Annotated in this window: 104 protein-coding genes, 3 tRNA genes, 1 pseudogene and 2 riboswitches (1 of these 110 running past the window's edge); of the genes and pseudogenes, 22 read left to right on the top strand and 86 right to left on the bottom strand. The window is 37.7% G+C overall.

Annotation, left to right across the window (positions count from 1 at the left end; translation table 11 throughout):
- From AB3I72_RS00540 to AB3I72_RS00480, 13 genes are all read right to left on the bottom strand, one after another.
- On the bottom strand, positions 1–86 hold the 5' portion of the coding sequence (locus tag AB3I72_RS00540; RefSeq protein ID WP_002357722.1) for an NAD(P)H-dependent oxidoreductase subunit E. It extends 403 nt beyond the left edge of the window; 86 of the gene's 489 nt are visible here — the first part of the coding sequence; the start codon lies at positions 84–86; the stop codon falls past the left edge of the window.
- Positions 74–655 carry a hypothetical protein gene (locus AB3I72_RS00535; RefSeq protein ID WP_002363879.1) on the bottom strand — a complete coding sequence of 194 codons (582 nt, stop codon included), beginning with the start codon at positions 653–655 and terminating at the stop codon, positions 74–76. The genes AB3I72_RS00540 and AB3I72_RS00535 overlap by 13 nt, the downstream gene beginning before the upstream one ends.
- Positions 645–1,469, bottom strand: coding sequence for a formate/nitrite transporter family protein (locus AB3I72_RS00530; RefSeq protein ID WP_002357725.1), 825 nt, complete (start codon positions 1,467–1,469; stop codon positions 645–647). The genes AB3I72_RS00535 and AB3I72_RS00530 overlap by 11 nt, the downstream gene beginning before the upstream one ends.
- Before the next feature lie 15 nt (positions 1,470–1,484).
- Positions 1,485–2,060: a molybdenum cofactor guanylyltransferase gene (locus AB3I72_RS00525; protein ID WP_061101220.1), complete on the bottom strand. Its 576-nt coding sequence runs from the start codon at positions 2,058–2,060 to the stop codon at positions 1,485–1,487.
- 140 nt (positions 2,061–2,200) lie between these two features.
- A complete protein-coding gene (locus AB3I72_RS00520; RefSeq protein WP_002360426.1) occupies positions 2,201–3,229 on the bottom strand; it encodes a lysylphosphatidylglycerol synthase domain-containing protein in 1,029 nt (342 codons plus the stop codon).
- Between the two features lie 19 nt (positions 3,230–3,248).
- Positions 3,249–3,515 (bottom strand): DUF1294 domain-containing protein, encoded by a 267-nt coding sequence (locus AB3I72_RS00515; RefSeq protein ID WP_002384578.1) that lies wholly within the window; start codon positions 3,513–3,515, stop codon positions 3,249–3,251.
- Between the two features lie 145 nt (positions 3,516–3,660).
- Entirely contained in the window at positions 3,661–4,890 is a 1,230-nt protein-coding gene (gene pepT, locus AB3I72_RS00510; protein WP_002419768.1) for a peptidase T, read from the bottom strand.
- A gap of 28 nt (positions 4,891–4,918) precedes the next feature.
- Positions 4,919–6,037, bottom strand: coding sequence for a Nif3-like dinuclear metal center hexameric protein (locus AB3I72_RS00505; RefSeq protein WP_002413840.1), 1,119 nt, complete (start codon positions 6,035–6,037; stop codon positions 4,919–4,921).
- On the bottom strand, positions 6,021–6,737 hold the full coding sequence (locus AB3I72_RS00500) for a tRNA (adenine(22)-N(1))-methyltransferase TrmK (RefSeq protein WP_368023399.1): 717 nt from the start codon (positions 6,735–6,737) through the stop codon (positions 6,021–6,023). Before AB3I72_RS00500 ends, AB3I72_RS00505 begins: the two co-directional genes overlap by 17 nt.
- Positions 6,738–6,939: 202 nt before the next feature.
- Positions 6,940–9,582: an alanine--tRNA ligase gene (alaS, locus tag AB3I72_RS00495; protein WP_002366615.1), complete on the bottom strand. Its 2,643-nt coding sequence runs from the start codon at positions 9,580–9,582 to the stop codon at positions 6,940–6,942.
- A 348-nt stretch (positions 9,583–9,930) separates the two neighbouring features.
- Positions 9,931–10,611: a helix-turn-helix domain-containing protein gene (locus AB3I72_RS00490; protein ID WP_002384584.1), complete on the bottom strand. Its 681-nt coding sequence runs from the start codon at positions 10,609–10,611 to the stop codon at positions 9,931–9,933.
- Positions 10,612–11,159: 548 nt separating this feature from the next.
- Positions 11,160–12,509 carry a DEAD/DEAH box helicase gene (locus tag AB3I72_RS00485; RefSeq protein WP_010715156.1) on the bottom strand — a complete coding sequence of 450 codons (1,350 nt, stop codon included), beginning with the start codon at positions 12,507–12,509 and terminating at the stop codon, positions 11,160–11,162.
- A 62-nt stretch (positions 12,510–12,571) separates the two neighbouring features.
- On the bottom strand, positions 12,572–13,753 hold the full coding sequence (locus AB3I72_RS00480; protein WP_010715155.1) for a VanZ family protein: 1,182 nt from the start codon (positions 13,751–13,753) through the stop codon (positions 12,572–12,574).
- Positions 13,754–13,808: 55 nt separating this feature from the next.
- Here AB3I72_RS00480 and AB3I72_RS00475 point away from each other — a divergent pair, with 55 nt between their 5' ends.
- Positions 13,809–14,207 carry a hypothetical protein gene (locus AB3I72_RS00475; protein ID WP_368023396.1) on the top strand — a complete coding sequence of 133 codons (399 nt, stop codon included), beginning with the start codon at positions 13,809–13,811 and terminating at the stop codon, positions 14,205–14,207.
- Positions 14,208–14,267: 60 nt separating this feature from the next.
- Here AB3I72_RS00475 and AB3I72_RS00470 read toward each other — a convergent pair whose 3' ends face one another.
- The 5 genes from AB3I72_RS00470 to AB3I72_RS00450 form a co-directional block, all read right to left on the bottom strand.
- Positions 14,268–14,606 (bottom strand): zinc ribbon domain-containing protein YjdM, encoded by a 339-nt coding sequence (locus tag AB3I72_RS00470; RefSeq protein ID WP_002357741.1) that lies wholly within the window; start codon positions 14,604–14,606, stop codon positions 14,268–14,270.
- A gap of 113 nt (positions 14,607–14,719) precedes the next feature.
- The gene (locus AB3I72_RS00465; protein ID WP_141439586.1) at positions 14,720–15,673 is read right to left on the bottom strand and encodes a bifunctional oligoribonuclease/PAP phosphatase NrnA; all 954 of its coding nucleotides are present in this window, start codon (positions 15,671–15,673) and stop codon (positions 14,720–14,722) included.
- A gap of 13 nt (positions 15,674–15,686) precedes the next feature.
- Entirely contained in the window at positions 15,687–17,006 is a 1,320-nt protein-coding gene (locus AB3I72_RS00460) for a DRTGG domain-containing protein (protein ID WP_002357743.1), read from the bottom strand.
- 9 nt (positions 17,007–17,015) lie between these two features.
- Positions 17,016–17,690 (bottom strand): metal-dependent hydrolase, encoded by a 675-nt coding sequence (locus AB3I72_RS00455; protein WP_061100950.1) that lies wholly within the window; start codon positions 17,688–17,690, stop codon positions 17,016–17,018.
- Between the two features lie 204 nt (positions 17,691–17,894).
- Positions 17,895–19,328 carry an MFS transporter gene (locus AB3I72_RS00450; protein WP_080442454.1) on the bottom strand — a complete coding sequence of 478 codons (1,434 nt, stop codon included), beginning with the start codon at positions 19,326–19,328 and terminating at the stop codon, positions 17,895–17,897.
- Positions 19,329–19,519: 191 nt separating this feature from the next.
- Between AB3I72_RS00450 and AB3I72_RS00445 the strand changes: the two genes are divergently transcribed.
- The 5 genes from AB3I72_RS00445 to AB3I72_RS00425 all read left to right on the top strand — a co-directional run bounded on the left by AB3I72_RS00445 (position 19,520) and on the right by AB3I72_RS00425 (position 24,255).
- The gene (locus AB3I72_RS00445) at positions 19,520–19,870 is read left to right on the top strand and encodes a helix-turn-helix domain-containing protein (RefSeq protein WP_002357747.1); all 351 of its coding nucleotides are present in this window, start codon (positions 19,520–19,522) and stop codon (positions 19,868–19,870) included.
- Positions 19,871–20,205: 335 nt separating this feature from the next.
- Positions 20,206–21,327 (top strand): hypothetical protein, encoded by a 1,122-nt coding sequence (locus tag AB3I72_RS00440; RefSeq protein WP_002357749.1) that lies wholly within the window; start codon positions 20,206–20,208, stop codon positions 21,325–21,327.
- 297 nt (positions 21,328–21,624) lie between these two features.
- Positions 21,625–21,825, top strand: a complete 201-nt coding sequence (locus AB3I72_RS00435) for a cold-shock protein (RefSeq protein ID WP_002357750.1) — start codon at positions 21,625–21,627, stop codon at positions 21,823–21,825.
- 155 nt (positions 21,826–21,980) lie between these two features.
- Positions 21,981–23,186, top strand: coding sequence for a YdcF family protein (locus AB3I72_RS00430; RefSeq protein WP_368023394.1), 1,206 nt, complete (start codon positions 21,981–21,983; stop codon positions 23,184–23,186).
- Between the two features lie 16 nt (positions 23,187–23,202).
- Positions 23,203–24,255, top strand: a complete 1,053-nt coding sequence (locus AB3I72_RS00425) for an AI-2E family transporter (RefSeq protein WP_002357754.1) — start codon at positions 23,203–23,205, stop codon at positions 24,253–24,255.
- A 19-nt stretch (positions 24,256–24,274) separates the two neighbouring features.
- Here the strand turns inward: AB3I72_RS00425 and AB3I72_RS00420 are convergent, their stop codons facing one another.
- Positions 24,275–26,686: a hydroxymethylglutaryl-CoA reductase, degradative gene (locus AB3I72_RS00420; RefSeq protein ID WP_368023392.1), complete on the bottom strand. Its 2,412-nt coding sequence runs from the start codon at positions 26,684–26,686 to the stop codon at positions 24,275–24,277.
- A 185-nt stretch (positions 26,687–26,871) separates the two neighbouring features.
- Between AB3I72_RS00420 and AB3I72_RS00415 the strand changes: the two genes are divergently transcribed.
- Positions 26,872–28,023: a hydroxymethylglutaryl-CoA synthase gene (locus tag AB3I72_RS00415; protein WP_061100953.1), complete on the top strand. Its 1,152-nt coding sequence runs from the start codon at positions 26,872–26,874 to the stop codon at positions 28,021–28,023.
- Between the two features lie 72 nt (positions 28,024–28,095).
- On the opposite strand, the gene AB3I72_RS00410 is transcribed toward AB3I72_RS00415, so the two are convergent.
- The 5 genes from AB3I72_RS00410 to AB3I72_RS00390 form a co-directional block, all read right to left on the bottom strand.
- Positions 28,096–28,878, bottom strand: a complete 783-nt coding sequence (locus AB3I72_RS00410; RefSeq protein ID WP_002419782.1) for a hypothetical protein — start codon at positions 28,876–28,878, stop codon at positions 28,096–28,098.
- A 123-nt stretch (positions 28,879–29,001) separates the two neighbouring features.
- Positions 29,002–29,604 (bottom strand): dihydroxyacetone kinase subunit DhaL, encoded by a 603-nt coding sequence (gene dhaL / locus AB3I72_RS00405; RefSeq protein ID WP_010827362.1) that lies wholly within the window; start codon positions 29,602–29,604, stop codon positions 29,002–29,004.
- Positions 29,605–29,616: 12 nt separating this feature from the next.
- The gene (gene dhaK, locus AB3I72_RS00400; protein ID WP_002357760.1) at positions 29,617–30,600 is read right to left on the bottom strand and encodes a dihydroxyacetone kinase subunit DhaK; all 984 of its coding nucleotides are present in this window, start codon (positions 30,598–30,600) and stop codon (positions 29,617–29,619) included.
- On the bottom strand, positions 30,601–30,999 hold the full coding sequence (gene dhaM, locus AB3I72_RS00395) for a dihydroxyacetone kinase phosphoryl donor subunit DhaM (protein ID WP_002357762.1): 399 nt from the start codon (positions 30,997–30,999) through the stop codon (positions 30,601–30,603).
- Positions 31,000–31,011: 12 nt separating this feature from the next.
- A complete protein-coding gene (locus AB3I72_RS00390; protein ID WP_368023391.1) occupies positions 31,012–32,151 on the bottom strand; it encodes a glycerol dehydrogenase in 1,140 nt (379 codons plus the stop codon).
- Positions 32,152–32,311: 160 nt separating this feature from the next.
- Here AB3I72_RS00390 and AB3I72_RS00385 point away from each other — a divergent pair, with 160 nt between their 5' ends.
- Positions 32,312–33,298 carry a PocR ligand-binding domain-containing protein gene (locus AB3I72_RS00385; RefSeq protein ID WP_002419784.1) on the top strand — a complete coding sequence of 329 codons (987 nt, stop codon included), beginning with the start codon at positions 32,312–32,314 and terminating at the stop codon, positions 33,296–33,298.
- A 112-nt stretch (positions 33,299–33,410) separates the two neighbouring features.
- On the opposite strand, the gene lpdA is transcribed toward AB3I72_RS00385, so the two are convergent.
- The 9 genes from lpdA to AB3I72_RS00340 form a co-directional block, all read right to left on the bottom strand.
- Positions 33,411–34,817 (bottom strand): dihydrolipoyl dehydrogenase, encoded by a 1,407-nt coding sequence (lpdA, locus tag AB3I72_RS00380; protein ID WP_002357765.1) that lies wholly within the window; start codon positions 34,815–34,817, stop codon positions 33,411–33,413.
- A 7-nt stretch (positions 34,818–34,824) separates the two neighbouring features.
- A complete protein-coding gene (locus tag AB3I72_RS00375; RefSeq protein WP_002357766.1) occupies positions 34,825–36,444 on the bottom strand; it encodes a dihydrolipoyllysine-residue acetyltransferase in 1,620 nt (539 codons plus the stop codon).
- Between the two features lie 142 nt (positions 36,445–36,586).
- On the bottom strand, positions 36,587–37,564 hold the full coding sequence (locus AB3I72_RS00370; protein WP_368023390.1) for an alpha-ketoacid dehydrogenase subunit beta: 978 nt from the start codon (positions 37,562–37,564) through the stop codon (positions 36,587–36,589).
- A 2-nt stretch (positions 37,565–37,566) separates the two neighbouring features.
- Positions 37,567–38,682, bottom strand: a complete 1,116-nt coding sequence (gene pdhA / locus AB3I72_RS00365; RefSeq protein ID WP_002357768.1) for a pyruvate dehydrogenase (acetyl-transferring) E1 component subunit alpha — start codon at positions 38,680–38,682, stop codon at positions 37,567–37,569.
- A gap of 599 nt (positions 38,683–39,281) precedes the next feature.
- Positions 39,282–41,921 (bottom strand): magnesium-translocating P-type ATPase, encoded by a 2,640-nt coding sequence (mgtA, locus tag AB3I72_RS00360; protein ID WP_002382269.1) that lies wholly within the window; start codon positions 41,919–41,921, stop codon positions 39,282–39,284.
- Positions 41,922–42,117: 196 nt separating this feature from the next.
- Positions 42,118–42,285, bottom strand: a riboswitch (M-box (ykoK) riboswitch).
- Between the two features lie 81 nt (positions 42,286–42,366).
- Positions 42,367–42,948 carry a TMEM175 family protein gene (locus tag AB3I72_RS00355; RefSeq protein WP_010715145.1) on the bottom strand — a complete coding sequence of 194 codons (582 nt, stop codon included), beginning with the start codon at positions 42,946–42,948 and terminating at the stop codon, positions 42,367–42,369.
- Positions 42,949–43,116: 168 nt separating this feature from the next.
- Complete coding sequence (locus tag AB3I72_RS00350; RefSeq protein WP_261998331.1) at positions 43,117–44,730, bottom strand: alpha-glucosidase; 1,614 nt, start codon at positions 44,728–44,730, stop codon at positions 43,117–43,119.
- A gap of 1 nt (position 44,731) precedes the next feature.
- Positions 44,732–46,357: an alpha-glucosidase gene (locus tag AB3I72_RS00345; protein ID WP_002419788.1), complete on the bottom strand. Its 1,626-nt coding sequence runs from the start codon at positions 46,355–46,357 to the stop codon at positions 44,732–44,734.
- 27 nt (positions 46,358–46,384) lie between these two features.
- Positions 46,385–48,151 (bottom strand): glycoside hydrolase family 13 protein, encoded by a 1,767-nt coding sequence (locus AB3I72_RS00340; protein ID WP_261998332.1) that lies wholly within the window; start codon positions 48,149–48,151, stop codon positions 46,385–46,387.
- 258 nt (positions 48,152–48,409) lie between these two features.
- Between AB3I72_RS00340 and AB3I72_RS00335 the strand changes: the two genes are divergently transcribed.
- The 3 genes from AB3I72_RS00335 to AB3I72_RS00325 all read left to right on the top strand — a co-directional run bounded on the left by AB3I72_RS00335 (position 48,410) and on the right by AB3I72_RS00325 (position 51,956).
- Entirely contained in the window at positions 48,410–49,660 is a 1,251-nt protein-coding gene (locus tag AB3I72_RS00335; protein ID WP_002395113.1) for an extracellular solute-binding protein, read from the top strand.
- Positions 49,661–49,745: 85 nt separating this feature from the next.
- Positions 49,746–51,089, top strand: coding sequence for a carbohydrate ABC transporter permease (locus tag AB3I72_RS00330; RefSeq protein ID WP_002357775.1), 1,344 nt, complete (start codon positions 49,746–49,748; stop codon positions 51,087–51,089).
- A gap of 3 nt (positions 51,090–51,092) precedes the next feature.
- Complete coding sequence (locus AB3I72_RS00325; protein ID WP_002360454.1) at positions 51,093–51,956, top strand: sugar ABC transporter permease; 864 nt, start codon at positions 51,093–51,095, stop codon at positions 51,954–51,956.
- A gap of 37 nt (positions 51,957–51,993) precedes the next feature.
- On the opposite strand, the gene AB3I72_RS00320 is transcribed toward AB3I72_RS00325, so the two are convergent.
- On the bottom strand, positions 51,994–52,503 hold the full coding sequence (locus AB3I72_RS00320; RefSeq protein WP_002365578.1) for a MarR family winged helix-turn-helix transcriptional regulator: 510 nt from the start codon (positions 52,501–52,503) through the stop codon (positions 51,994–51,996).
- A 124-nt stretch (positions 52,504–52,627) separates the two neighbouring features.
- On the opposite strand from AB3I72_RS00320, the gene AB3I72_RS00315 reads away from it, so the two are divergent.
- From AB3I72_RS00315 to AB3I72_RS00305, 3 genes are all read left to right on the top strand, one after another.
- Positions 52,628–54,967, top strand: coding sequence for an ATP-binding cassette domain-containing protein (locus tag AB3I72_RS00315; RefSeq protein WP_368023388.1), 2,340 nt, complete (start codon positions 52,628–52,630; stop codon positions 54,965–54,967).
- Positions 54,968–55,086: 119 nt separating this feature from the next.
- Positions 55,087–55,587, top strand: coding sequence for a plasmid sex pheromone cAM373 precursor (gene camE, locus AB3I72_RS00310; protein WP_002366593.1), 501 nt, complete (start codon positions 55,087–55,089; stop codon positions 55,585–55,587).
- A 196-nt stretch (positions 55,588–55,783) separates the two neighbouring features.
- Positions 55,784–56,245, top strand: a complete 462-nt coding sequence (locus AB3I72_RS00305; protein WP_086280708.1) for a phage tail protein — start codon at positions 55,784–55,786, stop codon at positions 56,243–56,245.
- 41 nt (positions 56,246–56,286) lie between these two features.
- On the opposite strand, the gene trxB is transcribed toward AB3I72_RS00305, so the two are convergent.
- The 4 genes from trxB to AB3I72_RS00285 form a co-directional block, all read right to left on the bottom strand.
- The gene (gene trxB / locus AB3I72_RS00300) at positions 56,287–57,201 is read right to left on the bottom strand and encodes a thioredoxin-disulfide reductase (RefSeq protein WP_002357780.1); all 915 of its coding nucleotides are present in this window, start codon (positions 57,199–57,201) and stop codon (positions 56,287–56,289) included.
- A gap of 168 nt (positions 57,202–57,369) precedes the next feature.
- The gene (locus tag AB3I72_RS00295; protein WP_086280710.1) at positions 57,370–57,801 is read right to left on the bottom strand and encodes a cupin domain-containing protein; all 432 of its coding nucleotides are present in this window, start codon (positions 57,799–57,801) and stop codon (positions 57,370–57,372) included.
- A 724-nt stretch (positions 57,802–58,525) separates the two neighbouring features.
- Positions 58,526–59,233: a GntR family transcriptional regulator gene (locus AB3I72_RS00290; RefSeq protein ID WP_002357800.1), complete on the bottom strand. Its 708-nt coding sequence runs from the start codon at positions 59,231–59,233 to the stop codon at positions 58,526–58,528.
- A gap of 206 nt (positions 59,234–59,439) precedes the next feature.
- The gene (locus AB3I72_RS00285) at positions 59,440–63,687 is read right to left on the bottom strand and encodes a 2-hydroxyacyl-CoA dehydratase (RefSeq protein WP_025186299.1); all 4,248 of its coding nucleotides are present in this window, start codon (positions 63,685–63,687) and stop codon (positions 59,440–59,442) included.
- A gap of 175 nt (positions 63,688–63,862) precedes the next feature.
- On the opposite strand from AB3I72_RS00285, the gene AB3I72_RS00280 reads away from it, so the two are divergent.
- Positions 63,863–64,474: a TetR/AcrR family transcriptional regulator gene (locus tag AB3I72_RS00280; protein WP_181035472.1), complete on the top strand. Its 612-nt coding sequence runs from the start codon at positions 63,863–63,865 to the stop codon at positions 64,472–64,474.
- A 55-nt stretch (positions 64,475–64,529) separates the two neighbouring features.
- Here AB3I72_RS00280 and AB3I72_RS00275 read toward each other — a convergent pair whose 3' ends face one another.
- From AB3I72_RS00275 to AB3I72_RS00240, 8 genes are all read right to left on the bottom strand, one after another.
- A complete protein-coding gene (locus AB3I72_RS00275; protein WP_002357804.1) occupies positions 64,530–64,709 on the bottom strand; it encodes a hypothetical protein in 180 nt (59 codons plus the stop codon).
- Positions 64,710–64,863: 154 nt separating this feature from the next.
- A tRNA-Gln gene (locus AB3I72_RS00270) sits at positions 64,864–64,935 on the bottom strand.
- 9 nt (positions 64,936–64,944) lie between these two features.
- Positions 64,945–65,025 (bottom strand) — tRNA-Tyr (locus tag AB3I72_RS00265).
- Positions 65,026–65,121: 96 nt separating this feature from the next.
- Positions 65,122–65,355, bottom strand: coding sequence for a DUF2969 domain-containing protein (locus AB3I72_RS00260; RefSeq protein ID WP_002357806.1), 234 nt, complete (start codon positions 65,353–65,355; stop codon positions 65,122–65,124).
- A 144-nt stretch (positions 65,356–65,499) separates the two neighbouring features.
- A complete protein-coding gene (locus tag AB3I72_RS00255) occupies positions 65,500–66,969 on the bottom strand; it encodes a flotillin family protein (RefSeq protein ID WP_002357808.1) in 1,470 nt (489 codons plus the stop codon).
- A gap of 16 nt (positions 66,970–66,985) precedes the next feature.
- A complete protein-coding gene (locus AB3I72_RS00250; RefSeq protein ID WP_002369505.1) occupies positions 66,986–67,519 on the bottom strand; it encodes a hypothetical protein in 534 nt (177 codons plus the stop codon).
- Positions 67,520–67,701: 182 nt separating this feature from the next.
- Entirely contained in the window at positions 67,702–70,338 is a 2,637-nt protein-coding gene (locus AB3I72_RS00245) for an FtsX-like permease family protein (protein ID WP_368023387.1), read from the bottom strand.
- A gap of 9 nt (positions 70,339–70,347) precedes the next feature.
- Positions 70,348–71,049, bottom strand: coding sequence for an ABC transporter ATP-binding protein (locus AB3I72_RS00240; RefSeq protein ID WP_002363831.1), 702 nt, complete (start codon positions 71,047–71,049; stop codon positions 70,348–70,350).
- Between the two features lie 160 nt (positions 71,050–71,209).
- Here AB3I72_RS00240 and AB3I72_RS00235 point away from each other — a divergent pair, with 160 nt between their 5' ends.
- Together AB3I72_RS00235 and AB3I72_RS00230 are read left to right on the top strand one after the other, a co-directional pair.
- Positions 71,210–71,869: a DNA/RNA non-specific endonuclease gene (locus AB3I72_RS00235; RefSeq protein WP_002363828.1), complete on the top strand. Its 660-nt coding sequence runs from the start codon at positions 71,210–71,212 to the stop codon at positions 71,867–71,869.
- Between the two features lie 13 nt (positions 71,870–71,882).
- Positions 71,883–72,269 carry a hypothetical protein gene (locus AB3I72_RS00230; RefSeq protein WP_002419803.1) on the top strand — a complete coding sequence of 129 codons (387 nt, stop codon included), beginning with the start codon at positions 71,883–71,885 and terminating at the stop codon, positions 72,267–72,269.
- Between the two features lie 42 nt (positions 72,270–72,311).
- Here the strand turns inward: AB3I72_RS00230 and nagA are convergent, their stop codons facing one another.
- Together nagA and AB3I72_RS00220 are read right to left on the bottom strand one after the other, a co-directional pair.
- Complete coding sequence (nagA, locus tag AB3I72_RS00225; protein ID WP_002357814.1) at positions 72,312–73,460, bottom strand: N-acetylglucosamine-6-phosphate deacetylase; 1,149 nt, start codon at positions 73,458–73,460, stop codon at positions 72,312–72,314.
- A 100-nt stretch (positions 73,461–73,560) separates the two neighbouring features.
- Positions 73,561–74,388, bottom strand: a complete 828-nt coding sequence (locus tag AB3I72_RS00220) for a helix-turn-helix domain-containing protein (RefSeq protein WP_002381942.1) — start codon at positions 74,386–74,388, stop codon at positions 73,561–73,563.
- Positions 74,389–74,565: 177 nt separating this feature from the next.
- Here AB3I72_RS00220 and AB3I72_RS00215 point away from each other — a divergent pair, with 177 nt between their 5' ends.
- A complete protein-coding gene (locus tag AB3I72_RS00215; RefSeq protein ID WP_002357816.1) occupies positions 74,566–74,742 on the top strand; it encodes a hypothetical protein in 177 nt (58 codons plus the stop codon).
- Between the two features lie 65 nt (positions 74,743–74,807).
- Here AB3I72_RS00215 and AB3I72_RS00210 read toward each other — a convergent pair whose 3' ends face one another.
- The 15 genes from AB3I72_RS00210 to mgtA (AB3I72_RS00140) all read right to left on the bottom strand — a co-directional run bounded on the left by AB3I72_RS00210 (position 74,808) and on the right by mgtA (AB3I72_RS00140) (position 91,525).
- On the bottom strand, positions 74,808–76,025 hold the full coding sequence (locus tag AB3I72_RS00210; protein WP_002357817.1) for a pyridoxal phosphate-dependent aminotransferase: 1,218 nt from the start codon (positions 76,023–76,025) through the stop codon (positions 74,808–74,810).
- Between the two features lie 246 nt (positions 76,026–76,271).
- Positions 76,272–76,355, bottom strand: a tRNA-Leu gene (locus tag AB3I72_RS00205).
- A 68-nt stretch (positions 76,356–76,423) separates the two neighbouring features.
- Positions 76,424–76,885, bottom strand: a complete 462-nt coding sequence (locus AB3I72_RS00200; protein ID WP_002365561.1) for a SprT family protein — start codon at positions 76,883–76,885, stop codon at positions 76,424–76,426.
- A gap of 26 nt (positions 76,886–76,911) precedes the next feature.
- Complete coding sequence (locus AB3I72_RS00195) at positions 76,912–79,104, bottom strand: Tex family protein (RefSeq protein WP_368023386.1); 2,193 nt, start codon at positions 79,102–79,104, stop codon at positions 76,912–76,914.
- A gap of 97 nt (positions 79,105–79,201) precedes the next feature.
- Entirely contained in the window at positions 79,202–79,936 is a 735-nt protein-coding gene (locus tag AB3I72_RS00190; protein ID WP_368023385.1) for a metallophosphoesterase family protein, read from the bottom strand.
- Between the two features lie 132 nt (positions 79,937–80,068).
- Complete coding sequence (locus tag AB3I72_RS00185; protein ID WP_002388066.1) at positions 80,069–80,824, bottom strand: ABC transporter permease; 756 nt, start codon at positions 80,822–80,824, stop codon at positions 80,069–80,071.
- On the bottom strand, positions 80,796–81,683 hold the full coding sequence (locus AB3I72_RS00180) for an ABC transporter ATP-binding protein (RefSeq protein ID WP_010775790.1): 888 nt from the start codon (positions 81,681–81,683) through the stop codon (positions 80,796–80,798). The genes AB3I72_RS00185 and AB3I72_RS00180 overlap by 29 nt, the downstream gene beginning before the upstream one ends.
- Before the next feature lie 30 nt (positions 81,684–81,713).
- Positions 81,714–81,923 (bottom strand): hypothetical protein, encoded by a 210-nt coding sequence (locus AB3I72_RS00175; RefSeq protein WP_368023383.1) that lies wholly within the window; start codon positions 81,921–81,923, stop codon positions 81,714–81,716.
- A gap of 330 nt (positions 81,924–82,253) precedes the next feature.
- The gene (dnaJ, locus tag AB3I72_RS00170) at positions 82,254–83,423 is read right to left on the bottom strand and encodes a molecular chaperone DnaJ (RefSeq protein WP_002357822.1); all 1,170 of its coding nucleotides are present in this window, start codon (positions 83,421–83,423) and stop codon (positions 82,254–82,256) included.
- 54 nt (positions 83,424–83,477) lie between these two features.
- On the bottom strand, positions 83,478–83,600 hold the full coding sequence (locus AB3I72_RS00165) for a hypothetical protein (RefSeq protein ID WP_002357824.1): 123 nt from the start codon (positions 83,598–83,600) through the stop codon (positions 83,478–83,480).
- 114 nt (positions 83,601–83,714) lie between these two features.
- Entirely contained in the window at positions 83,715–85,544 is a 1,830-nt protein-coding gene (gene dnaK, locus AB3I72_RS00160; protein ID WP_002357825.1) for a molecular chaperone DnaK, read from the bottom strand.
- 59 nt (positions 85,545–85,603) lie between these two features.
- Complete coding sequence (gene grpE / locus AB3I72_RS00155; protein ID WP_002357827.1) at positions 85,604–86,143, bottom strand: nucleotide exchange factor GrpE; 540 nt, start codon at positions 86,141–86,143, stop codon at positions 85,604–85,606.
- 54 nt (positions 86,144–86,197) lie between these two features.
- A complete protein-coding gene (hrcA, locus tag AB3I72_RS00150) occupies positions 86,198–87,241 on the bottom strand; it encodes a heat-inducible transcriptional repressor HrcA (RefSeq protein ID WP_002357828.1) in 1,044 nt (347 codons plus the stop codon).
- 225 nt (positions 87,242–87,466) lie between these two features.
- Positions 87,467–88,615: a radical SAM family heme chaperone HemW gene (gene hemW / locus AB3I72_RS00145; RefSeq protein WP_002360468.1), complete on the bottom strand. Its 1,149-nt coding sequence runs from the start codon at positions 88,613–88,615 to the stop codon at positions 87,467–87,469.
- Between the two features lie 249 nt (positions 88,616–88,864).
- A complete protein-coding gene (mgtA, locus tag AB3I72_RS00140) occupies positions 88,865–91,525 on the bottom strand; it encodes a magnesium-translocating P-type ATPase (protein WP_368015213.1) in 2,661 nt (886 codons plus the stop codon).
- Positions 91,526–91,637: 112 nt separating this feature from the next.
- A riboswitch (M-box (ykoK) riboswitch) is annotated at positions 91,638–91,808 on the bottom strand.
- A 252-nt stretch (positions 91,809–92,060) separates the two neighbouring features.
- On the opposite strand from mgtA (AB3I72_RS00140), the gene AB3I72_RS00135 reads away from it, so the two are divergent.
- Both AB3I72_RS00135 and AB3I72_RS00130 read left to right on the top strand, forming a co-directional pair.
- On the top strand, positions 92,061–92,936 hold the full coding sequence (locus AB3I72_RS00135) for a LysR family transcriptional regulator (RefSeq protein ID WP_002382245.1): 876 nt from the start codon (positions 92,061–92,063) through the stop codon (positions 92,934–92,936).
- A 23-nt stretch (positions 92,937–92,959) separates the two neighbouring features.
- Complete coding sequence (locus AB3I72_RS00130; RefSeq protein ID WP_002357832.1) at positions 92,960–93,847, top strand: LysR family transcriptional regulator; 888 nt, start codon at positions 92,960–92,962, stop codon at positions 93,845–93,847.
- A gap of 61 nt (positions 93,848–93,908) precedes the next feature.
- On the opposite strand, the gene AB3I72_RS00125 is transcribed toward AB3I72_RS00130, so the two are convergent.
- The 23 genes and pseudogenes from AB3I72_RS00125 to AB3I72_RS00015 all read right to left on the bottom strand — a co-directional run bounded on the left by AB3I72_RS00125 (position 93,909) and on the right by AB3I72_RS00015 (position 113,566).
- Positions 93,909–95,057, bottom strand: a complete 1,149-nt coding sequence (locus AB3I72_RS00125) for an FtsW/RodA/SpoVE family cell cycle protein (protein ID WP_368023382.1) — start codon at positions 95,055–95,057, stop codon at positions 93,909–93,911.
- Positions 95,023–96,198 (bottom strand): FtsW/RodA/SpoVE family cell cycle protein, encoded by a 1,176-nt coding sequence (locus AB3I72_RS00120; RefSeq protein ID WP_002377695.1) that lies wholly within the window; start codon positions 96,196–96,198, stop codon positions 95,023–95,025. The genes AB3I72_RS00125 and AB3I72_RS00120 overlap by 35 nt, the downstream gene beginning before the upstream one ends.
- A 158-nt stretch (positions 96,199–96,356) precedes the next feature.
- Positions 96,357–96,617 (bottom strand): DUF2087 domain-containing protein, encoded by a 261-nt coding sequence (locus tag AB3I72_RS00115; RefSeq protein WP_061100971.1) that lies wholly within the window; start codon positions 96,615–96,617, stop codon positions 96,357–96,359.
- Positions 96,618–96,641: 24 nt separating this feature from the next.
- Complete coding sequence (locus tag AB3I72_RS00110; protein ID WP_002395093.1) at positions 96,642–96,983, bottom strand: DUF1048 domain-containing protein; 342 nt, start codon at positions 96,981–96,983, stop codon at positions 96,642–96,644.
- 3 nt (positions 96,984–96,986) lie between these two features.
- Positions 96,987–97,310, bottom strand: a complete 324-nt coding sequence (locus tag AB3I72_RS00105) for a PadR family transcriptional regulator (protein ID WP_002357837.1) — start codon at positions 97,308–97,310, stop codon at positions 96,987–96,989.
- 149 nt (positions 97,311–97,459) lie between these two features.
- Positions 97,460–98,056 carry a GNAT family N-acetyltransferase gene (locus tag AB3I72_RS00100; protein WP_368023381.1) on the bottom strand — a complete coding sequence of 199 codons (597 nt, stop codon included), beginning with the start codon at positions 98,054–98,056 and terminating at the stop codon, positions 97,460–97,462.
- Positions 98,056–99,006: a riboflavin biosynthesis protein RibF gene (gene ribF / locus AB3I72_RS00095; protein ID WP_002363808.1), complete on the bottom strand. Its 951-nt coding sequence runs from the start codon at positions 99,004–99,006 to the stop codon at positions 98,056–98,058. The genes AB3I72_RS00100 and ribF overlap by 1 nt, the downstream gene beginning before the upstream one ends.
- 25 nt (positions 99,007–99,031) lie before the next feature.
- Positions 99,032–99,952 (bottom strand): tRNA pseudouridine(55) synthase TruB, encoded by a 921-nt coding sequence (truB, locus tag AB3I72_RS00090; protein ID WP_002357840.1) that lies wholly within the window; start codon positions 99,950–99,952, stop codon positions 99,032–99,034.
- Positions 99,953–100,108: 156 nt separating this feature from the next.
- A complete protein-coding gene (locus AB3I72_RS00085) occupies positions 100,109–101,233 on the bottom strand; it encodes an SH3 domain-containing protein (RefSeq protein ID WP_061100973.1) in 1,125 nt (374 codons plus the stop codon).
- A gap of 118 nt (positions 101,234–101,351) precedes the next feature.
- Complete coding sequence (locus AB3I72_RS00080; protein ID WP_368023379.1) at positions 101,352–101,747, bottom strand: holin family protein; 396 nt, start codon at positions 101,745–101,747, stop codon at positions 101,352–101,354.
- Between the two features lie 23 nt (positions 101,748–101,770).
- Entirely contained in the window at positions 101,771–103,540 is a 1,770-nt protein-coding gene (locus AB3I72_RS00075) for a hypothetical protein (protein ID WP_368023378.1), read from the bottom strand.
- 32 nt (positions 103,541–103,572) lie between these two features.
- Entirely contained in the window at positions 103,573–105,030 is a 1,458-nt protein-coding gene (locus tag AB3I72_RS00070; protein ID WP_002366561.1) for a phage tail protein, read from the bottom strand.
- A 12-nt stretch (positions 105,031–105,042) separates the two neighbouring features.
- The gene (locus AB3I72_RS00065; RefSeq protein WP_002365553.1) at positions 105,043–105,969 is read right to left on the bottom strand and encodes a distal tail protein Dit; all 927 of its coding nucleotides are present in this window, start codon (positions 105,967–105,969) and stop codon (positions 105,043–105,045) included.
- Position 105,970: 1 nt separating this feature from the next.
- A pseudogene (locus tag AB3I72_RS00060) lies at positions 105,971–108,903 on the bottom strand (hypothetical protein).
- Positions 108,893–109,261 (bottom strand): hypothetical protein, encoded by a 369-nt coding sequence (locus tag AB3I72_RS00055; protein ID WP_002361692.1) that lies wholly within the window; start codon positions 109,259–109,261, stop codon positions 108,893–108,895. The pseudogene AB3I72_RS00060 and the gene AB3I72_RS00055 overlap by 11 nt, the downstream one beginning before the upstream one ends.
- Before the next feature lie 17 nt (positions 109,262–109,278).
- Entirely contained in the window at positions 109,279–109,638 is a 360-nt protein-coding gene (locus tag AB3I72_RS00050) for a tail assembly chaperone (protein WP_002357848.1), read from the bottom strand.
- A 34-nt stretch (positions 109,639–109,672) separates the two neighbouring features.
- Positions 109,673–110,185 carry a phage major tail protein, TP901-1 family gene (locus tag AB3I72_RS00045; protein ID WP_002366557.1) on the bottom strand — a complete coding sequence of 171 codons (513 nt, stop codon included), beginning with the start codon at positions 110,183–110,185 and terminating at the stop codon, positions 109,673–109,675.
- A gap of 12 nt (positions 110,186–110,197) precedes the next feature.
- A complete protein-coding gene (locus AB3I72_RS00040) occupies positions 110,198–110,614 on the bottom strand; it encodes a hypothetical protein (protein WP_002382237.1) in 417 nt (138 codons plus the stop codon).
- Positions 110,615–110,835: 221 nt separating this feature from the next.
- Positions 110,836–111,243 carry a RinA family phage transcriptional activator gene (locus tag AB3I72_RS00035; RefSeq protein WP_002360491.1) on the bottom strand — a complete coding sequence of 136 codons (408 nt, stop codon included), beginning with the start codon at positions 111,241–111,243 and terminating at the stop codon, positions 110,836–110,838.
- A 19-nt stretch (positions 111,244–111,262) separates the two neighbouring features.
- Positions 111,263–111,655: a hypothetical protein gene (locus tag AB3I72_RS00030; protein ID WP_016617237.1), complete on the bottom strand. Its 393-nt coding sequence runs from the start codon at positions 111,653–111,655 to the stop codon at positions 111,263–111,265.
- A 66-nt stretch (positions 111,656–111,721) separates the two neighbouring features.
- Positions 111,722–112,564: an ATP-binding protein gene (locus tag AB3I72_RS00025; RefSeq protein ID WP_033624930.1), complete on the bottom strand. Its 843-nt coding sequence runs from the start codon at positions 112,562–112,564 to the stop codon at positions 111,722–111,724.
- A gap of 18 nt (positions 112,565–112,582) precedes the next feature.
- Positions 112,583–113,338, bottom strand: coding sequence for a DnaD domain protein (locus AB3I72_RS00020; RefSeq protein ID WP_202334942.1), 756 nt, complete (start codon positions 113,336–113,338; stop codon positions 112,583–112,585).
- 45 nt (positions 113,339–113,383) lie between these two features.
- Entirely contained in the window at positions 113,384–113,566 is a 183-nt protein-coding gene (locus tag AB3I72_RS00015; protein ID WP_368023377.1) for a hypothetical protein, read from the bottom strand.
- Positions 113,567–113,734: 168 nt separating this feature from the next.
- Between AB3I72_RS00015 and AB3I72_RS00010 the strand changes: the two genes are divergently transcribed.
- Complete coding sequence (locus AB3I72_RS00010; RefSeq protein ID WP_002360496.1) at positions 113,735–114,217, top strand: helix-turn-helix domain-containing protein; 483 nt, start codon at positions 113,735–113,737, stop codon at positions 114,215–114,217.
- Between the two features lie 34 nt (positions 114,218–114,251).
- A complete protein-coding gene (locus tag AB3I72_RS00005) occupies positions 114,252–114,737 on the top strand; it encodes a toxin (RefSeq protein ID WP_002382232.1) in 486 nt (161 codons plus the stop codon).
- Positions 114,738–115,343 lie beyond the last annotated feature (606 nt).

The following is a 115,343-nucleotide window of genomic DNA, read 5'->3' as shown; positions in this document are numbered from 1 at the left end:
TCAATTAAAATATTTAAAATTCGTTGTGGATCAGCATCGTTTTCTAGAATAATCGCTTCTTTTTCAATTAAGCTTAATGCACACATTCCTTTTTATTCCCCCTTTTTAGTGAAACTTGAAGTTGTTCTCCTTGATAATAGATACGCAATTCTTTTGGTATTTCAGCAGATAGTAAACAAAAATCGGCTTTATCTATGACTTTTTTTGCTGATTCTTTTTGGCGATTCTGGTTATTCATCATAAGAAATAGTCCTGGCTGCACAACATTACGTAATGAATTTGATTCACAAATGATTAATGCTTGGGCCGGCACAGCTTTCAGAAATTGCTGAATGGCTTCCGCCAAATTTTCTTGAAAAACTTTCAATAGAAAAACTTTTTGACAACCTGCAGCTAATAATTTCATGGTATCTTTATTGCCAATCGTCTCTTGCTCTTCTACTAATTCATAACCAGCTGTAATACTGGTACAAATTCCGCATCCTTTTGTGCCTCGTTGACACACCCCTCGTTGACCACTAATCGTAATAATCTTCAAGCCATAAATTGGATAGACTTCTTGGTACTGTTTAATAAGGGCTTCGGCTAATGTCGTTTTGCCACTATTCCGACCAGTAGATCCAATTTGAATCATGTTTGGTACCTCAATTGCCATAGAGCTCCTCCGTCTGAATCGTTTTCTCAACTCTTGGTTTGACAGTTGCTGGTTTTGTCATAAAGATCAATGGTACAGCCATAAAAAGACTGCCCCCTACCGCATTGCCTAAAAATACCCATAGTGTATTTTGCAAATAATCCCACCAACTAATTGTGGTGCTTTGTGAAAAAATTGCCGCTGGAATAATAAACGCATTGGCGACCACGTGTTGAAACCCACAAACAACGAAAACCATGACAGGAAACCACAAGCCAAACATTTTACCTAAATATGATTTTGCCAGCGCTCCGAGATAAACCGCTAAACAAACAAAAATATTACAGCCAATCCCTGAAACAAAAGCAACTAGCGGTGGATCAGCAATTTTCGCCTGAGCAACTGCGACTGTTTTATCCAGAAACGCACCTTCAGTTAACCCAACAATATGGCCAAATAAATACGCTACGAGAAATCCGCCTAGACAATTGGTCAATAAAACAACTATCCAGTTATAACAAAGAGCGCCCACTCGAACCTTTTTCTGTAATACGCCTAATGTCATTACCATCATATTGCCTGTTGCTAACTCACCACCAACAAAAGTAAGCGCTATCAATCCGACTGGAAATAAAGCTCCACCCAGAAAGTTGTTAAAACTTCCCCATTCTGTGGGGGCGGTTCCAGTGATACGAATAAACGCCAAGTAACCCAGTGCAATACAAAAACCAGCCATGATGCCTAAAATACAGAGTCGAACAAACGATAATTTCCCTTTCATTTCTGCCTTATCACCTAAGCTTGCAACTATTTCTTCACTACTGAAAAAATCCATTACGATTCCTCCTTTTTATCGATACCACTGAGACAATTCTTCTTTTCGATTGACATTTTTAAGTTGATTCTCTTTTGATAGTTGCACCGTTTTTACAGATAGATGCTCAAATTCTTGCCGAATCTGATAGTTATTTTGCGCAAGCTGTTTTTGAAATGTTGGTAAACAAGAACATCGATAAAAGCCAAATAATGGTTCTTGACGACCTTCAAAGTCAAAGATTGTTACTTGATTTTGTCCACGCTTAGAGGCTAACTGATACACAAGTTTAGGAGAAAAAGTTGGTATATCACAGGCAATTACAAACACTTCAGCTTTCTGAGTATAGTTCATTGCTGTCACAATCCCACCTAATGGCCCCTTTCCAAGATACATATCTTGAATGATTGTGCATTTTCTAAACGTCTTAGGAAATTTTTGACTATCATTCGTTACTAAAATAACCTCTTCGAACAGTTCCATTAACTTTTCAGCTGTTTGCAAGATCACGTATTGCCCTTGAATTTTCAATAATGCTTTATCAAATCCCATCCGTGAACTTTTCCCACCGCATAACAGCACTGCTGTACAATCAGCAATAATTCTCGCCACCCCTTTACCATAATTTTTATTAGTTCAAAAAAATATTTTTTAGTCATGTATTAAGTCTATTATAAGACATCCCTCGTACAAGTCAATTCCTTTTAAAAAAAAAGAACGAGAAAAAGAGTCGCTCTTTTTCTCGTTCTACCTTATTCATCTGTTTGACGTTTTATTTCTTCAATCTCAATGCGTAATGATTTTCGTTTCTCAATGGCGACATAAACCAAGCCAATCAAAAAAGGTAACACAAAGCTACCAAATCGATACAGTAAAACAGATGCTACAGCATCAACATTGCCGACCAATGGTTTAAACAACAATAAGTAAACAAATTCAAATGGACCAATGCCAGCAGGTGTCGGAATAACTCCTGAAAGAATAACAGCAAAACTGGTAAAGGACATCACTAATAATAAATCAATATTCGGGTGATTTTCTACTAAAACAATGTAAGGAATAATGTACCAAAATAATAATTTAAATACATTCCATGAAAAGATTCGAAGCAACGCTGAGCGATCTTGTGTAATTGTTTGGACAGCTGCCCGCAAGGAATAGATTTGTAAATTACAATTATCCACCCAATCTCTTAGTTTTGGTCGTTTAAACCAACGATTGGCAAACTTAACCAATAAAACTTGCAACTTTAAGCTACTAGATAAAATAAGTAATGCTGCAATTATTACTAATGTTAAAATAACACCTGCTAAAATGAACGGAATCATCTTAGGCGCATTTTCATAAAACAGGGAAAATTGAATAATCAAACCAATAATTGCTAAAAAAATCACGGCTGCTTTGTACATAATCATATGTAATGCCGTTATCCCCACACTTTTAGAAACAGGAATTCCCTTTTTCTTATAAAAATAAATTTCTGAAAGCAAGGTTCCCGTGCCAAATGAAATAATCCGATAAAATGCTACATAACAAGAAGTAAAAAAACCATCCACTGTTGTAAAGTCTTTGTTAAAATAACGAGCTATTTCCTTGATTGAGCGCCCTTCTGCAAATTGATAAACTACTCCAAAAAAAATAACAGCAATCAGCACCAGCCAACTCGTTTCCATCAGTTGAGCAAAAATATCACTTAATGAATTATCCATGACATAAAAGATTACGCCTAAAACGATAATCATTAACAACATATTTAAGCCAATTTTTACTTTTCCTTTCATCGCTTCTCCTTTTTTGTTCTTACTTAAACGTTAGATAGATGCAACTAATCATCGCGATTACGCCAATTGAATAACACAATGCAAAAACTGGTTTTTGGGTTTTATGATGAAATTTCTTTTGTCCCATTAGCCCACCTAAACCGCCACCGACAAGTCCTATCGTCAATAAGCGGCGTTCTGGAATACGCCAGTTCCCACGTTTTGCTTGTTTTTTATCATAACCCATCATACTAAACAATACTAAATTAATGACGAGGAGATAAATGATTACTATCCACTGAAGCATTCTTTCTTGCCTCCTAACTAGTTACTGTACTAGGATACCTTGTTCTGATTCTAATTGCAAAAAAATTTTCAATGACTCATGAAACTACAACAGGAAAGTAAGCTCTCGGTTGCCCGTTTTCTTACTTTCCTATTGAGTGCCTCATTTATTTTGCATTTAATTCAGCAATTTTAATAATCACATTGGTCGCTTTTTCCATGGCTTGTAATGAAACAAATTCAAAACGGCCATGCATATTTTCGCCACCAGCAAAGATATTTGGTGTTGGAATCCCTAAATAAGAAATTTTTGAGCCATCCGTTCCACCGCGAACAGGTTCAATAATTGGTTGAATTGACAATTCTTCCATTGCTTGTTTAGCAATTTCGATAATGGACATATCTTTTTCAATCACTTCTCGCATATTATAGTATTGATCAAATAAATCAACTTTAATTCGTTCTTCATCAAATGGTGCATTCAATGTTTGCTGAATTTCTTTAATTTTAGCTTTACGTGCTTCAAAAATCTCGCGATTGTGATCGCGAATAATATATGTCATTGTAGCTTCTTCTGGCGTTCCAGCAAACGCTGCTAAATGATAAAAGCCTTCTTCACCTTCTGTTTTTTCTGGAACTTCGTCAGCAGGTAAGGCATTATGGAAATCAATTCCTAATTGTAACGCATTAATCATTGTATTTTTTGCTGTTCCTGGATGAACGTTTTTCCCTTGAATTGTAATTTCTGCTTGCGCCGCATTAAACGTTTCAAATTGTAATTCACCTACTGGTCCGCCATCCATTGTATAAGCAAAATCCACGTTAAATTGAGCGACATCAAATTTGTCGGCACCTACACCAATTTCTTCGTCAGGACCGAAAGCCACACGAATGGTGCCATGTTTAATTTCTGGGTGATTAATTAAATATTCCATGGCTGTCATTATTTCCGCAATACCTGATTTATCATCAGCCCCTAATAAAGTGGTACCATCGGTTGTGATAAGTGTTTCACCACGATAATTTTTTAAGTTAGGAAAGTCTTTCGTATTTAAAGTGAATTTGCCTTCTTTATCTAAAGGAATCGTTGATTCTCCGTCATAGTTCTCAACAATTTGCGGAGAAACATTCACTGCATTAAAATCAGCGGTATCCATATGGGCAATAAAGCCGATTGAACGAACGTCTTTCTCCACGTTACTAGGTAACGTAGCAATTACAAAACCATTTGTTTCGTTATAAATAACATCGCTCATTCCTAATTCTTCTAATTCTTTTTTTAAGGTTTGTGCAAAGGCTACTTGTGTTTGTGTTGATGGTGTCGTTGTGCTTGTTGCATCTGAGCGTGTTTCTGTTTTCACATAGCGTAAAAAACGAGGTAATAAATTTTCATACATAAAAGAACACTCCTTTAATCTTCATTTTTTATTTAAAACGAAATGGGTTGGTATTCGCTTCTGATTCAAAAATGGATACAGCCCACTCATTTTCTTGTTTCCATTGATTCATTAATTCCACAAGTTTTGGCTTACAAAGCGCTTCAATGTAATGACCAGGATCGATGACTGGTAAATCTTCAGCAATCATGTCATGTGCCGTATGATAGTACACATCACCAGTAATATAGACATCGGCTTGTTTACGTAATGCATCATGATAGAATTTTTCACCACTTCCACCACAAATGGCTACCCGTTGAATCATTTTAGTATCATCTTTTGCAATGACCCGCAAGCCGTCCAATTGGAAAGCTTCCTTGACTTGCTGTACAAAATCAGAGAATCTCACAGGCTTGTCTAATACTCCAACCCGACCTAAACCAAATTCTTTTGATTGATTTTCAATGGTATAAACATCATACGCCGGTTCTTCATAAGGATGCGCTTGTAACATAGCTGCAAGAACTTGTTCCTGCTTAGTTTCAGGGAAAATCACTTCGATTTTTGCTTCTTGGACGACACTTTCTTGACCAATTTCGCCAATCGTGGGATTTGCTCCTTGTGTTGGTGTAAAACGTCCTGTTCCAATTAAAGAGTAACTTGTTTTAGAATAATCACCTTGAGCTCCAGCGCCAGCTAGACCTAAAGCTTCTCTCATTTGCGGAGCTTCATCAATTGGCACAAAAACGGCTAATTTTTTATAAGGAACAGTATGTGTTTTAGTTAAAAAGGTGGTCTGTTTAATTCCCAATAATTCACAAAACCAATCGTTTAAGCCATTGTCAATAATATCCATATTAGTATGCGCTGCGTAAACAGCAATATCGTGTTTTAATAAATCAGCGTACATTTTTTCTTGAAAATTATCTGTGGTTAATCGCTTAACTGGGCGGAAAATAGGTGGGTGTTTCGCAATAATCAAATCAACCTGCTTCTCAATTGCTTCTGCAACGACCTCAGGACGAACATCTAAGGTAACCATCACATTTTCAATTGGTTTATCTAACGTACCAATGTGCAAGCCCACAGGATCTCCCGTTTCTGCTAACCATTCGGGACAATAGTCATTGAAGCGTCGAATCAATGTCTTACCGTTCACAGCCATTGGCCAGCACCTCCTCAATTAATTGTTGGTCTTGCTGTAGTTTCACTTGTTTTTCAATATGTTCTCCACTTGCTTTTGCTAGTTGTGCAAGAACAGTTTTGCGCTGTTTTAATTCTCGTTGCCATTTTTTAGTAAAAACCGGTCCTTGTTTTTTAATTAAAACTGGCCCAAATAGTAATTCTTGGTCCGTATAAGAAACGGATTGCTCTGTTTTTTCGGCTACGATAATTTCATACAACTTACGGTTTTCTTCCACGATTGTTTCATCAATAATACTGTACTCGTTTGCCATTAACCAGCGGCGTAAAGTTGGTTCACCAATATTCGGTTGTAAAACAAGGCGTTCCTTCCCTGTTAAACGATTTTTTTTGCGTCCAGCTTCTAAAATATCTCGGATTAATGTGCCGCCCATTCCACAAATACTAATGACGTCTATTTGATCTTCAGGTTCAATTGCATCTAGCCCGTTCGATAAACGTACGATAATTTTATCCGTCAAATTGGATTTACTGACTTGGGTTTTGGCAGATTGATAGGGGCCTTCCACCACTTCCCCAGCCACAGCAAAAGACAGTTTATTTTCTAACATTAAAGCAACTGGTAAATAAGCATGGTCTGAACCAATGTCTGCTAAGCGACTTCCTCTAGGGATTAAATCACCAACCGTTGCGAGACGTTTTGATAATTGATTTTCATTCATATTTTTGATTCCTCCGTTGCTTATTATACCATTGTCAATTGAAGATGAAAACTTACACATTCGTGCAATCTGCTGTTTTCTCTCCGTAATCACTTATAAAAAAGAACCCCCTTCAAAATCAATTTCATAACTTTGAAGAGGGCTGTCATTATTGCTATAAAGAGCATTCTCCTTATATTAATAATAGGGAAAACATTTTAAATTAGGCATTTGCCAACCAGTTTTCAACTTCTGCTAAGGCATCCGCAATCCCTGCTGGATTTTTCCCACCAGCTTGAGCCATATCAGGACGACCACCGCCGCCACCGCCAACTTTTGGCGCAATTGCTTTGATTAAGTCACCGGCTTTTAGGCCTTTTCCGTTCATGTCTTTTGTCATAGCCGCTAACAAGCTTACTTTTTCATCTTGTGCAGTTGCTAGAACTAGTACATCAGACAATTCTTTTTGTTTCCATTGGTCGGCCAATTGGCGTAATTGATTCATGTCTTTAACATTGACTTGAGCGGCAATATAACGAACACCGTTGACGTCTTTGACATCTTTAAAAATGTCACCAGCTTGTTGGTTCGCTAATTTACCAGCCAATTGTTCGTTTTCTTTTTGTAGATCACGTAATTGTTGTTGCAATTGCTCTGTTTTCGTAACCACTTCTTTTAATTGAGGTGATTTAACTAATGTAGCAATCTCTTTCAATTGACGTTCTTCTTCTTGTAAAAGTTGATACGCTTCTTTACTCGTCACTGCTTCAATACGGCGTACTCCTGCACCAATCCCAGATTCAGAAACAATTTTGAAAATCCCGATATCTTCTGTATTAGCAACGTGTGTTCCACCACATAATTCGATAGAGTAATCCCCAATATTAACTACACGGACTTCTTTGCCATATTTTTCGCCAAATAACGCCATTGCGCCCATGTTTTTCGCTGTATCAATATCTGTTTCAATTGTGACAACAGGAATAGCTTCCCAGATTTTTTCGTTAACGATGGCTTCCATCCGCGCTAGTTCTTCTGATGTAACTTGCCCAAAATGAGTAAAGTCAAAACGTAGATGTCCTGGTGCAACTAATGAGCCTGCTTGGTTGGCATGCTCCCCTAACACATCTTTTAACGCACGATGCAATAAATGGGTTGCCGTATGGTTTTTCAAAATACGTGTCCGCATCCGTTCGTCCACTTGCAATTGATAAATTTGACCTTCTGCTAATGGCGCCAAAACTTCTACTTTGTGTAAAAATTGACCATTTGGTGCTTTTTTCACATCCACCACGTTGGCAACGACTTCCCCTGCGGTATTTTTTACATAGCCGCGGTCAGCAATTTGTCCACCCATTTCAGCATAAAATGGTGTTTCAGCAAAAATTAATTCGGCTGTTCCTGCAGATGCTTCATTTACTAGTGCGTCACCTTGAATAATAACAAATAATTCACTATCATGTGTTAATTCTGTATAGCCAACAAATTTACTTTCTACTTTAATATCTGTTAATAAAGCAGATTGAACACCCATTGAAGTTTCTTTACTGCGGGCAGAACGAGCACGTTCACGCTGTGCTTCCATTTCTGTCTCAAACCCAGCATGATCGACTTTCAAGCCTTCATCTTCTGCAACTTCTTCCGTTAATTCTACCGGGAAGCCAAAAGTATCATAAAGTTTGAAGATAATTTTTCCATCTAATGTATCGCCTTTTGCATCTTTAACTTCTTTAATAACCTCATTTAACATGCTTAAACCTTCATTGATGGTTTCATGGAAACGTTCTTCCTCTGTCCGAACCACTTTTTCAATGAAATCTTTTTGTTGTAATACTTCTGGATAGTAGCTTACCATGATTTCCCCAACAACAGGCACTAATTTGTATAAAAAGGCTTCATTAATGCCTAATTTTTTCCCGTGCATTACCGCACGACGTAATAAACGACGTAACACGTAGCCACGACCTTCATTTGAAGGAAGCGCACCATCACCAATTGCAAAGGATAAGGCACGAATATGGTCAGCAATCACTTTAAAGGAAACATCCGTTTGTGGTGCATCTCCATATTTTACATTGGTTCCTAAAGCTTCTACCGCATGAATGATTGGCATAAATAAATCAGTTTCAAAATTTGTTGGTGCATCTTGAATAATAGATACAACACGTTCCAAGCCCATGCCCGTATCAATGTTTTTATGTGGTAATGGTTCATACGTATCTTCTGGTGTATGGTTAAATTCAGAGAACACTAAGTTCCAAATTTCTAAATAGCGTTCATTTTCGCCACCAGGATAATTTTCTGGATCATCTTCTGGAATATCTAAAAATTCTTCGCCGCGATCATAAAAGATTTCCGTATCCGGACCACTTGGACCCGCACCGATATCCCAGAAGTTATCTTCTACATCAATAATATGGTCTTCAGATAAACCAACTTCATCACGCCAAATGCGTTTTGCTTCTGTATCTTTCGGATAAACAGTCACATATAATTTTTCTGGGTCAAAAGCAAGCCATTCAGCACCAGTTAAGAATTCCCAAGCCCAGTGAATCGCTTCATTTTTAAAATAATCTCCAATTGAGAAGTTCCCTAACATTTCAAACATTGTATGATGACGAGCCGTTTTCCCAACATTCTCAATATCATTTGTACGAATAGATTTTTGAGCATTCGTAATTCTTGGATTTTCTGGCACAACAGAGCCATCAAAATATTTTTTCAAGGTTGCAACACCAGAGTTAATCCATAATAATGTTGGATCGTTTACTGGTACTAAAGAAGCACTTGGTTCTACTGAATGTCCTTTAGACTTAAAGAAGTCTAAATACATTTGACGAACTTGACTACTTGTTAATTCTTTCATTGATTTTCCTACTTTCTATTAATAATTAACTATTTATGTTTTGTACCCTCTTAAGCGGCAGACTGTGAACACAAAAAACACCATTGCAGTCAAGGACGATTGCTCGCGGTACCACCTTGATTGCAATGATGTTGGATCATTACCTCTTAAGCTCTATAACGCAGAGTTGCGTTGATATTTCTATCAAGTCCATCTAAAGGGAGCAAGTAAATTTATCTGATGCCCTTCTCTCAGCAACGAACGGCTTTCTGTGATCAAAATAAGATTCCTCATATCCTTTAGCTTATAGTCAAAAGTATAAGAAAAATCTACCGAAAAGTCAATTGTTTTCGTAGGAATCTTTCCTTACTAAGCTGTTTCAAACAACGTTTGCTCTAAATAAGGCAAAATTTTTTCATTTATTTGATACCCTTTTCCCCAAGAGGTCGTAATAATCTCTTCATTCATACCTGCATCACTAAATTTTTGTTTCACTCGTTTACATACAAAAGACAGCTGCGATTTTGTAGAAGCATCTGGTTCTTTCTGCCAAAGCAAGCGACAAATTTGATCACGGTCCAACCCTTCGTGGGCATGCTGATACAAGATTTTTAAAAAGCGTTGCTCGTTTTTTGTAAAGCGAATCTTTTTTACTTGGTCATCAAGTAGCTCGGCTGTTACTTCGGCAAAACTTTGATCCACCGTGTCAATTTTTTCACGAATCTCTTCCAATGAATCTTTGAGGCCCAACCACCGGATAATGCCTCTTTCTTGCCAAATCTCCGCTTCACGTTTGTTACACATCGATTGTGAACGTCGATAAATCGGCTTCTCTAATGATGAAAGACTTCCTAATAATCTCAAGCAATCGTTCTGAGAAAGTGTTTCGCTTAACACAATTGCATCAAAATAATTAAAAAAAGTTAACTCGTGTTCTACAGTTTCTTCAAAGCAGTTTGTACAAAAGACTTCATAATTTAAATATTGTAATTGCTGCTGAAATGTTTGCTCAACTAAAATGTTCTTTGTTAATACCAAAATCCTTCTCATTTTTTCTTTCCTCCTAGAACTTCTTTCTGTTACCCATAACTAAACGCACCGATCAAAATACGTTACCAAATCGCGTGTTTCCTCCAGCGATTGATTAATAAATACCTTTTTATCTTCATCTCTCTTCGCTCCTTTATTCTTTATTTTAGTGGTTATTTATATTATATTAGAAAATGCATTTTTTTGTGTGTGAAATTTTTTTATCCTCCGTAAAAAAAAATGAATTTCCTTTAATATCAACTAATAAAGCCGATTTTTTTACAAAAAAAAGGCCGAAACTTCCTACTTTTTGCTAAAACATGCCAAAAAATCTGTAATTTTATCATTTTTTTCTTGAGAAAACATCAAAATGTTAGTTCTAAACACCAACATTTTGATGTTTTTGACAAAAATCTTTACAATTAATTGGTAATTTTCTCTACTTTTAGCAATAGTCACTTTAAAAAAAGAGTTATTTTAAAAGTGACTTAAATATTTATCATATAAAAAAGTAAGGGACTAGAATCTTTACGATTCTAGCCCCTTACTTTAAATAATCCACAACATTGTTAGTTAGAAGAATTCTTTTTTGCTTTTCTAGCAGAACGATCTTTTTGACGACGTTCAATTTTACGTTTTTTCTTATTGCTGTCTTCAATTGCCCAATTAATTTTTTTCTTGTATCCTGGTTTAATTTTTTTCTTTTTCTTTTTCACTAAACCAATTAACGTTGGGTCTAATTCTTCTCGAGATTTTTCTCGTTTTGTTCGACGATTGCGATCATATGTCTCTACAATCTCACCATTTTTAATTTCTTTTGGTTTGAAAGAAACACCTAACTGCTCAATCTGAGTAATCGCTTCATCATCTGCTGGTGAATATAATGTTATGGCAGTTCCATTCAATCCATTACGTCCTGTGCGGCCAACCCGATGAATAAAGAAGTCCAATTCATGTGGAACTTCTGCATTGATGACATGTGAAACCCCTTCAATATCAATCCCACGTGCGGCTAAATCAGTAGCTACCACATATTGGTAGTCAAGATTTTGAACTTGACGCATCACACGTTTTCTTTCGCGTGGTGTGATGTCTCCATGAATTTTGGCAACTTTTAGGCCCTGATCTTTTAAGTAATCGGTGATTTCATCAACTCTTTGTTTAGTATTTGCAAAAACAATCGCTAAATAAGGATGCCCGATAGTCAATAATTGATAAATTATTTGATTGCTGTTTTTTCCTTTGGTGGAAATCAACCAATTGTCAATTGTTTCTGAAATAACTGCTTTTGGTTTGATATGTTCAATCACTGGATTTTCTAAATATTTTTTTAAAAATGGTCGTAATTTTTCTGGAATCGTTGCAGAAAAAACGAGCATTTGTAATTTTTCTGGCAAACGACCAGCAATTTGATCGACTTCTGCTAAAAAGCCCATATCTAATGTCATGTCTGCTTCATCGACAACAAAGGCAAAAGCTGTATGCACTTTCAAAGCTTGTTCATTCATCATATCTAAAATCCGCCCTGGTGTACCAATCACCACATGAGGTTGCTGATGCTTTAATTTAGTTAATTGACGTTGTTTATCTGTTCCGCCAACAAAATTTGACACGCGAATTTCTGGTTGACTGAAACGAGCCAGTTGCTGCGCTTCTTGATAAATTTGATTGGCTAATTCACGACTAGGCGCAGTAATCACAATTTGCACTTCGTCGATAGTTGGCTTAACTTTATCCATTAATGGAAGTAAAAAAGTATGCGTCTTTCCACTTCCTGTTTGCGATTGTCCAATGACACTTTTCCCTTTCTTAATGATTGGGATTAATTTTTCTTGGACTTCTGTTGGTTCTTCAAACCCTTTTTCTGCGAGTGCTTCGTTGATAAAAGGTTGAAATTGAAATTGTTTAAATGAAGGCACTTGCCTCACCTCTTCTCGTTAAATTCTTTATGCACTTTGGCATTATAACACAAAAACAACTTTTACTCACCTGCTGATTCCTTTGTTTTCGCAACTTCTAATGTACTGACTGTATAAGTGTGGCTGGCTTTTTCATAAAACAAACGCCGTTTTTTACGAATCAAGGTTAACAAAACGTTGATCAAAAATAGTAAATATAAAATTAAACAGAACAAATACAGAAGCAATGACACCATTTGCAACATCCGATTAGAAGAATTCAATAAATCAGCGGCATTAGCTAGATAAATACTAATTAAGCCATATACAAAATACAAATAACCGTAGCGAACAAACAAAGCTTTTAAACGAATTTTTTCATGTCCTGTTTCAACCACCCGAATGCGCACAACTTTTTTCCCTAACGTTTGACCATTTGTCAGTTTCATCATGACGATAAAGACCGCAAACACCATGATAAAGAACCACATCCGATCTGAAAAAAACGGATAATTGGTTGCCAAATTTTTATAAGCTGGAATGAAATTTAGTCCAAAAACGAGCAGGCCTTGCACAAAGCCAATCACCAACCAATCAATCCCCCATGCAAAGAAACGTCTTAACAGGCTAACTGTCTGCCCTTTTTCATAAGAGGTGGCATCAATTTCTTCTCTTGTTGGCAATAAAAAGGTAAAGAGTGGCGTCAACCAATAACCGACCATGCCTCCGACGGTATTATTAATTAAATCATTGACATCCGCCAGGCGATACGAACGTGGATAAATAAAATAAAGGCCAGATAACTGTGTTAATTCAAAAAATAATGACAATAAAAAACTTGCAAGAACTGTTTTTAAAAATGAACATTTGAAATAATACCGTAAATACACACCAAAAGGTAAAACTAATAAAACATTAAACAGTGGTTCTAAAACGGCATGCTGTTTTAATGCTGGCAAATACGTACTAGGATCTTTGAGCGAAAAAACAGTTTCGTTTAAAATCCCTGAAATAAAATGAAAAGGCCGCAGTTCCATTGTTGGTCCTGTGTATTGAGCCACTTCTGCCCGAGATGGCAACGGTAAAATCACCAAGAAATAGGCACATAATAAATAAAAAACAAATGAATACAAAATCATTGCTCGTGTCCAAACAAATGAACCATATTTGCGGTATTCATAGATTAATAATGCCCCAGAAATAAAAAATGCTAGAAACGGGAAAATAATGATTGCCCATTTAATTGGTTCGCTATATACTGCCATAAAAATTCCTCCAAGATAAACAATTTCAAGTATGAATGCCTCAATAACACTATACTTGTTTCTAAAAAAATGTACCAACAATAAATTTTATTTTGCAAATCCTCTCCTTTGCAGTATCATTAAGAAAAAGGAGGACGTTCTCATGTTACAGCCATATTTTGCGTTTGGAGTGCCGCTATTCTTACTTGTGCTCTACTTACTCTTTGCACTGATTCACCGTCAAACAACGATTCATTATTTACGGTTTATTTTGTTACTTATTTCAACATTTCTCATGGTTTTTAGTTTCCAAGTATTGCAAGAATCATGGACCATCAACCCTGAAACGTTAAAAGATGCCGCTTATTCTCCGCAATGGTTATGGATTCCTTTAGGTATCGGGTTAATCCTCACACTTTACAACGCTTGGCACGGCCTTAGTACAATGATAAAATACAAGACCGATAAACATTAGTAAGAGTCTAGGACGATGGTTGTGTCCTAGACTCTTACTGTCTCATCATTCAAATGAAATTTAATTTTTCTTAACAAACTCTGATTTTAACTTCATTGGACCAAAGCCATCTACCTTACAGTCGATGTTATGATCGCCTTCCACTAAACGAATGTTTTTCACTTTTGTGCCTTGTTTAATTGCGCCACTGGCACCTTTAACTTTCAAATCTTTGATTACAGTAACACTGTCACCATCCGCTAAAAGATTGCCATTTGAATCCTTAACTACTAAGCCTTCTTCTGCAACTTCTTCCGTTGGTGACCATTCATGACCGCATTCTGGACAAATAAATAATCCGCGATCTTCATAGGCATATGCCGACCCACATTCAGGGCAGTTTGGTAATTGCTCTGTCATTAACGTTCTCCTTTGTAAAAAATAATTCTTTTTCATTTTACCTTATTTTCTAGTGAATGAAAAGTAGTCCTAATGATTTATCAACAACCGATAACTACTTTCTAATTGCTTATTTATTTTTGAGCCCACTCTTGGCAAGCTGCCTGAATTTCTTGGTAAATCACTTCAATTTCAGCTGCATCACGGGCATTAGCGCCACTTGCCAAAGGATGGCCGCCGCCATGATGTTTTTTAGCAATTGTATTAATGATTGGTCCTTTGGAACGTAACCGAACGCGATAATAACCTTCCGGCTGTTCAACAAAGATTGCCCATGAGAGAACATCTTCAATTTTTCCTGGCATTGAAACAATGGCTGCCGTTTCAGAATCGACAATATCATAACTGTTTAAAATACTTTGTGGTAAAATGACACGAGCAGCGCCATTTGCATCGATTTCTAAATTTTGATAAATATAACCCGCTAATTTAGCAACCTTTAAAGGCATTTGGTCTAACTCACGATTTAAGTCTGCGGCATTAAAGTTAAACGTACGCAATTGCGCAGCAACAGCGAGTGTATGCGCCGAAGTAGAAGGATAAAGAAAACGTCCTGTATCCCCCACAATCCCAGCATACAATAAACGAGCTGCATTATCTGTCATCGTTAATTCTGCTAAATGCTGTTGCCAAAAATCAACAATAATTTCACTACAACTACTTGCATTTGTATTCACCCAAACTAAATCTCCATAAGGTTCATCATTCGGATGATGATCGATTTTAATTAATTGATCGCCTAAAGAAAAACGCGCATCACTAATTCGTGGAGCATTTGCAGTATCTGTTACAATGACTAATGCACCTCGATAGACATCGTCAGTAATAACATCCATTTCAGCTAAAAACTCTAAACCTTCCACTGGTCCGCCTACCTGATAAATATTTTTTTCAGGAAAGCTCGCTCTTAAGAGTTCTGCTAACCCAACCTGTGAGCCAATCGCATCTGGGTCGGGCCTTTGATGTCTATGAATAATAATTGTTTCATATTGTTTAATTGCTGCCATAATTTCTTTTACTACGTCCATTCTTTGTAGCCTCCTACGTTCTCTCCATCACTTGGCAAACAACAATTGCTTTTGCCACAATGACATTTTCTAAATAAACTTCAATATCTAATTTTGCAGAGCGACGACCAATTTCTAAAATCCGTGGACGAATGTCCAATTCACTTTCCAACTGGATTAGCCGCAAATAATGTAGATTCACTTGTTCAATTAGTACATTTCTTTTTTGATTCATCAACATTGTTCGTTGTGTCACGTTAGAAATAATTTCACTTAGGACACCGAACGAGATGGTACCAACACTGTTAACCATTTGGGGCGCAACCGAAAAACGAAAACGGGTTGTTTCTTTGCCATTTTCTTCAACAGGCATCACTTCCCCGGAAATTTGATCTGAAATTGTATCTGCAATTTGTGGTTGTCGTTGCACCAATTGCATGGCTTTCATCACATCTTGGCGAGAAACAATTCCAACAAGCGCTAAATCATCTTCCACCACCGGCATGACTTCTAGACCATCCCAAATCATTTGATGACTGACACTCGCTACACTCATCATCTTTTTCACAACATTGGGATCCTTGGTCATGACTTTATCCACGGTTAAATGTTCACTTTTACCAATGACATCTTTGGCTGTGACAATCCCCACTAAACGTAATTTCTTATTTACTACTGGGAAACGAGAATGATGGGTACTTTCAGATAATGCCTGATAATCTGCAATCGTCTGAGTTGTCAACAAATAATTGGTTTTTTCAAGCGCTGTATAAATATCACTGACGAGTAAAATGTCTTTTTTAATCAGCTGATCACTTAAAGCACGGTTAATCATAGTAGCCACAGTAAATGTATCATATGTGGTTCTCAAGACAGGCATACCCAGACGATCTGCTAACTGCGCAATCTCTTCAGATGTTTCAAATCCACCTGTAATTAAAACGGCTGCCCCATTTTCTAAAGCAAGCTTTTGCACACCTTGACGGTTACCAACAATCATTAAGGATCCGGGAGTAATATATCGCGTCATCGCAGTTTCTGTCATCGCACCAATTACAAATTTATTAAGGACTTTGTCTAGACCAGAGCTACCGCCTAACACATCCCCTTCAATAATCCGGACCACTTCACCAAATGTTAATTTTTCAATATGTTTTTTTAACTTCCGCTCAATTCGTATCGTACCAACACGTTGAATGGTGGAAACAAGCCCAATATTTTCTGCATCTTTGATGGCCCGATACGCTGTTCCTTCACTAACACTTAAACTTTTGGCAATGCTTCGAACAGAGATTCGATCGCCAATTGGTAATTCTTCAATATGTTTTAAAATTTGATCATGTTTCGTCGCCATAATTTCCTCCTAAACTAGGATCGTCTCTCCTGGGTTTAATACTTTCCCGCCAACCACTTGCTCTACGAATATTGCTGGATTTTGTTGGATAACAGGAAAGGTATTGTAATGAATTGGAATGGTTATTTTGGGATTTAAGTAAGAGACTGCTTCTAGCGCATCCTCTGGTCCCATCGTGTAATTATCGCCAATTGGTAAGAATGCTGCATCAATGGATTTGTCTTTTGCAAAAAGGCGCATATCTGAAAACAACGCCGTATCACCAGCGTGATAAATTTTTTTATCTTCTGCTTCTAAAATAATCCCACTTGCTTCGCCCATGTAGGTCATTACGCCGTCTATTTCATAACCGGAACTATGCAAAGCTGGCACAAATTTAACCGAACCAAAAGGAAAGACATAACGCCCACCTAGATTCATTCCATGCGCTTTTACCCCTTGCGACTGCGCATACGTAGCCACTTCAGCTATCGCAATAATTGTTGCCTTGTTGGCTTGAGCAATTGCTAGCATATCGCCAATATGATCGCTGTGTCCGTGAGTGATTAAGATGTAATCAGGGTGTAAGTCTGCAAGTGAAACGTCCGTTAAAGGGTTTCCATTAATAAAAGGATCAAATAAAAGGTTCGTGCCGTCGTTTAGACGAATTTCAATACATGAATGTCCATGTCCTATCAGTTCCATTTGTATTCCTCCTACGGTATTTTCTACACAATCTTATGATAATTAATCGTCAAATTCATTCTTAAAAGTAGTACAGTTTAGTACAGTTTACTTTCTTTATTGTAACAGAGAATTAGAAATATACAATCGCATTTGCTTATTTTCTTAGCTAGTAAAGAAACAGACGAGAAAAATCATGAATCTTTCTCGTCTGTTTCTTTTTACTTATTTGGTTGTTTTCCGAAAACGTAAAATCGTTAATATAAAGGCCGCCACACATAATAGAAAGGCGACAAAAAAGGTTTCACGCATTCCCACAATAAATATATCTGGGCGATTAGCCAGATACGTGGTTACTCGTTCACCATAGGCTTCGCTCATACCACGATATAAAATGGTCGTTGACAACGCAATCCCAATGACCATTCCTAAGTTTCTAGCAAAAGAATTCATACTTCCTGCTACACCTAAATCTTGCTTTTCAACACTGCTCATAACCATTGTATTGTTTGGAGACTGGAAAAGTGCATTTCCCAATCCCATAATGGCTGTTGCAATCACATAATACCAGATAGGCGAATTCATATCTAAAAACATATACATTAACGACGTACAGCACAAGAGCAACAATCCGCCAAACGTTAAAATACCTGGGCCAATCTTATCCGTCAAATAGCCACTCAGAGGAGCCCCAACCACCATTAATAACGGAAATACCATCATTAATACACCAGCATAACTAGCACTTAGTTTGCGTGCATCCTGCAAATAAAATGGAATGACAACATTTACAAAAAAGTTTGAGGCAAAAATTAAAACGGCAGACAATAAACTTAAAGTAAAAATTTTGTTTTTAAAAATTGCGAACTTAATAAGTGGGCTTTTTCTTTTCCGTTCAACCATTATAAATAATCCTAGTGCGATTACTGCAATAATGAACAATAAATAGGATTGTAACGAGCCAAACCCGCTCTCTTGTCCGAGGAAAATCCCGCCGAAGAACGTCATAATCGCAATCGCAATACAAGCAAATCCTGGAAAATCGATTTTTTCTTTTGTTTTTGTAATATCTTTTGGTAGAAACTTTTCGCCAATTAAAATTGTAACTAGCCCTACGGGAACATTAATCCAAAAAATATACGACCAAGAAAAGTTTGATAAGATCAATCCACCAATCCCAGGACCAGCAATCGCGCCTAAAGAGACAAAGGCACCTACTGCACCAAGCGCCCGCCCTCTTTCATTTAAAGGGAATACTTCCGTAATAATTCCTGAATTGGTCGCCATGGTCATGCTAGCGCCAATACTTTGAACGACTCGCGCAAATAATAGAAAGCTCAGCGATTGATTAAAGCCACAAAGTAACGAACCAATCGTAAAAATAACCGTGCCAATTCGATAAACTTTTATTTTTCCAAAACTGTCGCCAATTTTTCCAAATAATAATAAACAAGCACAGACAACCATTAAATAAATAGATACGACCCATTCCGCTTGATTCATGGGTACGGACATTTCTTTTGAAATAGTCGGTAAAGCAATATTTACAATGCTGGAATCTAATGTAGACATGAAGGTAAACATAGCCACAGAAACTAAGATCCACCAACGATTTTTCTGCACTTCAGAATCCTCTTGGTAACTTTTAATTTTCTCCATTGATTCATCCCCTCTCACTCCAAAACAGTTTACTTACTAATAATAACTCTATTTCTTCTTTTTTTCATCGGAAATTTTCTAAAAAATCACTCATGAGATGTTCACCTTCTTATTACACGCTCGCAATTGACAACCATTCGCTTTTACGCTAATTTAAAATTAGCAAACGGAAAACGCAAGGAGGACTTGAAATGACCTTAATTTCTCGCATTAAACAACTAGCTCAGTCAAAGCAATTAACCCTCGCCCAATTAGAAAGAAACGTCGGCATTTCCAATGGACAAATTCGTCGTTGGGATACCTCTTCGCCTAAAGTAGAGAATCTTTTAAAAATAGCAGACTATTTTTCTGTTTCCTTGGACTATTTAATGGGCCGCACCCAACAAACAGAGATTAATCATCAGGCACCTATGACAAGCACACAAAAAGAATTACATATTCACATTACTACGGAAGAGTTAACAGAAGAAGAAATTACTCAGTTAGAGGAAGAAGCAAATCGTTTCTTGCGGTTCCGTAAATTTGAAATGACAAATTCTTAAAGAACGTTTACTTCTCCTAGTCAATTGATAGCAAAAACTAGAACCTAAACAAAAAAACCACCACGACCGTCGTCTGTGGTGGAAATGAAGGTTGTTATTTACTCTTGGTAGGAGTAAGTATGAAAAAACCAATTCGGGATAATTGGCATAACGTAAGTATAGTGGTTTGTGCCTTTTTTATCATGAGTTTCAGCTATATTTTTTATAAAACTTTTATTAGAGCACCATTAACAGTCCTTTATTTAGATTCTTTAAAGCGTTTTCTTTTATTGAACATATTGTTTTAAACATTCGATTTCCTGTGCTACACTTACTTTTAGAAGGGGGATTTTATTATGGCAAATCAAAAAAAAGATAGCTTATCAACATTATTTTCTGAAGAAGTTCATGGACCGTTTGTTACCTTCTTGTTTAACACCCATGTCGCTCATCAAAACGTAGAAAAAGATTCGCTTGTTTTGAAAAATTTTGCAAAAGCGGCAAAAACACGCTTTGAAAAAAAATTTCCTGAGGAAAAATGGGCCGTTTTTCAAGAAAAAATTGACGCACTTCTAGCTGATGCTTCCTTCTGGCGCAACGGCACAGCAAGTGTTTCAATCATCTTATCTCCAGAGAACACCTTTGTTCAACGATTAGATGTGCCCGTTGACGATCAATATTACGTGGACACGATTCCTTATTTACTTGGACTAGTCAAAGACAAACAATTTAACTACCATTATTACCTACTTGCTCTAAATCGCGATTCAATGAAACTTTACAAGGTTGATCATACGACTGTGACCCCTGTTGAATTGCCTAAAGACGCGCCAACAGACGTGGTCACAGCTTTAGGTGATGAATTAACGGGTGGTAATTTAAACTTTTCAACTCAAGGTAGTTCTAACGGTTCTAAAGAAGGTGTCGCTTATCATAGCATCAATACTAAAGATAAAGAAGTTGAAATTGATTGGGTGAACTACTATCAAGCGGTCGATACTTTCTTAAAAGATCAACTGGATAATCCTGAAAAATTACCGCTTTATCTTTATGCTTTACCAGAAAACCAAACACTCTTTAAAAAGATTGCTAAAAACCCTTATTATGATTGCTCAATTTCAGTTGCTGCTTCACCTGCACAAGCAACCATTCAAGATATCCGCAGTGCTAGTGAAAAAATAGCTGCAGAGTTAACAGAAAAAGAAACAGCTTCTTATAACAAATTACTAGATCGTAAATTCTTAGATCAATTTACAGATATTTCGCCAGCAGCAGCTGACGGCAAAATTTCCCATCTTTTTATTGCAACGTCACTCTTTGTTACTGAAAACAATGAAATGTCATCTGAAGAGTATGATCGTCGCAAACTTTTAAACACCATTGCTTACCAAGTCATTCAAAACGGCGGTCAAGTTTTTGTTTTAGACCAAAAAGCTGCACCAGATGAAAAATCTTTAGCGGCTATCCTCCGTTATTAAAAACAGGCAAAAAGCCCATTGTAAGAAAGCGCCTTACAATGGGCTTTTTTTCTGAGACTTATTGAAACAGCACTATAACAGCCTTATCTTCACTTTCTAGTTTTTAAAAAACATCCGATAAAAAAGAAAATAAGGTTATCGCTATACAAAAACCAGTTAGTATGCTATAGTAATAGATGTAGTTTTTGTTCGGTAATATGGGTAGCTGTTTCAAATAAACATCTTCCACATTTTTCACCTTTCAAGTAATTGCAAAATATGAATGTGTTATAACACACATCTAGGAGGATATTTATTATGGAAACAGGTACAGTAAAATGGTTTAACTCAGACAAAGGCTTTGGCTTCATCACTGCAGAAAACGGAAACGATGTATTCGTACATTTCTCAGCTATCCAAGGTGACGGCTTCAAAACTTTAGAAGAAGGTCAAGCAGTAACTTTCGAAATCGAAGAAGGTCAACGTGGCCCTCAAGCAACTAACGTTACTAAAGCTTAATTAAACAATACTGACTCAAAAACCTGACGTTAATCGTCAGGTTTTTTTTATAAAAAAAAGAACAAGAAAACTTTCTGAAACTAAGTGCTTCCTCTATTTTTTTTGAAGAGTTTTCGTTATACTGAAGAGGAAAAATGTTTTAAAGGAGTTTATTTATGCAATTTTATGGTGATTTAACCTTTTTAGGTGTTTATTTATTGGGTCTCTTTTTCATCCCCTCGTGGCGGAAAAAGAAAAAAGAACACGATTGGTTGGCGTGGATGTTTGGCTGGACCGTCTTTATGTTCTTCTCATATGTTTTATATTTAGAAATCATTCGTGGCACAGCCTTCTTTTTAATTCCCATTGCTTTTTTTGGCTTGTTTGCGCTCTTCTACTTCAAAGAAAAAAGGCGTTTACTGAATGGAACATTATTTAATAATTTTCTTGTGGTTCTAGCGACTTATTTAGGGATTACTGCGATTCGTACAAACAACTACTTTCTAATCACCTTAGCAATTATTGCCCTGCTGGCGATTTTTATCGCTTTGGCTTTAGGACTCTATGCCTTAATTATTTTCCTCTATTGGAATGCGGTCGTTGTTATGAGAAAAGAAGGTCGGTCTCTAGGGAACTTGTTGACGTTGTTGCTGGCAATTGGCTTAACATTACTATTAATTTATAATTTCTTTTTTCAATCGTTGTTACCAACTTGGCTCTCCTTACCCTTAACTATTGCGCCATTTATTTTGACTTATTTCGCGTTTGTTTTTTATAATTTTTTAACTGTTTCTACGTTGTATCAATTTAATCAGCCAAAATATACACAGGATTATATTGTTGTGTTAGGTTCAGGGTTAATCAATGGTGAGATTGTGCCGCCGTTATTGCAAGCCCGCATCAACAAAGCCATTCAATTTTACAAGGCTCAAAATCGCGCAACGTTAAATCCACCAAAAATCGTCATGTCTGGTGGCCAAGGCCCCGATGAATTACTTCCTGAAAGTGTCGCGATGAAAATGTATGCTTTAACACAAGGTATTCCTGATGATGATATTTTAGTAGAAGCTCATTCAAAAAACACACTAGAAAATATGCGTTTTTCCAAAGAAACAATGATTGAGGATTTTGGAAATGCTAATTTCCAAGCCATTTTTACTACAAACAATTATCACCTTTTCCGGGCGGGTCTTTTCGCTCGAATGGCTGGCTTAAAAGCTGATGGCATTGGTGCAAAAACCGCTTTTTATTTTTTACCTAACGCGTTTATTCGAGAGTTCATCGCCATTGTAGTGATGTACAAACGCCGCCATATTATTGTTTGTGGCCTAGCTGCCATCGGTATGGTTATGTTATTCTTAACAGGATTGATTATTCAGTAAAGAAGGAGTTTCCCCTATGAGTTTGTATCAAAAATTTATTCAAAATGAACGTTTGCGACGTTTTTGCGTCCTTGCTTTGATTATTTTTGTGCTTTATTTATCCAGAAGCATGATTACAACAATTCTTTTAACATTTATCTTTACCTATTTAGCTGTTCGTTTGGTCCATTTTGTTCAACGCTATATGAAAATCCCGACGATTGTCATCGTTCTCTTAACCTATGCATTGGTTGTTTTTCTAATCTATTTAGCGATTACTAAATATGTTCCCGTTCTAGTTAACCAAACAACTCAAATGATTAATTCTGTAGTTGATTTTTATCAAAGTCCACATACAGATACAAATCAAGTATTGCAATTTATTGATCAATACTTGGAAAAATCTAACTTACTCTCTCAACTCCAGAATGGCGCTTCAATGATTTTACGCTACATTCAAGATATTGGCGCTGTCGGTTTATCATTTGTCATGTCCTTTATTTTAAGTTTCTTCTTTATGATTGAGAAGAAGCAAATGGCTGATTTTTCTAAGTTATTTTTAAAAAGTGATTTTGATTGGTTTTTTCAGGATATCTATTATTTCGCCAACAAGTTCGTTAACACATTTGGTGTCGTAATGGAAGCTCAGTTTTTCATTGCTGTGGTGAATACAGTCATTACTACCTTGGCCTTGGCGATAATCGGCTTTACTCAGTTACCTAGTTTAGCCATTATGATCTTCATTTTGAGCTTAGTCCCAGTTGCTGGTGTGATTATTTCCTGCATTCCGCTAAGTTTCATCGCTTATTCCCAAGGTGGCTTGAACGATGTGATTTATATCTTAGCTTTAATTACAATCGTCCATTTATTTGAATCTTACGTGCTAAATCCTAAATTCATGTCTAGTAAAACAGAGTTACCAATCTTTTATACGTTTGTCATTTTATTAGTTAGTGAGCGTCTCTTTGGTGTATGGGGACTTATTGTAGGAATCCCTGTGTTCACTTTCTTCTTAGATGTCTTAAAAGTAAAACCGATTCGTGGCCTGAAACGGTTACCTAATGTGAAAAAAAATAGTTCAGCAGAATAATTTCTGCTGAACTATTTTTTTATTGTTTTCTTAAGTCATTTAAAATAGCCAAGGCTCGGTCTTGGTTCATCGTTTTTTGACGTTTTAATTGTTGAGCGACTGCCTCAACTTCTTTACCAGTAGCTCCGACCGTCATCGCTAAAGAACGTGCTTGTAGAGCCATGTGTCCTTTTTGAATTCCTTCAGAGACTAAGGCCCGTAACGCCGCTAAATTTTGTGCCAAACCAACAGCCGCTACTACTCGACTTAGTTCTTTTGCATCCGTCACTGCTAACAAATCAGCGGCTGCTTGAGATTTAGGTAAGACTTTTGTGGCACCGCCAACCGTGGCTAAAGCGAGCGGAACTGAAATTTCACCAATTAGTTGTTCGCCATCCAGCGTCCAACTAGTCAAGCCTTGGTAGCGACCTTCCTTCACCGCAAAAGCATGACAAGAAGCGCTAACAGCGCGTGTATCATTTCCTGTAGCTAAAACTACAGCTTCAATGCCATTCATGATCCCTTTGTTATGCGTGACTGCCCGATAAGGATCTAATGAAGCATAGCGTGAAGCTAAAACAATTTTTTCAGCAATTTCCCGGCCATTGCTCCCCTTACTTAAACGTGAAACTGGAATAGCCGTTTTCATCGTAACAACCGACTCCGTGGCATAATTACTTAAAATACTGAATAAAATCTTTTGCTCCGCAAACCATTCACGGAACAACTCGGCCACACCTTCCAACATAGCGTTAACGATATTTGCCCCCATTGCATCCTTAACATCTACTAAAAAGTCGACAGATACAAACGATTCATCAAAAGCACGATATTGCAAATCTCTTAAGCCGCCGCCGCGTTTAACGATAGATGGATAACTTAACTCTGCTTGTTGAAAAATTTCCGCTTCTCTTACTTGTAGTTTATCAATCAACGACTCGGGGTCTGCAACATCGTAAAAAACGATTTGTCCACGCATTAAGCGTTGTTGACTCACTGTTTTAAATCCTTGTGCTATTTTTGCACCATTACTCAAAGCCGCAATCACTGAGGGCTCTTCTGTCGCCATTGGTACCAAATAATCAGTTTCGTCCACTGTTAAATGTAAGCCAACACCCATCGGCACTTCTGTTTCACTGATTTGATTTTCAATCATATGATTGGCAATCTGCGAAGATAAAGCCGTATTTTCAAATTCTTTTTTTGTATCGGCAGAAATCTGGCCTTCATTAAGAAGAGAAGCCAGGCGTTCCTCAGGACTCATTTGATAAAATCGGCTGTTTTTTTTTTGCTGAGGTCTCTCTAGTAGCATAGCGAGTCCTAAGCCACCGCCGATACATAAAGAAGCAACGCCATATTTCTCTTCTTTTTGATTTAATTGATAACTTAAACTCGTTAATAAACGAGCACCTGTGGCACCAATCGCATGACCTAATGAAATACCGCCACCATAAATGTTAACCTTCTCCTCTGGTAAAGCCAGTTCTCTTTGGACCACAATTGAAGTTGCTGCAAATGCTTCGTTGATTTCATACAGATCAATTTCTTCCGTAGTAAGTTGATTCCGCGTTAACAGTTTTTGAATGGCTTTAATCGGCGAAATTCCCATATAGGCTGGATCAATACCGACTTCCACACTGTCTCGAATAATAGCTAAATAAGGAAGACCGTGTGCTTCGGCATATTCTTGTGAAGCAATAATCAAAGCAGAAGCTCCATCATTAATGGTTGATGCATTCCCTGCTGTCACGGTACCGTCTTCTTTAAAAACTGTTTTAAGCGTTCCTAGCTTCTCAACGCTCGAATTAGGGCGAATCCCTTCATCTTTCTCCACAAGCGTTCCTGACACTTCTAAGGGGGCTATTTCGTCAGCGAATATTCCTTCTGCTTGTGCTTGAGCTGCTTTTAATTGTGAATGTACAGAAAATTGATCTTGCTCTTCTCTGGTTACATGATACTTTTCGGCCACATTTTCAGCAGTTAAACCCATTGCTTGACCACTAAAGGCATCCGTTAACCCATCGTACATCATACTAGAAAAAGGCGCATCGTAGCTTTCTGTTTCGTAATTAAATCGTTGTAATTTAGGTGCTTGGGACATATTCTCAATCCCGCCAGCAATTAAAACTTCCGCTTCCCCTAATTGAATCAATTGTTTCGCCAAAATAACGGCCTTCATTCCTGATCCGCAGACCTCATTAACCGTCATTGCGGGAATTTCATGAGACAAACCGCTGTTTATTGCTATTTGTCGTGCGGGATTTTGCCCATTTCCAGCTTGTAAAACATTTCCAAAGATTACTTGATCAATTTCTTCAGAAATAGTGGAATGTCTTTTTAAAAGTTGTGTTGTAACATGTGTTCCTAAGTCTACGGCACTTACTTGACTTAAGCTGCCTTTATATTTTCCAATTGGTGTTCGTAATGCATCAATAATAACTACTGTTTTCAACTAAATGCACCTCCATCTTGAAATATATCATAAAATCCCAGAATCACAAGTGCCAATTACTGAATGTTAACAGACTTATAAGATATTTTTTAATAATCTATGAAGTTAATACAAAAATTCCCCATTTTGGTTCATTTCGTGCTATTTTATATAATGAATCTATTTATCGTAAAGGAGTTAAAGAAATGACAATTGGGATTGATAAAATTAGTTTTTTTGTGCCCCCTTATTATATTGATATGACGGCACTGGCTGAAGCCAGAAATGTAGACCCTGGGAAATTTCATATTGGTATTGGGCAAGACCAAATGGCGGTGAACCCAATCAGCCAAGATATTGTGACATTTGCAGCCAATGCCGCAGAAGCCATCTTGACCAAAGAAGATAAAGAGGCCATTGATATGGTGATTGTCGGGACTGAGTCCAGTATCGATGAGTCAAAAGCGGCCGCAGTTGTCTTACATCGTTTAATGGGGATTCAACCTTTCGCTCGCTCTTTCGAAATCAAGGAAGCTTGTTACGGAGCAACAGCAGGCTTACAGTTAGCTAAGAATCACGTCGCCTTACATCCAGATAAAAAAGTCTTGGTTGTCGCGGCAGATATTGCAAAATATGGCTTAAATTCTGGCGGTGAGCCTACACAAGGAGCTGGGGCGGTTGCAATGTTAGTTGCTAGTGAACCGCGCATCTTGGCTTTAAAAGAGGATAATGTGATGCTGACGCAAGATATCTATGACTTTTGGCGTCCAACAGGCCATCCATATCCTATGGTCGATGGTCCTTTGTCAAACGAAACCTACATCCAATCTTTTGCCCAAGTCTGGGATGAACATAAAAAACGGACCGGTCTTGATTTTGCAGATTATGATGCTTTAGCGTTCCATATTCCTTACACAAAAATGGGCAAAAAAGCCTTATTAGCAAAAATCTCCGACCTAACTGAAGCAGAACAGGAACGAATTTTAGCTCGTTATGAAGAAAGCATCATCTATAGTCGTCGCGTAGGAAACTTGTATACGGGTTCACTTTATCTGGGACTCATTTCCCTTTTAGAAAATGCAACGACTTTAACCGCAGGCAATCAAATTGGTTTATTCAGTTATGGTTCTGGTGCTGTCGCTGAATTTTTCACTGGTGAATTAGTAGCTGGTTATCAGAATCATTTACAAAAAGAAACTCATTTAGCACTGCTGGATAATCGGACAGAACTTTCTATCGCTGAATATGAAGCCATGTTTGCAGAAACTTTAGACACAGACATTGATCAAACGTTAGAAGATGAATTAAAATATAGTATTTCTGCTATTAATAATACCGTTCGTTCTTATCGAAACTAAGTATTTATATCCCCCGATTCAATCAACAAAAGAGCTAGACATTCAAGTTTTTGCTTGAATGTCTAGCTCTTTTTATGAAAGCCAAACTTCTTTGACCCCGTCTGTCACGGCGATACCATCTGTCAAAGCTAAACGTTGTGAATAAGAAACGTAGCCATAATAAACATCAACACCGCCGCCATTGTTCCAAGTAACAGTGATTTTAACATTTGGAGTAATCGATTTTGTAGCTGGTTGGGTCGTCGGGCGATAATTAGTCGTATCATAACTTAAAATAGTGCCCGAAGCTCCACTTATTTCGGCTTTTCCTGTGTAAATTTCGCCATTCGTATTCGTCTGCGTGACCGCTCCATTCGCTTCAATGATTAAACCCGCTTGCTTTTGATCTCCTCGTGGATAATAAAAAAGATACGTGGTTGCCCATTTAGCAAATCCATCTGGAATTGGTTTAAGTGATTCCGTTGGTGCCGGACTCGACTTCGTTTGCTTTTCAACCGCGACTTCTTCTTGTCTTTTTAAGCCTTCATTATTTTGATTATTTAGTTTCTCAACCGTTTCTTTAACGATTGAATAATGAGGTTTCCCTAAATCGCTAACAGGAATCGTAGCTAATTTTTCTTCTGATTCTTTATATTGCCCCTCTGCCGTTAACTTTTTAGCTTCTGTAATAATGGCATCATACTTGGTTTGGTCTACGGAAGAGGATGTGCTTTGTCCCGTAGCTTCGACTTGTTTTGTGACACTGGTTTTTTCCGTGGTCACGTCTGACGAACTTCCACAAGCACTTACAAACATTGAGCTAACGATTAATAAACATCCCACAATCACATGCTTTTTCATCTTTAAATCCCCCATTTGTTTATCTTTGTTATTTTTTGTTACTTAAATTATCCCATAGATGAACAAAAGAAACCATTATTTATAAAAAAGTTTAGCAAGCGCTTCAAGAGAGGCACTTGCTAAACTTTTTTCTCACTGTTATTGATTGATTACTTTGACTAGTTCTTCAAATAATAATGCACTAGATGCTGCGCCTGGATCAATATGACCAATTGCTCGTTCCCCTAAATAAGAGGCACGTCCTTTTTTCGCCACCCAATCTTTTGTTGCTTCAGCAAATTGTTCAATTTTTTCTTCATTAAATTGTTCTGTTCCAATTACTTCAGCAACAGGTGTCCAGACATCAACCATCGTTTTATCTCCTGGTTCAGCTTTGCCACGCATCTGAATCCCAGCTAGACCTTGCTGAACAATTTCTTTTAATTGCTCTGGCGAACTGATGGTTTCCAAATCTTTTGTCGCTTTAGTCATATTCATAAACGCAGTACCATATAAAGGACCAGAAGCTCCGCCAACTTTTGAAATCAAAGCCATGGATAGGACTTTAAATGTCTCCGTGATTGTGGTTGGTACTTTTTTGTCAAACGCAATTTTGTATTCAGCCATACCACGAGCCATGTTGTTACCGTGATCCCCATCACCAATCGGCGTGTCTAATTCACTTAAATAGTCTTTTTTTTCTTCAATAACTTTTGAATAGTTGTCTAACCATGTTTGAATGTCTTTTACTGTTAATTCCATCTTTTATCACCCTTACCAAGAAATTGTTGTTACATTGCTTTCTAGCGCTGTTTGCCAGTCTTTTGTCGCCAAGTCAATCATCGTTAAAGATAATCCTTGCATGTCAATAGACGTCATATAGTTACCCACTTTATGGAAGGTCACTTGAACACCTTTATCTTCTAATAATGTTAGCACGTCGTTCATAAATACAAATTGTTCCATTAATGGCGTGCCGCCCATGCCATTGACAAGTACCCCCACTGTTTGTGGTTGTTGTTCATAGCTACTTAATGTTTTTTCAACTAATTCTTTCGCTAACTCTTTCGATGGTTGGATTTTTTCACGACGATAGCCTGGTTCTCCGTGAATCCCTACGCCAAATTCAATTTCATCTTCTGGTAAAGTAAAACCTGGTTTGCCAACTTCAGGCACAGTGGCTGCTTTTAAAGCCACTCCAATTGTTTTCGTGGCTGCTACAATCTTTTCTCCTAAAGAAACGAGCTCTTCTAAAGAAGCACCTTGGCGGGCATGATGTCCTAAAATCTTATGGACAAGAACAGTCCCGGCAACGCCTCGTTTTCCAGCGGTATAGGTGCTATCTTCGACTGCAATATCGTCATCGACAACGACCATTTCTACATGAATGTCTTCCATATCAGCCATATCTTTGGCCATTTCAAAGTTCAAAATATCGCCTGTATAATTTTTTACGATTAACAGAACACCGGCCCCTTGGTCTGCCGCTTGGATCCCTGTTAAAATTTGATCTGGTGTTGGTGAAGTAAAGACATCACCTAAAACTGCGGCATTTAACATTCCATCACCAACAAACCCAGCATGTGCAGGCTCATGACCACTTCCACCACCAGATACTAGCCCAACTTGTTTGTTTGAGTCGTTGCGAGCAATCACGCGAGAATCTTCGACTTGATGAACAAGGTTTCCATAGCTTTTCACAATTCCTTGGAGCATTTCTTCGACAATTTTACCAGGTTCATTAATAATTTTTTTCATTTAGTTCCACCCTTTCTTACCAGCATTTTGAGCTTCTGCTAAAATTTGCGTCAAATCATCTGAGACACCTGCAGTAATTGCTGCCGCAAAGGCACCTTCAACCAATGGTGCATCGACTAAATGATAATGTTTCTGTTGGTCTTCTTCTAGCATATCAAAAGCTAATTCTGAACTTAAAACGGCACTGCCTAAATCGGCAAAAATTAAAAATTCTCGGTCAGAGTCCGCTTCGTTAATCGTGTCAATGATTTTCATTGGATCTGAACCTAATGAACCATCTGATGTGCCACCAAGTGAATGAATCGTAATTTCTTCACTGGCATTCATCTGTTCAATCATCTCTTTAATACCATCTGTAATCATTTTGCTATGTGAAACGAGTAAAATATCTGCTTTCATGTGGACACTTCCTTAATCTAATTTATGTCTTGTTTTATATTCTTGTCCGACTTTATCTGCAACAATGATTGCATTCGCTACTTCTTCAACGACAATTGGGAATGGCATTGAATGAATTGATTCTTCTGGAATGCAAGCAATTTTGGCTACTTCCAATGCTTCTTCATAAGTGATTTCATCGACACCAATGTCTGAAAGCGTTAATGGTAAACCTACAGAAGCGCTAAAGTCTAAAACAGCTTCTAATTCGTCTTTTGCTGCATCTTCTAATACAAGTTGTGCAATTGTTGCAAAGGCTACTTTTTCACCATGTAAATAACTGTGCGCACCAGGTAAGACTGTCATACCGTTATGAATCGCATGCGCTGCAGCTAAACCGCCACTTTCAAAACCTAAGCCTGAAAGTAAGATATTTGTTTCAATGATCTTATTCAATGATTCAGTAACCACATTTGCATCACAAGCTAATTTCGCTTTTATCCCATCTTCCTGTAGGTTTTCCCAGCAAAGTTTTGCCATAGCCAAAGCTGCATATGTGCCGCTAGCAGCGGGCGTTAAGCCTTCTCTTGAACCCATTGGCAAACTAGCATTAACCCGAGAATATGAATTGTGTGTTGCGCGTGCTTCAAAATATGTGGATAAGGCATCCCCCATTCCAGCAACTAAAAATCTAGTTGGCGCTTTGGCAACCACTTTTGTATCAACCATCACGACGCTTGGACTTTGTTTAAAGTAAGCATAATCATCAAATGAGCCATCTTCATGATATAGTACAGCTGAATGCGAAGTTGGTGCATCTTGAGCCGCAATCGTTGGTACAATAATTAAGTTTTCACCTTCTGCTACGACTTTTGAAGCATCGATTGCTTTACCGCCACCTAAACCAATGATACAGTCTGCTTGTTCTTTTTGTCCAACGTTTTGCAAGCGCTTTGTTTCTTCACGCGTTACTTCTCCACTAAAGCCACCCTCTACGAAGGTAATGTCAAACTTTTTCGCTGTTTCTTCCAATTGTGGACGTACACGATCAACGTCAGCAGGATTTGCAATTAGTAACGCTTTTTTTCCAAAAGTTGAAACGAAGTAACCTAAGTTTAGTAATTCATCTTCCCCTTGAACATATTTCGTTGGTAAAATCAATGCTTTTCTCATGTTGATAGCCTCCTATATTTTGTTTACATACATAGTATAAAACGCTTTCATACAAAAAGCATTGAACTTTTGGTATCGTTTTCTTGCAAAAAATGATAGAATTATTTTGTGAAATAATAAAATATTATGATTTTTAAACTTTAGATTGAAGGATTGCCTTATGACTGTAGAATTAAAAAATATTTTAGATTTAGAGAAGTGGGAAAAATTGCAAGAATCATTGGCCTTAAGCACTCGCTTAGCCATTATTTTAGTCGATTATAAAGGTCGACCTGTGACGAAACATAGTCAAGTTCAACCCTTTTGCCAACTGGTACGCCACTCCCCTGAGCTCTCGAAACTTTGTGAAAAATGTGATGCTCGTGGTGGCTTGGAAGCTGTTCGCACTGGTCAGCCTTTTATCTACCGTTGTCACTTTAACATCGTTGATATGGCCATCCCCATTATTGTTGATAACCAGTATGTAGGAGCCATTATGGCTGGTGAAGTTTTGCTCGAAGATCACCAAGAAGAGTTAGAACAGGTTTTAACCATGAATGATGCCTTCATTCAAGAATTTTTAGTAACACACCAAGAGCTGTATCAACAATACCCTGTTTTAGAACTAGCAGACTTAGAAAAGAGCGCGACATTAATCGCTGATCTAAGCCAATATATTATTTCTGAAGCCATCAAAAAAGATTATTTAATCAATACGTACAAACAATCCTTACAGATTAGTTCGCGAAAAGAAGAGCTGGAGCCATTGAATATGATCCAAAAAGATATTCAACAAACTTTATTAACTGCTCAATTAACTCCTTCAAGTGCCTATCAAACTAAAAATAAGCAATTACAACCGGTTTTAGATGCCCTTTGGGAAAACAAATCGCTGCGTTTAAATTTACAAGAACTGGCAGACCTTGTTCATTTGACACCGACGTATTTAAGTCGTTTATTAAAAGAGGAGTTTGGTATTCCCTTTAGTCAATTTTATCGACAATTAAAAATCACATGGGCTAAACAGCTTCTTTTGGAGACAGATAAAACAATTGCCCAAATCAGTGAAGATTTAGGGTTTGTTGAAGATAGCTATTTTGTCCGTATCTTTAAACAAGAAACGGGTGAAACACCCCTTAAATACCGTAAAAGAAAGAACAGAACATAAAAAAACAACGACTCCTAGAAGTCGTTGTTTTTTTACACCTTTTGCTCTTGCTGTGGCTAATGCAACAAGTGCAAAAGGCGCATTATATCTGTCGTGCGACAAAGTGATACTATTAAATATGAATTGGTAAACCTAAAGCCAATTCAGCTGTATCCATAGTAATTTCGCCCAATGATGGGTGTGGGTGGATTGTTAAAGCAATGTCTTCTGCATTCATGCCAGATTCAATAGCTAAAGCTAATTCAGAAATCATGTCACTTGCACCGACACCGGCAATTTGTGCACCGATGATGACATTGTCTTCTACAGTTGTAACTAAACGCATGAATCCTTCAGTTTTATCTAAAGAAATTGCACGGCCGTTACCAGCAAATGGGAATTTGTAACCTTTTGCTTCGATTCCCGCTTCTTTTGCTTCTGCAACAGTCATACCAACGCTTGCCAATTCTGGATCAGTAAAGGCAACAGCTGGCATTGCTTTGTAATCAACTGCAACTTTCTTACCAGAAATTGCTTCAGCAGCAATTTTTGCTTCGTAGCTTGCTTTATGCGCTAACGCAGCACCTGGTACGATGTCGCCGATTGCGAAGATGTTTTTCACGTTAGTACGTCCTTGGTTGTCAACTGGGATTAAACCACGTTCGCCAATTTCAACGCCCGCTTGTTCTAAGCCTAAGTCGTCTGTGTTTGGACGACGTCCAACAGTGACCATTACGTAATCTGCTTCAACACTTTCTTCTTTTCCGTTAACTTCATATTTAACAGTGACGCTATCGCCATTGTCAACAGCTTCTTTAGCCATTGCAGAAGTCACGATTGTTACGTTTTTCTTCTTGAAGTCGTCTGTGACAACTTTAACCATATCTTTTTCATAAGTTGGTAAAATTGATGGGCTACCTTCTAAAATTGTTACTTCTGAACCTAAGTTAGCATAAGCGCCACCTAATTCAGCACCGATGACACCGCCACCGATAATAACGAATTTTTTAGGAACTTCTTTTAAGTTTAAACCGCCTGTAGAATCTAACACGCGTCCGCCAAATTTGAATCCTGGGATTTCAATTGGACGAGAACCTGTTGCTACAATAGCATTATTGAATGAGTAAGTTTGTGCTGAGTCTGGGTGAATAACACGCAATGTATTTTCGTCAACGAAGAATGCTTCGCCTTCAATAATTTCCACTTTGTGTTTTTTCAATAACATGCCAACGCCGCCTGTTAATGATTTAACAACTGTGTTATCTTTCCAGTCTTGTGTTTTGGCAAAGTCTAATTCGACTCCTTTAGCTGTTACACCAAAAGTTGAAGAATCTTGTGCTTCTTGGTAATGATGTCCAGCAGCAATTAAAGCTTTTGAAGGAATACATCCAACGTTTAAACAAACGCCTCCGATGTATTCACGTTCGATAATCGCAACTTTTTGACCCATTTCTGCGGCACGAATTGCGGCAACGTATCCTCCAGGACCAGCTCCGATTACGACTGTATCTAGTTCAATGGCGAAATCTCCTACTACCATTTGTTAATCATCCTTCCATTAATAGTAATTCTGGATCAGCTAATAAGCGTTTAATGTTGTTCATTGCTTTTTGAGCAGTTGCGCCGTCAACGATACGGTGGTCAAAGCTTAATGATAATTTCATCATGCGTCCCACAACGATTTCGCCGTCTGCATTAACAACTGGTTCTTGTGCAATTGTACCAACGCCTAAAATAGCAACTTCAGGGTAGTTGATTACTGGTGTAAACCAGCCGCCACCGACTGAACCAATGTTACTAATTGTGATTGTACCATCACGCATATCTTGTGCAGTTAATTTGCCTTCGATAGCCAATGCTGCTTTTTCGTTGATTTCATCAGCGATAGCAAACATGCTCTTCGTATTAGCATTTTTAACATTTGGTACATATAAGCCATGATCTGTATCAGTAGCGATACCAATGTTAAAGTAATTTTTGTAAACAATTTCTTGTGCTGCATCATCGATTGATGCATTCAAGATTGGGAATTTTTGAACAGTTGAAGTCAATGCTTTTACAACGTATGGTAAGAATGTTAATTTTGTACCATTTGCAGCAGCAACATCTTTAAATTTCTTACGGTGATCCCATAATTTAGAAACTTCTACTTCATCATGTAATGTTACGTGAGGAGCAGTGTGTTTGCTGTTAACCATTGCTTTAGCAATTGCTTTACGTGTTGGTGTCATTTTTTCACGTGTTTCCATTTCGCCTAAATCAGAAGTAAAGGCTTTTGGCGCTGCTTTAGGTGCAGCTGCTTCCGCTTTAGGTGCTGCTTCTGTTGCGGCAGCTTCAGTAGCTGGTGCTGCTTGAGAACCACCAGAGACAAAGGCATCAATATCCGCTTTAATGACACGGCCACCTTTACCAGTTGCAGTTACTTGTGTAATATCAACGTCTTTTTCACGCGCATACTGACGAACAGATGGCATTGCTAAAACGCGTTTGTTTGGATCAGCGGCTGCAACTACGCCTGTTGAAGCGGCTGGAGCTGATGCTTCCGCTTTAGGAGCGTCAGTAGCTGGTGCTGCGGCTGCCGGTGCTGCTGAATTATGACCAGGTGCGTCAATTTCAACTAACACGTCACCCACATTGGCAACTGTTCCTTCTGGTACAACGATATTTTTTACAGTACCTGTTACTGGTGATGGAATTTCTTCTACTGATTTGTCATTTTGTACTTCTAATAATGAATCATCTTCATTAATTGTGTCGCCAGCTTTAACGAACCATTTAACGATTTCGCCTTCGGCAATTCCTTCACCGATGTCTGGTAATTTGAATTGGAAAAATCCGCCAGCTGCTTCTGTTGTTGGTACAGCAGCAGGTTGTGCTGGTGTTTGTTCTTGTGCAGGAGCTGCTGGTGCTGCATCGTTATCTTCGTGACCAGGTGCGTCGATTTCGATTAACACGTCACCAACGTTTGCAACTGTTCCTTCTGGTACAACGATATTTTTTACAGTACCTGTTACTGGTGATGGAATTTCTTCCACTGATTTGTCATTTTGTACTTCTAATAACGTATCGTCTTCGTTGATTGTATCGCCAGGTTTTACAAACCATTTAACGATTTCGCCTTCGGCAATCCCTTCACCGATATCCGGTAATTTAAACTGATAAGCCATTTTTTAAGTCTTCCCTTCTTCGTTGGATCTGTCTATTTTCTTAGGAGCAAAACGCGGGGAAACGACTATAGTAGCTGAACATTTCATGCCTATAGCCGTATTCCACCTGTTTAATTCTTCGTTTATCTACTTCGAATAACTATTAAAATTCGACGATTTCTCTAGCTTTTGCTTCGATATCTTTCGCATTTGGTAACCAGATATTTTCTGCTTGTCCGAATGGGAAGATTGTATCTGGAGCAGATACACGTCCGATTGGTGCTTCTAATGATAATACGGCACGTTCAGAAATTTCAGAAACAACCATAGCGCCAACGCCAGCTTGTTTTTGTGCTTCTTGAACGACAACCACACGGCCAGTTTTTTCAACAGAGTTAATAATTGTTTCCACATCTAAAGGAGCCACTGTACGTAAGTCAATGATTTCTGCTGAAATATTGTCTTTCGCTAAGCTATCAGCTGCTTTAATCACTTCACGAACCATAGCGCCGTAAGTGATGATTGATACGTCTGTTCCTTCACGAGTTACAGCCGCTTTATCTAAAGGCACTTCATAAGCTTCGTCTGGCACTTCCTCACGGAATGAACGGTATAATTTCATGTGCTCTAAGTAGACAACTGGATCGTTGCTACGAATAGATGAAATTAATAGTCCTTTTGCATCGTAAGGGTTTGATGGAATAACAACACGAACACCTGGTGATTGTGCGATTAATCCTTCTAAGTTATCTGAGTGAAGTTCTGGTGTATGAACACCACCACCAAATGGGGCACGAACAGTAATTGGCATATTACGAGTTCCACCCATACGGTAACGCGTACGAGCCATTTGACCAACGATTTCGTCAAATACTTCAAAAACGAAACCAAAGAATTGGATTTCAGGAACTGGACGGTAACCTTGCAAGGCAAGACCGAAAGCCAATCCACCGATACCAGATTCAGCTAAAGGTGTATCGAAGACGCGGTCTTCACCAAATTTTTCTTGTAAACCTTCAGTTGCACGGAAAACCCCACCGTTGTTACCAACGTCTTCACCGAAGATTAAGACATTTTCGTCTTTCTCTAATTCAAGAGCTAAGGCATCTGTAATTGCTTGGATCATAGTTTTTTGTGCCATTTTTATTTCGACTCCTTCGCTTCATAAAATGCAATTTGTTCTTTAATTGTTTGAGGTTGAACTTCAAACATATTTTTCAAGAAATCAGAAACTTTTTGTTTTGGCGCTTTATCCGCTTCTGCAATCGCTACTTTGATTTCTTCTTTTGTTTTTTCAATAATTTCTTCTTCTTTTGCTTCAGACCATAAGCCTTTATCTGTTAGATATTTACGGAAACGAGTCAATGGATCTTTTTGTACCCATTCGTCATCCATTTCTTTTGAACGGTAACGTGTTGGATCGTCTCCAGATAAAGTATGTGGACCATAACGATAGGTTAATGTTTCAATTAAAACTGGACCATTTCCTGCAGCTGACCAATCACGTGCTTCTTTTGCAATTGCGTAAACTGCTAATGGATCCATACCATCAACTTGAATACCAGGAATTCCTGCTGCAACAGCTTTTTGAGCTAAAGTTTTAGCCGCTGTTTGTTTTTCACGAGGTGTAGAAATCGCAAAACCATTGTTTTGGATAATGAAGACACCGTTTGCTTGGTAAGCACCAGCAAAGTTAATTGCTTCATAGAAGTCCCCTTGTGAAGAACCGCCGTCACCAGTATAAGTGAAGACAACATTTTCTTTTCCACGTTTTTTCAATCCTAAAGCAACACCAGCTGCTTGGATGTATTGAGCACCGATGATAATTTGTGGTGGTAATGCATTTAAATCTTCCGCGTAGTAGTTCCCTGCTACGTGACCACGAGACCATAAGAAAGCTTCTCTTAATGGTAAACCATGTTGTACTAATTGAGGTACATCACGGTAACCTGGTAATAAGTAGTCTTCTTTTTCCATTGCAAATTGACTTGCCAATTGGCTTGCTTCTTGTCCAGCTGTTGGCGCGAAGAATCCTAAGCGTCCTTGACGGTTTAATGCAGTAGAACGTTGGTCTAACACACGAGACCAAACCATGCGTGTCATTAATTCAACTAATTCCTCATCCGATAAATCAGGTACTAAATCTTCATTCACAATTTTTCCATCTTGATCCAAGATTTGGAAAGTTGGGAAATCAGCGTCGACTTTAGCCATTAGCTCTTTAAAGTCAATAGGTTTTTGTTTCTTAGCCTTTGCCATTTTGTCACACAATCCTCTCTATTACGTTTCTTTAATTTCGATAAAAGTAAAACAGAGTGCGAAACTGTATTACTTTTTATCGACTACACTTAACAAATTATCACTAAATTCGAAAAAGCGCAAGAAAAAAACTCTAATTTCTTCATTTTTTCACAAAAGAGCAAAACCGCATGTTTTTGCGGTTTAGTGATAATTTTCACAAACAAGAAAACGGTTTCTGTTCCACACTTCTTCTGTACTATTTTTCTCCCAACTGTTATATTCTATTTTGAAAATATTATATAACAGTTCTATTAATTCGAGCCCCCTCATCCCCGAGCTGGCTAGTAATCTGATTTCCGAACTTTGCGTTTTCATGAAAATTATCTTGAAAAAACCAAAAAATAAAAACCGTCAGCCGAGTAACCTACTCAGCATGCGGTTTTTTATTTTTTAGAGAACAAAGTTTTTTTCGTTAATTTTTATTTTTTTTTGGCTCGTTTTTTTGCTAAATACTTTACCTTAGGTTTTATCACGAACATTCATTGCCTAAAATCACCAAATTTTCGCAAAACGAGTAATACAGCTTAGCAAATTCTTTTCTCTTTCAGTAGATTTTACTAAATCCATTCCTTGGTAATTTTAATATATAAACGTTTAGCTACTTCAACAGTTAACATGTACGCAATGATGATTCCAAAGAACCATGGCCAGTAGTTAGCCGGAAGTTTCACAAAGTCAAAAACCTCTCTTATGGGCGTTGCTACAATCAAGAAACCGAGTAAGATTGCACCTAAACTACTTAGCATCACAGGCATTGACGCACGACTTTGAATAAATGGTATTTTCCGCGTCCGGACCATATGAACAACTAACGTTTGACTAACAAGTCCCACCATAAACCAACCTGTTTGGAATAAATGTTGAGTGGCCAAACTATTGGCGCTAAACACAAACCACATGACAAGATACGTTAGAATATCGAAAATACTACTTACCGGGCCAATACATACCGTAAATTTCGCTAGGCCGTTTGTTTCCCAACGAACAGGGCTTAATAACTCTTCTTCATCGACATTATCCCAAGGAATTGTCAACTGAGCCACATCATAAATCAAATTTTGAATCAAGAGTTGTAAGGAAAGCATTGGTAGGAATGGTAAAAAGGCACTGGCTACTAAAATTGAAAAGACATTCCCAAAATTAGAACTGATAGTAATTTTAATATATTTCATCATATTGCTAAATACTTTTCGTCCTTCAATCACACCAGATTCCAGTACATTTAAACTTTTTTCCAGTAAAATAATCGAACTAGCATCTTTAGTAATATCAGCTGCAGTATCTACTGAAATGCCCACATCAGCTTTTCGTAATGCTGGTGCATCGTTAATCCCATCCCCCATAAAACCAACCGTATGACCTTTTGCTTGTAGCAATTCAATAATTTTAGATTTTTGCATTGGATTTAATTTGGCAAATAAATTAGTTTCTTCTACTTGCGCCCGCAACTCTTCATCTGTCATTGCTTCAATTTGAGAACCTAATAACACATGGGAAACTTCAATGCCTACATCTTTACAGACTTTTTTGGCGACAATGTCATTATCGCCCGTTAGCACTTTCACGTTGACACCATGTTCATGTAAGGAGCGGATAGCGCTGACAGCTGACTCTTTTGCTGGATCAAGAAAACCCATAAATCCAATCAATGTCATCTCTTTTTCATCTTCAACTGAATAAACTGCTTCTTTATGGACATCTTTTTTTACAGCTACCGCTAACACACGCATCCCTTGTTTGTTCATTTGAACATTCACTCGGCGTAGTTCTTCTCGTACAGCAGTGCTTAATGGTACAATTTCGCCATTAATTTGCGCATGCGTGCACACTTCTTCCATTTCTTCCACGGCGCCTTTCGTAATCATCAATTGATGATCATCTGCATTCACGACAACCGTTAAGCGGCGTCTGGAAAAATCAAAAGGAATTTCATCAATTTTAGTGACATTTTTAAACGGCGTTTTCCATTGATGCTCTTCATAAAAATTAATAACGGCAATATCCATTAAATTTTTCCAACCTGTTTGATAAGAAGAATTTAAGTAGGCTAAATTTAGAACCTCGTCACTCAAATCACCTAATGGATTCAAATGTTGAACCAAAACTACACGATCTTCGGTAATCGTTCCAGTCTTATCTGTACAGAGCACATCCATACCACCTAAATTTTGGATAGCCGCTAATTCTTTAACAATGACTTTATGTTTCGATAAGGATAATGCACCCTTGGCTAAGTTACTCGTAACAATCATTGGCAACATTTCTGGTGTCAAACCAACTGCAACGGCAATCGCGAAGAAAAATGCTTCGCCCCAAGCACCTTTAGTTAAACCATTAATCAAGAAAACGATTGGAAACAAAATCATTACCATTCGTAATAAAAACTTACTGACTTTTGCTAAGCCCAAGTCAAAACTAGTTTTTCCTCGTTGCGTCGTAGCATTTTTAGCAATATCACCAAAAAATGTATGTTGCCCAGTTTTTAAAATAATCGCTTTTCCTTGTCCACTCAAGACATCTGTGCCCATAAACACTAGGTCTTGCATATCTAATGCAGAAACCTCTGTTTGTTGACGATCCACACCTGCATCCACAAATTTTTCGACAGGCATGGATTCGCCTGTTAGCGACGATTGATTAACGAATAAATCTTTGGTCCAAATCAACACGGCATCTGCAGGAATCATGTCTCCTGTAGCTAAAGTTACAATGTCTCCTGGAACAATTTCGTCCATTGGAATTTCTTTCGTAATCCCTTCCCGTGTCACTGCAGCGGTGTTTTCAATTAATTCTTTTAAATCCAAACTCGCTTTTTGCGAACGATATTCTTGTATAAAAGCAATCAAGACACTGGCTAAAATCATCACGCCCATCACGATAGCGGCTTCGAAATCTTTCGTTAAAGTTGAAACGACCATCAATAAGGCTAAGACATAGACAAATGGATCTTTGAATGCACTTAAAAATAAAATAATTGCTGGGGTTGGCTTTTGTGCAGAAACTTCGTTTGGTCCAAATTCCTCTAATCTTTTTTCGGCATCTTCATTCGAGAGTCCTTTTTCAGATGTCCGTAATTCCATCATTAATTCCCGTTCAGAAAGCAACGCCAATTTACGTAATTCTTGATCTTTGGTTGCTTTTCTCATATCCATTGTTTTTTTGTTCATCATTTTCTTTTCCTCCAAGGTTGTGGTCACCTGCCGAAAAGAGTACTAAAATCTTCTCCTTTCGTTGGTGACTGTATTTTGTTTCTCTGTTCACTTCCAGGGTCTTCCATGACAGTCATCCTTTCTTTTTCTTATTTATACTTCCAGTGAATAATTGCTTTTTTGCCAAACACACAAAAAAGGACCTACTCAACAATAGAGTACGTCCCAAAATACCATCTTTAAATAAGATTCTCTATCGTTGAGCTTTAGCACTATAGGGCGTAGATAACATGTATCAGCTACATTATGAATAACCTTCACGATTATTCCTGTTCAACCAACTAAGGGTCTCTCGATCCTTTCGCGGCAGCAGCATTTGTCCAAATAGGAGCCTCACCTAACAATTATTCAGTTTTTATCCACTTCTTATAATAGAGGAGTTTGACATTCTTGTCAAAAGATTTATGACTTTTTTGTTATAAATAAAAAATAACTACTTTAAAGTTTCCTTTATTTCTGCTTTTCGCTCAGGAATAAACCACATGACTAAAACAATCGTATCAATAATCAGGACAGCGATTGGCGCTACCATTTTACCCACAATCAACGCAATAATATTCAACACAATCGAAAGCGTTAATTTTGGATAGTGGCCAAACAAACGTTGTACTTCGGATTTGGGCCCATTTGCCTGAATCAATGCCCGCACCACTAGATAATAAGCAACATCAGCTCCTAATACTACTAAGCCATACAAAGCTTGTGGCGGCCAAGAAAACGGATGTTCACCTACCCAACCAGTAACAAACGGGAAAAACGTCAACGTCAAAATTAAAAAATTATTCATCCAAAGGACACGTCCATCAATTTTACGGACGCTTTGAAATAAATGATGATGATTGTTCCAATAAATCAATAAAGTAACAAAACTAATTAAATAAATAATGATTTTGTGTCCAGATTGGGTCAGAGCAGACCAATCTGCTTTTTCAGGAATTTTTAATTCTAAAATTAATAACGTTAAAATAATCGCAATGACTGCATCTGTAAATGCTTCTACACGTGTTTTCGGCATCATTTCTCCTACTTTCATAAAATTAAATAACTTACCCAAAGTAAGTATAACGCATTTCTGTAAAAATTCAATTATTTATGAAGTCTCTCGGTTGTTGAAGTTCCTAAAAACGAGTGCAAGAGTCCTACTTAAAAGTAAGCCTCTTACACTCGTTATAGAACAAATCAGTTATTGGAAGATTCCTGCCTGATAAGGTGCTAACTGCATTCGTTTCTCCACTGTAAAATCTTGATTCCCTAACAATTGTTGCCACTTTCTGCCTAGTAATTTATTTGGCAAGTCAAATTGGCACTTTTCTCCACTTAAATTGACAATCACTAACGCTGTTGCCTCAGTTGTTTTTCTTAAAAAAGCAAAAACAGACGGATGATTGGGCGCTAATAGTTCAAACTGTCCATCTGTAAAGACTGAATTTTCTTTCCGCAGCGCAATTAACTTTTTATAATAATTCAACACGGATTGTGCATCCGTTTCTTGGTCAGCCACATTTATTTCTTTGAAATTGGGATGAATTGCTAACCACGGATGCCCCGAGGTGAATGAACTTGCCTCTTGACTCGTCCACTGCATAGGCGTACGCGAATGGTCCCGCGTCCAATGCGCCACTTCTTTTAATGCTTGTTTCGCATCGTAGCCACTTTCTATAAGCAAACGATAATGGTTATGAGAATCTTTAGCATCTAACTCGTCAATCTGTTGAAACGGATAATTAACCATGCCGATTTCCTGTCCTTGATAAATAAACGGCGTTCCTCGCAAGAGCAAGGCGATTGTTCCAATCGCCTTAGCAGAATGAGAGGTTTCATTGCCTAAAATCGAATTGATTCTGGGATTATCATGATTTTCTACATATAATGCATTCCAGCCTTCTGTCCCTAAATGCTTTTGCCAGCGCGCCATTACTTTTTTATAGCCTAAAATATTTAACCGTTCTTCTCCTGGCTTTCCTTCTCGAACATTGTGCTCTAATTCAAAAATCATATTCAGATAGCCCGCATCATTGGTCCATTCCACCGCTTTTTTACTTGAAACGCCACTAGCTTCCCCCACTGTCATGATGTCATACTCAGCAAAAATAGCTTTCAAATCCAGCATATAGTCTTCAATGCCTTTTACATTCATAAAGGGAGCCCATGGATTCGTGGTAATTTTAAAATCCCAAGGTTCTTTTTGGATATGACTAATCGCATCCAATCGGAAACCATCAATTCCCAAATCTAACCACCAGCGAATCATCGCATAAATCTCTTCACGAACTTTAGGATTTTTCCAGTTCAAATCAGGTTGCTCTTTTGCAAACACATGAAAATATGCTTGCTTTGTACCCTCGTCATACGTCCAAGTCGAGCCACCAAAAAAGCTTTGCCATTCATTCGGCATACGTTCTGGTGTCGCATCGGCCCATAAATAATACTCACGATACGGATTATCTAAACTTTTTTTCGCTTCAACAAACCACGGATGTTGATCACTGGTATGATTGACTACCAGATCAAGAATAATCTTCAAACCTAATTGATGCGCTTGATCCAAAAGTTCTTGAAAATCTTCCATCGTACCAAATTCTGGCTGAATCCCTTGATAATCCGCAATATCATAACCATTGTCAACGTTTGGCGAAGTGTAAATCGGATTTAACCATAAAAAATCGACCCCTAGTTCTTTTAAATACGGTAATTTCTCAATAATTCCCCGCAAATCACCAATGCCATCCCCGTTGCTATCTTTAAAACTCCGAGGATAAATTTGATAACCGACAGCATTTTTCCACCATTGTTCCATCTTATTGACTCACTTTCACAACAAATGCTTGCCAAGGCGCTAACGAATAGTCTGCTAAAGCAGTGACATCTGTCGGCATATTTTCAATCATTACTTGTTCTACATGAACGTCTGCAGAAAATGGCTGAACTTTGTCAGAAAAGTTCGTTACAACAAGCCAGCGTTCCTCACCATAGGTACGATAAAAACTGATCACTTCGTCCACCGTTTCCAGCAATTCAAAGTTGCCCCAAACAATTAAAGGATGTTCTTTTCTCAAACGAATCATTTCTTGGTACGTATAGAATAGTGAATTTTTATCTGCCAAAGCAGCAGCGACGTTAATCGTTTGATAATTGGAATTAACATCAATCCAAGGTGTACCAGTCGTAAAGCCCGCATTTTTTTCAGCGGTCCACTGCATAGGCCGGCGTGCATTGTCGCGACCTTTAGTATTAATTTTCAGCAAAATTTCTTCTTTAGAATATCCTTTTTCCAAATACTCATGGTACATGTTAATTGTTTCGATATCCCGTGCTTCACGAATATCTGTAATCGGCGTATTGGTCATACCAATTTCTTCCCCTTGATAAATATAAGGTGTGCCTTTCATCATGTGCAGTAAAATAGCGAATAACTTACTACTTTCCAACCAATGTTCCTGATCATTTCCCCAACGTGAAATCATTCTCGGTAAATCATGGTTATTCCAAAATAAAGAATTCCAGCCATCATTTCCTAATTCTGTTTGCCATTTTGCAAAAACCTGTTTCAACTTGGCAACTTCCATTGGCTGAAGGTCCCATTTTTCTTTACCTGGTTGTTGATCCAAGCTCATATGTTCAAACTGAAAAATCATAGATAATTCATGACGCTCTGGACTAGAGTACATTTTTGCAATTTCAGGTGTGGCCCCCCATGTTTCACCTACAGTTAACAGCTCTTTGCCTCCAAATGTCGCGGCGTTCATTTCTTGTAAATAACGATGTAAATGAGGTCCATTCGCGGTGATCTCTTCTCCTGGAATTTTACCCACTAAGTCAATTACATCTAAACGGAAACCGCCAATTCCTTTATCAATCCAAAAATTCATCATCTCGTAAACCGACTGACGCATTTGTTGGTTTTCCCAATTTAAATCTGGTTGTTTTTTACTAAACAAATGCAAATAGTATTGCCCACTCGCTTCATCAAACGTCCACGCCGAACCCGAAAAGGCAGATTTCAATCGGTTAGGCACACCGCCATCTGAAGCAGGATCAGCCCATACATAATAGTCTCGGTAGGGGTTCTCCTTGCTTTTTTTCGCTTCAATAAACCAACGATGTTCATCTGACGTATGGTTAACAACTAAATCCATAATAATTTCAATCTTTCGCTTTTTCGCTTCCTCAATTAGACGATCCATATCCGCCATCGTCCCAAACTCTGTCATAATCGCTTCATAATCAGAAATGTCATAACCATTGTCATCATTGGGTGATTGATAAACTGGTGATAACCAAATAGCCCCAATGCCTAACGTTTCCAAATAATCCAATTTTTCAATAATTCCTGGTAAATCTCCAATGCCATCTCCATTGCTATCCTTAAAACTGCGAGGATAAATCTGATAAACCACGACTTCTTGCCACCAATGTTTTTCCATTCTTCTTCACATTCCTTTGCTTAATTATTATGCTTGATATAAAAGAAAACCTTTTGGTAAAACCATTATCTGTTCTGAAGCAATTTCGATAGAAGAACTTAGCAAAACTTCTCGATCAGTTCTATCAACAAATTGTGTCTCTTGGCCAGTATTAAAAATCCCATAGATCGTTTGTTCCTCCAAACGACAAGCGAGTCTAATCAACCCCGTTTCAAAAGAAGTTCCTGCCCAATCGATTGTTCCACCAGAAAAAACAGCCGCATACTTTTTGCGAAGGGCAATCAATGATTTTACAAATTCCTTCAAATCCAAATCTTGCTGATTTTCCTCCCAAACCATACAACGACGACAATCAGGATCCATATCACCTGTCATACCAATTTCATCACCATAGTAAAGACAAGGGACGCCTGGTTGAATATACGTAAACGCTAATACTTGGCGCATCAGCTCTTTATCCTCTTTCGTTTCATGCAATAAGCGTGGTGTATCGTGGGAATCTAAAACATTAAACTGCATTTGATTCGTTTGTTGTCGATAGAGCATTAACTGGTTGTTCATTTCAGAAAGCATCTTTTCCAATGACAGTTCTTGCTTGACAAAGTAGCCCATAATCGCATCTGTGTATGCATAATTCATCACTGCATGAAATTCGTCTCCTTGGAGCCAGCTTTGCGACGAGTGCCAAATTTCTCCTAAAATATAAAAATCTTCTTTTGCGTCATCACATGTTTGCCGGAATTTTTTCCAGAACGCATGATCCACTTCGTTTGCCACATCTAAACGCCAGGCGTCAATATCATATTCCTCGATCCAATAACGAGCAATTTCTAAAAGATAAGCTTGCACCTCTGGATTTGCTGTATTTAATTTAGGCATATGCGGAGTGAATGCAAAAGTATCATAGGTAATGTTGCTTGCTTCTTCAAAATCAGCACTTTCTTCATAGCTAGCTGGAAACTCATTTACGTGGAACCAATCGGCATAAATTGAGTCCTGGCCATTTTTTAACACATCTTGCCATTGAGGCGAAGTGTCCCCCATATGATTAAAAACGGCGTCCAACATAATCTTAATGCCCCGTCGATGACACTCTTCGACTAAACACTTAAAGATAGCGCCATCACCAAAAGCTGGGTCAATTTTTAAATAATCAATCGTATCATATTTGTGATTAGAAAACGCTTCAAAAATCGGGCAAAAATATAAGCCATTAACACCTAAATCTTCAATGTAATCAAGATGATCTAGCACCCCTTGCAAATCCCCACCAAAAAAATCTTGTCGATCTGGTCTTTTAGATCCCCACGGCAACGTCCCTTCAGGATCATTGGCGGGATCACCATTTGCAAAACGCTCTGGAAATATTTGATACCAAACCGTTTCTTTTACCCATTCAGGTGCTTTAAAACGATCGATTTCATGAAAATACGGCATCCGAAAATAATTATTCGCCATCGCTAAATACTTTTCTTCTAAAGGATAAATGCCGTGTTCGCCATAAAACGCCGTCAAGCCATCCGTCCCTACTAAAGTAAAAGCATATGAAAGGCGTTTAAATTTTGCACTTAATGCAATAAACCAGTAATCATATAACTCCGTAGATACTAACTTCTCCATGGTTAACGACTGTTGGTACCACTTTTCTTTCCCTAAAAGATAAGGATCTCCTTGCACTAATTGGACAGAGGCAATGTCGCCTTTTGCCGTACGCAAACGAATATGCATGGTTTCTTCTGTATAAAGATAAGCAAATTCACTTTCTGGACGATGGTAGATTGCAGCAGTGTTCATTTAATTCTCTCCTTTAATTGTCGCTTTTCGTGTATTTTCTAATACTCGAACACATTTTAGCGCAAACGATTGCATTTGTATACCCTTTTTTATTTTTTATTTAAAATGCTTAATTAGTGGTATACACCACTTTAAATAAACAGCATGTTATTTATAACAAAAAAACTTTTTTAACTTTCTAGATGAAAAACACTTGATTATTTCCGCAATCGGTTGCATAATAAGACTTGTAAAAAATAATTTTTGGAGGGTTCAAAAATGAAAGCGAATTGGAAAAAGATTTTAATGGGCGGTATCCTTTTAAGTGCTTCCGCGGTTTTACTTACTGCCTGTGGTGGTGCAGAAAAAACGAAAGCTGAAAATGAAAGCGGTTCAGCAAATAAAGCAGCTGGTGACGTAAAATTATGGGTTGATACTGAATATATGGGCGTCTTTAAAAAAGTTGTCGCCGATTTTGAAAAAGAAAACCCCGATATTAAAGTTAACTTAACTGCTGGAAATTCGGCAGATGCTAAAAAAGACATTGCAAAAGATCCTAAAGCTGCCGCAGATGTTTTCATGATGCCACATGATCAAATTGGTCAAATGGCAGAAGCTGGTCTGATTTACCCTAACACAAAATATGAAAAAGAAGTCAAAGAAAACAATATCGACTCAGCAGTTGCAGGGGTCACTTGGAAAGACAAAGTCTATGCCTACCCTTATGCCGTAGAGTCACAAGTTCTTTATTATAACAAAGATACGTATTCTCCAGAGGAAATCAAAACTTGGAAGTCTTTAACTGAAAAAGGCAAAATCGGTACCAATTTTGGCGAAGATGGCGCAAATTATATCTTCGGTCCTCTATTTATGAGTAACGGCGATTACTTATATGGTGAAAATGGCGAAGATCCAAAAGGTACCAACTTTAATAACCAACAAGGTATAGAAGTATTACAATGGATTGCCGATCAAAAAAATAATCCTGGTGTGATCCAATCAAATACAGAAGCATTGTCTAATCTAGGTTCTGGCAAAACGGATGCCTTCCTTTCTGGTCCTTGGTCTAAAAACGATGTAGAAAAAGCTCTTGGCGACAAAATGGGGGCTGCTGCCTATCCAACCATTGATTTTGGCAATGGAGAAAAACAAATGAAAGCTTTCTTGGGCGTTCGTAGTTTTGCTGTCAACCAACAAACACAAGCACCATTGGCCGCAATGACATTAGCAAACTATTTAACAAGTGAAAAATCACAAATGACTTACTTCAAAGAAATCGGTTTTGTCCCTTCAAACAAAAAATTACAAACAAACGAAGAAATCACACAAGATACTGTTGCAAAAGCTATCTTAGAAATGGCGCAACCAACTCACTCTGTGGTAATGCCAAAAATCCCAGAAATCGTTTCATTCTGGCCTGCGATGGATGCAGTGATCAATGATACGTACAAAGGCAATATCAAACCTGCGGATTATCAAGCAAAATTAGATAAATTAGTCCAAGACACATCAAAAGAAGCAAAAGAATAAAAAGAGTAAAGAAATGGGACGAGCTTCAATCTGCTGTCCCATTTCCTCTATCTTTTTTATTTAAGTAGAAAGTGAGTGAACGAAGATGTTCAAGAAAAAGAAAGCCCAGACGTCATTTCGAGAGGTCTTTAAAAAAGGCGACTTCGCTACAAAACTATCTTTTTTAGTTATGGGTGCTGCAAACTTCGCCAACAAGCAGTGGTTAAAGGGAATCATCTTTTTAACAGCTGAAATTGGCTTTATCTATTGGTTAATCCGCAATGGTTTCCACGCATTAATGATGCTAGGAACACTAGGGACCCAACAGCAAGGATTAGTATATGATGATTCTTTAGGGATTGAAGTTCTAAAAGAAGGCGATAATTCAATGCTCTTATTATTATTCGGAATTGCAGCAATTTTAGTCTGTCTATCGCTAATCATTTTATATGTAATCAATTTAAAAAGCGCCCGTCACCTATATGAATTAAAGACAGCCGGCAAAAAAATTCCAACAACTATGGATGATTTACGTAGCTTGTTAAACGAACGTTTCCATGCAACTTTAATGACGATTCCCTTACTAGGCGTTCTTTTCTTTACCATCTTGCCGTTGTTATATATGATTTCCATTGCCTTTACCAACTACGACCATAACCATTTGCCACCGAAAAACCTTTTTACTTGGGTTGGATTGGCAAATTTAGGTAATGTAATCACAGGCGATATGGCTTCAACGTTCTTTCCAGTACTTGGCTGGACCTTGATTTGGGCTGTTTTTGCAACCGCAACTTGTTTCTTTTTTGGAATCATTTTAGCCTTGCTTATCAATACAAAAGGCTTAAAATATAAAGCATTTTGGCGGACTATTTTTGTCATCACGATGGCCGTACCTCCGTTTGTTTCACTTTTAATTATGCGAAACCTCTTAAATGGTTCCGGACCTATCAATGCTCTGTTGTTAAACTGGGGCTTAATCGATTCTTCTATCCCCTTCTTAACAGATCCGAATTGGGCAAAATTAACCATTATTGTTGTCAATATGTGGATTGGTATTCCTGCTACGATGTTAATTTCTACAGGGATTATCCAAAATCTCCCTGAAGATCAAATCGAAGCTGCTAGAATTGACGGCGCCAATAAATGGCAAATTTTTAAAAGTATTACGTTTCCACAAATTCTATTTGTGATGACCCCGGCGCTGATTCAACAGTTTATTGGCAACATCAATAACTTCAATGTCATTTATCTATTAACAGGTGGTGGGCCAGCCAATTCTAACTTCTACGGTGCAGGCTCAACTGACCTTTTAGTTACCTGGTTATACAAATTGACTGTCGATACAATGGATTACAATTTAGCCTCTGTGATTGGTATTTTAATCTTCATTCTCTCCGCAGTCTTCAGTTTAATTGCCTATACACGGACGAATTCATTTAAGGAGGCGTAACTTATGGCTAAAGCAAAAAGTTACCAGAAAAAACAACGTACTGCACTTACCAGCGTTTACATCATTTTAACCATTTTAGCAGTTTTTTGGATGTTCCCTATTGTGTGGATTATCTTAACAAGTTTTCGTGGCGAAGGCGGTGCATTTGTTCCCTATATCATTCCCAAAACATTCACTTTAGAAAACTATAAAGTATTATTAACAAATCAGACTGGCAACTTCCCCTTTGTCCGTTGGTTTTTGAACACCTTGTTCGTTTCCATCGCAAGCTGTCTGTTATCAACTTTTATTACAATCGCAATGGCTTATGCGCTGTCACGGTTGCGTTTCCGCTTAAGAAAACCATTTTTAAAAGTGGCGCTCGTTTTAAATATGTTCCCTGGTTTTATGAGTATGATTGCCGTTTACTATATTTTAAAAGCCTTAAATTTAACTGAAAGTTTATTCGCTTTAATTCTGGTTTACTCTGCAGGCTCGGCGCTAGGTTTTTACATCGCCAAAGGGTTCTTCGATACCATTCCGATGGCTTTAGACGAATCGGCTATGATTGACGGTGCCAACAAGTGGCAAATTTTCACAAAAATTACGTTGCCATTATCGAAACCAATTATTGTCTATACTTCTTTAACCGCCTTCATGGGTCCTTGGATGGATTTTATTTTCGCAAAAGTTATCATGGGTGATAAAGTTGAAAATTACACCGTTGCGATTGGTCTCTTTTCGATGATGACCAAATCAACAGCTAATTCACTATTCATGGCTTTTACAGCTGGATGTGTGCTAATTGCCATTCCAATTACTATTTTATTTATATTAATGCAACGTTTCTATGTAGAAGGCGTGACTTCTGGCTCTGTCAAAGGCTAGAAAAAACATCGTTTGGTTTATAGCCAAACGATGTTTTTTATTTTTTGGCGTTGTTTTCCTTACACGTTTTTCTTCGTAGCGCTTGATAATTGGACAAAATTTTCATGACCGCCAAAAAGTGTTGATTGACTTCTTGATAATCCTCTAACGAAAGAACACTAAGTGTTTCAGATAGTTGCTGTTTTACTTGATTTTCTTTTTGCTTAAAGAGCTTCTCGCCTTCTTTTGTCGTATAAACATTAACCACGCGGCGATTTTCCTGATTATGGCGACGTTGAACAATCGCTCGTTCTTCTAACCCCGCAATAGAGCGACTCACTTGAACTTTCGACGTTCCTACTTGGTTGGCTAACTCTGTCATACTGATTCCTTCATTCGTTGCCACAATTAATAAAATTAACATGTCTAACTTTGTTAATTTTAGATCCTCCAAGTCTAGGTCTTTAAAAAGCAATTGGCTCATATATGAAAAAATTTCAGTAAAGACACTAATATCTAAATTTGATGAATGCTTCTCTTTATCCATATGTTCTCCCTCGTTTCCCACCTAGTGTATACTAAATTCACTTGATTATCAAATGGTAATGATTGATTTTTGTTAACTATTATGTTACGTTATACACTAACTTAAGGTTGTGTTGTTGATAAATTGGAAGAAGGATGCGAAAAATATGCTAGAACTCAAAGAGATAAAAAAATATTATACTGTCGGCGGAACGACCACTAAAGCTTTAGATGGCGTCTCTGTCGCTTTTCGAAAACAAGAATTTGTAGCCATTCTGGGTCCCAGCGGCTCTGGTAAAACGACGATGTTGAATGTGATTGGCGGATTGGACAATTACGATTCTGGTGACTTAATCATTAACGGCAAATCAACAAAAAATTTTAAAGAAGCCGACTGGGATGCTTATCGGAATAACTCAATTGGTTTTATTTTTCAAAGTTACAACTTAATTAGTCATCAAGGGATTTTGGATAATGTCGAGCTTGGTATGACACTAAGTGGTATTTCAAAAGCAGAAAGACGCCAAAAAGCCGAAGATGCACTCATCCGTGTCGGTTTGAAGGACCATATCCATAAAAAACCTTCCCAATTATCTGGCGGTCAAATGCAACGGGTTGCCATTGCTCGCGCTTTAGCTAATGATCCCGATATTTTACTTTGTGATGAACCAACTGGTGCATTGGATTCAGAAACCAGTCTGCAAATTATGGCACTTATCCAAGAACTTTCGAAAGAAAAATTAGTCATTATGGTGACCCACAATCCTGAATTAGCTCATGAATACGCTGATCGAATTATTGAATTTTCAGATGGCCAAATTCGGCATGACTCGCGTCCTCATATTGAACATGAAAAAAAAGAACCTTTCGAATTAAAACGCACCAAAATGAAATTCACGACTGCGCTGCGTTTATCTTTTAATAATATCCGCACTAAAAAAGGGCGAACTTTTTTAACCGCCTTTGCTTCAAGTATCGGAATTATCAGTATCGCGATTGTCCTTTCTCTTTCAACAGGATTCCAAAAACAAATTGATAAAACTCAGTCGGAAACGTTAGCGCAATTTCCGATTACCATTTCTAAAATAGCGACCGATCAAGATCCAGAAAGTTTCAATAATCAGGACAAAAAAGGGACCTTCCCGAAAGAAAAAGAAGTGACTGCTAAAATTAGCGATGCGGACCGTGCGCAACACACGAATTTAATTGATCAAAAGTTTATTGACTATGTCAATCACATTGATCCTGAATTAAGTAATAATATCGGCTATACTCGTCTAGTCAATATGAACTTATTAAGAGAAATCAACGGGAAAGCACAAACTGTCAAATTTTCAAACGATGCACCCGACGGCCAATCAAACGCGATGGCTTCTATGATGGCCGCCCAAACTGGCGTCGGCGTTTCTGCTTTTCCTAAACAACTAGAAAATGGAAAAAACAATTTCTTAAAAGACAATTACTCGTTGCTTGAAGGAAATTATCCAGAAAAAGAAACCGATGTCGTTTTAATCGTCGATAGTAACAATACCACCAATATTAATGCTTTAAAAAATCTTGGCTTTGACGTGAAAGATAATCAAAAGATTGCCTTTTCAGACATTGTTGGCACAAAAATGAAATTAGCCAATAATAATGCATTTTACACAAAATTACCGACAGGCAACTTCATTCCTAACCAAGATTTGCAAGCTGTTTACGATAACCCAGAAAATACTGAATTAACAATTTCAGGGATTTTGCGAATTAAAGATTCTTCAACAATGAATCTATTAGCACCTGGAATTGCTTATAGCGATGCACTTTCAACTAATATGATTGCCAAAAACAAAACCTCTGACATTGTTAAAGCGCAAGAAGCCAGCAATACTAACGTTATGACTAACGAAACATTAGATGCTTCCGCGAAAGAAAACCTGTTGTCTTATTTAGGAGCGAATGAAATTCCTTCAAGTATTATGATTTATCCAAACGATTTCAAATCAAAAGATAAAATTCTTGATTATTTAGATGCTTATAACAAAGGAAAAGATAAAAAAGACCAAATCATCTATTCTGATTTAGCTGGAACAATGACCCGCTTAACAGGTGGTTTAATGGATGCCATCACCTATGTGCTGATTGCATTTGCTGGGATTTCCCTTGTTACAAGTATGATTATGATTGGGATTATCACCTATACTTCTGTCATTGAGCGGACCAAAGAAATCGGTATCCTGAAAGCGTTAGGAGCTCGTAAAAAAGATATTACCCGGGTGTTTGATGCCGAAACTGCTATTTTAGGTGTTGCCTCTGGCATTCTTGGTGTTATGATTGCTTTTCTCGCAACATTTCCGATCAATGCAGTGCTCTATAACCTGACTGATTTAGAAAATGTTGCCACCTTAAATCCAATTCACGGTATTATTTTGATCGTAATTAGCACAATCTTAACCATGATTGGTGGCCATATTCCTGCCCGAATGGCAGCCAAAAAAGATGCGGCAGTTGCTTTACGTGCAGAATAAATAACAAAAAAACAATCCTTTAATTTCTCTTAAAGGATTGTTTTTTATTTGTATTTCTTATAAAACCTCCGTATACTAAGTGATTGTGAATACTTAATAAAAGGAAACGAGGTAATTTCATGTTAAAAAAACCATTTTTACTATTTTTTTCACTTTTAGGAGCTATTTTTATTTTAGCTAGTTGCGGCGTAGGAAAAGATGCCGTCACGGATACAAAGTACAAAGTTAGTTTGCAGCAAGCTGCTGAAATCTACGAAAAAGAAGCCGGCAACAGTAAACCATTAGTAAATGTCCAATTTGATACAAAACCAGAAAGTGACTACAGCTATATCTTTACCAACGATACAGAAACACTTTACGTGAATCCTGAAACAGGAAAAGTCACCAAAAATACTGAAGCAAATCAACTTGGCGAAAACGAGACAGCCTTTTCAGCTGCTGAAGTCAAAGAATTAGGCGCTGTTAACGACGTCTTAGCCAAAGCAAAAAAAGAAGTTGGAGGACTTTCTCCACGTATTTTGACTTGGAAGTTAACCAAAAATAACAACAAACTTGTTTATACAGTAGATGTTAAAACGACTACGGCAGATGAAAAAGTTACCTTAGATGCCAATAAATAAGTACAAGCGTATAACTTATCACTAAATAACCAAATCTTAAAATACTCTTCGGGACAGAACCTACGCTTTCGGAAAGCTTAACATTTTCTGAAGCCGATCGTTCTGTCCCAATTTCATTCTTTTAAGTAATAATAATTGTTCGTTACCCCTGCTACCGTTATACTTAGTTTAAAAGAAAAGATGGGAGTATCAATTCATGGTTTATACAGTTGATTTTAAAGAAGTAACTACTATTGGTTTAGAAAGTTCACCAGTGGCACCTGCTCTCGCTGGACTAAGAGCGAATGAAGCTCGCTATTTTTGGAATAAATACAAACATCGCTTTACGACCGTCCCTGCCTCTGAAGCTCCAGAAACATTGGCCTGGATTGAAAAAATTTTATTAGAACGAGAATTACATTTCCCTTACAAGCCACTTGAAATTTCTTCTTTCACTTTAGATGGCATAAAAATGGCCTATGTATTTTATGAAAACGGCTTAGCAGTTAACGTGATGTACACATTAGCTGAGGAAGGCAAACGCGCCGTTGGGTTTAAACTTTCAGATGGTATGGCAATCCCTGCAGAATTTGAAGGAAAATTCAAATTTGCTCGTCAAAAATCAAAATTAGCTGGAACCATTCGCGGCTCTTATTTTGGCATTAAAGGAACCTATTAAAAAATGCTTTTGCCTTTATTATTAAAGGCAAAAGCATTTTTTTATTTTAATTCTTCAATGTAGTTAAATACTTGTTGTCCAGCAATACCGCCTTCACCGACCGCTGTCGTGATTTGACGTAATGTTTTTTCACGGACATCACCAATGGCATAAACACCAGGAATTTTTGTTCTCATTTCTTGGTCTGTTTCAATCCAACCAGCCTCATTCGTAATACCAGCTTTCTTAAATGGTTCTGTTAATGGATCTAGCCCCACGTAAATGAACACGCCGTTTGCTTCAATTTCAGAAACTTCATCTGTTTTGACATTCCGGGCTTTCACACCTGTCACAACCATTTCATTGCCAACAATTTCTTCGACAACTGTATCCCAAACAAAGGAAATCTTTTCATTTGCAAAGGCACGATCTTGAATGATTTTTTGCGCACGCAATTCATCACGACGGTGAACAATCACTACTTCAGAAGCAAATTGCGTTAAATAGATTGCTTCTTCAACAGCAGAATCGCCGCCGCCAACGACTACTAAGCGTTTATTTTTAAAGAAAGCACCGTCACAAACGGCACAATAAGAAACACCACGGCCAGCAAATTCTTCTTCGCCTTTTACACCCAATTTTCGGTGTTCACAGCCTGTTGCAATAATTACCGCTTTAGCTTCATAAGATTTGTCATCACAAATCACTTCTTTATAGGATCCGTGGTCTTCGATGCCCATCACAATGCCATACGCATTTTCCGTACCAAATTTCTCTACATTTTCATACATTTTATAGGCCAATTCTGGACCCATAATAGAATCAAAGCCTGGGTAATTCTCTACCTCAGCAGTGTTGTTCATTTGCCCACCAGGCGCACCGCGTTCAATCATCAATACAGAAAGATTGGACCGTGATGCATAAAGTGCTGCCGTCATCCCAGCAGGACCGGCACCAATGATAATTACATCATACATTTTATTTCCCCCAAAATTTTAAGTAAGTTTACTTTACTCCTTAAACAATTTCTTGTCTACTTTTCTGCCCTTTTTTGACATTCGGAGTAGGTGTGTCTATTACGTAAGTTATTGTACCACGGTTTTGTGTTTTCTAGGAGGGGGAAAAGAAAAGTTTAAAAATAACGATCACAACGAATCATTTATTTTTAGAAGCCGTTGTACTGCCGCATCAGAGAATTCTTCTTTATCATTTTTTATGCATTCTTGTTGATTTTGCCCTTGTGGAACAAAACGAAATACTGTAAATGATGCAGATAACGTATCAGGATTACTAATCCGATGAAGACTTTTATGCATCCGAATAAGTTCTCCTTCTGCACAAATTCTTGAAATAATTTGCTGATTTTCTAGCTCTTCTATTTTCACTTTTCCCGACTGCACAAGTAAAACTTCTTCGATTTCGTGATGCCTATGCCAACCTTGCACAGTTTTTCCTGGCAAGCTATTTATATGTATTTCAAACTCTGGAAATAGAAAATAATTTACTTCTGTTCCATCTGGCTTTTTACGAAAGATGGCCTCGTCTCTTGTTAAAATTTCTATATATTTCTGTAACATGGCAGGCTCCTTTTAACTTTTTTATAGCCGAAAGCTATTCTTTCAAACTAAGTTTGAAGCTACTTTCTGAAAATTCGAGTTCCTTTAAATATACTTTTGTTACCGTTTGAAAATCACTTTTTTAAACAATTGACTGTTCAGTATCAATCTCCACTAATCCATCTGTTCATCAGAAACACTTCTACTCTTCTCAAGTACCGCTATGGTATACATTAACCTTACTACTAGCATTATAGCATCAAGTTTTAATCATATGTAGATTTAAAAAAATTGATAGCACTCTAACTGATGCTTTCGCTGTTCATTTAATTTACATGATTATTTTTTAGATGCTAATTAAATGTTTGTCAGTAAGCTGAATTTTTGATATTTTTATCTAGATTACTTATGTCAGTTTATCAATTAAAAAAAAGAATATAAAAAATGGACAAGAACGAACTACAGCCAAAAAAAGAACAGAAGCAAATAAACTAGCAGCTATTATAAGTTTATTTTTAACAATATTTATAGCGGGACAAACCATCTCACTTTTCTGGTATTCAGACTTGCTACTCTATTCAATATTTATTTGAATTGAGATGCTTTCACTAATTTTAATTTGAATTCCACCTTATAAGTTCATAAAAATAACCTCCAAAAATTGTATTTTTCAGATACAACTTTTGGGGGTTAAAATATCTTACCTCAGCCTATTCCTCGGCATTTTTCCATACTTATCATTTCTCTACTTCTCTAAATAAAACTCAAATCGACTTCCTGCATACTGCGTACGAACATATTCAAAAGGTAGTCCGTTTTCAAAATAGGATACTTGGCGCACACGCAGAATCGCATCGCCGCGTTTAATCTCTAAATATTCTGCGATCTGTTCCGATGCTTGGACAGCAGAGATTGTTTGGTTAGAATGGCCAATTTTGTGGCCAGATTTGGCTTCAAGTGTTTTATAAAAAGAGTTCGTGATTTCAGATTTGCCATATTGCGAGACCAATGAATAAGGAATGCTCGCCACCTCAAAACAAATCGGAATGTCATCCGCAAAACGAATTCTTTCCATTCGTAAAATTGAATCTTCTGGACCTAGTTGTAATTTTTCCATCTCACTAGAACTAGGTTTCGCTACAAAATAAGACACCGTCCGACTAGAAGGAACGCGATTTTGAGACAAGGTAATTTCTGTAAAACTAGTGGTACCTGTCATTGTTTCTTGAACTTTCTTACGTGCTACATATGTTCCTGAACCAATTTTTCGTTCTAAAATCCCTTCGTCTGCTAAAGTCTGAATGGCTTGGCGTAAGGTCATTCGACTAACATCAAATTTCAAGGCTAATTCTCGCTCAGAGGGCAAACGATCCCCGATACTCCAGACACCTTTTTCAATATCTTCTTTGATTTTATCGTGAATTTGAATATAAATTGGTATATTTTGAACCATTTACGCTTCCTCCTCTTCGTTCATCTCCTCTTCTATTATAACTGGTATAGACCGTGTAAACAACCAAAAAATGATAAATAAAAGAGGAATTGGAATTTTTATCAAAGTTGGTCTAGTTGCATGCTTTCTTTTTATAACAAAAACATTTGGCTTAGTCAGTAAAAAGTGACCAAGTCAAATGTTTTCAAACGAATTGCTATTAGTTATTATCTTTTTACATTTTCTTCTTTCAACAACTTGTTCGCTGTGGCCATCATCAAACGGATTCGGTTCAACTGATTGACCAAAGATACCCCTGGATCATAATCCACCGCCGCAATGTTTGCTTGCGGATATTGACGTCGTAGCTCTTTCACGACCCCTTTTCCAACAATATGGTTTGGTAAACATCCAAACGGCTGCATACAAACGATGTTATTCACCTCATGTTTTAAGAGCTCAATCATTTCAGCTGTTAAAAACCAACCTTCACCCGTATGATTGCCAATTGATAAAATTTTACTTGCGTCTGCTGCCATATCATAAATGGAATGAATGCCATCAAAACGGACCGATTTTCTCAATGCCTTATCCATTGGTTTTTCTACCAATTCAATGATTTTTATCGCAAATTCTGCTAAACGTTTGCTTTGTTTTGACATGCCCATATTTTCGTATTTCCAAATTTGATTGTACAAAGAATAGTTCATAAAGCCAACAATATCTGGCACAACTGCTTCAGCACCTTCTTCTTCTAGCAAACGCACGATATCATTATTCGCTGTCGGCGAATATTTCACTAAAATTTCCCCGACCACACCGACTTTTGGTTTTTTTATCTCTTGTAAAGGAATTTCATCAAACGTCCGAATAATTTTTTTCATGAAGTGATTAAATTGTGTCAGCGAACCATTCCGGACATTGGCTTCCACTCTTTTTAGCCAATCTTGGTGCAGTTGATCCACCATTCCTTTTTCTGTTTCATAAGGTCTTGTTCGATAAACTACTCGTTCGAATAAGTCACCATATAAAAAGGCAACTACTAAGCGCTTGATCATTGGCAACGTAAATTTAAATCCTGGATTGGATTCGACTCCTTTATTGCCCATCGAAACTGAAACTACAGGAACTTGAGAAAAACCAGCATCATTTAAGGCTTTTCGTAATAATGGAATGTAATTCGTTGCGCGACAACCGCCCCCTGTTTGCGTCATTAAGACACTGACATTATCCAAATCATATTGACCACTTTCCAAAGCTTCAACTAGTTGTCCGATGGAAATAATTGCTGGGTAACACGCATCATTATTGACATATTTTAACCCGACATTCACAGCTTCTTTGTCTTGCGCAGGCAAACAGACGACATGATAGCCAGAAGCTTGTAATGCTACATCGACTAATCCAGATTGATGAATCGGGCTAAGCATTGGTAACAGTAAAGTATGTGTTTTTTTCATTTGTTTTGTAAACACAATTTTCTCTGGCTCTTCCATTTGCATATGCGGAACAAACTGTTGCTTCTCCCGCTCATTGACAGCCGCCTTCAAGGAGCGCAACCGAATACGAATTGCGCCCAAATTCGCGCCTTCATCGATTTTGAGGACTGTATAAATTTTGCCAGACCGATCCATGATTTCTTCTACTTGATCGGTTGTCACAGCATCTAAGCCGCAACCAAAGGAATTCAGTTGGACAAGTTCTAAATTTTTCGTCTTAGCCACTACTTTAGCCGCCGCATATAAGCGAGAATGATAGACCCATTGATTCACCACACGTAAATTCTGCACGTCTCCAAGATGCGAGATACTGTCTTCTGTCAAGACATGGAATCCTTCCTGTGTAATGACTTCGGCAATGCCGTGATTAATTTCTGGATCCAAGTGATACGGTCGTCCCGATAAGACAATTCCTCTCTGGCCTTTTTCAGTTAACATGGCTAACGTTTCTTCGCCTTTTTCTTGAATTTCTTTTTTAAAGGCTGCTAATTCTTGATAACCATGATGCAGCGCTGTTTGAATTTCTTCTAAGGAAATCCCTAAATCAGCAAAATTTTCAGCTAAAACTTTGGCAACTGCTGCTTCATTCGCTAAATTAAGATAGGGATTTCGATAATCCACTTGGCCCTCTCTGATGGCATCCACATTATTTCGAATGACATCTGGGTAGCTTTGCACAATTGGACAATTAAAATGATTATCCGCTTCCACTGTTTCTTGCTGTTCAAAAACGACACCAGGATAAAAGATAATTGGCACTTGCGCATCAATTAATGCTTGAATATGTCCATGCGCCATTTTCGCTGGGTAACAAACCGTATCACTGGGAATCGTTTCAAGGCCTTGTTCATAGATTTGTTTATTAGAACGTGGCGATAATTCGACCCGAAAGCCCAAGTCAGTAAAAAATGTATGCCACAAAGGATAATTTTCATACATGTTTAGGACTCTAGGGATACCCAAGCGCCCACGAAACGCTTTATTTTCCCGCAAAGGTCGGTACTTAAATAACTTGCGGTACTTATAATCAACCAAATTCACTTTGCGTTCTTCTCGTTTAATTTTAATTCGCGCACCACGTTCACAGCGATTTCCCGTAATAAATTGGCGCCCATCTGAAAACACTGTGACCGTTAATTGACAATTGTTTTCACACAAGCCGCAATGAGTAAATTCCTTTTCAGAGGTAAATGCCGCTAACTCTTCTAAAGAAAGAAGCGTGGTTTCTTCCCCAATTTCATAAGCGTCCAAAGCAATCAGCGCTGCCCCATAGGCCCCCATCAAACCAGCAATAGATGGACGAACCACTTCACGACCGCTAATTTTTTCAAAAGCTCTCAAGACCGCTTCATTGTAAAATGTTCCTCCCTGGCAGACAATCTTTTCTCCCAACTCTTCAGGTCGGCGAACCTTAATTACTTTATAAATGGCATTTTTGATGACTGAATAAGATAGTCCAGCAGAAATATCGCCGACAGAGGCCCCTTCTTTTTGAACCTGTTTCACTTTTGAGTTCATAAAAACAGTACACCGAGAACCTAAATCAACCGGCGCTTGCGATTCTAAAGCGGCCAAAGCAAAATCCTTCACATTATATTTTAAAGATTGCGCAAAGGTTTCGATAAAAGAACCGCACCCAGAAGAACAAGCTTCATTTAATTGTATCGAGGAAAGCACGCCATTTTTAATGGTCATCGCTTTCATATCTTGTCCTCCGATATCCAAAATAAAATCCACACCGGGCTGAAAATGGTTGGCTGCTTTGTAATGGGCCATCGTTTCAACTTCACCAATATCGACTTTTAACGCATTTTTTATTAGCTGTTCTCCATATCCTGTAACAGCCGCTTTTCCGATAAAAACTTCTTCAGGCAGTTGTTGATAAAGTGATTTCAGTACTGTCATGGTGGTTTCTAAAGGTTGCCCTTGGTTATTACCATAAAAAGAAAACAACAAATGACCATCTTCATCAATCAATGTGACTTTTGTCGTTGTGGAGCCTGCATCAATCCCTAAAAAGGTCACGCCAGTATGTTGAGATAAAGGTTTCTCCGTTGCTTGGGCTTGCGCGTGTCTTTCTCGAAAATCTGCTAAATCTTCTGCGCTGTTAAATAACGGTGGTAACGTGTCGCTCGGCTGTAAATCAGTAGCCTGGCTGTTCACTAAGCGCTGAATTAATTCTTCCAATGTACATTCGGCTGCATCTTCTGAATAAAGTGCTGCTCCCATTGCTACAAACAGTTGCGGTTGTTCTGGAAAAATAACATCTTCTGGCTGAATTGCTAAGGTTTCAACAAACCGTTTTCTCAATTCTGACATGAAAAATAAAGGTCCCCCTAAAAACGCTACTTTACCTTTAATTTTGCGACCAGCAGCTAACCCGGCGATTGTTTGATTAACTACCGCTTGAAAAATACTCGCCGCGATATCTTCTTTCGCTGCTCCTTCATTGATTAAAGGTTGAACATCTGTTTTGGCAAAAACCCCACAGCGGGAAGCAATCGGATAAATAGTTTGATAATTCTTCGCCAATTCATTCACTCCATTGGCATCCGTTTTAAGTAAAACAGCCATTTGATCGATGAAGGCGCCTGTCCCACCTGCACAACTACCATTCATTCGTTGCTCTAAAGCACCATCAAAAAAAGTGATTTTTGCATCTTCTCCGCCAAGTTCAATAGCAACATCCGTTTCTGGGATTATTGTTTCAACAGTTCGTGTACACGCGATAACCTCTTGAACAAAGGGAATCCCTAATACCTCAGCCAGCCCCATACCACCAGAGCCAGTTATGCTCATTGTCACAGGTTGGTCTGCACCAATCCTTGCTAGCCCTTCTTTTAAAATGCGTTCCGTTGCTGCTTTGACATCTGAAAAATGGCGTTCATATTTTGTAAAAATAGGCTGATTTTGCTTATTTAAAAATACTAATTTTACTGTCGTTGACCCAACATCAATCCCTGCTCTCATAACCATCAATTAAAATACCCCTTCATTTTTCAACAGTTTGTTGATTATTATACAAACTGTTTGTTATAATAGATATACCTATTTTAGAAAGGTTCTAAATGATTTGCAACAAGCAATTTACCCTATTTTGTGAGATAAACAACAAAGTTTCCGTAAATGTTGACTATCTCGAAAGGAATTTATGATGGCAAAGAAAACAGACCTTAGAGTACAACGAACCAGAAAAATGATTATTGAAGCTTTTTTTAAACTTGTAGAAACGAAAGGCTACGAAGCGGTGACGATTCAGGATATTGCTGATGAAGCTATGATTAATCGTGCGACTTTTTATGCTCATTTTAAAGACAAACAGCATTTATATGATGCAATCTTCACCTTTACGCTTAGTGCTTTCACCGCTATTCTTGATTCGCAACAACTGGTTAATGGCAACCGTGTCCGCGTGAAGCACATTGAAGAACTTCTGACGCAGCTCTACATTAACATTCAAGAGAACAAATCCTTCTTCTTAACTATCATGGACAATAATTTCAACGAACACTTTCGAAAACGCTTAGCTGAAATTATCGAAGAAAAATATGCGACGATTTTTTCCCAGTTGCGCATTACCGAAAATGATATTGATGTACCGATAGATTTTGTTATTGAATACATGACCTCTATCTTCATCGGTACCCTTCATTGGTGGATGACTAGCGAGACGGATATGACACCCAACCATTTAGCCCAATTAGTTATCAAATTAGTTGGTAATGGACATTTAACTGTCTTAGGCATCGAATTAGAAAAATAAAAACACCGGAGTAGACAATAATGTTGTCTGCTCCGGTGTTTCTGTTAAAGACGAGTTAGTTTTTTGAACGCCATTTAATATTGTGGGCCGTATTTCTTGAAGAAGTGACTTTAACACCACTTTTGATGTTGCCTTTTTTACGAGGAATTAAGTCAACTTTGACATCATACTTACCATCGCGTGCTAAATCGTAAACATTTTCAACCATTTCTGTAATTTTTTCTTTAAAGTTCATTCTTATCAACTCCAGACTATTCTTTCTTAATACTTTAGCATATTCTTATATAAATGAAAACTTTTCTAGCCTGTACATGAGGAAAATCTTACCTCATTTTTGTTATATAATTATACAAAAAAAGAACATCTCTCTACCAGAAATGTTCTGAAAACTGGGGTAGCTGGATTCGAACCAACGCATGACGGAGTCAAAGTCCGTTGCCTTACCGCTTGGCTATACCCCAAAAAGAAAATGGAGGAAAGTGGATTCGAACCACTGAACCCTAAGGAACGGATTTACAGTCCGTCGCGTTTAGCCACTTCGCTATTCCTCCAAAAAGTCATTGTCGCTGTAACGACCTGACTTAGTTATAATACAATCTTTTCCAGAAAAAAGCAACCCTTTTTTTAAAAAAATTGTTATTTATTTTTTATTCACTTAAATTCCATTGACGAATAATTGTTTCAAAGGCTTCGTCCAGATTTTTTGCTGTACCTTCTTGCTTGCCATCAATTTCAATGATGAATTTTTTATCATTTTGCGGAATGACACGACCGATTTCTTTTTTACCAATAAATAATTTGTTCATTAAAACGTTCGCTCCATTGTATTGGGCTTTTTCTTCTTCGACACGTACTTCAATATCTTTATTCTTTTTTGACATCTCTATCCCTCCAAGAACTCTATGTTATCAGAATCTTTGAAACAAAACAAGCACTCGCTATTTCTCTGTCAGATTGCTCGTTTATCGTTTCAATGCAGCATTAAGGAGTAACGAAATGATTCGCTACTCCTCAAAGACTGATTTCTATTCTTTTTCTGAACCTTCTGTTGCATGATAGTTCACGCTATTTGAGGTACCTTTTTTAGAAAAGTTTTCAATTAGCTCTTTCACGTCGAGGCCCGTTGTTTCTTTTAGTGTTTCTTGTGTACCAGCCAACAAATTTGTTGCATAGTTGGTAATACGGTTGGCGCCAGAATTTTCGCCACCTGCGCCTGTATCTACCACTGAAATCTTGTCGATGTTGCCCAATGGTTGTGCTGCTTCTTTCATTAATTGTGGCAACATTTCCATCACCATACTTAACACAGCTGCTTCACCATATTCTTTGAAGGCATCAGCAATCTTTTGTTTGGCTTCGGCTTCCGCTGCACCACGAGCTAAAATAGCTTCGGCTTGCGCTTGACCTGTTAAACGCGTTTTGTTGGCTTCCGCTTCGGCTAATGCTTCAACTTTGAAGCGTTCTGCTTCGGCTTCTGCCACTTCACGTGCTTTTTGAGCAAGAGCTTCTTGTTCACGTGCATAACGATCTGCATCGGCTTTTTTCTTCACTTCTGAGTCGTATTGTTTTTCACGACGCGTAATTTCTTTTTCTTCTAACTCAATTTGTTTTTGACGTTCAACGACTTTGACTTCCATTTCTTGTTCCACCACGTGTTGTTGTGCACGCGCGCTTTCCAAGTTATAGGCTTGGTCTGCTTTGGCTTTGGCAATGTCTTGTTCTTGTTTGTATAACGCTAATTTCAATTCTTTTTCTTTTGAAGCTTCTGCAATTTCTGTTTGACGTTGCAATTCCGCTTGTTGTGATTCTTTTTCAGCTTCCGCTTTTTTGATACGAGTTTCTTTCAAGGCTTCTGCTTCAGCAATATCTGCATCACGTTTAACTTGAGCGATTCTTGGTTTCCCTAATGAATCCAAGTATCCATTTTTATCACGAACTTCTTTAATTGTGAACGACACAATAACTAAGCCCATTTTAGCTAAGTCAACACTGGCAACTTCTTGTACACTTTGGCTAAATTTATCACGATTTTGGTAAATTTCTTCCACTGTCATTGAACCTAAAATCGAACGTAAATGTCCTTCTAATACTTCACGTGCTTCATTTTCTAATTCTTCTGTTGTTTTTCCTAAAAATTGTTCCGCTGCTGTCGCAATTTCTTCAACTGACGAACCAATTTTAATGATTGATGTCCCATCACACATCACAGGAACCCCTTGTTCTGTGTACACTTCTGGTGTAGAAACATCTAATTTACTTGAAAGCAAACTAATTCGATTTGAGCGTTGGAACACTGGTAAGACAAACGCACCACCGCCACGAACGATTTTAATTTTGTTGCCACCTTCGTCTACATGAACATTTTTAGAGCCTAGATAGCTCCCGCTGATAATTAACGCTTCATCAGGTTTGGCTGTCTGATATTTAGAAACAAACACAATTAATAACATTAATAATACTAAAACTGCAATAATAATCGGTAACAAAATCCCCATTTTCTTCTCTCCTAATCTATATTTTTAGACTGCCTTCGTAAGGAATGACATAACAAACCCGTTCTTTCAATTCAATAATCAATACCTCACTACCTCTTGGCGCAGCCACTTCTTGTGGCACATAAAATGCTGCTGGTCGACTTAACGAACCTGTGACACTCTTCAATTGAATCTCGCCCATTCCCTGGACAGGAATTGGGGTAATCACAGTAGCAACACGCCCCTCCATGTCTTTTTCCGAAATAGAAATTGTGGCCTCCGAATTTTTCAAAGGGACCAACACATAAAAATTTAGGAAGAAAACAATAATGGTTGAAAGAATACCACTGACAATTAAAATAAGCCAACTATTCACCGCTGTTAATTCTTCCCCAAGGTACCCAAACAGCGAGGTAAAAGCAATCCATGGAATAATCAGCATTGGGTCCACCGGTCCATCAAAATTAAAAACATCCCCAAAAATAATTAGTAAAAAAGCGAGGACCGCGCTCCCCACTAATGCATAAAAATAAACCGTTTCCAATGGTAGACCTTCTAACACTTTTCCCACACTCCTTTCTGTGCTATAACCTAGTAATAGTGTACCAATTTTTAAATAAAAAGAGTAGTAATTTCCAAATAAATCTCAAAAGATACATCTTAAGACCTATTTTTTCTTAATAAAAGAAGCAGCAATAAACGAGCAGTCCTAGAATTATCGAACTTCTACGGACTCCTCGTTTTTAAAATGTGCTATTCATTTGATTTTAACGCTTCAATCATATTGATTTTCTTCAATTTCCGATGCATAATGACCATCACAAACAACGTGAAACACATGGTGATGACTGCGGAATACAGATAACTTGGCCAATGAATAATTGGCGAAAACATAATTAAATCAACTTCAACGGTTGCTAAAATATACTGATGCAAAATTTTCCCAAAGAAGCAACCAACAACAATACCGATAAACGTTAAAATAATGTTTTCTCGGTAGACATAGGTGGTGACTTCACGATCGTAAAACCCTAAAACCTTAATCGTGGAAAGTTCTCGAATCCGTTCAGAAACATTAATGTTGGTTAAATTGTATAACACAATTAACGCTAAAGAACCAGAAACAGCAATTAGTACCCAAATGACAATATCAAGGCTTTTCAGCATATCATCAAACGAACCTTTCATCGCAGTTAAAAACGTAATGTTCAACACTTTCGGCTGTTTTGTCAACGCCTCTCCGATTGAGGTTTCTTGTTTTGAGGATAACTTTTTGTCAAAAAGTAGGAATTCTGTATTATACTCCGGCTTCTGTTTCATCATCGTCTGGTAGAGTTTCGGCGTCATATAGACAAAATGACCCGTGTAGTTTTCTGCAATCGCGGCAATTTTCACGTGATAGGTTTGATTATCACTATTTTCTAAATTTAATTGATCTCCGACTTTATAGCCGAATAATTTAGCTAATTTTTCATTAATGATTACACCGTCATCGTTGAGGGAATATTTTTCTCCAGTGACTCGATCATTAAATAACTGAAAATCAGCCATTTTCGAAGGATCTTGTGGCACATAAAGAGTAATATTTTGAGTTGGTGCGCCTTGGCCCTTCGTTTTAAAGATTTCTGAATATAATGGAATTGTTTTATTCAAACCATCCAGTTTGCGCAACGTTTCTTGATACTCTTTTGTCTCTTCAGGTGTTGTTTGCTCTTTAAAAGTCACGACTGCTTGGTAATGCCAGATTTTATTAAATTGAATTGTAGCGACATCCACAATTGAATCGCGTAAACCAAAACCAACAATTAACAGCCCCATACAACCAGCTATTCCGATAACGGTCATCAGCATCCGTCGTTTATAGCGGAACAGATTTCTAGCGGTCACTTTTTGAATAAAGCTCATGCGTTGCCATAAAGGGCGGATTCGTTCTAGTAAAATCCGTTGGCCTGCTTTCGGCGCTTTGGGTCTTAGCAAGGTAGCTGGGGTACTTAATAAATCGATTCTTAATGTCACTAAGGCCGCTCCCACAGTACAAGCTAAGGCTACAATGATGCCCCATAAACTGTAATTTAAGTACCACGGTGTAACTAAATCAGGAATATTGTACATTTGACCGTAGGCATCAAAAATTATTTTAGGGAATAGATAATAGCCAACTGCCAATCCTAATAATGCACCTGTTAGGCTAGCAACCGTTGCATAGGTAATAAAAATCGAAGCAATTTCACGATTACGATAACCTAAAGCTTTCAAACTACCAATTTCCATTCTTTTTTCTTCCACCATACGTGTCATGGTAGTTAAGCTGACTAATGCCGCAATTAGGAAAAAGAACAACGGGAATAGCGTGGCTAAAGAAGAAATCCGATCAGCGTTATCTTGATATTCAGAAAATCCTGGATTGTCTTCCCTGGTAAAATAATAATACGTTGGGGCTTTCAAATTGGCTAGCTCTGTTTCTTTTTCAGCCAACAGTTGTTCCTGTTTAGCCAATTCGTCTTTTTGCTTTTCAAGCATCTCAGCTGGAATTCCTGGTTGTTGCTCCAACTGCGCAAGCGCTTGTTTTCCCGTTTCCAGCGCTTGCCGACCTTGGTTAATGTCCGGCTGAGCCGAATCACGCAGAGCCGCAACCTGTTCTTCTGGCCGATTTTTCAGTGCCTCTTTTACCTGATTTAAGGCCTGCTCTCTTTTCTTTTCATAATCAGAGGAATACGTATTTTGATGTTTTAATGAACGAAATGAGATTAGCAATTCTGGATACCGTTGACTGTCAAAGGCTTTTTCCGAGACCACGCCAAAAAAGTTTAACGTTCCAGACCCGACCGTTGTGGTTCCCCTGGATGTATTATCAATATATTCTGGTGAATTGATAAATCCAACAACAGTAAAATGAGTTTGTGTCAGCCCTTTTTCTTTAATCGCTGCATCGTTTAAAGTGATTTTATCACCCATTTTATAGTCATATCTAGTTTTCGCTAATGTATCTAATGCAATTTCATTTGTTTGTTTAGGTAACCGACCGTCAACTACTTGATAGTTAAGCGATCCTGCTTGATTTTTTCGATAACCAAACAATTTTACTGCATTATTTTGCGGCCCAATCGTGGCATCTATTGTATACCGCGGCACAACTGTTTCGACATCTTTTAAAGACTGTAGTGTTGTTAAATCTTTCTTTTCCAGTCCCATTGTAGAAATTATTCGCGCATCTGGAAGCTGCTCTTTCTGGTAATAATTATTCGCGGTTTTAATCATATCTGGTCCAGTAGCTTTCAAACCAACAAAGACCATTACACCAAGGAAAATAATCCCCATAATCGATAAAAACCGTGTAGTAGATTGTCTAATTTCACGTAAGCTTGTTTTAATTAGCGCTGTTTTCTTCATTTTAGGCACCTACCATTCAATTTCAGCAACCAATTTAGGCTGATCATTCACAGTCATTTCGCGAACTTTTGCATCATTAATTCGAATTACCCGATCGGCCATTTCTGCAATGGCTGAATTGTGGGTAATAATTAAGACGGTCGTTCCAGTTTCACGAGCAGTGTTTTGCAAAATGGTTAAAATTTGTTTCCCTGTTTCATAATCCAGCGCTCCTGTCGGTTCATCACATAAAAGTAACTTTGGCTTTTTAGCAATCGCACGGGCGATGGTTACTCGTTGTTGTTCACCACCAGAAAGTTGCGCTGGAAAATTATCTAAACGTTCCCCTAAACCCACCGATTGTAAAACATTGGTCGAATCCAACGCATCCGCAACGATTTGCGAAGCCAATTCGACATTTTCTTTTGCCGTTAAATTTGGGACTAAATTGTAAAATTGGAAAACAAACCCGACATCATTGCGTCGATAAGTGGTTAATTGTTTCTCTGAAAACTGAGCGATATCTGTGCCATCAATAATAATTTCCCCTTCATCACAGCTGTCCATTCCACCAAGAATATTTAAAACAGTTGATTTTCCAGCACCGCTGGGGCCTAAAATAACCGCTACTTCTCCTTTTTCCACTTCAAAAGAAATGCCGTCATTCGCAGTAATAGTTGTCTCTCCCATTTGGTAACGCTTGTATTCATTTTTGACTTCAATATAGGCCATCCACTATCCCTTCCCTTCTACATTAAAATAGTAACATATCTGAGAAAACAAGTCTTTCAAAGAAAAGCCTTTTTTGATTTTTTAGCAAATTTACGTATAATAGAAAAGATGGTCCACTTAAATTTGGACTATTGCAAGTATAAAATTAGAGGAGCACGTTATGGCAAACAGAAAGAAGAAACCACCATTTAATTCAACCATCATGCTGATTGGCGCATTAATCATTTTAATTTTAGGCGCGGTTGGCGTTAAAGTTCCTGATGCTTTACAAGATTTATTTAATGTTCAACCACAAACAACCACCCCCTCAAGCACACCAGCACCAAAAGGAGATAATCCTGGACCCATTGAAAATGGTAAAGCCACATTTTCAGCAGAGGAATTAAAGGATAGCTCAAACGGCTGGATTACTTATCATTCACTAGATCGTCTAAAACGAGCGACAGGCGCTGATGCGCTATTAAAACCCGCCATGGTCAATACAGGCACTTCCGCTAATAAAGATATTCGACCAGCTGGTTTCATTTCAGGAAAAGCTAATCATTCGCGTGGCCACCTAATCGGCCGTCAAATGGGAGGCAGTGGTGATGATCCACGTAACTTAACCACCTTGTATCAGAATCCTGTCAACACTCCTTATATGACGAAATATGAAAATCAGATTCGGGCAGCTCTTGATCGCGGCGAAACCGTTCGCTATCGCGTGACACCTGTATATAACGGAAACGATTTGTTGGCTGAAAAAATCATCTTAGAAGCCAAAAGCCTTAAAACAAATTCACCCATTGATTTTTCAGTAACTATTTTAAACAAACAATAAGGAGGAACTTTCATTGGATTTTGAACAGCTAAAAGAAACATTACCCGATGCAAAACCACAAACATTTTTGCAAGCAATCCTCTCTCAACCTCAAGAAGAGGATGCTGAATTAACCTTCAGTGAAGAAATTGATGAACAGTTTGTCGAAAATTGTAAATTTTTAGCCTCTCCAGAAACCATTTCTGAAACAGATGTGGAACATTGGCGCGAACAAGACTTTTTAGTTGTCGCCCAAAGTTTAGATGGCGATTATCTAGCAGGCACTCTAGAGCAAACCTTTGTGATTCCTAGCTCCCTTTACAAAGAGGATATTGAGCAATTTGACAAGCAATTAATCGATTTTTTTATTGCCTACGAGAACAAAGAAATCACTTCTGCGATTTTACCAAAAGAATTATAAAAAAAGCTTGCGGATAAATTTCCGCAAGCTTTTTCTTGTGTCTTATGCTCGATAACGTTCTACGCCATCTAAATAAGTGGCTGCTAATTCCATGGTTGGTTCTAATACGATAAAGTCAGCATCGCGACCATTTGCAATCATGCCGCATTGATCATCAATTTTACAGCTAATCGCAGGAACTAATGAAGCCATCATAATTGCTTGTGCAGGTGTTGCAATACCCCAATCAACTACATTTTTAATTGCTTCTTTTAGTTTTAAAATACTACCTGCTAAGTTCCCAGTATCCAAACGAGCCGTTCCTTCTGCTACCACAACAGGAAATTCACCTAAATTGTAGTTGCCATCTGGCATACCGCCAGCCATCATGCAGTCTGTAATTAACGCAACGTGATCATGGCCCGCTTTTTCCATCAATACTTCAGCCGCTTGCGGATGTACATGGTGTCCATCACAAATTAATTCAGAGAAAACGTGTTGTAACGTTAACAATGCACCAACCATCCCTGGTTCACGGTGATTTAAGCCACGCATCCCATTATATGCATGAACAAAAACGCTAGCGCCTGCTTCAACTGCCACATCAGCTTCTTCTAAGGTCGCATTACTATGGCCTAAAGCAACAACGACACCTTCATCTGTAACGGTTTCAACAAATTCTTTCACCCCATTACGTTCTGGTGCCAACGCAATTTTCTTAATAATTCCGCCTGAAGCTTCTTGCCATTCGTGGAATGTATCAAGGTCTGGATCTCCAAAATAACTTGGATTTTGTGCGCCTTTATGTTCTTCAGTAAAGAAAGGTCCTTCAAAGTAAATCCCTTGAATTTTTGCACCAGGTACTTCTTGGTAGACTTGACCAATCGTACGTGCAACGTCTGTTAAACGTTCTTTACTTGACGTTAACGTTGTTGGTAAAAATGAAGTTACACCACAAGATAATAAGCCTTCAGACATCACTTTAATGCCTTCTGCATCGTTATCCATTACGTCATGATTCATGTAACCATGAATATGAGTATCCACTAAACCTGGGGCAATCCATTTGCCTTCCTCACGAATAATTTTTACGTCCCCTTGCGGTTCATCTTTTGTATAATTACCAAAGATACCATCCGTGATTTCTAAATAACCAGGTCCTTTAACATCGCTTTTTAAAAAGAACTTGTCTGCAAAGATAAATGTTTTCATCTTCATCCTTCTTTCTTTATTTTACTTACTTCAAAAGTACTCTTAATCAGTACAAAAGTCAAGAAATGGTGTAGACCTTTTAAGCAATTCTGAGGATTTTTTAAAGATTGCCACTTTCCACATTTTTCATTTGTTGTGCTAAGTTTAAATAACGTTCTGCTTCTTCGTGTTTATTCTTTCTCATTAAAACTAAATATTTTAGATTTAATAATTCACTTAAATAATAATAACTATTTTTTTTGCGGGCCCAAGTAATTCCTTGATCCACATAAATTTCGGCATCTTTTTCTGTATAATTTTTAAATAAGAAATCAGCATAATTAAAAAATATTTTCGTTAACTCTGCATTACTGCGTTCATTTGGCAATTGATTAAAATAATGAATACTCAAACTTAAAAATCGCTCTGCTTCTACTCGATTGCCCATGTAACCATAAGTGGCACCTAGACAACTAATTAATTGAATCTCTAAATCAGAAACATTTAACTTATCGGCTTTATAGGTGAAAGATAACCCTTTACGCAAGCTAGCAATAGCTTTTTCATAATCATTTAGAACAAACAATTCACAACTACCTAAATAATAATAATATTTTTGCCAGTCCGTATCTAAATACAATTGTTCTTCAATACGATTTTCCTTTAAATAATTTAATAATAATTGATATTTTTTATGGCGAAAATATTCAGCCATTTTTTCAAATGAATACGTAACAACGTGCACATCACCAGATTTATAACGCATAATCTGGTCAACAGTCACACCTAAACGATCACAAAGTTGTTGCATTACGAGGACGTTTGGCAACTCTTCATTGTTTTCAATGCGACTTAAAACACTTTGCGAACAGATGTCTTCTGATAACATTTTCTGTGTCAATTTTCTATTTTTTCTAATTTCTTTAATAACTGCACCTAAAGAATTCATCACAATAGCTCCTATTTATATCGGCCATTTTCCTTGCAAAATGGGGATTTTGTCAAAATATGCGAATTCGCATTATGCTTTTATTGTACTTTATTGCATAATATACTGCAAGAACATTATCTAAGGTTTTCTTAGAAAATAAATAGGTTCATTTTTATTAAAAAGGAGTGTTATTGTATGGCCGAAGAGAAAAAGGTTCACTTCATTTGGGAAAAAACAAATTATTCAGGCTTTGTGGAGAAGGAGTATGAAAATTCTTATCTCATCGTAGTAGCAAATCCTAGTCCTGATATGGAAGAAAAATATACCAACCGAATGATTATTAGTAAAAAAGCATGTGAAACTGCAGAATAGTATTGTTGATAAAACAAGAACTACAAAAAAATAGCTTCGTTAGAGGCTATTTTTTTGTAGTTCTTTTATTTTTGTTTGTAGGTACTTAAAAATTCACGCATTTTATCTGCCGTAGTTTTTAAGTCTTCCATCTTCGGTAAATAAACAATACGGAAGTGATCGGGTTGTTGCCAGTTGAACCCACCACCATGGACTAATAAAATATGATGTTTGTGTAAGAAATCTAAAACAAATTTTTCATCATCATAAATGTCAAATTTGGCCGTATCAATTTTCGGGAAAATATAGAAAGCTGCTTTAGGCTTCACGGCTGATAAACCAGGAATATCATTTATTGCATTGTAAATAAATTCTCGTTGTTCGTAAATTCTGCCACCTGGCAAAAGTAAATCATCGACACTTTGATAGCCACCTAATGCGGTTTGAATGATTTGTTGTGACAACACATTTGAGCATAACCGCATGGAAGCAAGCATATTTAGCCCTTCGATATACCCTTTTACTCGTGATTTATCTCCACTTAACACCATCCAACCGCATCGGAAGCCTGCCACTCGATGTGATTTTGACAAACCATTCAATGTTACAACAAATAAATCAGGTGCTAATGTAGCAATCGGTACATGAACCAAACCGTCCATGACCAAACGATCATAAATTTCATCGGAGTAAATAATTAAATCATTTTGACGTGCCACTTCGACAATTTCTAGTAATAACTCTTTCGGATATAAAGCACCAGTCGGATTATTTGGATTTATAATAACGATTGCTTTTGTATTCGAAGTTATTTTTGATTTTATATCATCAATGTCTGGATACCATTCTGCTTGCTCATCACAAATATAATGAACAGGTGTACCGCCCGCCAAAGAAACAGAAGCAGTCCATAAAGGATAGTCTGGCATTGGCACAAGTACTTCATCGCCGTTATTTAACAAGCCTTGCATACACATGGTAATTAGTTCACTCACGCCATTACCAGTGTAAATATCATTAATCGTTACATTAGGAAATTTTTTTAATTGGCAATATTGTTCAATCGCTTTTCTTGCAGAAAAAATACCTTTTGAATCGGAATAACCTTCTGAATCGCGAACATTCACAATCATGTCGCGCACAATTTCATTTGGGGCATCAAAACCAAATGGCGCTGGATTCCCTGTATTTAATTTCAAAATACGTATGCCCTCTTCTTGCATGCGTTCTGCTTCTTCTAAAACAGGACCACGGACATCGTAACTTACGTTATTTAATTTATCGGATTTTTTAAAATTTCTCACACGGACTCCCTCGCTTCACAAATTTATACTCTAAAGTTACGCCAACTATAATGAAAAAGCAATAATAAATATCAGAATTTAATAAAAAATTGATGGTTTTTCCGTAATAAACAAGAGCGTGGGACAAAAATCACTTTGGATTTTTGCTCCACGCTCAAAAACTGATAAACGGCGGGAACAGAAGCAACTCCTTCTTATTTCTCGGAGTTAAACACTTCTGTCCCGACCTCTTGTTATACTAGTCGATGCAGATGATGGGACTCGAACCCACACGGACATCTGTCCACATGACCCTCAATCATGCTTGTCTGCCAATTCCAACACATCTGCATTTTAAGAGCACTTATTTATCCTAAAATAATTACTGGTCTTTGTCAAGATAACAAAGACCAGAATCGTTAGATTTGTTCTTTTTTCGCTTGCCAGGACAAACGCCCATGACATTTTCCGCAGACATATCGTGTCGTATCAATTCGTCGTTTTCTGAGGATCACTTCTCCACAAGACTGACATTGGTACTGATGGAAAACTGCTTTTTTCCGTTCTACCAGAGGCGGTGCGTAACGGGCACCGCCAGTCTTAGCCAATAACTCTTTAAAGTCCTTATCTTTATGCTGATAGCCTTTGCCAGCTAAATGTAAATGATAGTGACATAACTCATGCTTAATGACTTTTTCCAGTTCCTCTTGTCCATACTTTAAAAAGACAGTTGGATTAAAATCCAGATGATGCGAAGCTAAATGATAGCGACCGCCCGTAGTTTTTAACCGCCGATTAAATGTAGCTTGATGCAGAAAAGGTTTCTGAAAAAATACGATTGAAATTTTTTCCACTAGCGTTTGAAGCGCTTGATCTGTCATCAAGACTGGTTGAGACTCTTTCATTGTTACTCTTTTCTATCAGCACGAGGCAACATGGTTAAACTAATACGCCCCTTTTTCAAGTCAACATCTTCTACCCAAACGGTGACTACATCACCCACCGCAACAATATCCGTTGGGTGCTTAACAAATTTAGGACTTAACTTAGAAATGTGGACTAAGCCATCTTGCTTCACACCAATATCGACAAACGCACCAAAGTCAATTACGTTTCGAACAGTCCCTTGCATTTCCATTCCTGGTTTCAAATCTTCCATCGTCAACACGTCTTTACGTAAAAGTGGCGCTGACATCTCATCGCGCATATCACGACCTGGTTGGATTAAACTAGCAATAATATCTGTGAGTGTTTCTGAACCTACTTCTAACTCAGTAGCTAATTGATTCACTGGTAACTGTTTCAATTTTTCGATAGCTTCTGCTGTCCCTAATTCTTTAGAAGCAATCTCTGCTTTTTCTAAAATTGCTTGTGCTACTGGATAACTTTCTGGGTGAATGCCAGTGTTATCTAACACATTTTTGCCATTAGGAATTCGTAAAAAGCCAATTGCTTGTTCAAATGCTTTTGGTCCTAAACGAGGTACTTTTTTGACTTGATTTCGTGCTGTGAAGACACCATTTTCATCACGATAAGTGACTAAGTTTTGCGCCGTTGTTTTATTTAAGCCAGAAATATGTTGTAAAAGTTGAGCACTCGCTGTATTCACATCAACACCAACTTGGTTTACTGCAGTTTCCACAACAAAATCCAATTGCTCGGCAAGACGTTTTTGTGATACGTCATGCTGATATTGACCGACCCCGACTGCTTTGGGATCAATTTTTACTAATTCTGCCAACGGATCTTGTAAACGACGTGCAATGCTGACCGCACTTCGTTCTTCGACTTGTAAATCAGGAAACTCTTTACGAGCCACTTCACTCGCAGAGTAAACGGAAGCCCCTGCTTCATTAACAATCACGTAAAAGACGTCACGCTTCACCGCTTTTAATTGCTCTGCCACAAACAATTCAGATTCACGACTTGCCGTTCCGTTTCCAATAGCTACCATGTCCACTTGATAGTCTTCAATGATTTTTTTAAAGGCTGGACCAGCGGCTTCACGTTTCGCAGCAGTCGCTGGTTTATGTGGATAAATCACTTGAATTGCTAAAACTTTACCCGTTTCATCGACAACTGCTAATTTACAACCTGTCCGATAAGCCGGGTCAAATCCTAGAACAACTTTTCCTTTAAGTGGTGACTGTAATAATAAATTACGTAAATTTTCACCGAAAATTGCAATCGCTTGTTCATCAGCTTTTTCTGTTAATTCATTGCGAATCTCCCGTTCAATCGCTGGTCCAATGAATCGTTTATAGCTATCTAAATAAGCAGCCTCAATGTATGGAGCAGCTAAACTTGTTGCTTGTTTGTCGATTAGTTGACGTTGGAAATAATCATTAATTTTTATTTCATCAGCGACAAGGGAAACCTTTAAAATGTCTTCTTTTTCACCACGATTCGTTGCTAAGACACGGTGCGGCACCATTTTGCTAACTGGTTCTGCAAAATCGTAATACATTTCATAGGTCCGCTTTTCGTCTTTTTCTTCATCCTTAACTACGCTAACGTATTGCGCATGTTTAACCATATAATCACGTAACCATGTTCGGTATTTTGGTTCATCGCTAATACGTTCTGCTAAAATTTCATGAGCACCTTGCAAGGCTATCTCGGCGGTTGCAACTTCTTTTTCTTCATTAATAAAAGTAGCCGCTTTGGCTAAGATATCCGCGTTTTCAGGTAAAGAGAGCAACCAATCTGCTAATGGTTCCAACCCTTTTTCTTTCGCGATAGTCGCTTTGGTCCGACGTTTTTGTTTATATGGTCGATACAAATCTTCCACTTGTTGCATTTTTACTGCTTTTTGAATATCTGTTTTGAGTTCTTTTGTTAGTTTTCCTTGCTCTTCAATTAATCGGAGAACTTCTTCTTTCCGCTTTTTCAAGTTTTGTAAATAATGATAACGTTCTTCTATTTCACGGATTTGGACTTCATCTAAACTTCCAGTCATTTCTTTCCGGTAACGGGCAATAAAAGGAACTGTATTTCCTTCATTTAATAAAGTTAAAACCGTTGTTATTTGTTTTGAACGATACGTTGTCAATTCTTTTTGAAGTAGCGCTACTACTTCTTCGTTATAAGCTTCTGCCATTAACTAGATACCTCTTTTCTTATGCATACTTATCTATTTTAGCATATTTTTGCTTCTAAATATAGAAGTGAGGTAACTGATTCGTGCGATTAAGGAATCAAAATTCTGGTTGCCACACAGGGGTGCGTTTTTGATATTCGATATCTTGGACAATGCCTTTTTCATTAAAAATCACACCATGCACAGAGCCGCCAAAAATAGCACCACCATCTATCCCAATTTTTCCATCACTTTGCCAAAGGTCCGTGGTCTGCATATCACCATGTAACATCGGAGTAATGGTATGCCCAAAAACAATGGTCTTGCCTGTATTATTTTTCCCTTGATGAAAGGGTTCGCGAATCCACAAAAAATCCTTAGGTGCCGTTTTCCGCCAATCTTCCATCGTTAAATCAACCCCAGCATGCACAAATAAGTAATGCTGCCATTCAAAATAAAGTGGTCGTTTTGTTAAAAAATCAATTAACTCTGGATAGCGACTACGGATCATTAAGGCCATTTCTGTTGGTGAGTATTCTGCAGTAGCTCCTGGATGCAAGAGACTTTCAATTGTTTCCTTGCCACCATTGCGAACATATCCTGCAAACCAGTCCTCTGGATTTTGAAGAAACTGCAAAAAATATTCTTCATGATTGCCTCGTAAATAAACAGCGCCGTGTTGCTCGACAAGTTCTTTTCCTTTGAGAAAACAGGCTTTAGAATGCGGACCACGGTCGTTTAAATCACCAATTAAAACTAGCTGATGCTCGACTGGGTCATAGTCTGTGAGTAAGGCATCAAACAAATCTGCTTGTCCATGAATATCACTGATTACATAAACATATGGTTTCATAAATAAGCCCTCCTAACTTGCTTATATTAAGTATACGCTAAATTTTAAAATATTCTCGTAAAATGTTTGGAAATAAAAAAGCTCTTAAAAGTTTACTTTTCAATAAACTTTTAAGAGAGTCAGCTTATTCTGTTAATATCTACGATCTACACCTGCAGATTTACTCTTGTCATAAATACTATCAAACGCTAAAATTCCTAAAGTCAGATAACTAACAGAAATAATAATAAATAATAGATATTCTCCACTAGAAATTGCTTCACCTTGAATCAAGGTTTGACTAATTTTGATTCCTTTAGTAATAGGTAGTAATTGACCTATTTTTTGAAGCCAATTAGGTAATAATCCCAGAGGAAAAATCGCACCTGATAAAATCATTATTCCATATGAAATAATCGACTCAAAAGAAGCTGTTTTAGTAAACTTTAACGTTAGGCCACACAAAAGCATCGTAAACCCAAGAATTCCGAGACTTGCAATAAAAAAAATAGGAACCAAGAGCATATGGAAGCCTAAAGTTAAATTTAAAATCACTTTTAAAATAATAAGTGCTACAAGAACTTTCACTAAATTAACGACACCCCAAATACTCGAACGAATTAAAATTAGTTTTTTCAAACCGATTGGTTGAATCATTAATTGTTCCAAAACACCCATTTGTTTTTCACTAGAAGTTGAAACTGAGGCTTCGCCAATTAAACTACTTAATAAAAACCAATAGACAAATCCAATATAAAAAGAGCTTTCCGACGTGTTTCCGCTCATTAATCCCATACCAATAAAAATAAAAATCGTAATCACTGTACTCACAATTTGGTCAGGGTAATACATTTTAATTTCAAATAAATATTTACGAAGTTCACCAACGAATGCTTGTAGAATTTTCATGATAAACCTCCCTTAAAATTTCTTCAATGTTTTTCTTACGTTTTTCAAATCTATTAATTTGGTACCCTTGTTTGATTAAATTTTGTAGTTCTAGCTGTGCTGTTTCCTCTCCTTCAAGAATTATTTCTTTTGAGGGTTCTCCTAAAAAATTAAAAACTATTTCATACATATCAGATTCAAATTGTTTTATAAAGGTCGAATAGCTACCATAATATAATTGCTTACCGTTATTTAACAACAAGACTCGATCTGACAAGGTTTCTAAAACATCCGCTTGATGGGAGGTTAAGACAATTGTTTTTTGCTCTTGGTGCGCTAATTCTTCAATAATTGCCATAATTTCTTTATTTGACTGAAAATCTAAACCTAAGGTTGGTTCATCTAAAAATAAAATATCTGTTTCTTTAACTAACGCACAAATAATGGCTAATTTTTGTTGCATACCTCGTGAATAAGCTCCTGCCGGTTTGTGAATAGCTTGTTGCAACTGAAAGCGTTGGACCCATTGATGAACTTTTTGTTTTTCCTTCTTGTATGATTTTCCAGATAAACTTAGAAAATAACGAATATTTTCTATCCCGGATAAAAAAGGGTAGATATTGTCTACTGATTCCAAAACTGCTCCCATTTTGCTATATAGCTGAGCAGAATTATTTTTTTTAATTCCAGCATATTTTACTTCTCCCTTGGTCGCATAGATCATTCCCAACAGAATTTTAATCAAGGTTGATTTACCTGCGCCATTCTTACCAAGAATCACAAAAATTTCTCCTTTATTAATTGCAAAAGATAAATCTTCAAAAATGAGTTCTTGTCCAAATTTTTTAGTGAGGTTCTGACATTTAATCACTTCTTCCATTAAGATACATCCTTTCTGAAAATTCATGCACTAGAGGGATAGAATTACTCTCAAATGAATTTTTAGGGCATTTAAACGTTTTACTGAATCTCTTATAATAGCAACCCCCTCACAAACAGGTAAAAACTTACATTCTATACAGTCCTCTAAAGATTCATTTTTATTAATCTCTTGCGAACGGATAAAATCAAACATGAATTCACCATATTCTCTTACATGTACTTGTTGAAATTGTTTCAAACCTACTGCTTCTATGCATGAATAAAATTTTTTTTTTGAAACATGCTACATCCTAAAATTGCTTCGCTATAAAGTTTAATACACTAATCGTAGTGTTTGCGTTTTCATTTTCTATTCTAGTTAATTGCCTGACAGAAAGTTTACTTTCATCTTCACAGAGGGATTCTCTAGATAATCCTTTTTTACACCTCAACATCTGGATATTTTTACCAATATCTAGCACCATAATATTCACCTTTTTTTCTCATCGTAATATAACTTTATTCAAATGTAAAGGAAAAATAAACCCAGCAAGCCACGAAATATTCATGACTTACTGGGTTGTCTCTTTTATTTTTTCTTCTTACCGCCAAACGCATCTTTCATTTTATCAAAGAAGCCTTCTTCTTGTTGTTCGGTTACATTTTGTCCGCCAGCTTTTGCAAAAGCTCGTAGGGCATCCTTTTGTTCTTCATTAAGATTTTTTGGTGTTATTAATTTCACTTTCACGTGTTGATCACCATTGCCCCCACCACGTAAACGTGGCGCACCTTTGCCTCTTAAGCGGAAGTTTGTGCCAGTTTGTGTTCCAGCCGGAATTTTTAATTTCACGTCACCATGAACAGTTGGTACAGTTACTTCGTCCCCTAGAGCCGCTTGGACGAAACTTACTGGTAAATCATAGTAGATTTCTGCGCCATCTCGGTCGAAAATGTCACTATCTTCAACACGAAAGACTACATATAAATCACCATATGGTCCACCATTGGTACCCGCTTCTCCTTGGTTAGCTAAGCGCATTTGTTGGCCGTCTTCTACTCCAGCAGGCACATTTACTTTGACAGTATGTGCTTTTTTCTCATGACCTGTGCCATGACAAGTTGGACATGGTTCTTTAATTTCTTTCCCTGTGCCATGACACACATCACAAGTTTGACGACTCATCATACGACCTAATGGCGTTTGACGTTCAACATTGATTGTTCCAGAGCCATGACATTTATGACAAGTTTCTGGGTGTGTGCCTGGTTTGGCGCCATTACCGCCACAGGTTGCACAAGTATCTTCTCGATTGTACTTAATCTCTTTTTCGACACCGAAAATAGCTTCTTCAAATTTCAATTGAATTGTATATTGTAAATCGGCGCCTTGTCTTGGTGCATTTGGATCAACAGAACGGCCACCGCCGCCGCCAAAGAATGAATCGAAAATATCTTCGAATCCACCAAAACCACTACTGCTAAATCCACCGCCACCGAAACCGCCAAAGCCACCAGCGCCGCCACCGTAATTAGGATCAGTTCCTGCATGGCCATATTGGTCATAGGCCGCTTTTTTCTGTGGATCACTTAATACTTCATACGCTTCAGAAACTTCTTTAAATTTTTCTTCCGCATCGGCTTCTTTGTTAATATCTGGATGGTACTTTTTGGAAAGTTTGCGGTATGCTTTTTTAATTTCATCATCTGAAGCACCTTTTGCTAATCCTAGCACTTCATAATAATCTCTTTTCGTCGCCATTGACTTCCCTCCAACTTTCTTCAAACTTTACAATGTGTTTAGAACCAGCCAAATTCATCGATTGCTTTCGGTCTCTCTGGTTGGATTATCTGTCACACCTTGAATCAGTGTTACTAGCTGTGAATAGGTATTTTCAGCTTGTTTAACATCGTTGTAATCATACCACAGTTCTTTCAAAACCTAAATAGTTTCTTGCTAACTTGATTGTGGTTGATTTTCTCACAAAAGACAAGGGACTGGGACATTAGTCATTGTACTAATGATCCAGTCCCTAAAATCAATTGTTATTGATTATTTGTCATCACCATTTACTTCTTCAAAATCAGCATCAACAACATCATCAGCGCCACCTTGAGCAGCTTCAGGATTTTCTTGTGCTTGTTGTTGCGCAGCTTGTTCGTAAAGTTTTACTGTTAAGTTTTGGACGATTTCATTCAATGAATCACGTTTTGCTTTCATTTGTTCGATATCGTTTGCTTCGATGGCTGCTTTTAATTCATCACGCGCATCTTCTGCTTTTTTCACTTCTTCAGCGTCTACTTTGCCTTCTAATTCTTTCAATGTTTTATCAACAGTGAATAATAAAGCATCTGCATCGTTACGTAAGTCAACTTCTTCTTTACGTTGTTTATCTGCTTCAGCGTTTGCTTCAGCATCTTTCACCATACGTTCGATTTCATCATCAGATAAACCTGAAGAAGATTTAATCGTGATTGTTTGTTCTTTTTGAGTGCCTAAGTCTTTCGCACGAACATTTACAATCCCATTTTTATCAATGTCAAAGCTTACTTCAATTTGTGGCACACCACGAGGAGCCGCAGGAATATCTGTTAATTGGAAACGACCTAATGTTTTATTATCAGCAGCCATTGGACGTTCACCTTGTAAAACGTGAATATCAACAGCTGGTTGATTGTCAGCAGCAGTTGAGAAAACTTGTGATTTACTTGTTGGAATCGTAGTGTTACGATCAATTAATTTTGTAAATACGCCACCCATTGTTTCAATACCTAATGACAACGGTGTTACGTCTAATAAGACAACGTCTTTAACATCACCAGTGATTACGCCACCTTGGATAGCAGCACCCATTGCTACTACTTCGTCAGGGTTAACTGATTTGTTTGGTTCTTTGTTTGTTTCTTTGCGAACAGCTTCAACTACAGCTGGAATACGTGTTGAACCACCAACTAGGATAACTTCGTCGATTTCAGAAGGATTTAATCCAGCATCTTTTAAGGCTTGACGTACTGGTACTTTTGTACGTTCAACTAAATCACTTGTTAATTCATCAAATTTTGCACGAGTTAAGTTCATTTCTAAGTGCAATGGTCCTGCTTCGCCAGCAGTAATAAATGGCAAGCTGATTTGTGTGCTTGTTACACCTGATAAGTCTTTTTTCGCTTTTTCAGCAGCATCTTTCAAACGTTGTAACGCCATTTTATCGTTAGCTAAGTCAATGCCATTTTCTTTTTTAAATTCTGCAACCATGTAGTCAATGATTTTATTATCAAAGTCATCCCCACCTAGGTTGTTATCACCGGCTGTTGATAATACATCGAAAACGCCATCGCCTAATTCAAGGATTGACACGTCGAATGTACCACCACCAAGGTCAAAGACAAGAATTTTTTCATCTTTGTCTGTTTTATCTAAGCCATAAGCTAAAGCTGCTGCTGTTGGTTCGTTAACGATCCGTTCTACTTCTAAGCCAGCAATTTTACCAGCATCTTTTGTTGCTTGACGTTGCGCATCGTTGAAATATGCAGGAACTGTAATAACTGCTTTTTCAACTTTTTCACCTAAATAATCTTCAGCAAAACCTTTTAAATATTGTAAGATCATTGCAGAAACTTCTTGTGGTGTATATGATTTTCCTTCAACATCAACTTTGTAGCCAGCTTCACCCATGTGACGTTTAATAGATGAAATCGTGTTAGGATTTGTAACAGCTTGACGTTTTGCTACTTCGCCCACTTGAATTTCACCGTTTTTGAATGAAACGACCGAAGGAGTTGTGCGGTTACCTTCTGGGTTTGCAATAATTTTTGCTTCGCCGCCTTCTAGTACTGCGACAGCTGAGTTTGTTGTTCCTAAGTCAATACCAATAATTTTACTCATAGTGAATATCTCCAATCTGTATTAGTTTTCTATAATAATATATTTTTAATTAACGTTTGTTATTGTGCAACAATGACCATTGATGGTCGTAATACACGATCTTGTAATTTGTACCCTTTTTGTAGAACTTCAACAATGGTATCTGCTGGGGTTTCTTCAGAAGCAGGGACTGTTTGAACGGCTTGATGTAAATTTGGATCAAAGGTTTCGCCCATTGCTGGGATTTCTTCAATTCCTTCTTCTTTTAAAGCCACAGTAATACTTTCTAGCACCATCGAAATACCTTTTTTCAAGCTTTCGCCTTGTTCATCTGATACTTCAATAGCCATTGCTCGTTCTAAATTATCAATAGATGGTAAAATCTTTTTACCTAAATCTTGTGAGCGGTAACGAACTAATAATTCTCGTTCGTTTTTATTTCGATTGCTCATATTAGCAATTTCGGCTCTTGCCCGCAAGAACTTGTCTTCCATTTCGGAAAGCTCTGCTTTAAGATTTTCGATCTCTGTTGCTTCAACTTCTACTTCAGAAACGCCAGCAGCATCAACAGCTTCCATTTCTTCTTGTAATTCTTCTTGCTTCTCTTCTTTTTTACTCACTTCAGCAACTTCCTTTCTCTTTATGCATCTACTTCTTATCCTAACAAGGTTTGCTTAATTACCTAAAAAACGGTAATAGTCACCTAGTTGTGAAGCTAGCTCATGTCGAAACGTGTCTACCAAACCGAATATTTTTGAATACGGCATACTGGTTGGTCCTAGCAGGGCAATTGTTCCTTTGCCATGTCCTGATACTTCATACGTAGCAGTGATCATGCTCATATCTTCTAAGAGATTGTTGCCAATTTCTGAGCCGATACGAAAAACAATTGGATTTTCTGTTGTTGCAGAACCATTTAATAAATGCGTCAGCTCATCAGAATTTTGCATAAAGGAATAGACAGATTTCAATTGTTCAATATCTTGTTTGATGCCAAAATCTAACAAATTCATGCGACCACCGACAAAGACTTTTTCTTCAAAGGCATGTCCTAACATCTCATCGAATAAGTTCATCATTCCTTCTGGCGTTTGGAAATAGCGATGTAAAATCATCGGAATCTCCGTCCGCAAACGATGATAAACGGTCAACAAAGGTTGTCCAACCAACTTATCATTGATGATTTGTGTCATTTTTTCAAGATCTTGGCTAGAAACAGCGGCAGGAATGGCAAATACTTGGTTTTCAACATTGCCTTTATCTGTCACTATAATAGCAAGGACTTGCCGATCATTCAAAGGAACCATTCGAAAGCCGGTTAATTTCCGTTCTTTCACTTCAGGTCCTAATGAAAAAGCAGTATAACTTGTCAATTCTGATAGAATTTCAGCTGATTGTCGAATAATATCATTAATCTCATGAAATTCTTTTCCAAAAGATTGACGGATCCTTCTAAGTTCGTTCTCTTCTACTTGTGTTGGTTGTAAAAGATGATCCACGTAGTAACGATAACCAGCCATTGAGGGAATCCGCCCTGAAGAAGAATGGGTCTTAGCTAATAAGCCGTATTCTTCTAATGCTTTCATATCATTACGAATTGTGGCAGAACTAGAGGCAATGCCATCCTCCATCAATTTCTTAGAACCGACAGGTAAGCCCGTGTTCGTGTAATTTTGGATGATAAGTCTCAAGATATTTTGTTGTCTTTCTGTAATCATCGTTATTACCACCCTTCATTAGCACTCTTAACATCTAAGTGCTAACTACATATACTAATATAACAAGTCCTTACCTTTTTGTCAAGGGAAATACGCAACTTTTTAGCACTCTTCACGCAAGAGTGCTAATCACTGCAAACCACCTTCAAAAACCATCAATACCAACTTTTGTAATAAAAAAATCATCGAAATGCTTTGTCACACTTCGATGATTTTTTTATTTTTTTACTCTTTTTCACTTAACAAAAATGCTTCAAAAACATTATTCCCCACAAATAGTCCTTTTTTCGTTAAACGTAAGATATCTGCTTCTTCAATTAATAATTCTTCTTTGATTAAGCGTTGAATGACCTCTCCATAAATTGCTTCAATTGGTTCCTGAAATTTTTGTTGGAATTTTTGTTTAGAAATACCTACTTTTTTACGTAAGCCTAAAAATAGCTCCTCTTCTATTTGATTTAGACGAGTTAATTCTTCAGTCTCCACAATTGGCAATTGATTTTCTCGCAAGGGTTTCAAATAATGTTGGATTGGACCGTGATTTTTGTAACGAGTTTGCCCAAGATAGCCGCTGGCACCTGCGCCAAATCCATAGTAGTGGTCATTATTCCAATAAGCTAGATTATGCTGGCTTTCTTTTCCTGTTAAAGCAAAATTACTGACTTCATATTGATGCCGTCCTTTTTTCTCCATTGCTTCAATCGTTTCGTCAAACATCTGTGCTTCGATTTCTTCTTCAGGCAGCTGTAACCGTCCTTGGCGAACCCAGTTCATGAACATTGTTTTATTTTCAAGAATTAATGAATAAAGCGAATAGTGCGGCAAGTCCAATGCTAAGGCTCTTGTCAAAGTATCGCGAAAACTTTCCAATGTTTGTCCAGGTAAAGCATAGATTAAGTCAATACTGACATTGGTAAAATTTTCTTTCTCTAAAAATTTCATTGTTTCATAAACATCTGCGGCGGTGTGCTTGCGGCCGATTTTTTTGAGCAAGCGATCATCAAATGTCTGAACGCCCATCGAAAGACGATTGACGCCATAGTTTTTCATGACTTGTAATTTTTCTTGGGTTAAATCACCAGGGTTTGCTTCCACCGTAAATTCATTTCGGTCATCAAATGTTAGCTGTTCGCGAACCCCTTTTAGTAGCACATCTAACTGTTTCGCTGATAATGAAGTTGGCGTGCCTCCGCCAATATAGATGGTTTTCATTTCTTGTTCTGGATACAATGCTTGCGTAAGTTGAATTTCTTTTAATAAACTCTGAATATATTCATCAACTGGTTGTCCTTCTAAAAAGACCTTGTTAAAATCGCAATAATAACAAATATGCTCACAAAATGGAATATGAATATAGGCCGACCGATCGAACATCGGCGTTGAAGTTGAAAGTTGGTTTGTTTTGGTCATTAGCTCGTTTTATCTCCTTATTACCAAAAAGCTCGTTCTTTTTGGAAAGTCTCTACTAGCCATACTAACTGTAAATGACAAATAAATCCATAAAAAAATTCGCACAGTCACTTTAAACAACAACGAGGAGCTGTCATGAAAACCCGACACCTCCTCAACCTTGAAAGAAAAGTAAAAAAATTTTTCTATTCTATATATAATAGTACAAATCAGTTACAGTAATTGACCGTAACGTTTGACGTATAAAACTTTAATGAACGCAACCAGTGCTAAATAAGCAACAATTGTCGGGATTAAATACAAGAAATAGCTTGGTGATAAACCGACAAATCCTAGTTCTGCACCGAAAGCGGTAAAGGGTAAAACAGTTCCGAGAACAATCCCTGCTGTAGTGACTAACGTCATAATTCCAGAAGCACTACTTTGAAGGAAAGGCATTTTTTCTGTCCGTAGGAAATGCAAGACGAGCATTTGGGACCATAAGGACTCAATGAACCACCCTGCATGGAAAATACCGATAAAGAGCAATTGATCTGCTCCATTTAATTCAAAGAATGAGCCACCTAGGATAGCCGGACACACAATGAAATACATAAATAAATAGGTAACAATATCAAAAATAGAACTCGTTGGACCAAACCAACGCATAAAATTACCAATTGATTTTGGTTCCCATTTTTTTGGTTTTTCTACATATTCTTCATCTACCTTGTCCCAAGGAACTGACATGCACGAAGTATCGTAAATTAGATTTAATAATAGCGATTGAATCGGAGCAATCGGTAAAAATGGTAAAAAGATACTTGCTGGGATCACGGAAAAAACATTGCCAAAATTAGAACTTGCTGTTAATTTGACGTACTTCATCGTGTTCGTAAACACGCGCCGTCCAGATAAAATTCCTTTTTCCAAAACCATTAAATCTTTTCTCAATAAAATTACATCCGCCGATTCTTTCGCCACATCGACAGCTGTATCAACAGAGATTCCTACATCAGCAGCACGCATTGCTCCAGCATCATTTATTCCATCACCTAAAAAGCCAACAGTTTGACCATTTTCAGTTAATGCATTTACAATGCGAACTTTTTGGTCGGGCGTAATTTTGGCGAAAATATTATACGCTTGAACGGTTCTTCTTAATTCTTCTTGGTTTAATTGTTGAAGTTCATTTCCTGTAATAATTTTTTCGCCAGCCAGACCAACTTCTTTACAAACAGAATGCGTCACATATTGATTGTCCCCCGTTAATACTTTCACAGCTACATTATGTTGATGCAAGGCGTGAATAGCTGCCGCTGCTGTTTCTTTTGGCGGATCCAAGAAGGCAAGATAACCTTGTAAAATCAACTCTGATTCATCTTTAGTTGTATACTCCCATTCAGCCGCTTCGACTTTTTTATCGGCAATTGCTAGAACGCGCAAACCATCTCGATTTAAAGCTTCAACGTCTTTGGTAATTTTTTGACGTAGCGTCTCTGTTAAGGGCACAATTTCGCCATTTAAAAGTACCTGTGTGCAGACCAAGAGCATTTCTTCAACCGCACCTTTGGTAATTAAGCGTGTTTCTCGCGTTTTAAACTCTTTGATAATCACACTCATTCGACGTCTATTGAAATCGAAAGGAATTTCATCTACTTTATAAAAATCATCTGATTGTATATCACTTTCTTGCGTCGCCGCTTGAATAACGGCGTTATCCATTAAATTACGCAAACCTGTTTGAAAATAACTGTTTAGAAATGCTAAATCCAAGACTTTTTGATCTTCTTGGCACCCAATATTATAGTGGTATTCTAAAATTACTTTATCTTGTGTTAAGGTACCTGTTTTATCCGTACAAAGTACATCCATCCCGCCAAAATTTTGAATGGCATTGACATTTTTCATAATCGTGCCTTCTTTAGCCATTTCTCGAGAACCTTTGACTAAATTGGTTGTTACAATCATAGGTAACATTTCTGGTGTCAAGCCGACAGCTGTGGCAATCGCGAACATTAATGCTTCCACCCAATCGCCTTTTGTTAACCCATTAATTAGAAAAACAGTTGGCGTAATGACCAACATAAAGCGAATCAGCACCCACGTTGTTTTATTAATTCCTGTTTCAAAACTCGTCTGCTGCTGCTCTTCTCCGTTATCAGAAGCCATCCGTCCGAATAAAGTTTGATTACCAACTTTAATGACAATGCCCAAACCAGTGCCACTAATTACATTTGTTCCTAAAAATAAAAGATTGTCATATTCTGTATCAATTTGATCACTATCTTTTTGATGAGTCGCGTGTTTTTCAATGGGAAAACTCTCTCCAGTCAGGGATGATTGGGAAACAAATAAGTCTTTAGATTGGATTAAACGTAAATCGGCTGGAATCATATCGCCAGCGGATAGTTGGACTAAGTCGCCACACACAACTTCCTCAATAGGAATTTCCATTTGCTTCTTGTCACGAATGACTGTCGCTGTAACTTTAATCATATTTTGTAATTTTTCAACTGCATTGCTTGATTTGACTGATTGGACAAAACTCATCGTGCCGCTTAAGATGACCATCGCTAACATAATTAACACGCCAGTCACATCTTTTTCCTCTGGCGCAGCATAGACATATTCTGTAAAGAATGAAATCGTGGCTAGTGCTAATAACACCAAAGTAAACGGCGTGATATACGATTTTATAAAAAGTCGCAGCCGTGAAGCTTTTTTTTCATTCATAATTTTGTTGCGGCCATAACGTTCTTGTAATTCCTCAATATCTTGGTGTTTAATGCCATCCCAAGTTGAGCCAAAACGTTGTAAAACTTTTTCTACTTCTGAATGGGCAAACTTTTTGTAACTATAGTCATGGCCCAAGTGACGCATTTTCTTTTCCATTTTCTTTCACCTCATTTATCTGTTGTTGACTTGAATTGACGATCGGTTCATCTTCCATTTTCCTCACCCTTTCCACAAAAAAGACACGCTGAAAACTCAACGTGTCAAAGAATAATCGTTCTTATCGTTGAGCTTTAGCACTATACAACGTAAAAAGCGATTGCTTTTAGCTACCTTAAGAAAAGCCTTCATTCGACAGTTCCTGTTCTACCCATTGGCGTCTCTCGACATTTTTGGGCAGTAGCCTATGTTTGTATAGGAGCCTCACCTAACAAATCTTATTTAATTACAACAGCAAGTATAATTCTTCCTTGAAAAAATAACGATATAGAAAAAGTTTTTAGCAGATAACTTTTTGTCCCTTCAGTAACAAAAAGAAAAATAATCCGCTTATTTACTATGGTTTTCTGGTATGATTCGTATTTATTCATAGAATCATAACTGGTTAAATTAATCTAAAGACCGTCAGATAGCCTTGTCGAGAAGCTTTTCTTCTGCTATTTTTTGTATAGTTAAAGAAACGGCGGTGAGGAAAATGAAATTACAACAACTAGAATATTTTATGGCAGTTTCAAAGTATGCGAGTTTTACTTTAGCTTCTCAAAAGCTCCATACGAGTCAACCTTATTTAAGTACCCAGCTCAAGGAGTTGGAACGTGAATTAGGTGCTTCATTAATTTTAAGAGACAAGAAACATTGTCGGCTTTCTCCAGCAGGCGAAGTCGTCGCCAAGCGAACAGAAATGATTTTTGCACTCATTAAGGAAGCGCAAGAAGAGATTAATGAATTAGTGACCCAAGGATCGACAACGACTATTCGGATTGGAACAAACTTAATTGATATAGATAAAGCATTTGGAGAAGTCTTGTTGTTATTTAATCAATCCTATCCGTATGTAAGTATTGATTTTAAGTATTATTACGATCTTGAAACAGCCTTGGAAACAGATTTAATTGACATCGGGATTGGGATATTTTTGGATACCTCGATTCCATTAGAGAAAGAATTAATTTATACAGAAAGCTATCTCCTTTGTGTCAATAAAAATCATCCTTTAGCCCATGCCGATAGCGTAACGATTGACGAAATTCGTTCTTTACCTTTTGCTGCATATTCCGATCAAGTATATGAAAAAAAAGTGTTTAAACGTTGGGAACGTAAAATCAATTGGGAAAATCGGCAAATCGTCATCGAACTCCCTTCTCTTCATTTAGTCTTAGACATGGTCCAACGAGAAAAAGCCTGTAGCATCCTTCCCTATTCACTCACTGATGAACTAAACAGACGTAACTTAGTTGGTATTCCTCTGGAAGATAGTCCAGAACGAGCCATCTATTTAGTTCAGAATAATCATCACGGACATTGTGAAGCACACCGTTATTTATTCGAACAATTACGTTATTTATTCTAGGAATAGAAAAAGGAGGAATTCCCATGGAACTATTTCGTTTACATTATTTTTTAGAGTTATGCAAAGTGAAACAATTTACTAAAGCAGCCGAAAATTTAGCAATTTCTCAAGCTGCATTAAGTAAGCAAATAAAAATTCTTGAAGCAACGTTAGGCGCTGAACTTTTTAATCGCCAAGGTCAAACTACCACCTTAACACCGGCTGGATTAATTTTAGAAAAATATTGTTGGCGCATCACCAATGAGTTGGTCTCAATTGAAGAAGAGCTAAAAGAAATTAATCATTCTTCCAACCATATTTATGTAGCCACTTATCTCTGTGATTTAGAATATAAATTGAATGACTTACTAATGACAACATTAACGGATCGTTCATCCAACTTACAAGTCCACACTATTATTACAGAAAATATTCTTCAATCCTTGGAAACAATGGATGCAGATTTTGGTATTTCCTTTGCTGACTTACCATTACCTGAACATATTGGTAAAATTGATTTATTTACAGCAAATTATCAATTCATTTTAAGAAACGATCATCCAGCTTTGGCAAAAGCCACGACGGAAGAAATTTTAAAAGAACTAACAATGTACCCCTTCGTCCGTTTAAATACCGAATTTTCCGAGCAAAACAAATTAACCAATTGGCTAGATACTACGTTTTCTAATTTTTCTCCAGAGAAAGTCATTCAAGTGGATACTCTTTCACTTATTACTCACTTGGTGTCTCATTCCGATAGTTTCGCTATTGTCCCCGAATACACAAATATTCAACTTTTAGACAATTCGATTCATACACTGACTTACCAAGAACTACCTAAACGAAACATGGCAGTTTATTATTTAAAAGAACGTTATATGAGTCGACAACTTCAACAACTTTTGGCTGAATGCCAAAAACAATTCCAATAGTAAAAACCAAGACTAGAGCTTGTCGGCAAGCGAGTTCCAGTCTTGGTTTTTATTTGTGTTTTCAGGTAGCGGCTTCTCTTCCTTTGACAAATCCTAAAGAAGTGATAGCCATCACTAACGAAGTGCCTCCTTGACTTAAAAACGGAAGCGGAATACCTTTTAACGGCAACAGTCCAATCACCGCACCGATATTCTCCACCGTTTGAAAAACCAGCGAAAAAATGAGGGCGACACAGATGTACATGCAAAAACGCGAATTGCTCCGCAAGCCAGCTACTAAAACTTGATAAAACAAGTAAAAATAGAGAAAAACAACGGTGGCACTGCCCACAAAGCCCCAGGCTTCCCCGATAAAAGTAAAAACCATATCAGACTCACGAACAGGGACATACACCTCAATCCCATGCACACCCTTGCCAAATAAACCACCCGAACCGATTGCCAATAAGCCTTGTACTTGTTGATAGGAGATTTTATCGACATAATCATAGGGATGAATCCATGCTAAAATTCGATCCAATTGATATTGTTTACAATGTAAAAAGAAGAGTACTTTGTGCCCCCACTCTGTAAAGACTAACAGAATCAAGACCACGCCTAACGTTGCTAAAGCACTGAAAATAATGATTAAAATTTTGCGATCAATTCCTGAAATAACTAAAAGAGATAGAATAATCGTTACGAAAACAAGGGATGTTCCAAAATCTTTTTGTACCGCCATCAAGAAAAAAACAGGGACACTAACCGCAACGATTTTTTTTAGAAGTTGCTTGTCTGAACGCCATTTATCGGACCAGTCTTGTTGCTCGTGTTGGACAATAATTTTTGCCAACATTAAAATAAACGCAATTTTCGCAATTTCTGATGGCTGAAATTTAATAAACCCTAAATCTAACCAGCGCTTTGTGCCCGTCAATAAATACATTCCTTTATCATAGGAAAAATACAAAGCGCTCATCAAGATTAATGAAAACCCATAGAAAAAAGGAGCTACTTTCCAAATAAACTTCTGTGACAGCCGACTAGCTAAAAACATGCCTGCATAGCCAACAAAAATAAAGAAAAGTTGTTTTAATGCTGGCACAGTTCCATCTTTTCCTTCATTAACGGCAATCCAATATTGCACACCAGAAGATAAAAGTGTGAGTAAAAAAATGGGCAATAATAAATCATAATTAAGATGTAAGTTGAATTTTTTTGTATTGACCATTTAACTGCCGCCTTTCGTTTGCAATAATTTTAATGACGATTCCTAATGCCACTGAAAAGATTAAATAACTTGTCCCACCGTAACTAACAAACGGTAAAGGAATTCCCGTCATTGGAATCAAACCCAAAACGCCACCAATGTTAATCGCCGTTTGAGCTAAAATCAAGGTCCCGACCCCTAACAAGAACAAGCCGTAACAATGATTTTTTATTACACAACTACTCCGCAAAATCGAGGCCGCTAAAAATAACAAAAGAAATAGCAATAGTAAGCCGCCAATCAAACCAAGTTCTTCCACAATTACCGCAAAAATAAAATCGGTTTGACCTTCTGGTAAGCCACCTTTTTTTACCATACCATTGGCTAGTCCGGTGCCCCAAAACCCACCGTTATACATCGCCAAATAGGCCATTGAAGGCTGAAATCCGCGATCATGAAAGGATAAAAACGGATTTTTCAAAACAACTAAGCGGTCATACACATGCGCAAAAAAATGTGGTAAGTACTGGTGATCCCCGAGAAAAATAATTATTTTAGAAAGAAGCGCCGCGCTAGCAACGACAATCCCCGCAGCAATTACACTAAATTTTGCATGAATACTTGCTGAGAAAATCAAGACACTGCCAATAACTAAAATAAGAATAGCCCCGCCAACTTTGGGTTGAATCAAAACTAAAAATGCAACGACCAAAACAAACAGCCATTGTTTCCTTAACTGCTTCGTTGTCAAGCCATTTTCTTTTTCACCTAAATAACAACTCAAGTAATAAATAATCGCAAAATTACAAAGCTCTGATGGCTGAAATTGGATTCCAAAGAGAGAAATCCAACGTTGTGCGCCATTCGCTGCTACACCAAAAAAAGGTAGTCGAACCATTAACAGTAATAGTACCGAAACTAAAAGCAGTCCAATCGCAATTTTTTTATTAAATAACACTTCTAGTCGAACTTTGTAGATCACGAACATTAGCACCCAGCTCAGACACATAATAATGCCTTGTTTAATAAACACAGCAGTGGGCTTCACGCCTTGCATCAGCAAGTCATAGCTACTGGCGCTATAAATCATTAACGCGCCAATAATACTTAATATAATAAAGGTCAAAAGAATTTTTGTTAGACCTAAAGTACGTAGATTCATTCTCTCACCTCTATCTTTTTCTAATTAAATCAATCTTACCAGTCTGAGTTAGAAAACAAATAGAGAGTTTTTTATAGAACTATTACTAAGCTTACATAACAAAAAGTAGCTAGACTTGGTTCATTTCACCTAGTTTCGCTACTTTTAAAAAAAGACATTTATATAATTTTTGTGTGTTGCTCACATTTCTGATAAATTTTTCCAAACTTATCTCTTTCTAAATACTGATAATCTACTAAATACCGTCTCAAAAGTGCATAATCTTCATAGATTTCTCTAAATCGCTGATTGACTTCTTTTTCCGTATATTCTTTCCCAAATTCAAATTGGTTGGCCACACGTTGAAACACTTGGACTTTTTTCGCATTTTTCTTGGGAATAACCAGCAACTTTCCTTCTTTAAAAAAATTTTCAACCATGTTTATTCTCCTTTTTTGTTTTGACTATTGTTTAGAAAATTGATGATTCAGTTTTTCTTTCTGTTTATCGGTCCATTTGCCAGCGACTTCATTGACAATTGTTTCAGCAAAATCGCCTACTTTTTCTCCCGTAATATTTTTGATAGGTGTTCCGTTAGCAGCTCCTTCTTCAAACAAATCAAGTAAATCAGTCAACGCATTGAACATATTGGCTCCGCTATGATCTGAAAAATGCCAAGCATATTTTTCAATTTCTTGAAATACTTGTCGATACTCTGCTGGTAATGCTGCAATCCGTCGTTTATATTCTTTGTACTCTTTTTTATCCCCAATAACTTTTTTGATCAACGCTTTAAAATCTGACATGCTCTACCCCTCCATTTTTTTCATCTTGTTTACTTGTTTTGAAAGCAACGTCCAACGCTGCCAAAAATCAGCGAGTTCTGCTTCTCCTGATGAGGTTAAGCGATAGAACTTCCGCATTGGTCCTTTTTCTGAAGGCTTTTTTTCAGCTATAACCCATTGATTTTTTTCTAAACGCAGTAAAATCGTATAAACGGTTCCTTCAACAATTTCAGTAAACCCTTGGTCATTTAAAATTTTTGTAATTTCATAACCATATGTTTCTTTCCTTTGGATGATGGCTAAAACTAAACCTTCTAAAATGCCTTTTAGCAACTCTGTCTGCTTCACTGCTTTTCCTCCCTGAACTACTCTTTAGTACTATGTACCACTACATAATAATACTGAGTACCGGTTCTGTCAACTACTTTGTAATAAAAAGTAGTAAAGACACGCCAACCACCAGTACTTAACTAGTGGTTGGTGTGTCTTATTATTCTTTATTCATTTATTCCGATGTCCGCTTCAAAGGCTTCTAATTCTGCAGGGTGTGTTTCTGGATAAGCAAAGCATGTTGAAAAATGCCACTCCCCACCACTTGTACCAAAATAACCTGGCAGTAATTCCAAAGCCAATAATGCTTCTGATGTTTCTTTTTCCGGTAACGTAATCTGAAAAGTAGTCGCTGGAACAAAACCGAACTTCTTATAGTAAGTTGGATGGCCCAAGATAATCAATCCGCCGATGCCTAATTCTTTGGCCTTCTGCACAGAATGCTTAATTAACGCTGAGCCTACGCCCGTGTTCTGTGCTTCTGGATGGACACTTAGCGGCCCAACGGTCAAAACAGCCTTCTCTGTATGATCAGGTAATCGTAGTTTGGCTTTTGAAGACATAATATGACCCGTTAATTTTCCTTGATCAGTTTCTGAAACTAAGGACAACTCCGGAATAAAGTCGGCACTTTCTCTTAATAAATGCACGATAAAATGTTCTGTGGGACGCCAGTTTTCGGTCAAGTTTAATTCCTTAAACGCTTGATATGTTAAACGCTCTATAGCTTGATACTCTGCAGGTTTTTCTTGACGAATCTTCATTATTTGTCCTCAGATTGTTGGAAATAGTCAGCCGTATCTCGTTCATCTTGTTTTAATTGGTCGATTAAGGCTTCAGCCCCATTGAATTTCACTTGGTCACGTAAATAATGATTCCAACGAACCACCACTTGTTCGCCATAGATGTCTTGATGGAAGTCCAAAATATAGACTTCCACGGTTAAATCGCGTCCTTCTCCAAAGGTGTCATTATGACCAATTGAGCCCATGCCGACATACCATTTGCCACCAACTTCGATTTGCACAGCATAGACGCCAATTCTTGGTAAGCGCACGGTGCTTTTCACTTTGACATTAGCGGTCGGGAAACCCAATAAACGGCCACGAGCATCGCCATGGACAACTGTTCCTTCTGTTTCATAAATATATCCTAACAACTCCGTGACCTCCTCCATTTCGCCGGCTTCCATTTTTTCGCGAATTCTTGTTGAGCTAATTTTGGCACCAGTCATTTCTTCTTTTGGTACTGTCACCACTTCAAAACGGCCTTGCGCATAAGTTGGTAACTGTTTGACTCCAGCGATTTCTTTAGGACCATACGTATAATCAAACCCAGAGACTGCCACTGCACTATTTAAATTAACGATATACTGATCGACAAAATCTTGCGGTTTTAATTGAGCAAACGCTGAAGTAAATTCGACAATATATAAAATATCAACGCCCAAGTTGGCCATTAGGCGTTCTTTTTGTTCCAAGCTAGTTAAATATTTCATATTTTCTGGTAAAACTTTTTGAAAAACGATTGATGGGTGTTGGTTGAAGGTCATCACAGCTAACTTCAAGCCTTTTTCCTCAGCAATCTTTTTGCCTGTTTCAATTACTTTTTGGTGGCCTTTGTGAACACCGTCAAAAAAGCCTAGGACCATCACGACTTCTTCATTAGGAATTTGATTGGGTTCATAGGGATGATGTAGTTGAATAACTTGCATGTGCAAAAACTTCCTTCTTTTTTATTTAATTATTCCGTAGAACTTTACTTGGTTTCAATAATTTATCATGCGTTGGGTGTGGCATGTATAAACTAACCACTTGATTTTGGTAAAATAAGGCAACTAAGGATTCTGGCATTGCCTTTATTCCTAATTCTTTTTTGTGCAAACGCATGCCATTTTTTACTTTTTGATACAATTCATCTGATAAATCAATTCGTGGGAATTGTTCTACTGCTGTCTCAATGGGCAACAGGCATTGATCGATTGTTTCAGCAGCCATTTGTTTGGCTACTTCTTCTAACGTTAAGCATTGCGCAGCTTGCAAACCGCCACTTGCCGTTCTCGTTAAATCCGACATATGGGCAGGATAGCCTAATTTTTTGCCAGTATCCACGGATAATGTCCGCACATAGGTTCCTTTGCCACAGACCACTTTAAACCGCCAACTTTGTGTTTGAGCGGATTCGTTAAAAATTGGTTCACTAGTACGTTCAAATGAATAAATCATAGCTTTTCGTTGGGGCCGTTCAACTTCTTCCCCGTTCCGCGCATATTCATATAAACGTTTACCATTGACTTTCACCGCAGAAAACATCGGTGGGATTTGTGTGATTTCACCTGTCATTTCGGCCATTGCTTGATCAATTTGTTCAGTTGACAGAGGTGTTGTAACTGGTTTTTTTTCAACAATTTCACCACTAACATCTTCGGTTGTCGTAGCAAATCCAAGTGTAATTTCACCTTCATAGGTTTTGCCAGAATCTACCATGTATTCGATCACTTTTGTTCCTTTGCCAACGCAGATGGGTAAGACCCCTTCGACATCTGGATCTAACGTACCACCATGACCAATTTTTTTGGTATGTAAAATTTTTCTCAATTTAAATACGCAGTCATGACTTGTCATGCCACGTTCCTTCCATAACGGTAAAATGCCGTCCATTATAGTTCCTCCAGTTCCGATAATACTAACTTTGTCATTATAGCATAAAAGTACCTAGCTTCGCAGTCTCCATTGCTTATTCCCTTTGGCAAAATCTCTGCTAAATGCACAAAAAGCCACAAACTCTGCTTTTATCAGAGTTTGTGGCTTTTTTTTTTAGCTAGTAAATGATCCCCATGTATTCTGTGCGTTGCCATCGTTTGGTCCGATTGGCAAATAAATTCTCGCGCCTGTCGTATCTGTTCCACCAATAAAAACATACCCATCTGCAATATAAAACGCATCGTAATAAAAGCGAGTATTTTTGGGCCAGATACCATAAATGGGTGCTGACAAACTAGGTTGTCCTGCTCTTAAAACAATGCCTTCGTCCACACCAATTAGAAATGATTTCTTCGTTTGCGGGCGCCAAAGTTCAGCAATGTCGCCGTCGTTCACATAACCTAACAAATGTCCGCTATTTTCAATACGGTAAAGGTTTTGTCGGTCCGGTAATTTCGCTGTAATTGTTCCTACCTGTGTCCAAAGTGCCTCTGCTGATAGATGTTCATTGATTAAAGCATCTGGTGTTGGATAGATTGAAGTGAAACGAATTGCTTGTCCTACTTGATATTTTGGTGCATTAGGTTTACCCGGCTGAACAATGACAGTCTCACCTGTTTCAGAAACGCCCGTTTGTAAATCTTGTGCCAACTGCGCTTTACTAATCCCCCAACGTGCTAAATAACCATAAGGATCTGTATGATCTCCCCACCAATTTTTTGTAATCCAATCATGAGTGACTATTCCATAACCTGTTCCATCGTCCAGCGAAAAATCAGCACCAATGTTCTGAGCCAAATCACGGGCCAAATTAACATAGGCAGCATAATCTTTTTTAAACGTCGCCGCATTATTCGTTCGAGCCAATTCGATTTGCGCATAGGCTTTTTGATTAGCTAAAGAACCTGCGCCATATTGAATTTGGCCAGCAGGAGCTAATTGTTTCACTCGTCCACCAGATCCGACAAAATATGAGACATAAGCATTTGACCAATTTCGTTTCATATAGGCTACTTCATTGTCTAAACTGTGTGGTCCTAGGTTCCGCTCGTTTCCTGATTCATGTAAAACAATTAATTCATTGGTTGCAGAGCCTGGAAAATAAGTAAAGTTGATCGGATCCGCTTCGATGGTGTAAGCGCAAGCCGTCATCGGAATCGTTAAACTTAAGCCAATCACTAAAGCAAGTTGAATCATTAATTTTTTAAACATAGCATGCTCCTTTCTTAAAAAAGCCATGAAAGGAAAGTCAAAATAACTTCCCTTTCACGGCTTAAACCCGCAGATAAATGGCGGGACAGAAGTGATTTCTTCGGCAATCAGCCGAAAGTTCTACGTTTGTCCCGACCACTTCTACTTAATCATCTTTATTTTTTAACTGAATAAATAACTCTTTTAACTTTTTCGGCATAGGAATAAAGGTCGCAATGTTTTCAAAAAAAGAAAGTCCTTCGTTCGCAATGTAAAAAATCAGAACCATTTCCCGAATTGGCAAATTGTTGCCCACAACTTTTTCAACACGAACCGCTACGGCAACCACAAATAACATCGTCACTTTTTTCGCAATTCCGAGCATACCAATCCGACTGGACAATTCTTTTATGGCGATTGCCTTAATCCAACCTGTGATGAAATCGACAATAATTAAAAAGAGGAAGACATCCAACAATTGATCTAATCCACCTAATAAACGTACGACAATCCCACCGAAAATGCTTAAAAGCATTGTTATTGTGTTGAGATAACGTTCCATGAAAAGTCTCCTAAACTAGCTTGTTATTTTGTTGGAAACGGATCGTCCGTGTACCAACTTCCTTGTAGGTAAATATTTCCACCACGGTTAGAACAAAATATAATTCCCTTATTATCCATCTCATACAAGGCTGTACAAATTGGTTGAGGAAAATTATATTGAACTGCTGTTAAAGGAATATTCCAAGTATTTCTTTTGATAACAGAGTTTATACTATAACCTGTGGGAACATTAAAGACTTTGACTACCTGGTTATTCAATTTCGTTGGATCACTCAAATTACATCTTACAAATGCATCGACACGATTTCCTACCCTAATTAATACAAATTTCATATTGTCTTTATTAAAGGCCGCCTGATATTTTGCCTCGACTTCACCGACTCCGCTAGCTTCATAAATGGCCATTCTAGAGGATTCCAAAGGCAAACCATTGACGGTTGGCATAGTTACAAAATTCTTCACCCCAGCAATCTCTTGATCACCTGTCTGTGTCACAGCTTGACCTTTAATCGCTTCCGCAACGTTTTTCGGGTGCATATATTTACTCGTTAAAGTTCCCGCGACTGCTTCGCTGTCTGATGCGAAGCCATAATTTTCTACATTGCCCAGCCCCACTTGTTCAGCGGTTACTTGGTGCGGATTATCCTGATTTTCCACATGGGTATTGAGTTGCTCTGCCTGAACAAAACCACTCTTCGCTAAAACCGCTTGGGCATCAACAGACAGACCAATATGAAGCCCCACGTAATCAACTTCTACGCTGGCTGGCGTCACCCCATTTGATGAATCTGTATAGCTCATTAAATAAATGAACCCTTCATCTGTGATAAAATTCTGATCATTGATTTGAATTGAAAAATCGCTGAACTCTTTTGCTGATTCTTGAATTTGAGTTACCCAATTATCCGTAGTTGGTAAATACGCAGCGATTTTAATCGTTTGATTATTGGGCGCAGCGGCTTTCACACGTTGATTAATCGTAAAAAATTGAACGTTCTGGCGAATAAATGCTACCGCCTCGTCAATTGTGAATGTTTCAAACATTTGTGGAATTAATTTTTTTGCGGCTTCAACGAGATTGAAGGCCGCTAACTGTTGTGGAATTACACCACTTTGGGTGGAACCTGTTTTCACACCCTCATCATCACGGCTGGCCATTTTATTGTAGTCCGCTTGGGAAACTTCCTCCCAAACGTCTGTTGGCTTCTTAAGAATTTTTGCCGTAAAATCAGTGGAATAACTGTTTGCATTGGTGGCTGTATTGCCGGCCGTTTTACCGTTAAAGTCTAACTTCATTTTGACAGTAGTTGGCTTAGCCAATAAAGAAATGCCATCTGCTTTTGTCATGCGGTCATTCAAATCAATTTGAAGACGATTCGCTAGAGTAGCTTGTTTGATGCCTTGTGTATCTGTGCGTGCTTGGACAATTTCTGGATTACTATCACCCGCTTCTGCTACTAATTGATCGAAATCATTTCGTAAAGTATCAAATTCTTGTTTATTATTATTTGCCGTTGAAACTGCATTTCCTGCAATCGTGATGGCTGTTTTGGCATTGTTCATCGCTTGGTTGGCTGTTTCATTTGCTTGATTGCCTGCATCGGTGGCAATTTGTACGGCTTCTTTGCCAGCTTCATCTGCGATGTTTTTCGCTTCAGAAATTCCATTCGTTAACTGGACTTGGTAAGCATCTACTTTCTCAGCTGATGCATTCGACTGATCCAAGATTGCATTGATTTTAAGGCGACCTTGATTCAGGGTATCTAATTCTTCAATATGTTCTACTGACATTTCGTCACACTCCTCTAGTTTTCATTATTTTATTAAAACTGGCCACCCAATTGGGATTGAATATACACACGACAGATGACCGAAGCATCCAACCATAGTGGCTGATGAGAGAAAAATTGAAGCGTGTGATTGCCGCGTTCGATTTTTCCATCTGTTGTTTTTCGTAAATAACTCAAAATGTTTAGCCGTTGTTGTTGCAATGATAGTTGGGGTAATTTTTTGCCATCCACTACCAAATCAATGTTCGTTACAGAATGCGAAGGTCCTTTAGCAGTTGCCTTGAACGTTAATTCTGCGGTGTTTATATAAAGAATGTCCTCGTCAAAGTATAAATTCAGCTCCACTGGCTGTGTCTTGCTAAGTTCTCCTTGTATTGAACGATTTAAAAGTGTCGTCGCCCCTTGTGCGTAAGTTTCGCTAATCTCTTGTTTCCGACTGAAAGCTGTCATGGTACTATGAATTGTTTCTTGCAGATTTCCCAACTCTAGCTGAATGTCTTGGGGGGCACCAAAGACATCTTTTTTACTTTCTTTTTTGATACGAAGGTTGACACTCCCAAACTCATTCGTATTAATCATGATAACCGTGCCCAACCGCAAACGATCAATTGCTAAAGGTTGATCTGTTAATTTAATTAAATCAGCTGCAGTCACTACCCAAGAAACTTGTGGCTTGGTCCATTCTTCTAACATTCGCAAAGCATTTTCCTTTAATGCCTTGGGATCAGAAAAACGCTGTTCCACCCAAATTGACTCTAATAAACCATAGCGGTCAATTGCGGCCTTGTTCTCTAAATACGGAACCCCTTGATTGACCGAGCGAATATTGACTTTGTTAACACCTTCGCCTGAACCTAATGGATAAATCCGATTGATTAGCATCTTGGGATTACGTTCTATTTCAAATCCTTGCATGTTGTAACCTTCTTGAATTCGCGCAACTGGTTCTGTTGGCGGTTTGACTAATGAAATTTCAAAAGGATAGATCTCTGTATTCCATTGCCAAAGATATTCCTCTTCGAAATCGGCTGGGATGCTAAATAAAGGCTCGACTAGCCCGTTTTCATTCTCCCATTTATAGGTTAATTTCCTTGAAAAATCACATTTTTTTAGGACCCAATGCTTTGTTTTTTGTTTATTCAATAGAAATTGAATGGCCTCTTTCGTTGTTTTGTTTTTAATTTCGTGACAACCAAATAGGACAGTATCGCCTAAGGTACATAATGCTTCTGTAGCAGAGTAGTGAATTTGATTATTGTTCGCATCTTTCTTAATTGTGGTTGGCATCACGCGATATAAACCAATATATTCATTCTCATTATCGGTCAGTTCCACCCATTGCATTTCTGCAATAAATTCATTTTTAGGATCATCTAGTGGCATGGTAAAATCTAAACTGCCAATTTTATTCTCTATTTTTTCATAACTGACTTGATAGGCATTGTCCAAAATTGCCGTATATGTTCTTTTCAAATCCAATGCCATTAACATTTAATCACCCTCCTACACAAATCGGTTAGGATAGCGAATCGTCAAGCGGAAGTCGCTATCTTTGGCTTGAATATACAGCGGTTCATTAGGATATAGATAAAAATCGTTCATTGGTCGAATCATCGGTGCACCATTTTTTGTCAGATAAAAATTTTCAGTATCAATGATAATTTCCGAACGATCAAAGTCTCCTAAGTTAATTGTATCGTTCCGTGTTTTAATCCAAACACCACGTCCGGTTCCTGTTAAAATAATGGTCGGTTTGACTTTTAATCCTTCAACCGTAGGATAAATTTCAATTGGCCGAACTTCTTTGCCTAAATCCCCCATCGTGTAAGCCCGATTTTGAAAGGTAATCATGGTTGATCCCCAATAAGCCCCGCCTTCAATTAAAATTGGAAAATCAACTGCACCTGAGCCTGTATTCCCCATTAAGTAATTTGCTTGAAATGTAATGGTTGGCGAACCCCACATCACACTAGTCGCATCACTCCGTGTGTATTTATAAGGATCAGAAAGCAATAAAGTAAAGGTGCCTGTTACTTGGTTAACGCCTTCGGGTACATCACTCACTGAAGACTTACTACCAAACCACAGCATTTCCGGTTCATCGTTAAACCAAATAGAAACGTCTTTTTCCGTAAACAAAGCAACATTTAAATGATTAAATGCATCTCGAAACGCTTCATTATTCACAGCTGAAAGGCGATATTTGACTGTTAATTCTCGTTCTGGAATCCGCGCATAAACGTGACGTTTACCATCACGAATCCCTAATTGATAGCTTTCAATTTCGCTTGGAACTAATTCTCGTCCTGAAACTGATAATGTTTGATAGCCAGGGATGACTTTTTCTAAAAATTGGCCGTTAAAATTCAACGCTTCTGAAGGAAGAGGCGTTGAATGAGTTGCTTGATTGGTATCAACAAATTTATACATGTTATCCTCTCCTTCCTAAGCGGTTATTTTGTTTCACTTGTTGTCGTTGTAACTCCGTTGCTAAATAAGGCGCCGTAGTTGCTGCGACAACTTTTCCATCTAACGTTGACTCTACTGTCACAAATAATGGTCGATTGTATGCATCATTTTCTAAACGATGGTCAATCGTTGCTGTGAAGTTTCCTCGCCCAGCTAAGTCCAAGGCAAAATCATTTAACAGCGGTAAATCTAAAATAGAAGCCATTGCTCTACTAACGGCTGTTTCGCCTGCATAAATCCCCGTGGCAATCGTGCCGCCGAAATTCAATTTATGCAAATCAGATAAGGGACCTTCTTTTGCTGGTGAAAATGGTAAAAAGTTACGAATTTTACTGACAACTCCATCGATTGCTTCTTTGGCTTTTCCAATTGCGCCTGTAATCCCATCAGCAATCATGCCGACAATATTCGCACCGGCATCGGTGAATTTTGAAAACCAACCTTGGATTGCTTGCCAAGCACCTTCAATTACAGAACCAATGGCAGTTTTTACCTGATCGGCTGCATTGGTAACCCCATTTTTGATATTTTCAACTAACTGTCCGCCCGAAGCTAACAGTTGACCAAAATAAGAACCAATCTTCGTGATCATTTGTGAGATTAATGTTCCTGCTGCGGACAGCAAGGCACCCAATAGACTGAGTACACCATTAATTAAGGCTTGAATCAGTTGAATCCCAGCACTTAACAACTGTGGCAACGCATTGATTAACGCACCCATTAAAGCGGTAATTAGCGTAATTGCTGCAGTAACCAGTTGCGGTAAAATTGAAATAATCCCTTGGATCAAAGCCATTAGCAATTTGACACCTGCGCTGATGATTTGTGGTAAGGCACCAATTAAGGCATTTACCAATGTCAAAATTAAGGTAATAGCTGCCGCAACTAAGGTTGGTAAAATCGAAATAATTCCTTGAATTAACGCCATTAACAATTTGACACCTGCGCTGATAATCTGTGGTAAGGCACCTATCAACGCTGTCACTAACGCTAGAATAATCGTCAGCGCTGATTGAATTAACTGAGGTAAAATAGTCATAATCCCAGTGATTAATGCCATCAAAATTTGTAAACCAGCAGTCAAAATCAACGGTAACATAGTAACAAATGCATTGACTAAGGCCGTGATAATTGAAACACCTGCTGTAACTAGCATTGGTAACGCTGTGACAAAAGCTGTCACTAATGTAGTGATGATATTAATCGCTGCAGTTGTAATTGTTGGCAAGGCGGTAACAATCGCATTAACTAAAGTCATTAATAATCTCAAACCAACTTCTATCAACATTGGTAAGACTGTTGTAATCCCCTGAATCAACGTAGTAATAATTTGTGTTGCCGCTTCAATTAAGACTGGCAAATTGGCAACGATCGCACCAACAATTAACGTAATTAAACTAGATAACGCGGTTACGATGCTTGGAATAGCTTCTGTTATTTTCCCGAGAATACTGGTTAAGACGGTTGTAAAAAGTTGTATAACTTTCGGTAGATTAGCTGCCAGCATTGTTGTAACCGATGTAATCGTGTTACCTAAATTATCAAAGACTTGGGTAATACCACCCGCACTCAAATCACCGGTTTTCATCCAGGCCGTCACGAATGAAACAATCAAGGAAATAATTAGACCAAACGGCCCAGAAATTCCTAATGCAGCCAGTGCAACCTTTGTCAGAACTTTTACCAAAAGACCAACCGCTAAACCAGCTTTGTCAAAGGTGCCACCAAATTGCCCTAATAAGTTACTACCTAATTGCAAACCGCTGGCAAAAACGCCTGCTAGCACACGACCAATTGTTGAAAAAATAGTCGCCATTTTCTCTAAGCCTACTGCAAAAAATTGTTTAAAAACTGCCATTACTTGCTGAAAGGCCGGCTGGATCTGTTGTAGCAATCCTACCAATTTGCCAAACGCCGCTGAAACAGCTCCTTGAATGGCACTAGCTAAGCGATTGATACTATTTCTAAATGTTTCATTAGTTTTATAGAAATAAATAAACGCTGCTACCGCTGCTAAAACGGCTGCTACAATTAAAATTAATGGTCCTCCACTTAAGGCACTAAAACTAGCACTTAGTTTTGATAAGCCACCACCTAACTTCCCAATGTTTCCTTGTACAAGAGCCAAACCAGCACTAAACTGTTGAAATTTTTGCTGAGCCATCGTTACCACAATCAACATGGGCCCAATGGCGGCTAAAATGCCCATAATGGCAACAATAAAAACTTGGACGGGTTTTGGTAATTTGATAAATAAATTCACCAAAGCTGTAATGCCTTTGACGACTGTGATAACCACTTGAACCAAAATTTCCATTCCTGGAGCCATCACGCTTTGAATCACTTGTGCTGCCGCTTCAAATGATTGATTCATCTGAGTCAATGCCCCTTGCAACTCGCCTTGCAATGAATCAGAAATCCCTCCTGCACTAGCCATAATCAGTCCTTGCATTCCTTGAAATTCGCCACTGACCCCAGCACCGACGCCCATAGCTGTTTTTAAAACGTTCAGCATAGGTAAGGAAACGGCACTAGTCATGGCCGTCCCAAAGCTCAGCATATTATTTTGTGCATTAGTAAAGCCATCAGAGGTTTCTTTCCCCGCTTTTTTAGCTGCTTCACCGGCTTGTTCAGCAGAATCTGTTAACGCTGTGTTCATTTGATCTGCTGCCTTTGCTGTTTCGTCTCCTGTTTTTTTCACTGTTTCTCCAGATTGTTGCATGACGGTTTTAAATGTGTTCATGACCGTGGCTGACTGATTGACACCCGCACTAATTTTCCCTAAATATCCACTTAATAAGGCATACTCACCGCTCATACTTTTTAATGCTTGTTGGACGCCTGCAAGGCTTTTCTTTGCCTCCGACAACGCGTTTTTTCTTTGTCATTCTCCATCTACTCTCCTCCCTTCTCGATAGCGGCGTAGACGCTCTGCCACAGTGGCAAGTTGCGTTTTTTTCCGCTCATTTAATTTTGTTCGTTGTGGCTGGTTAGCTGCCAGAACTTCAGCAACTCGTTTTTCATAATCATAAAAACTTTTAAAGCTTTCAAAAACGGGTTTTCCTTTTTTGTTTGTCGCTTGCGCTTTAACATTTAAGTAGGCAAGCTCGTGCCTTTTCCGCTCTTCATCTACTTCTGCTAAATTAAAAGCAATCATTCGTAATTCAAATTCAGACATGGTCATCCGATCCACTTCTTCAAACGAACGACAGCCTAAGTAGCGAAAAGCAGAAAGAGCGATGTCGTGATACACGTCATCGCTCGTTTTAATTAGTTGGTCGCTTGCGCTTCTGCTTTCTTCGCTTCTTTGCTGAACTGATCGATCATTGGTTTTGTAAGAGGTTGCTTTCCCATTTCTTTAAGCAAATCATCTGAAAGTTTTTTGACATCTTGGGTCATTAACCATGCTTCAATTTCCGACTTACCTATTTTTAATTGCCCACTTTGTAAAGCTTCCATGATGTCAACTAAGATTACTGGATTGTATTGGCGTAAATAAATCATTGCTGAACTGATGCCCATGCCGAATTTGGCAGCGCCATTTTCAATTTGGTAACGTTTATCTAATTCGCGAATCGCGCCAATCGTAAATTTCACTTCAATTGTTTTTCCGTTAATCTCTAAATTCATTTTTTATCCTCCTAAAATTCAACACTTTTTTTGATTATGCGCCAGGTTGTGGTGCTTTCTCTGGAACGGTATCTTGGAACGCATATTGTGCTTCCGCAATAATATCTGCTTCTACTGTTGCAAAGCCATCTTGTGGCTTGCCATTAATAGAGGCTTCTGTTTCGATTTCTACTAATTCTTCTACATTGGCTGGTAAACTCCATGAATTTACATAACCTTGGGCATAAATTGCTGGATATTTACCTTCCGCATTTTTTTCACCTTTTAAATCAACATCCCAAAATTCCATTAAGATGCCATCTTCAACTGCGTCTTTCATGTATAAATTTTCATCATCTCGAGAGGCTAAACCGCTTAACGATAACGTAACTTCTAAACCAGAAACAGCATTCGCAACGCCATCTTTTGTTTGCGTACCGCTCGATTCACGTGAGAATTCCCATTCATGTTCAATTTGAAATAAGGGTTTCATTGCTTTCTTTGTCGCTGCTTCATCCAAGCGACGAACTAATAAAATACGGTCTTTTCCTTGCATAACTTCTCCCATTGATAATTCCTCCTAGTAAAATTGCATGTGTAATGGTAGTACAGCATGCCAAATTGTTTTTTTCATTTGTTTGGTATCTTTTACCATTTGTGCTTTGACTTCTTGATGTTTGATACCCCAATTAAAATGAGCCGTTCGTTTTAAGTTACTGGTTGCCTGCCGTAAAATCGTTCCTTTAATTGTAGAAATTTGTTGTCGTTCAGATAACGCACCATAAACATGCATTATTAATTCAATTTCTCCCAAAATAGCTGATTTAGTTGGCTTAGGTAATTCTTTACTATCACCTAAATAAACAAATGGCTGATCTGGTAAATCTGTCGGCAGTTCCTCTAGCAACAAAAATCCTGACGTCTGGCAGATTGCAACAAGGGCTTCATATAACTCTTGTTCCGCTTCATTCATTTTTAGCGCCACCTTTCCATTCAAAAAATTCAGGATTGGTTAACAAATTGGCTCTCTTCTAGTCAAAATGAAGGATCTTGAAAGTAGCCGGCATTTTCTGCTCCTTCATAGCTGACACAAGAAAGCAGTCAAAATTATAGAATTCCGTGTCTTCATTTTTTTGGTTGCCTCACGTTTATCTATCTCTTTCGACACTATTAATTTACCATGTTGACACCTGAAAAAATTCCACGCTTTTTCCATGTTTACATCCCCAGTTCATCCGCCACCGCTTCAAAGAAATGATTTCTTAATTTATAGGCTTGGCTTTTACTAATAAATAATTGCTGGGCAAGTCCAATTAATGTTAAAGAGGGCCGTTTTTTCATATATAATTCTTCAATAATCACGCGCGTTTGTTCATCCGCTTCAGCTAAACAATTTTTGATAATGTCTCGATTTCTCTCTAAGTTCCACAGACGACGATCCATAGCTATCGTAATCGCCATTCGTTCGGTCACTACAGAGTGAAGTCCTTGTCCTCTAATACCAGCATTTAAATCTGCTTCTTGATAAGGGTGCCGTAATTCTTCTTCCCGTTGCCGGATATACTCATCTGTTTTATAAAAGTCTGCTAAAATATCTTTGATATAATTAAATGTTGACGTACGCATTGGTTAATCTCCTTTACTTTTATTCATTTAAAAGTGTTAATCGATAAATAAAATAACACTCTTTCGACATTTCTAAGCCGTGACGAATCGCTTCATCTGAATAACCGAGCCAAATTAAATAGAGATACTCGCTTTTTGTAAACGTTGCGGCCTTAATGGATTGGATGGGTCTTGATTGATCCATCGACCAATTACCGATTGCTTGTCCTAATTCTTGAATTTCCTGCATAATAAGTTTATTTTTTTGACTTGCCCAATCGGGATATTGATTCATTAGTTGTAAGAGTCGTTTTCTTTTTTGTGCTTTTTCGCTTTGTTGCTTTGAAATATCTTTAAATACAACGCTTTTCATTTCAAATAAATCTTTTTTACGTTTTGTTAAATTACTCATGTTTACGGCCTTCTCTTTCACCAATTAGATAACCTAACATTAGTGTCATTGTCCAAAAGATAAACCCAATAATAATTGTTAACATATTTATTTCACACTCCTCATTCGTTTGTCTGTTGTGTCTTTATATTGGAAAACATAGCCACTGGCGTGCTTCATTAGACGAGAAATAATGCGTGTTCCATAGGCCTCCACCAGTTGTTTTCCAGAAAAATTAGTAGTAAAAATAGTTGCTTTATTCTGTCTAGCTTCTAAAATTCGGTTTAAGATGTCATTGTTAAAATCCGTACTAACTTTATTTTTAATTCCTAATTCAGCACCTAAATCATCTAAGACCAAAACGTCTGCTTTTTTCATTCTAGTAATATACGCTTGAGCCTTTGCTTGGCTTTTGGCCGATTCATTCATGGACATTTTTAGTTTTTCTAATACCTCAGAGTAGCTGACAAATAAACAATACTTTTGATATGCAGAGCGTTCTAAGACTTCAACTAAAATACTGATAGCCAAATGACTTTTACCGACACCAGGTTTCCCTGAAAAAATAACGTGAATTGGCTTTCCTTCAACAATCGCTGAAACTGCTGCTAAGGCCCGTTCTTTTGCTTGTCTTGTTTCTAATTCAGTGGTTTGGTAATTGGTTAAGCGACATTGCCGTAGCGCATCATCAGCAATTAAGGACCCTTGATGAAAAAATTTTTGTGTACGCGCCATAAAACTCTCTTGAGAACGTTGTTGAGTGGCTTCTTGTTCATGTTTTTTTAGCATTTTATACCCACACGACCAACAAGTTGGGGCACAACGTTCTGTGCCATCTTTATTTTTTTGTTGCCAAACATATTGTTCACTGCCACATTCAGGACAACGGTCTTCAACTTTTTCTAACAATTGACTCAATAGTATTTGAAAAGTTTGATCTGTCGCATGCATACTGATTTCCTCCTTTCTTTAAAAACCTAACTCTTGATATTCTTCTGTCATTTGCGGCGTATGCTCCAACACTTGTTTTTTATCATTTATCAGAACTTCATGTACGGATAAATAATTTTGCTGCTCCCAACTTTTCAAAATAGCATTTATATAGCCGTAATTCCGTTTATTTCGATCAACGGCAATTCCTAAAGCATGCAAGATTAATTGGCATGCTTCCTCTTGGCCAGCCCCTTTTTGCATAAAATCTTGCAACCAATACTTAAAATCTTGGCTTGTTTTTGAGGCCAGTGTACCAAAGCCGTTTTCCTCATAAAAATGATAAATCATCTTTAAACAATCGTTTTCTGAACTACTACCTTGACTCTGACCTAACTTAGACTGGACTATGCTTTCCTGTGGTAACCGTTGGTAGTCAGCTGGTTGACCACTGACAGACGATTCTACTTTAAACGTATAAGCTTTGCTATTTTTTTCAACAATCTGATTTTTCTCTTCTTGATACAAGGTTGGTTTGTAACGATCACTGCGAATATAATTATGAATTTTCCAATGTTTGATAACGATCACACCACTTTCAAATACTAGAATAAATTTTTTAACCATTAGCAATTTTAGATCGTCTTCCCCACAACCAACCATTCGCTGCAATTTTTTGGGATTATTGATAAATCCATCATCATCGGCACGCATCGCTAAATGAAAATACAGGGCCTGACTTGATAAAGGCATATCTAAAAACGCATCACTATCAATAATCGTTTTTGCAAACATGCGTCGTTCTGCCAATCCGCTTCTCTCCTTTTGACTAAATTATTGTTACTCTGTTAGTAATTCCATGAGGCCAATCATACCAATCACGATGACCCCAATTTTTATTGAGACACTGCTTATTAATAAAATAATTGCTAAAAGTAACATATCCGACAACGTTTTTTTATAATTCCGACTCATTTCTTCACCCTTTCTACAAAAATACGGTTTTCCGAACAAAATGTTCAAAAAAATAGTTCAGTTAACCGAACATTTGAATGGCTCTATCTTAGCATCAAATATTTTCACTGTCAACTCATAAGTTCGGTTTTATGAACCTTTAATTTTAATTGCGATTGTTACTTGCCTTCTCTAAACAGGTATAGTATACTTTGAGGCAATAGGAGGTTCGGAAATATGAACATTTTTGCTGTCCGTTTAAAAGAGGCTTTAACAGCCAAGAACATCAAACCTAGTGATTTAGCGAAAAAAACTGGCATCGGTAAATCTTCGATCAGCGATTGGCTAGCTGGTCGTTACGAAGCAAAACAAGACAAAGTTTATCGCATTGCAGATGCATTAGATATTAATGAGGCCTGGTTGATGGGACAAGAGGTTCCCATGGAAAAAAATGCCTCAACTATCGACCGCATTTATAAAAAATTAGAACCCCAACGACAAGCCATCGTTTATCAATTTGCCGAACAACAATTACACGAACAACAAACGCAAGCAGAAATTCTCTCATTCCCTCGCCGTGACGAAATGACACTGGCTGCCCACGCTGGGGATCCAGAAAAGATATTTTCAAAAGAAGAGATCGAGAAAATTCACGATTACTTGGATGAAATTGATGCCAAATATCAACAATCGATTTCTTCTGACAAAAAAGAGGATTAACTTCCCATCTACTCTTTTTATTAAGTAATGGCAGGTGAATGGTAAAGTGAATGATTATGAAAAACTCGTCAGTTCCATTCAAAAGGATGTGACGGTTTTAGAAATTGATTTATACAATCAAACAGGTTGTTATGGGTTGTATCGAAATGGCAAAATTTATATTGAAAAAACATTGAGTACCCGTCAAAAGAAGAACATTTTAGCCGAGGAATACGGGCATTATCAAACATCCGTTGGCACTATTTTAAATCAAAATTGTACAGAAAATCGGAAGCAAGAGTTGAAAGCCCGCAATGTGGCCTTAGAGCAATTAGTTACATTAGACGATTTAATTCGTTGCTCTGAAGCTGGCTTAAGCAACCATTATTCTTGTGCTGAATTTTTGGAAATCGATGTTGAAACATTAAAAAATGTGATTACGTACTATCGACAAAAGTATGGCGCCACTTATCTTTATAAAGGACGGATTTTTGAATTTAGGGATTATTCTGTGATGGTATTAAATACTGGGTTAACTTAAAAAGCATGAGCGTGGGACAAAAATCACTTTGGATTTTTGTTCCACGCTCAAAAACTGATAAACGGCGGGAACAGAAGCAACTCCTTCGGAAATTCCTTCTTATTGGCTTTCTCATGTGAGCATTCGTCGCAGTTTAGCCTTTTTAAGTGCTAAGAAACACTATTTGCAAAGCAAATAGATGACATCTTGCAAAGCAAATAGATGACATCTGCGATTACTCGATGTATTTGAGCCTTTGGGAGTGTTGAACAGTACCTACTTGGTTCTCGGAGTTAAACACTTCTGTCCCGACCTCATGCTTAAAAGTATTCTGGAAATTTCAAGAGCGTTTTTTATACCAATGGTTAATATGTCCGACGCCAATCATAAGATTTGGGACAAGTATGAGGACGAATATAAATGACGGCCAAAATCCGATGAACTGAATAATACGTTCCCGCATACTATGTAGTACAAATTAGAAAAGAAAAAAGTACAGGGAACTCTTGCCTGAACCCATTTCTTTTAAATAACGATCTCCATTTTTATAGAAAGCAACAATTCTTTTCATTTTTGCACCTCCATGACTATTTTATCAAGAAATCATGAAAAGAAAAAGCACACCAT

Source organism: Enterococcus sp. GC34 (assembly GCF_040886645.1).
Classification (GTDB): domain Bacteria; phylum Bacillota; class Bacilli; order Lactobacillales; family Enterococcaceae; genus Enterococcus; species Enterococcus faecalis.
This window is presented reverse-complemented; position numbering and strand designations above follow the sequence as displayed.

Excerpts from the sequence above, each read along its gene's own strand:
- AB3I72_RS00530 (WP_002357725.1), bottom strand. The coding sequence starts at position 1,469 with ATGGATTTTTTCAGTAGTGAAGAAATAGTTGCAAGCTTAGGTGATAAG.
- AB3I72_RS00415 (WP_061100953.1), top strand. The coding sequence starts at position 26,872 with ATGACAATTGGGATTGATAAAATTAGTTTTTTTGTGCCCCCTTATTAT.
- truB (WP_002357840.1), bottom strand. The coding sequence starts at position 99,952 with ATGGACGGCATTTTACCGTTATGGAAGGAACGTGGCATGACAAGTCAT.
- AB3I72_RS00130 (WP_002357832.1), top strand. The coding sequence starts at position 92,960 with ATGGAACTATTTCGTTTACATTATTTTTTAGAGTTATGCAAAGTGAAA.
- dhaK (WP_002357760.1), bottom strand. The coding sequence starts at position 30,600 with ATGAAAAAAATTATTAATGAACCTGGTAAAATTGTCGAAGAAATGCTC.
- AB3I72_RS00185 (WP_002388066.1), bottom strand. The coding sequence starts at position 80,824 with ATGAAAATTCTACAAGCATTCGTTGGTGAACTTCGTAAATATTTATTT.
- AB3I72_RS00275 (WP_002357804.1), bottom strand. The coding sequence starts at position 64,709 with ATGAACTTTAAAGAAAAAATTACAGAAATGGTTGAAAATGTTTACGAT.
- alaS (WP_002366615.1), bottom strand. The coding sequence starts at position 9,582 with ATGAAAGAATTAACAAGTAGTCAAGTTCGTCAAATGTATTTAGACTTC.
- camE (WP_002366593.1), top strand. The coding sequence starts at position 55,087 with ATGTTAAAAAAACCATTTTTACTATTTTTTTCACTTTTAGGAGCTATT.
- AB3I72_RS00125 (WP_368023382.1), bottom strand. The coding sequence starts at position 95,057 with ATGGTCAATACAAAAAAATTCAACTTACATCTTAATTATGATTTATTA.
- AB3I72_RS00120 (WP_002377695.1), bottom strand. The coding sequence starts at position 96,198 with ATGAATCTACGTACTTTAGGTCTAACAAAAATTCTTTTGACCTTTATT.
- AB3I72_RS00455 (WP_061100950.1), bottom strand. The coding sequence starts at position 17,690 with ATGGAACTGATAGGACATGGACATTCATGTATTGAAATTCGTCTAAAC.
- AB3I72_RS00100 (WP_368023381.1), bottom strand. The coding sequence starts at position 98,056 with ATGAAGATTCGTCAAGAAAAACCTGCAGAGTATCAAGCTATAGAGCGT.
- AB3I72_RS00190 (WP_368023385.1), bottom strand. The coding sequence starts at position 79,936 with ATGAAACCATATGTTTATGTAATCAGTGATATTCATGGACAAGCAGAT.
- hemW (WP_002360468.1), bottom strand. The coding sequence starts at position 88,615 with ATGTTCGATCGGTCGGCCTATATTCATATTCCATTTTGTGAGCATATT.
- AB3I72_RS00335 (WP_002395113.1), top strand. The coding sequence starts at position 48,410 with ATGAAAGCGAATTGGAAAAAGATTTTAATGGGCGGTATCCTTTTAAGT.
- AB3I72_RS00390 (WP_368023391.1), bottom strand. The coding sequence starts at position 32,151 with ATGAGAAAAGCATTGATTTTACCAACGAAATATGTTCAAGGGGAAGAT.
- AB3I72_RS00375 (WP_002357766.1), bottom strand. The coding sequence starts at position 36,444 with ATGGCTTATCAGTTTAAATTACCGGATATCGGTGAAGGGATTGCCGAA.
- AB3I72_RS00010 (WP_002360496.1), top strand. The coding sequence starts at position 113,735 with ATGAACATTTTTGCTGTCCGTTTAAAAGAGGCTTTAACAGCCAAGAAC.
- AB3I72_RS00115 (WP_061100971.1), bottom strand. The coding sequence starts at position 96,617 with ATGGTTGAAAATTTTTTTAAAGAAGGAAAGTTGCTGGTTATTCCCAAG.
- dhaM (WP_002357762.1), bottom strand. The coding sequence starts at position 30,999 with ATGAAAGCAGATATTTTACTCGTTTCACATAGCAAAATGATTACAGAT.
- AB3I72_RS00280 (WP_181035472.1), top strand. The coding sequence starts at position 63,863 with ATGATGGCAAAGAAAACAGACCTTAGAGTACAACGAACCAGAAAAATG.
- AB3I72_RS00430 (WP_368023394.1), top strand. The coding sequence starts at position 21,981 with ATGCAATTTTATGGTGATTTAACCTTTTTAGGTGTTTATTTATTGGGT.
- AB3I72_RS00025 (WP_033624930.1), bottom strand. The coding sequence starts at position 112,564 with ATGCATGCGACAGATCAAACTTTTCAAATACTATTGAGTCAATTGTTA.
- nagA (WP_002357814.1), bottom strand. The coding sequence starts at position 73,460 with ATGAAAACATTTATCTTTGCAGACAAGTTCTTTTTAAAAAGCGATGTT.
- AB3I72_RS00515 (WP_002384578.1), bottom strand. The coding sequence starts at position 3,515 with ATGCTTCAGTGGATAGTAATCATTTATCTCCTCGTCATTAATTTAGTA.
- AB3I72_RS00500 (WP_368023399.1), bottom strand. The coding sequence starts at position 6,737 with ATGAATGAAAATCAATTATCAAAACGTCTCGCAACGGTTGGTGATTTA.
- AB3I72_RS00260 (WP_002357806.1), bottom strand. The coding sequence starts at position 65,355 with ATGTCAAAAAAGAATAAAGATATTGAAGTACGTGTCGAAGAAGAAAAA.
- AB3I72_RS00305 (WP_086280708.1), top strand. The coding sequence starts at position 55,784 with ATGGTTTATACAGTTGATTTTAAAGAAGTAACTACTATTGGTTTAGAA.
- AB3I72_RS00065 (WP_002365553.1), bottom strand. The coding sequence starts at position 105,969 with ATGTATAAATTTGTTGATACCAATCAAGCAACTCATTCAACGCCTCTT.
- AB3I72_RS00445 (WP_002357747.1), top strand. The coding sequence starts at position 19,520 with ATGACCTTAATTTCTCGCATTAAACAACTAGCTCAGTCAAAGCAATTA.
- AB3I72_RS00070 (WP_002366561.1), bottom strand. The coding sequence starts at position 105,030 with ATGTTAATGGCATTGGATTTGAAAAGAACATATACGGCAATTTTGGAC.
- pdhA (WP_002357768.1), bottom strand. The coding sequence starts at position 38,682 with ATGGCAAAGGCTAAGAAACAAAAACCTATTGACTTTAAAGAGCTAATG.
- AB3I72_RS00385 (WP_002419784.1), top strand. The coding sequence starts at position 32,312 with ATGACTGTAGAATTAAAAAATATTTTAGATTTAGAGAAGTGGGAAAAA.
- AB3I72_RS00440 (WP_002357749.1), top strand. The coding sequence starts at position 20,206 with ATGGCAAATCAAAAAAAAGATAGCTTATCAACATTATTTTCTGAAGAA.
- AB3I72_RS00020 (WP_202334942.1), bottom strand. The coding sequence starts at position 113,338 with ATGTTTGCAAAAACGATTATTGATAGTGATGCGTTTTTAGATATGCCT.
- AB3I72_RS00085 (WP_061100973.1), bottom strand. The coding sequence starts at position 101,233 with ATGGCTTTTTTAAGAAAGGAGCATGCTATGTTTAAAAAATTAATGATT.
- lpdA (WP_002357765.1), bottom strand. The coding sequence starts at position 34,817 with ATGGTAGTAGGAGATTTCGCCATTGAACTAGATACAGTCGTAATCGGA.
- ribF (WP_002363808.1), bottom strand. The coding sequence starts at position 99,006 with ATGCAAGTTATTCAACTACATCATCCCTATGAACCCAATCAAATTCCT.
- AB3I72_RS00435 (WP_002357750.1), top strand. The coding sequence starts at position 21,625 with ATGGAAACAGGTACAGTAAAATGGTTTAACTCAGACAAAGGCTTTGGC.
- AB3I72_RS00520 (WP_002360426.1), bottom strand. The coding sequence starts at position 3,229 with ATGAAAGGAAAAGTAAAAATTGGCTTAAATATGTTGTTAATGATTATC.
- AB3I72_RS00195 (WP_368023386.1), bottom strand. The coding sequence starts at position 79,104 with ATGGCAGAAGCTTATAACGAAGAAGTAGTAGCGCTACTTCAAAAAGAA.
- AB3I72_RS00465 (WP_141439586.1), bottom strand. The coding sequence starts at position 15,673 with ATGGACGTAGTAAAAGAAATTATGGCAGCAATTAAACAATATGAAACA.
- dhaL (WP_010827362.1), bottom strand. The coding sequence starts at position 29,604 with ATGGAATTAACAGTAAAAGACATTCAAACATGGTTAGACAACTATTCA.
- AB3I72_RS00370 (WP_368023390.1), bottom strand. The coding sequence starts at position 37,564 with ATGGCACAAAAAACTATGATCCAAGCAATTACAGATGCCTTAGCTCTT.
- AB3I72_RS00200 (WP_002365561.1), bottom strand. The coding sequence starts at position 76,885 with ATGACAGATCAAGCGCTTCAAACGCTAGTGGAAAAAATTTCAATCGTA.
- AB3I72_RS00480 (WP_010715155.1), bottom strand. The coding sequence starts at position 13,753 with ATGGCAGTATATAGCGAACCAATTAAATGGGCAATCATTATTTTCCCG.
- AB3I72_RS00425 (WP_002357754.1), top strand. The coding sequence starts at position 23,203 with ATGAGTTTGTATCAAAAATTTATTCAAAATGAACGTTTGCGACGTTTT.
- pepT (WP_002419768.1), bottom strand. The coding sequence starts at position 4,890 with ATGTATGAAAATTTATTACCTCGTTTTTTACGCTATGTGAAAACAGAA.
- AB3I72_RS00330 (WP_002357775.1), top strand. The coding sequence starts at position 49,746 with ATGTTCAAGAAAAAGAAAGCCCAGACGTCATTTCGAGAGGTCTTTAAA.
- AB3I72_RS00180 (WP_010775790.1), bottom strand. The coding sequence starts at position 81,683 with ATGGAAGAAGTGATTAAATGTCAGAACCTCACTAAAAAATTTGGACAA.
- AB3I72_RS00470 (WP_002357741.1), bottom strand. The coding sequence starts at position 14,606 with ATGACAGAGCAATTACCAAACTGCCCTGAATGTGGGTCGGCATATGCC.
- mgtA (WP_368015213.1), bottom strand. The coding sequence starts at position 91,525 with ATGGAAAAGAAAATGCGTCACTTGGGCCATGACTATAGTTACAAAAAG.
- AB3I72_RS00110 (WP_002395093.1), bottom strand. The coding sequence starts at position 96,983 with ATGTCAGATTTTAAAGCGTTGATCAAAAAAGTTATTGGGGATAAAAAA.
- AB3I72_RS00290 (WP_002357800.1), bottom strand. The coding sequence starts at position 59,233 with ATGGTTCAAAATATACCAATTTATATTCAAATTCACGATAAAATCAAA.
- dnaJ (WP_002357822.1), bottom strand. The coding sequence starts at position 83,423 with ATGGCGACGAAAAGAGATTATTATGAAGTGCTAGGATTAGCAAAAGGT.
- AB3I72_RS00410 (WP_002419782.1), bottom strand. The coding sequence starts at position 28,878 with ATGGGGGATTTAAAGATGAAAAAGCATGTGATTGTGGGATGTTTATTA.
- AB3I72_RS00340 (WP_261998332.1), bottom strand. The coding sequence starts at position 48,151 with ATGAACACTGCTGCAATCTACCATCGTCCAGAAAGTGAATTTGCTTAT.
- AB3I72_RS00255 (WP_002357808.1), bottom strand. The coding sequence starts at position 66,969 with ATGGGGATTTTGTTACCGATTATTATTGCAGTTTTAGTATTATTAATG.
- AB3I72_RS00035 (WP_002360491.1), bottom strand. The coding sequence starts at position 111,243 with ATGCGTACGTCAACATTTAATTATATCAAAGATATTTTAGCAGACTTT.
- AB3I72_RS00295 (WP_086280710.1), bottom strand. The coding sequence starts at position 57,801 with ATGTTACAGAAATATATAGAAATTTTAACAAGAGACGAGGCCATCTTT.
- AB3I72_RS00215 (WP_002357816.1), top strand. The coding sequence starts at position 74,566 with ATGGCCGAAGAGAAAAAGGTTCACTTCATTTGGGAAAAAACAAATTAT.
- AB3I72_RS00490 (WP_002384584.1), bottom strand. The coding sequence starts at position 10,611 with ATGAGAAGGATTTTGGTATTAACAAAGAACATTTTAGTTGAGCAAACA.
- dnaK (WP_002357825.1), bottom strand. The coding sequence starts at position 85,544 with ATGAGTAAAATTATTGGTATTGACTTAGGAACAACAAACTCAGCTGTC.
- AB3I72_RS00535 (WP_002363879.1), bottom strand. The coding sequence starts at position 655 with ATGGCAATTGAGGTACCAAACATGATTCAAATTGGATCTACTGGTCGG.
- trxB (WP_002357780.1), bottom strand. The coding sequence starts at position 57,201 with ATGTATGATGTAATTATCATTGGTGCCGGTCCTGCTGGGATGACGGCA.
- AB3I72_RS00050 (WP_002357848.1), bottom strand. The coding sequence starts at position 109,638 with ATGAATTTAGAGATTAACGGAAAAACAATTGAAGTGAAATTTACGATT.
- AB3I72_RS00135 (WP_002382245.1), top strand. The coding sequence starts at position 92,061 with ATGAAATTACAACAACTAGAATATTTTATGGCAGTTTCAAAGTATGCG.
- AB3I72_RS00245 (WP_368023387.1), bottom strand. The coding sequence starts at position 70,338 with ATGAAGAAAACAGCGCTAATTAAAACAAGCTTACGTGAAATTAGACAA.
- AB3I72_RS00220 (WP_002381942.1), bottom strand. The coding sequence starts at position 74,388 with ATGAATTCTTTAGGTGCAGTTATTAAAGAAATTAGAAAAAATAGAAAA.
- AB3I72_RS00450 (WP_080442454.1), bottom strand. The coding sequence starts at position 19,328 with ATGGAGAAAATTAAAAGTTACCAAGAGGATTCTGAAGTGCAGAAAAAT.
- AB3I72_RS00240 (WP_002363831.1), bottom strand. The coding sequence starts at position 71,049 with ATGGCCTATATTGAAGTCAAAAATGAATACAAGCGTTACCAAATGGGA.
- AB3I72_RS00315 (WP_368023388.1), top strand. The coding sequence starts at position 52,628 with ATGCTAGAACTCAAAGAGATAAAAAAATATTATACTGTCGGCGGAACG.
- AB3I72_RS00460 (WP_002357743.1), bottom strand. The coding sequence starts at position 17,006 with ATGGCGACGAAACATGATCAAATTTTAAAACATATTGAAGAATTACCA.
- AB3I72_RS00325 (WP_002360454.1), top strand. The coding sequence starts at position 51,093 with ATGGCTAAAGCAAAAAGTTACCAGAAAAAACAACGTACTGCACTTACC.
- AB3I72_RS00285 (WP_025186299.1), bottom strand. The coding sequence starts at position 63,687 with ATGGTTATGAGAGCAGGGATTGATGTTGGGTCAACGACAGTAAAATTA.
- AB3I72_RS00345 (WP_002419788.1), bottom strand. The coding sequence starts at position 46,357 with ATGGAAAAACATTGGTGGCAAGAAGTCGTGGTTTATCAGATTTATCCT.
- AB3I72_RS00045 (WP_002366557.1), bottom strand. The coding sequence starts at position 110,185 with ATGGGAGAAGTTATGCAAGGAAAAGACCGTATTTTATTAGTTCGTCGC.
- AB3I72_RS00080 (WP_368023379.1), bottom strand. The coding sequence starts at position 101,747 with ATGGAACGTTATCTCAACACAATAACAATGCTTTTAAGCATTTTCGGT.
- AB3I72_RS00075 (WP_368023378.1), bottom strand. The coding sequence starts at position 103,540 with ATGTCAGTAGAACATATTGAAGAATTAGATACCCTGAATCAAGGTCGC.
- AB3I72_RS00505 (WP_002413840.1), bottom strand. The coding sequence starts at position 6,037 with ATGGCTGTGAACGGTAAGACATTGATTCGACGCTTCAATGACTATTGT.
- AB3I72_RS00350 (WP_261998331.1), bottom strand. The coding sequence starts at position 44,730 with ATGGAACAATGGTGGAAAAATGCTGTCGGTTATCAAATTTATCCTCGG.
- hrcA (WP_002357828.1), bottom strand. The coding sequence starts at position 87,241 with ATGATTACAGAAAGACAACAAAATATCTTGAGACTTATCATCCAAAAT.
- AB3I72_RS00355 (WP_010715145.1), bottom strand. The coding sequence starts at position 42,948 with ATGCCGAAAACACGTGTAGAAGCATTTACAGATGCAGTCATTGCGATT.
- AB3I72_RS00235 (WP_002363828.1), top strand. The coding sequence starts at position 71,210 with ATGGCAAACAGAAAGAAGAAACCACCATTTAATTCAACCATCATGCTG.